We start from the raw sequence: 115,343 nt of genomic DNA on the forward strand, positions 1-115,343 counted from the left end.
TTTTTCAATTGTACAATGAGATAAGGAGAATTCCGGGAGGTGCCTGCATGAAACGATGGATTCCACTTATCTCTTCTTTTGCGCTTACCGTTGTACTGGCAGCGGGATTGACTTTATTGGACACGAGCTGGAATGGGAACGGTAAACAGGATGGCGGTATGAATCAGCGACAAGCTGAGCAAGCGCCGGGCATTTCCCCTCTCTATCTCGATAGTGACAATATTGTGGATGTCATGACGCGAACAGGCTTGAACGGTGAGTTGGCGCGCGTACAAATTAAACCCCAGCTGCTAGCTGTGGATGTGCTCCTGTCGGCGCAGACAAGGCGGGAGGATATGCTTCTGGATTTCGCCGAGTTGGCCAGATTGTCTTTTCATCACACGGAAAATATTCATCAGCTGCTCGTTCGCGTCTTGACCACGGATCAATCTGGAAAGGAGCTGTTGCTGGCTTCTTGGGAAGCGGAACGGAGCGTATGGCTGGAGCTTGGCGAAAAGGAGAATGTGACGGCTTCGCGAATTATTCCTGCGATGAACGGTTTTTACTTGACAAAAGCGGGAGAGGATTTTTTCAAACCTTAAATATTTGTGATATAATGGCGTATGACGCTGATCAAGAAACGGAGACGGATGAAGTATGGACCACAGACCGATATCAGAGATTGCCAAGCGTTATACTCACTATGATATGATCGATCAATATACGGACTTGCCCGCATTCCCGGAACAGCGGGTTAATTTGCTGTGCTATTTTTTAAATCGCAGCCATCCATCTATTAGCCGACATACGGAACTTTACAGCTTGGCCGCGTCGCTGGTTCAGGTCGGGATGGACATGCACGATTTGGTTGACGGCGGCGGCGGCAGCGGGCCGTCCCGGGAAGTGCGTTCCCGGCAGCTGCGCGTGTTGGCAGGCGATTATTTCAGCAGCCGCTTCTACCAGCTGCTGTCGCAAGCAGGCCAAATCGACCTGGTCCGGCGCCTGTCGGAGGCCATTTGCGATGTAAATCGGATGAAGCTGAACTTGTATGAGCGCATGATACAAACGAGGTTGAGCGCTGAGGAATATTTGCAGGCTACTGTGGAGATTCGCTCGCGCTTGTTTCTTGCATTTTCCGCCTTAATGGATGGGCAGTACCGATCAAGCTGGCCGGAGCTGTTGCGCCATATAACGACCTGCGAGGTATTGTCCGAAGAAATGAATCGCGAGGACATTTCTACTCCCCATTCTTTGCTGTATTGGCATCTTCGCGAGAGCGGGGGAACAGCCGTGTCAGCTGCCCGGCAGTTTATGGGGACAATGCTGGATCAGCATTGGAAGCATGCCATGCAGCGAATCAAACAGCTAGAGCCTGACAAATGGCTGCAGGATGCCCTGCATTTCAGAGTGCCTGGCATGAAACTGGCGGAAAGGACTTGAGGTGACTCCCGGCATGCAAACAGAGAAGGAGAAGTACGTCCATAACGTATTTGAAAGCATTGCGCCCAAATACGATATGATGAATGATTTGTTGAGCTTCCGACGCCACAAGGCTTGGCGAAAGTTCACCATGAGGAAAATGAACGTCCAGCCCGGGCAAACTGCGCTTGACCTGTGCTGCGGCACTTGTGATTGGACATTGCAGTTGGCCGAGGCCAGCGGTACCGGGGAAGTGGTCGGCCTCGATTTTAGCCAGCATATGCTGGAATATGGAAGGCGCAAGGTTGAGGCAGCCGGAAGGGACAAGCAGATTCAGCTCGTCCAAGGCAATGCGATGGAGCTGCCATTCGAAGACAATCAATTTGACTATGCGACCATCGGCTTCGGGCTGCGCAACACACCGGATTACGCGCAGGTGCTGGGCGAGATGCGCAGAGTGGTCAAGCCTGGCGGCAAAGTGGTATGTCTGGAGCTATCGAAGCCGGTGCGCGAGCCGTTCAAAAGCGTTTATTATTTTTACTTCAGACGCATCCTCCCGCTTATCGGGAAGCTGGTTGCCAAGAGATATGAGCAGTATAGCTGGCTTCCGGAATCGCTGGCCCAGTTCCCCGATCATGTCGAGCTGGCCCGGATGTTCCGAGATGCGGGATTGGAGAAAGTGGAGGTATACCCGCTGTTTATGGGGGTAGCAGCGCTCCACATCGGCACAAAGGAGAGTCGGCATGTGGAATAAAGTCAAAGTGTTTCTTGAGATGATCAAGTTCGAGCACACGGTATTCGCCTTGCCGTTTGCCTATATGGGCGCTGTGCTTGGCTCGGTGGTGGTGCGCGATACGCTTCCGTCGTGGGCGGAGATCGGCTGGGTCACGCTCGCCATGGTAGGCGCGCGAAGCGCGGCGATGGGACTGAACCGCGTCATCGATCGAATCATCGACAAGAACAATCCGCGTACGGCAGGGCGGGCAATTCCTGCGGGACTTTTGTCTTCCAAGGAAGTTTGGCTGTTTATCGTGGCATCATTCATTCTGTTGTTCGTTGCAGCCTCTCAGTTAAGTACACTGGCCATGCAGCTGTTGCCGGTCGCTGTTTTTTTTTCTGGTATTTTATTCATACACGAAACGCTTCACTTGGCTCTGTCATGTCGTCCTGGGCTTGACGATTGCGCTAGCGCCGCTGGGCGGCTGGGTCGCCGTAACCGGGCAAATCGATGCAGTGGCGCTGCTGTTCTACTTCAGCGTAGCGCTTTGGACAGCCGGATTTGACGTCATATATGCCTGTCAGGACATCGACTATGATCGGCGGTCCGGGCTTTATTCGATACCTGCCCGGTTCGGCCTGGCCAAAGCGTTATGGATCGCCAAGTGCTTCCATGCATGCACAGCTCTAGGCTTGATCAGCCTGATCTGGTTTACGCAACTCGGTTGGTGGTATCTGGCAGGGATGATCATCGCTTCCGCGATCTTGTTCTACGAGCATCGGCTCGTATCGCCCGAGGATATGTCGAAGCTGAATACGGCATTCTTCACAATGAACGGCACGCTGAGCATAGTGGTTTTTGCCTTTACCATCTTGGATTTGGCGGTGTTCTAGCATGGGAGAAGCACGGGAAGGCCTTGCCTCATGGGTAATAGGCATAACAGGGGCGAGCGGCGCGGCATATGGCGTGCGTCTTTGCCAGGAGTTGTTGGAGCGCAGGTATGACCTGCATCTGGTAGTGACCGATTCAGGCTGGAGGGTGCTCCAGGAGGAGCTTGGATGGAAGGTAACGAACCGAAAGGAAGCACTGGAGCTTGCTTTTGGACATTTGCCGGGGACCTATACGTATTATCCTATCCAGGATATCGGAGCGGCTATTGCAAGCGGCTCCTTTCGAACTGCGGGCATGGTCGTTGCGCCATGTTCGATGGGGACGCTGGCTGCGGTAGCGCATGGCCTCTCGGATAATTTGCTCGAGCGTGCGGCGGATGTTATGCTGAAGGAAGGCCGTCCGCTTATTCTCATGCCGAGAGAGACGCCGCTGCATGCCATACACTTGGAAAATATGCTCACCTTGGCCAAGCTGGGTGTCAAGATTGCACCAGCGATGCCGGGATTCTATAATGGCCCGCAAACTCTTGACGAGATCGTGGGCTTTATGGTTGGCAAAGTCATGGACTTGATGAATATTGATCATGAGATATACAGAAGATGGAGCGCTAAACATGAATAAAACAGGACAAACACCCATACGCATCGGTAGAATTGACTTTACAAATGTTTGGCCGGTTTTTCATTATTTCCCCGAAGGCAGATGGGGCGATCAGGTGCAAATCGAACGGCAAGTGCCGTCCGGACTGAATCGGGCAATGGCTGAAGGCCGCATTGACCTGGGAGCGATATCGTCATACAGCTATGCGGAGCATGCAGACGAATACTTGCTGCTGCCCAACCTGAGCGTATGCGCATTGGGACGGGTCAACTCGATTTTTCTCTTCCACCGGGGACCGTTGGAGGAGCTGCGCGAAGGTCTGGTTGCCACGGCGTCTACTTCAGCCAGCTCCGTCAATCTGTTTCGGATTATTATGAGGCGTTTTCTGAATGGCTCCCCTCGGGAGGTTTCGATGCAGCCGGATCTGAACAAGATGATGGAAGAAGCGGATGCTGCGCTGCTAATCGGTGATGACGCCATCAAGGCTTCGTGGATGAACGAACGGGATGGCTTGTACCGCATGACAGATTTGGGCGAGCTTTGGAAGCAATTTACGGGTCAGTGGATGGTGTTTGCTGTGTGGGCGCTGCGCAAGGAGGCGGCTGCCGCGAATCCGGAGCTGGTAGAGGACATTTACGGAGCGCTGATCGAAAGCAAGCGCAAGTCCGTCAACGACATAGGGCCTTTGGTTGACAAGGCTGTGCATAGCATTGGCGGTACAGAGGCATTCTGGCATGCGTATTTTCACGGATTGCAGTACGGCTTCGGAGAGCCGCAGCAGGAAGGGCTGCTCACGTATTATCGCTACGCTTGGGAAGAGGGTCTGCTGGAGCGGCAGACAACATTGAATTTTTGGCGGCCGGGGGAACCGTCGCGGACCGAAGGTGAACGATGAAACTATTAGAGCTATATGCACGAAAAAAGCACGATATAACAAAAATCGAGGACGAGCTGGAGAGAAGCATTCGATCGGATCATGCGCTTCTGAATGAAGCCTCCCTGCACTTGCTGAAAGCCGGGGGGAAGCGGATTCGTCCGGTTTTTACGCTGCTCTCGGGCGAATTTGGCAATTACGATATTGAAACGCTTAAGCTTGTCGCTGTTCCGCTTGAACTCATCCATATGGCTTCCCTTGTACATGACGATGTCATCGATGATGCCACGATGAGGCGGGGACAGCTGACAGTGAAATCGAAATGGGACAACCGCATTGCCATGTATACCGGAGATTATATCTTCGCCAAGGCGCTGCACGTAGCTGCGGAGCTGGGGAATCCCGAACTGCACAAAATTTTGTCCAGAGCGATCGTGCAAATGAGCATTGGCGAAATGGAGCAGATCCGCTTGTTCTTCGATACGGAGCAAAGCGTGCGGGACTACATGCTGCGCATCCGGCGCAAAACGGCTCTGCTGATCGCAATCAGCTGCCAGCTGGGCGCGATTGCGGCGAAAGCCGATCCTTATGTCAGCAATCGCCTGTACAATTACGGATATAATGTAGGCATGGCGTTCCAAATTCGGGATGATGTGCTGGACCTGATCGGCAGCGAGAAGGAAACGGGGAAGCCTGCTGGCAACGATATTCGGCAGGGGAATATCACCCTTCCCGTGCTTTATGCGCTGCAGGATCCCTTCAGACAAGAGGCAGTGAGCAGCGAAATTGCCCGCATCCGGACAGAGGAGGGGGCAGGCGACGTCAGTCGATTTCTTGCGCTGATTCGCGAAAGCGAAGGGATTGACCGGGCGGAAGCATTGGCATCCCGTTACATAGACAAAGCCATCAGAGCGCTGGACAGGCTTCCCGACATCAAAGCCAAAAAAAGCTTGCAGGAAATTGCATACTTCGTAGGGAAGCGATCACACTGATGGAAAAGGAGGAAGAAATATGGCTCAACAACAAACATTCCTTATGGTCAAGCCAGACGCTGTACAGCGCGGATTAATCGGGGAAATTGTGCAGCGCTTCGAGCGCAAAGGCTTTCGCCTTGTTGCCGGCAAGCTGGTCAGGATGACCGAGCAGCAGGCGGAGTTTCATTATGCGGAACATAAGGGCAAGGAATTTTTCGGCGATTTGGTGAGTTTCATCACATCCGGACCGGTGTTTGCAATGGTCTGGGAAGGGGATGAGATCATCGCCCTGTCACGGACGCTGATTGGCAAGACGAACGTGAAGGAAGCAGCCCCGGGAACGATTCGGGGAGATTTCGCCTTACATACGAACCGAAATCTGATTCACGGCTCAGATTCTCCTGAAAGCGCTGCCCGGGAAATCAGCAACTTCTTCGGGACCGAAGAATTGGTCCGTTATGAGCGGCAGATCGAGCAGTGGCTATAAATTTGGACATACTTTTCACCTTTAAGAGCATTTGTTCGCTATCGGCGGGGCGATGCTCTTTTTTGCATCCAATTTGCAGAAGGGCAGAAGGAATTCTGCGGTCTGCAGGGAATGTAATAAGAGGTAGTTGTCGAAAAACGTCGCTTCTTCGCAAGCGAGTCGATAAGGGAGAGAAAAGCGTTCATGGAACCATTGCAAACCAGCAGCTTATCAGACAGCGACTTTGCGCTTTTTGTCAAGAAGGTCAAGGAATTGACCGCAATTGATTTGGCTCAATACAAGGAGGCGCAGATGAAACGGCGGCTCGCTACGCTGCGCGACAAGAAAGGCTATGCCACGTTTGCGGATTTTTTCAAAGCGATCCAGTCTGACAAAGGAATGATGGCTGAATTTTTGGACCGGATGACGATCAACGTATCCGAGTTTTGGCGCAACCCCAACCGGTGGAGTGTCCTGGAGAGCAAGTTCATCCCCGAGCTGGCGTCCCGCACGAACCGGCTGAAGTGCTGGAGCGCAGCATGCTCTACCGGTGAAGAACCCTATACGTTGGCCATGATTCTGGATCTTCAGCGTTTGCTTGGAACGTCGCAAATTATAGCCTCGGATTTGGACAACAATGCACTTGCAAGAGCGAAGGAAGGGTTATATCCAGACCGATCCGTTAAGGATGTGCCGCCTGAATATTTCAACAAATACTTCACTGCCGAAGATACGCTCTTTCGGATTTCGCCGGCCTTGAAGCGGGGTATCACCTTCGAGCGGAAAAATTTGCTGCATGATTCGTACGATTCGGGTTTTGATCTCATCATCTGCCGAAATGTCATGATATATTTTACGGAGGAAGCCAAGCGCGATATGTATCATCGGTTCGCCCAAGCGCTTAAGCCGAACGGGATCTTGTTCGTCGGCAGCACGGAGCAGATCTTCTCCCCGGGCCAATATGGACTCGAATCTGTGGACACGTTTTTCTACCAGCGGAAGGCTTAGGTATATTCTTTTCCATCGCTTCCCATACTATAGGCAGGCATTCTATTATGGAGGGACGACATGGATAAGCGCAAAGTGATTCATGCCTATCGGCGCGGATTTATTTCGATACAGGAATGCGCACAGATCTTGGGCATTGACTCGCAGCAGATCCTGGGCATCATGAGCGAAACCGGATGGGATGATGCGACCAGAGTGGCGCAACAGCATTCGGCCAAAGGCTCGTTCAGCGCAGGATAGCGAAGGAAAACCCGATCCGGTCAATCGCAAAAAAATGATGAAAAGCCTGCCGCAACCTCGGATGTTGCATCTTCTCTCCGAGAGACTGCAGGCTTTTTGCCGTGGAAGGAAGGGCCGGGCAATCCTTGTCAAACCTAACCCGCTGTACTATAATTAGCTGTATCTATCGTACTGAAAAGCGCTAAAGTGCGAAAAAGAGGATACTGGTTGAGGAGGAACATTATGTTGCGTTATCTGACAGCAGGCGAAACCCACGGACCGCAATTAACGGCAATTATTGAAGGGATGCCGAGCAACCTGACATTAAATTTCGAGGAACTGAACTTTCAATTAGTCCGGAGACAGAAGGGATACGGCCGCGGCCGGCGCATGCAAATCGAGACGGATGCTGCTGCGGTGGTCGGCGGCGTGCGGCACGGCAAGACGACTGGCGCGCCCATCGCTCTGGTTGTGGAAAATAAAGACTGGAAGCATTGGACGAAGATCATGAACATTGAGCCGATTGAGGGCACGGACGAGGATCGTCGGCGCGTACATCGGCCGCGGCCGGGCCATGCCGATTTGAATGGCGGCTTGAAGTACAACCACCGGGATCTGCGCAATGTTCTGGAGCGTTCCAGCGCCCGCGAGACCGCGGCAAGAGTAGCTGTCGGAGCAGTAGCCCGGCAATTTCTCGCCCACTTTGGCATCAAGGTGGCGGGGCAAGTGCTGCGCATCGGGGAAGTGGAAGCCAAGCGGCAGGAATTGCCGCTTGATGAGCTGATCCGCATTACCGAGGAATCGCCGGTGCGAGTGGCGGATAAGGAAGCGGAAGCGAAGATGATCGCCCATATCGATCAGATCAAGGAAGAGGGAGACTCCATCGGCGGCATTGTGGAATGCATTGTGGAAGGTGTTCCGGTCGGCCTCGGCAGCCATGTGCAATATGATCGCAAGCTGGACGGACGTATCGCCCAGGCTGTAGTGTCCATCAACGCCTTCAAGGGATGCGAAATCGGCATTGGTTTTGAGGCCGGCTCGTTGCGCGGCTCACAGGTCCACGACGAGATCGTGTACAGCGAGAACGGCGGATTCCGCCGGGCAACAAATCGCTTGGGCGGCTTCGAAGGCGGCATGACCAACGGAGAGCAAATTGTTGTGCGCGGCGTGATGAAGCCGATTCCGACCTTGTACAAGCCGCTGCGAAGTGTGGATATTGATACGAAGGAAGAATTTACGGCGCAGGTAGAGCGTTCGGACAGCTGTGCCGTTCCGGCGGCAAGCGTTGTGATGGAGCATGTTGTCGCTTGGGAAGTTGCCAAGGCGTTCCTGGAGAAATTCGGCGGCGACTCCATCGAGGAGATTGAGGCGAATTACCGCAACTACCTGGCGCAAGTGGAGCGTTATTGAGATGAAGCTTCTGAATGTTGACTTGGGCGAACGCTCGTATGTGATTCATATTGGTGCAGGCTTGCTGCAGGAAGCGGGCCGGCTGTTCGCGGAGAAGGGCATTCCGCACCGTTCACCGCTCATGATCGTGACGGACCGCCATGTAGCGAAGCATCACCTAGCACCTTTGCGCCAGTCGCTGGAAGCCGCAGGCTATCGCGTGTGCGAGGCGGTCGTGGAGCCGGGTGAGAAGACCAAATCGCTGGATATGCTGAACAGTCTCGTAGCGACCGCCTTGGAGAATGGTCTTGACCGGCACTCCACCATCGTCGCGCTTGGCGGCGGTGTGGTCGGCGACTTGGCGGGCTTTCTGGCAGCAAGCTACATGCGCGGCATCCCGTTCGTGCAGGTGCCGACGACGATATTGGCGCACGACAGCAGCGTAGGCGGCAAGGTCGCTGTCAATCACGCACTGGCGAAGAACATTATCGGCGCTTTCCATCAGCCGCTTATGGTGCTTTATGATACGAGCACGTTGTCCACCTTGCCGGAGCGCGAGGTTCGTGCAGGTCTCGCCGAGCTTCTTAAGGAAGGCTTGATTTGGAATCGCGAGTTCGTTCACTGGTTTGACGAGCACGCCGAGGCGTTGCTGGCACTCGATGCGGATGCTCTCCGGGAGGCTCTTTATCAGGGCTGCAAGGTGAAAGCGCATGTTGTGTCGCAGGACGAGCGGGAAGGCGGACTACGCGCGATTCTAAATTTGGGCCATACCATCGGCCATGCGCTGGAAGCAGTAGCTGGCTACAACGAGCTGCTGCACGGTGAAGCGATTGCCATCGGCATGGTTGGCGCTGCCAAACTGTCCATTCGTCTCGGTTATCCGGAAGCAGAGACCGTGTATCGGGAAACGAAGCGCTTGTTGCAGAAGCTGGGCCTTTCGGTCAGCATACCGGCGCATTATGATACGGAAGCAATCATGTCGGCGATGATGCATGACAAGAAGTTCAAGGAAGGCAAGATGGTGTTTGTCGTCTCTCCTGAAATTGGCCGTGTTGAAATCCGCAGCGACATTCAGCCGGATTGGGTGAGGGAAATTATCGAACAACTGAAACGGGAGGATTGATCGATGGTAGTAAGAGGTATCCGCGGAGCAACGACAGTCGAGCGCAACGAAGAACAAGAGATCCTCGAGGAAAGCATACGCCTGCTGAATGCGATCGTGGAAGAGAACGGCATCGCGCCTGAAGATATTGCAAGCGTGTTTGTAACCGTTACGCATGATCTGGATGCAACATTCCCGGCCAGCGCCATTCGCCAGATGGAAGGCTGGGAACTGGTGCCGCTGATGTGCTCGCTGGAAATTCCGGTAAAGAACAGTCTGCCCCGGTGCATTCGGCTGATGGTCATGGTCAACACAGAGAAGAAGCAGAACGAGGTTGTCCATGTGTATTTGAATGAAGCCAAAAAGCTGCGCCCCGACTTAGCTGGCGCCTAGTTCTAGGCAGCTTCGGACACCGCCTTCCGCTCATGGGAGGATCATGCGGAAGGGCGGTATTCGTTGACGCAAGAGGACGCATACTGTATGATGGGAATAGCCGATGGAGTATCGGCGGCGCAGTTTGGATGGAGATCGGACAGCGCTAGCAGAGGTAGCAGAGCAGAGGAAGAAGAGTTGAGCAGAGTGCCAGAGCAGAGCCCGCTTGCATGGTATCCTAATGTCCAGGGAACCAGGCTGGAGGAGCCGTTTTCGTGCAGAGAGGCATGGCTGATCGATCCGGATGGGTATGCTGCAAGCGCGCAGCTTAGACACTCGCATCGGCTATGCAGTTCGCGGCTGCGGTCGCGCGTACATGCATGAATAGGTTCGCGATGCCGGATGCAAGTTTCTGATAGGCTTGAATATCAACTTTTCCCTCTACTGCGTGTAGAGTTTTTTTATTTGTACGGCATTTTTTTGCAGAAAAGAGGAGGAGCGCTACATGTACAGTCCCATATTGTCTGAGGTGCAGGAGCTTGCCGCACAGGGGTACAATTTGATTCCCGTATCCCGCAGAGTGCTCGCGGATACGGAAACCCCGATTCGCGTATTCCACCATTTGTATCAGGAGAAATATGCCTTTCTGTTGGAAAGTGTGGAGGGCGGGGCCAAATGGGGACGGTACTCCTTCATCGGAACCGATCCGTTCCTTTCCTTCCGCGGGAAGGACGGGAGGCTCGTATTGGAGCAGGGCGGCAGGGAGCGGGTGCTGCAGGGCAAGCCCTTGGCAGCCTTGAAGGAAACGCTGGCTGCTTACCGCAGTCCGGACTTGCCCGGATTTCCGCGATTCACAGGAGGAGCGGTTGGATTTTTCGGCTATGATTTGCTCGGTTACTATGAGAAGCTGCCCGCTCATCAAGTGGATGATCTCGGGATGGACGACATCCGCTTTATGTTTTGCGATCAGGTGATTGTCTTCGACCACTTCAAGCAGCAGCTCATGGTGATCGCCAACGCGCATATTCCGAACGGCGCGGATGAAGCGGCGGTAGCGGAAGCTTATGCAGCCGCATGCGAGCGTGTGGAGGAGATGCTAATTCGGCTGCAGAAGCCGGTATCCGTGCCGCAGTCGGAGCAAGGGGCCGTTCCGGTCCAGCCGGACATCGGCGACATTCGCTCGAATGTGAGCAAGCAAACCTACATGGACAACGTTGACAAGGCCAAGGAGTACATTCGCGCCGGGGATATCTTCCAAGTGGTGCTGTCCCAGCGGTTTGAAACCGATACATTCGTGTCGCCACTCCAGGTATACCGCGTGCTGCGCACGATGAATCCATCGCCCTACATGTACGTGCTGAAGATGGGGGAGGAAGTTATCGTCGGCACCTCGCCAGAGCTGCTTGTGCGAGTGGAAGGCGATCAGGTGGAGACCCGTCCGATCGCCGGGACACGGCCACGCGGACGCGACGAGGAGCATGATCTGATGCTGGAGAAGGACCTGCTTGCTGACGAGAAGGAACGGGCGGAGCACTTGATGCTGGTCGACCTTGGGCGCAATGACATCGGCCGGGTGGCGAAGTTCGGCAGTGTGCACTGCGACAGCTTCATGGAGATTGAACGCTACTCCCATGTCATGCATATTGTCTCCAATGTTACTGGCAAGCTCCGCGCAGACAAGGATTTCTTCGATGCCTTCCTCTCCTGCTTGCCGGCGGGAACCGTTTCCGGCGCTCCAAAGCTGCGGGCGATGGAGATCATCGCGGAGCTGGAGCGGGAAGCGCGCGGCATCTATGCCGGCGCCATCGGGTACTTGGGCTTCTCGGGCAACCTTGACACGTGCATTACCATTCGCACGATTTTGTTCAAGAACGGGAGAGCTTATGTCCAAGCCGGTGCAGGCATCGTCTATGATTCGGTGCCGGAGAAGGAGTTCGAAGAGACAGAGAACAAGGCGAAAGCGCTATTGACCGCGATACGCACTGCAGAGCTTATGTTCCCGAGAGATGCGGAACGTGAATCGTCAACGGTCAACCAGGATTATTATGCCGTTCCCCCTGCTGCGAACTAGGTGACGGCACACGGCCAACGCGTTATCCAAGCCTTATCCAAGTAGAGGAGGAGAAACAAGATGGGAGATATGATGAAGGAGGCCCTGGCCAAGCTGATTCAGGGCCACAGTCTGAGCCGGGAGGATTCGCGCAGCGTCATGAGCTGCATTATGGAAGGCGAGGCGACGCCAGCGCAAATTGCTTCGCTGGTCACAATTTTGCGCATGAAGGGCGAAAGCATCGATGAGATTGCAGGCTTTGCCGAAATTATGCGGGGCAAGGCGAGCCGGGTGGAAACCGAGCGCCGCAGTCTGCTTGACACTTGCGGCACTGGCGGCGACGGCATGAACACGTTCAACATATCGACGGCGGCCGCGATAATCGCGGCTGCTGGCGGAGTCCGTGTTGCCAAGCACGGCAACCGCGCTGCTTCCAGCAAGAGCGGCAGCGCCGATGTATTGGAAGCGCTAGGCGTGCAGATTACGCTGAATCATGAACAGGCGGCACGCTGCTTGGATGAAGTGGGCTTATGCTTCATGTTCGCGCAGGTATTCCACCAATCGATGAAGCATGCGGCGGCGCCCCGCAAGGAGATCGGGTTCCGCACAATCTTCAATATGCTCGGGCCGCTGACGAATCCTGCAGGCGCCGACCGCCAGCTGATGGGGGTGTTCGAGCGGCGCAGAACTGAAGTGCTTGCTCTTGTGCTGCGTGAGCTCGGTTTGTACCGCGCGTTGGTGGTATGCAGTCATGACGGGCTTGATGAAATCAGCATTTCGGCGCCAACGCAGATCACAGAGCTTCGCAATGACGCGATCCAAACCTTCGATGTAACGCCCGAGGAGCTTGGGCTGAAGCAGTATGAAATGCGCGACGTTGTCGGCGGGGATGCGCGTGAGAATGCGGAAATCATCCGCCAAGTATTTGCCGGCAAGAAAGGCGCGGCCCGCGATATTGTGCTGGCCAATGCAGGCGCATGCTTCTACTTGGACGAGCAGGCGGACAGCCTGCGCGATGGCGTGGAGCTTGCCGGGCGTATCGTAGACAGCGGCATAGCAATGGAAAAACTGGAGCACCTGGTTAGGGTGACAAAGGAGCTGGCCCATGTTTCTTGATCGGATTGTCGCAACCAAAAAGCAGGAAGTGGAGCAGTTGAAGGCGAGCAAGCCCAGGCTTGCCGATTGGGAACCGCAATTGCGGGATTGGAAGCCTTGCCGGGGCTTCGAACATGCGCTGACTCAGGGACGCCGTCGGGACATTGGCTTGATTGCCGAAGTGAAGAAGGCATCCCCGTCCAAAGGGCTGATCCGCGAAGATTTCGATCCGGTAGCACTGGCCCGCACCTATGAGCAAGCGCAGGCGGATTGCATCTCGGTATTGACGGATCGCCAATATTTCCAAGGCGCCAATGAATATTTGACGCGTGTATCCGAAGCGGTAGCCGTACCTTTGCTGCGCAAGGATTTTATCATTGATCCGCTGCAGATTTATGAAGCGCGTGCTATCGGCGCGGACGCCATATTGCTTATTGCGGCTATTCTGACGAAGCAGCAGATGGCCGACTTCCTGCGCGAAGCCCGGAGCTTGGGCATGGATGTGCTCGTTGAGGTGCATGACAGCGCGGAGCTGGAGCAGGTGCTGGAGCTGGACGCGACCTTGATCGGCATCAATAACCGAGATTTGCGTACGTTTCATACTGATCTGCAGACTACCGAAAAGCTGATCGGGCAAATCCGCAAGGAGGCAACGGTTGTCAGCGAAAGCGGCATCGCTGCTCCCCAGGATCTGCAGTACTTGAAACAGATCGGAGCCCAGGCGGTTTTGATAGGCGAGCATTTCATGCGGCAGCCGGATGTCGGGCAGGCGGTTCGCGACCTGATGGAGGGGCGGGCATGACCCGAGCGATGGTGAAAATCTGTGGACTGCGTTCGGGCGAAATGGTAGAATCAGTAGGACGTTTGCCCGTAGATTATATCGGTCTGGTGTTTGCCGAAAGCAGGCGCAAGGTGACACCGCAGGAGGCAGGGGGATGGATTCGAATGCTGCGCAAGCAAGCTGACAGACCGCTTGCTGCAGGAGTGTTCGTCAACCCGTCGATGGCGGAGCTTCAGTCCGTCATGGCCGAGGCGCCATTAGATATGATTCAGCTGCACGGCAGCGAATCGCCTTCCTTCTGCAAGACGGTGAAGGAGGGCTGGCCGAAAGCGGAAGTGTTCAAGGCCATCTCTATTCCGGCACGCAGCACGACGGTTTCACCTGAGACCGTCGCCGAACAATGCGCCCCTTATCTCGGTTCTATAGATGGACTGCTGCTGGATACGTACGATCCCCATGTTGGCGGAGGAAGCGGCAAGACCTTTCAATGGTCGGTTATTCCTTTCTATCAGGCTTGGGCACGCGCCAAGAAGTTGCCGCTGTTCGTGGCAGGCGGCTTGCATGAGGGCAACGTGCGGGAGCTGCTCGACCAGTACGCGCCGGACGGTGTGGACGTATCAAGCGGGGTAGAAACGGACGGAATAAAGGATCTCAATAAAATTCAAGGCTTCCTGGAAAGGATGGAAAGAAAATGAAGCAATGGCCGGACGAGCACGGACGATTTGGCCAATTCGGCGGCCGCTACGTGCCCGAGACGTTAATGAATGCGCTCATGGAGCTTGAAGACGCATATCGCCGCTATTCGGCGGAGCCGGATTTTCAGGAAGAAATCCGTTATTTGCTGCGGGAATATTCAGGCCGCCAGACGCCGCTGTACTACGCGAAGCGGCTGACAGAGGAACTGGGCGGCGCCAAGATTTACTTGAAACGAGAGGATTTGAACCATACAGGCGCACACAAGATCAACAATGCGATTGGTCAGGCAGTGCTGGCCAAGCGTATGGGAAAAACGAAAATCATTGCCGAGACCGGCGCCGGGCAGCATGGAGTAGCTTCGGCTACGGTAGCTGCCTTGCTTGGACTGGAATGCAAGGTGTTCATGGGCGAGGAAGACATGCGCCGCCAAAAGCTGAACGTCTTCCGCATGCGCTTGCTTGGCGCTGAGGTCGTACCGGTCACTTCCGGCACGCGCACCTTGAAGGATGCCTGCAACGAGACGCTTCGCTACTGGGTCAGCCACGTGCAGGATACGTATTATATTTTGGGCTCGGCAACAGGCCCGCATCCATATCCTATGATCGTGCGCGACTTTCAGCGCATCATCGGCGATGAGACGAAAGCGCAAATTCTTGAGCTGGAAGGCCGCCTGCCTGATGCAATCGTCGCTTGCGTAGGCGGAGGCAGCAATGCCATCGGCATGTTTTACCCGTTCGTTGAGGATCAGGCGGTTCGCTTGATCGGTGTGGAAGCAGCCGGACACGGGGTCGATACGGAACAGCATGCGGCCACGATGTCGAAAGGCTCGCACGGGGTGTTCCAGGGCTCCTTCAGCTACTTGCTTCAAGACGAATACGGCCAAGTGCTGCCGGCTCATTCGATTTCCGCCGGTCTCGATTATCCGGGGATTGGTCCGGAGCATTCCTATCTGAAGGATGCCGAGCGAGCCGAATACGTGCCCGCAACCGACGAGGAAGCGCTCGATGGCGTGCAGCTGCTGAGCCGGACCGAAGGCATTATCCCTGCTTTGGAAAGCGCCCATGCTATCGCTTATGCGGCGAAGCTCGCGCCGCAGATGGGCAAGGACGAGCTGCTGGTCGTCAATTTGTCCGGACGCGGGGACAAGGACGTCGAGGCGATTATGGAGCATTTGGGAGGTAGTGCGGATGGAGTCCACTAAGGTGAACAATGCAATCGACGAGGCATTTGCCGCCAGCAGGAAGCGGGGAGAAGCGCTGTTCATGCCTTTTCTCACCGTGGGCGATCCTGAACCGGCTGCAACCATTGAAATTCTGAAAGTGCTGGAAGAGTGCGGGGCAGGCATGGTAGAGCTAGGTGTGCCTTATTCGGATCCTCTGGCCGATGGCCCGGTCATTCAACGCGCTTCGGAACGGGCGCTCCGCCACCGGATCACGATCCGCCAGTGCATCGCTATCGCCAAGGAAGCAAGGGAAGCAGGCGTCACCATTCCGTTTATTTTGTTCAGTTACTATAATCCGGTGCTGCAGACCGGGATCGAGCTTGTGATGCAGGAAGCGGCAGAGGCCGGCATCAGCGGGCTGATTATTCCGGACCTGCCGCATGAGGAGGACGGCCCTGCCCGCGAGGCTTGCGCCAAGCATGGGCTGCACCTCATTCCGCTCGTAGCCCCTACCTCGGAGCAGCGGATTCAGCGGATCGTCTCCAAGGCGTCCGGATTTATATACTGTGTCTCATCATTGGGCGTAACGGGCATGCGCGCCCAGTTCCATGACGGCATCGACCAGTTTCTGAACACGGTCAAGCAAGCTGCGTCACTGCCGATCGCAATCGGCTTTGGCATCTCCAATGCGGAGCAATTCAAGCGCTTCTCCGGAATCTGTGACGGTATTGTGGTCGGAAGTGCAATCGTGCATCAGATTGAAAAATCGGCGCCGCTGCTGGATTCGGTCGCGGAACGCGAGCGAGGGCTAGAGCAAATTCGAGAGTTTGTTCTGCAGCTAAGAGGACAGTAAGCAGCAGGTTATATCCACCGTATGCGAACGTGGTCTTTTCACATTGCCTCCTGCTTCATTGAATAACAGAAATCGATCAGGAAAAGGGGTTTTGTCAAGATGAAGCCGAAATCACGTATTGTTCATTTGCCCGTATATCAGCCGGGCAAGCCGATTGAGGAAGTCAAGCGGGAACTCGGGCTGGACAAAGTCATCAAGCTGGCGTCGAACGAAAATCCGTTCGGCTGCTCGCCGAAAGCGCGGGAAGCCATACTTGCCGAGCTCGATTCCACACATATTTATCCGGACGGGGGGGCTGTTGCTCTAACGGCAGCTCTAAGCGAGCGGCTGGGCGTTCAGCCGAACCAGATTATCTTCGGAGCAGGCTCGGACGAAGTGATCCTGATGCTGACACGCGCCTACTTGCTGCCCGGAGACGAAACCGTAATGGCCACCCACACGTTCCCCCAGTATAAGCACAATGCGGAAATAGAAGGAGCTACGGTGATTGAGGTTCCTCTTAAGGACGGAAAGCACGATCTGGAGGCGATGCTTGCGGCATGCACAGAGAAGACGAAAATCGTCTGGATTTGCAATCCGAACAACCCGACCGGAACGATTGTGACCCATGCCGAGGTCGAGCAATTTATGCGCGGCTGCTCGCCCGAAACGATGGTGGTGCTCGATGAGGCCTATGTGGAATATATCGCAACACCGGACTTTCCGGATGGCCTGTCGCTCTTGAAGCAGTATCCGAATTTGGTGCTGCTGCGGACATTTTCCAAGATCTATGGTCTGGCTTCCTTGCGCATCGGCTACGGAGTCGGACATCCGGATGTGATTCATGCTGTCAATCAAGTGAGAGAGCCGTTCAATACTACGCGGTATGGCCAGGCAGCGGCGCTGGCTTCATTGGGAGATGACTCATTCGTGAAGGAGTGCCGCGAGCGCAATCTCGAAGGCATCCAACTGATTCAAGGAAGGCTGGATGAACTGGGGCTGGACTATTTCCCTGCATACGGCAATTTCATCATGATTCATACAGGACGTCCGGCATTGGCCGTATTCGAAGCGCTCCTTCGCCATGGCATCATCGTGCGCGGCGGACATAGTCTCGGCTATCCGGAGTCCATTCGCGTCACGGTCGGCAGCCGTGAAGAGAACGAGGCGTTTTTGATTGCGCTGGAGGACGTGTTGAAAACCGTTAGCGCATAGGAGGTTGAGAGAGTGACAAAAGTAGCCATTTTTGGCGTCGGCCTGATCGGCGGCTCGCTTGCCTTGTGCTTGAAGGGCAAGCCGGGCCTCCGGGTGGCAGGCCATTCGAATAATCCGGCATCTGTGGACAAATATTTGAAGCGCGGTGTGGTGGATGAGGCGACGACATCGATGGAGGAAGCTGCGCGAGATGCCGATTTTATCTTTCTCTGTGTGCCGGTCGGCTGTCTGGAAGACTATCTTCAAAAATTGAACGGCATGCGGCTAAAGCCGGGATGCATCATCAGCGATGTAGGCAGTACAAAAAGAACGGTGATGGATGCTGCCAAGTCGCTGCATTGGGAGAATGTGCATTTCATCGGGGGACATCCGATGGCAGGCAAGGAGCAGTCGGGCGTCGAGGCCGCAACATCGCACCTGTTCGAGAATGCGTTCTATGTGCTTACACCGGACGAATCGACGCCTGCCCTAGAAGTGGAGCGCTTGGAGCAGCTGCTTGCCCACACCCGCGCCCATATTGTCAAGATGGCGCCAGCTCAGCATGATGATATCGTGGGCGCAGTCAGTCATCTTCCTCATGTCATTGCCGTGGCGCTTGTCAATCAGGTTGCAGATTACAACGAGGAGAATGACCTCTATGAGCGTCTAGCAGCTGGAGGCTTTCGGGACATCACGCGCATTGCATCGAGCGACCCGATTATTTGGCGCGACATCTTGCTTAACAACCGCTCCGTTGTGCTTCGCCTGCTTGAGGATTGGAAGGAGAGAATGGACGGGTTCATCGACATGCTGAACAAGGAGGACGGCGCTGGAATAGAGTCGGAGTTCATGAAGGCGGGGAGCTTTCGGAACGCTCTGCCGGAGCGGCGCAAGGGAGTCATTCACTCTACCTTTGATGTATATGTGGATGTCCCGGATCATCCCGGCGTAGTTGGTGAAATTGCCGGCCAGCTGGGCAGCCGCCAGATCAACTTGAGCAACATCCAAATTATGGAGAGTCGCCTTGACGTACCGGGAGTGATGCGGTTGTCCTTCCGGGAGGAAGAACAGCTGGATCGGGCTGTTGAAGTGCTGAAAGAACTGGGGTATTCGCTGCATTTCTAAGTTTTTTTCAAAATAAATGAAGAAATTTCTTTTATAGTGTTGACAAAATGAAAACGGATTCATATAATAAAAGTACAGTATGGTTTCTCTCCACTCCTATCCGAAATTTACTAGCACTATGTGCAGCCACCTTATATTTGATAAGGTGGATTTTTTTTGTTTTGAAAGCGTTCACTTTTTTTGATTCCCTCAACTTTTTTCGTATTTGTTGCGTCTATATAAAAAGAAGGGCTAGTCGAAACCGCTCGCTCATGGTAATATTTTGAATTGCGGGTGGTATTTCACTTGTCCTGTGTCCTGTCGGTTGGAGCAGGAATTTGTCGCTGGACAAAGAATATTTACTTGATCCTAGATTTTTTTCGGTTCGCCGCAACTTTCTTATACGGAACGGGTACAATAGGGTAACATTTCCGATAGAGAGGGCGGCTTGCAAGGGAGGATAGCTTGTAATGACCGATTCCCAACTCATACGCGAGATCAAAGATGGAAATGTGCAATCTTATGCGAAACTAATCGATCGTTACGAGCGCAAGATCCTCGCCTTTATCTATCACATGCTGAAAAGCGCGGGCATGGAGATGGTTGCGGAAGATTTGTGCCAGGAAACGTTCTACAAGGCGTATCGCAGCCTGAATTCCTTTCGCGAAGCGGAGGCTTCCTTTTCAACATGGCTGTATACGATTGCAAGAAATACGGTGTTAAGCGAGCTGCGGAAGCAGAAAAGCTATAAAGTATCATTGGAAGACAGCGGATATACGCCGTTAGCTCCGGCTGATACGTTGCCGGAGGCCACAGCGCTCCGTAACGAGAAGGTTGTCATGGTGCGCAAGGCTATCAACAACCTGCCCGAGAAGCAGCGTTCGGCGCTCATTTTGCGGGAATATGAGCAATTGGATTACCAGGAGATTGCGAATATTCTTGGGCAGACGGTCAGTTCGGTGAAATCGCTGCTGTTTCGGGCAAGGGCTAGTGTGAAATCTCAGCTCGAGCCTTATCTGCTTGAACCGATATTCGGCGAAGTTGAAGGGATGAATCAACGATGAAGTGCTTGGAAGCGCAAAAATCACTAGGTATATATTGGGATCTCCTTGCTCAAGATCCGCTCCGTCAGCAGATCGATCAGCATCTGGCGAAGTGCGATTCTTGCCGGGCAGAATTTGAGATTTGGCGGGAAAGCCGCGATTTGATTCAAATCGCGTCCCGCGAGCATGAGGCCATTGCCAGGAAGCAAGAAACAGCCTTGTCCTTATCCGTTATGGATCGCATCTATCAGGACGAGTCGTGGCGCATGCCTGTAAACGAGCGTTCTTATCGCTGGTCTGCGCGTTTGCGACGAAATTTGAACGGAATCATTGCGTTTTGCCTGGCGCTGTTTATCGTAAGTTTCTTCGCATCGGTCTTCGATACGGAAAGTGCCGAGGAGGTTGTGCTGTACGGACTCAAGGCACCAGCTACCGCTATAATCGAGGCAGATGACGGATCGGTTGCGGCAGGCCGGCAATCCGACTCGATCAAGCTGCTCGTAGCCAGCATCAGCGAACCGACGGCCATCCGAATGGAAGCTGTCCCCAAAGACCCGAATTACTACGTTGCCTTTTCTCTGCTTGGCTTGATCAGCGCCTTGCTCATCATGAACTGGCTCTCGAGAGTTCGCGTGTGATTTGCCTATACGCAGACATACAAAACGCCCCGGCGAAGAGAGACATTCGCTGAGGCGTTTTTCGTTGTGCGCCCGGCATGGGCGGTAACTAGGCGGTGAAAGTCCGCTACAGGCTTGGCAGTAGGAACTGTTAGCTGAAGGCAAGGGTGTCGGTCGCGAGGCCGAATCTGAAGGAAGCCAGAGGCAAACCCTCGGTCTGACGAACAGAAATCACATAGAAGGCATGATGAGACGGACGAGCTTGCAACACAAAGCAAAGTCCAATACTGCCCGAATCTCATCATGTAGATACTCAACTAATGAGTAGCCTCCTATCCGATTGCTTTTGAATAGACTGTATTTTTTTCGATGAAATGGGGCAAGCAGGAATAAAAGCATGAGCCAAAGCCGATAATGGTGCTAAGAATAGCGAAACGATTCGGAGGTAACCCTATGAATTTAGCGGATATGCTCAGTTACGCCGACGTGAAGCAGCTTAGCACGATTGCCAAACATTATGAATGCCCCTGCGACACACATTCCAAGCGGGACATGATCCAGTCCATTCTGAATACACTGAATCACCGGGAAATCTTCGAAAAATCGATTGGCAGTCTGGAACTGGAGGATTTGCGCTTTATCCATGCACTCCTGTTCGATCAGCGTGAAGCTTACAGCCTGGAGGAATTGACGGCAAAAGCCAGGCAGGCGAGATTTGATTATGCGGAGGAGGATCAGAACTGGTCGCCACGGCAGACGATCCTTCGCTTCAAACAGCGGGGATGGCTGTTCAACGGACATTCGCACCAAACCAAGTTTCTGTTTCAAATTCCGAATGACTTGAAGCGACGAATGGCAGATCTGCTGACTGTACGACTGAGGCAGGAGGTCAGGTATGCATCGGAACCCGAAATGTACAGAGAAGAGCAGCAGCTGTTGGCGGAAGATGTGCAGCGCTTTCTCCGGTTCGTCCGCCAGCAGGACATTACCTTGACGCAGGATGGAGTTATATACAAACGCCATTTGCAGCCGCTAATGGATGCATTGTCTGTTCAGGAAGAGCCGGTGTCCAAGGGCGGCTGGCGCTTCGGCTACGGAAGGCGCTTCCGCGATTATCCGAATCGTTTCTCGCTTCTCTATGATTACTGCTACTATCACCAATACATAGAAGAACATGAAGGAAGGCTTCGCTTGCGCGAACATGGAGAGAGGAGGATTTCCGAAGGCACGAGGGAGAGTCCGCTTGCTCTGTACAAGTTTTGGTTGAAGCTTTATCAGACACCTGTGCGCAATTTGAATGCGCACGTCCAGTGGATACGCAGACTCGCCGGAGAATGGGTTACGGTCCAATCGCTCAGACAGGTGCTGGGGCCATTCATACAGCCATTCTACTACGACACCCCCGATTCCATTCTGGAGCATCGAATTTTGCAGATGCTGATGCATCTCGGACTTGTGCGCATTGGCGAGCATGCCCAGGCCGGGTTGGTCGTCCAAACAACGGCGTTGGGGGATCGCTTAATCAGCGGCACATTCGTCGCCGATGAGGAGGCTATCCCGATGGAAGGTCCGGTTCCCGTCATGGAGGAAGGAGATGCCGTGATGAGCGAGCGCATGCGCACAGGTCTCGCTGCAGGCATTGACAAGCCGTTGCACGGTTGATACAATCACCCCAAATTCGGGAGGGAGTGTGTCCATGTTGCGGATGGCATACGGGGGAAAATCTCCTCAAGTTGGGAAAGACGTGTATGTTGCTGAAGGTGTTCAGCTGATTGGCGACCTGACAATCGGGGAACAGGCGTCCATTTGGTTCAATACGGTACTGCGAGCGGACTTGGCGCCGATACGAATTGGCGCAAGATCGAACATTCAGGACGGCTGCGTCGGACATGTAAACACCGATCAGCCGCTGCTGGTTGCCGAGGAAGTGTCTGTCGGCCACGGGGCCATCATTCATGGCTGCACGATAGGTAAAGGCACATTAATCGGCATGGGGGCCATCGTCCTGAACGGCGCGGAAATCGGAGAATATGCTTTAATAGGGGCCGGTGCGCTCGTCACTGAGAATACCAAAATTCCGCCCTACACACTCGCTCTTGGCACCCCGGCAAAGGCGGTTAGGGAATTGAACGAAAAAGATCTGCTCCGCATGCGTCGGACAATGGAAAGCTATGTGCAGAAAGGGAGAGAGTATTCGCTTTTCTGATTCGTTCGATGCGGATCACTTCGTTTTTAACTAGGAGGGATACGCTGATGGAAAAGATGAGTATGATCTATGACGCTCTGCTGAGCCTGCACGCAGAAATGGTATTGGATCAGGCGCTTCGCGAGTTTCGGCTGAGACAGCTTTATGAAGCGATCGACGAGGCGCTCCAATACGGGGACGAAGCAACTTTCTTGAAGCTAACAGATGATTTGCGGGCACTGCAGAATCAGTAAGTGACCAGATGAACAATAAGCTGATAAACCGGGATACCGCCCCTGGTGCGAGTCAAGCTGCCGAATTCATTCGGCAGCTTTTCATATGACTTGGAACATGCTACGCTCATAACAGCAGTACCTTAAAGATGATAGCGCGAGGCAGATCGGCGCTCGCGCCGAGTACTTAATGAACAAAGGGGATGCAGCGAGCAATGAAGTTTAGCGATTTGGATGAACAGCAATGGAATGAACTGAAGCCGTATCTCGATACATGTGTCATTCCGGTAACGGGACTGAGCGGGGCAGAAGCGCCGTGGCAGGCTGTTGAGGGCTTGGAGCGACTGAGGGATTGGTTGGACTTGGTGGAACAGCCCTTCAAGGGAAGGATCGTGACGTATCCGGCTATGCATTACAGAATGAGCGATTGGGAGCAAACCGCGGCCGCTGTGGACGAGCTCAGCCGTCAGCTCAAGCAGGAGCAGTTCCGCTATGTCATGGTCATGTCCGCGATGCCGTGGCCAAAGCATATCCGCTGCGGTGCAGTAGATTTGCACATAGACGCGAATGTGGACGAATCGGGAAATGATTTGTCGGGAACCGTGCAGGAGAAAGTCAGGGAAATGTGGAATAAAAAGCTACCAGAGGACGAATGCTAAGGCAACCAAGATATACACTGCGTTACAATTCATGAGTTGTGACAAATTCGCAACATTTTGCGAAGTGGGCGGCCGGGCAGGCTGATTTCACGCAGAGGTATTCTTGACGCTCCCCATGTCCTAAGCTATTATATTTATGTTAATGACCACGGTTCGTAAAGGGGGTACACACGCAATGAGAGAAGAACACAACCAAGAGGCGCACGAGTCGGGACAACATCCGAAGAGAGCCCGTCGCGAAATGTCCCGCCGTCAATTTCTTTCTTATACCCTCGGAGGTACCGGGGCATTCATGGTCGGCGTGCCATTGATTTTTAATCTGCGTTTTGCGGTTGATCCACTGTTGCAGAGAAAAGAAGGATCAGATTTTGTCAAAGTGGCGCAGGTTGAAGAAATTACGGAAGTGCCTCAGTCTTTCAGGTTTACTGTCCATCAGATAGACGGATGGTACGAAAGCGATCCAACTATGGAAGCATGGATCTCCAGGGATGAGAATGGAAATATCTTCGCCTTGTCACCGGTCTGCAAGCACTTGGGCTGTACGGTGAACTGGAACGGAAGCGGAGATTATCCGGATCAATACTTTTGTCCATGCCATGGCGCTCATTATACGAAGGATGGGGAGGCACTCGCCATCGCTCCGGCGCCGCTTGACCAATATGAAGTAAAGGTGGACAACGGCTGGGTTTACCTGGGCGGTATTCACGCGAACGAACGAGTGTAACAGGAGGAGGCGTTAGTTACAGATGCTGAAAAGTGTTTATAACTGGATCGATGAACGTCTGGACATTACGCCGATGTGGAGAGATGTGGCGGATCATGAAGTGCCTGAGCACGTAAATCCGGCCCATCATTTTTCCGCGTTCGTGTACTGCTTCGGCGGCCTGACGTTTTTCATCACAGTCATTCAAATTTTGTCGGGTATGTTCCTGACGATGTACTTCGTGCCCGACATCGTCAATGCGTACAAGAGTGTTGATTATTTGCAGCACAAGGTAGCATTCGGCGTGATTGTACGCGGCATGCACCATTGGGGAGCAAGCTTGGTTATCGTCATGATGTTCCTGCATACGCTGCGCGTATTCTTTACAGGGTCGTACAAGGCGCCGCGCGAGATGAACTGGGTCGTCGGCATGCTGATTTTCTTCGTCATGCTGGGTCTGGGGTTCACCGGGTACCTGCTTCCTTGGGATAACAAGGCTTATTATGCAACGAAGGTCGGCATTCAGATTGCCGCGTCCGTGCCTTACGCAGGGGAGTACATAGCGACATTCCTGCAAGGCGGCGACATTGTCGGCGCGCAGACGCTCACCCGTTTCTTTGCGCTCCATGTCTTTTTCCTGCCCGGAGCATTGCTGGCATTGCTTGGCGCGCATTTCTTCATGATTCGCAAGCAAGGCATATCCGGACCACTCTAAAGACAACATTGCACAATGAAAGGAGGAGCAAAGCTTGGCTCACCAACCGCATGATCCGAATGAAAAAGTCGTCTATGTTGGCGACTCGCGCGTACGCAAGTACGAGAAAAATAATATCCCACGCGATTATTCCGCATATCCGGGGAAATCGGAAGCTTTCGTTCCGAACTTTCTGCTGAAGGAATGGATGGTTGGCGCGGTCGTCATGGTCGGTTACATGATGCTCGTTATTTCGCATCCATCGCCGTTAGGCTATCCGGCAGATCCGACGAATACTTCCTTTATTCCTATGCCGGACTGGTATTTCCTTTTCCTGTATCAGCTCTTGAAATATCCGTATGCGGCAGACAGCTTCATCCTGCTTGGCACCCTGGTCATTCCGGGGCTTGCTTTCGGCGGTCTGTTGCTGGCCCCTTTCCTGGATACTGGGAAAGAACGCCGCTTCTACCGCCGTCCGATCGCATCTTCGCTGATGCTGCTTTCTATTATTGCCGTTGGCTACCTGACAGTTGTTTCTTGGCAGCATTACCAGCATGAGTTGGAAGTGAACGGTATCATTCCCGAGCATATCAAGCGTCATGATGAACTGCTTGCCGCGATTGAAGCCGGCCGCCCGGCACCGACGCCAGGTCAAGAACCGGAGCTCGCTGCGATTGTTGACAAGGACGACGAGGGCTTCCAGATTTATCAGCGGTCGACTTGTATGACTTGTCACGGAGACGAGCTGAAGGGCATGCCGCCTCAATTGCCGACACTGCGAGGGATTGGCGACAAGTATTCGAAGGAAGAATTGCTCGCCATTATTGAAGGGGGCATCGGGACTATGCCCGCCCAATATCAACAAAACCTTGATCAAGGCTTGACTGATGCAGACATTGATCTGTTGGCCGACTGGCTTGCCAGACAGAAGAGCGACGCCGGTGCCGAGGTTGAAGAAGGCTAATAAGGCCGAACAGGCAATAGGGAAAAAAACCTGATCTATAACGATCAGGTTTTTTTCATAACCTAAGCTCCTGTTCCCCGATATCAAAAGGCTCGGGCGTCCGAAGAACATAGACTTTTTCGTATAAAGAAGGATGAGCCCCTCGTGTAACAGGTATCGGCATTGAGGGTTCGTTTCGCTAATATGCGTAAATAAAATGGGGGGCTGGAAATGCTGCCAAATTGGATGCGGTTTTGGAGAAAGGAGTGGCTGCTGAACCCTCGCAGTTTGCTGCTTCTGATTCTCATCAATGGAGGAGGGACTATTTACGGCTACATATGGTACAGCAAACAGCTTGCGGAGGTTGCGGCGAACAAGCCCGTCTGGTACTTGCCTTTTGTGCCTGACAGTCCTACAGCAAGCTTGTTTCTGACGCTGGCCTTGATTGGTTTGCTATGGTGGCCGCCAGCTGTAAGAACATCTGCCAGCGGCGCAGTGTGGGCGTTTATCGAGGCATTTGCCGTCGTGACTTTGTTTAAGTATGGCATTTGGGCCGTCACTATGATCGTGGCGGGCGGCTTGCAGGGCGATATATTGAATTGGCAGCATTATATGCTGATTGTTTCCCATCTCGGCATGGTAGTGGAGGCGCTGCTTTATGCAAGGTATTTTACATATCGATGGCCATCACTGCTCCTCGTTACGATCTGGTCGCTCTGGAACGATGGCATGGACTACATTGCGGGGATTTTCCCGTACTTGCCGAGGGTGCTGCATGATGATTTGACTGCGATCGGCTGGTTCACCGTACTGCTTGGCTTGGCTGGCGTAGCAACCGCAGCCGTACTAAAATGGCGATCACCGACAGTCAAAAGCGGAAAATAGAAAAAACGGTCTAAAGTTGGACATCCCCCCATAGGATGATAACAGGTACATGCCAGGGGAGGTGTCCTTTTTGTTACATGTGCAATCCACAATACGCTTGAAGCCGCAGCTGCAATGGTTATTTCCTTTAACGGCATGTTTATGGATTATTTTGCTGCTGGGGGGATGTTCGGCAGGGGAAGCGTTGCCTTCTATACGGGTACAGGAACTGCCGGAAGACACCAGGCTGGCGCTTCAGCAGCTAAGCCAGTCATCGGAAAAGCTGTATCAGGCAATGAAAGCGGACGATCCTGTACAAGCACGCGTTCAGCTTGAGAGTATTGCCCGTCAATTTCCCGCCCTGTCGCTGGACGGGGTGATACCGGCAGAAGGGATGGAGGCCGTCTATGTCGCGCTGGGGGAAGCAAGGAGAACGTTCAATGCGGCTCAATTCGATCCGCAAAAAGGTTTGCGTGAGGCAGCGAAAATCCGGTTGCTCTTTGATGCGTTGTCCCAGCCCAAACATGCCATGTGGAAAGCTTACTACAAGCCGATGGAAGACAACGCCAGGCTGATGCACCAAGCGGCAGAAGAACATCATGAACAGGCGCTGCGTTCCGCTTATGAGGAGTTTGCGGGCCGCTACGAGATGATCAAGCCGAGTTTGGCCATCACCCATTCCCCCCAGATGATCGCAAAGGCGGACTCGATGCTCGTCTTCTTGCAAGCCCGTGTGGACCGCAATACGCCCGCCTACGACGAGATCGTTGCTGTGGACAAGGATCTGCGGCAGCTGCTGCGCGAGCTGTTCGGCCGCGAAGCTTCCTCGGCTGACATGCCTGTATATTCGCCTTCACTGCCGATTAATCCCGTCTTGTACTGGGGGGCGGCGATTGGTTCGTTTATTATTACGGTTCTGACTTTCGTCGGATACCGGCGCTATCGCTATGAGAAGGAACGGCCGCCGGCCGTGAGACAGAATACAGACCGGGAATGACAGCATTCGCGCAGCTAGGCTCTGCATCACGAGCAAAAAGCCAGGTGTGACTAGATAAACAGCAGGGTTGCCCGGAAGGGTGACTCTGTTTTTTTCTTTGATATATATCCGCTAGATCATTCCGGTTTGAAGCCTTCGCCCATCACATCCTGCACATCATGCACGATCATGAAAGCGCGGGGATCAATGGCCCGTACGAGTATGCGCATGCGGCGCACTTCGTTGCGATATACGACGCAGTAGACCACCTCCTTGGCCTGCTTCGTATAACTGCCTTTCGCATGGAACAGCGTGGCGCCCCGGTCAAGCTCTTGCCCGATCTTCTTGCTGATCTCTTCGGGGTGATCGGTAATGATCGTAAAGGCCTTGGCCGCATAAGCCCCTTCCTGAATAAAGTCAATGATGCGCGAGGAGATGAACACCATGACCAAAGTATAAAGGATCATCTCGCCTGCAATATAAAAGTAGGAAGAGCCGATGACAAGCACGTCGATCATCAGGATGATCTGCCCCATGCTGAGACCGCGCTTCTTGTTGACGATGCGGGCAATAATATCAACGCCGCCGGTTGTGCCGCCGAAACGAAAGACGAGGCCCAGACCTGTCCCAATGGTAACGCCTGCGTACAAGGTAGCCAGAAAGAAGTCATGTTCCGTCTGAAATGGGACAATCCATCCCAGGCGTATACATCTCTCCATCAGCCACAGGAAGACCGACAGCGCAATCGTGCAGACAACTGTATAGAGCATGGTTCTGCCGCCGAAATACCGCCACCCCACATAAAAGAGAGGAATGTTCAGAATGAGCGTCGTATAGGATGGCGGTATGTCCAAGGTGTAGTTCAGCAGCAGGGCAATTCCCGTGAGTCCTCCTTCCATGAACTGATTCGGAATTAAGAAGAAATGAATGCCGAAGGCATAGATGGCTGTACCGGCAAGCATCGGCAGCCATATTCTCAAATTGCGAACAACGGTAGGGTGATTCACAGGCTGACAGCTCCCTTCTGTCTCCTCATTTTTCGAATTCTGCTCCTTTCCTATACGTTTACATCCTATTCGGGCTGCGGAGGCGAAAAAGCGGCATGCGCCGCGCCTGCAAAAAGCATTTGTTTTCCACAACGCTTTCGTTTAACATGGAGAGTAGGTATGCTGGCGACAGACTATGGCCTGTTTTAAAGGCGCTGTCCTCCGCGAGTACAAAGGAGGTCATGCAAATATGGCGGAGAAATCGTTGCAAGACATGCAAAAGGAAGTGGATGCGTACATATCCCAGTTCAAGGAGGGCTATTTCAGTCCGCTTGCGCTTGTGGCGCGCATGGCCGAGGAAGTAGGCGAGCTCGCCAGGGAGATCAACCATCATTATGGCGAAAAACCGAAGAAGGCATCCGAAGGCGAAGGCTCGATTGAGCTGGAGCTCGGCGATATTTTGTTTATTACGATCTGTTTTGCCAATTCGTTAGGGATTGATTTGACGGAAGCGCACAATAAGGTCATGGAGAAATTCCAAACCCGCGATGCGGACAGGTGGACCAAAGTGAACACCGATCAATAAGTCGTCTCATATGCTGTACCAACACCTTTTTATCGTTTGGAGGGAGGTTGGACAGCGTATGGAACGCAATCGCAATATCCAAAAAGCGTATGAATCTATCCTGCATCACGATTTTGAACAGGCGATTCAATTTTTCGAGGAAGCCATTCGCCAGGATCCGATGAATGCGGAATATCACCACAAACTTTCCATTACGTTCGCGCGAAGCGGCAAGCTGGATGCGGCGCTGCAAGCAGCGCGCAGAGCGCACTGGTTGGACCATACGCAAAAAACGTATAAATATCATCTGGAGCATCTTGAATCACTGGATTGCATCAGACAGGCTGAAGCATGCATGGCAAGAGGAAAATCCCAAGCTTTCACTGCAATCGGCTATCTCAAGCAAGCCGTTCAGCTTGATCCGTTGGCGGTGGAGGCGTATTTGCTAATGGGCATGGCTTATGCCGATTTGGGCGAATTCGAGCATGCGGTATCCAGTATTAAGGAAGCCTTGAAACTCAATCCCCATTTAGACAGCGCCAAGGAGCTATTGATCAAGTATTCGCAGAACCTGCATCGTACATTTCATGACAAAGGATAAGCAAAACAGGAGGACTACAAGATATGGAAAACAATCCGATAAAGGTTGCCGTATCCGGAGCAGGCGGCCGCATGGGCAAGGAAGTTGTGAAGATGGTGCTGGCCGACCCGGAGCTTCAGCTCGTAGCGGCCATTGACGCCAGGGAGGCACAGGACGCCGGCATTCTTGCAGGCGCAGAGCCATGCGGCGTAGCCGTGCAGACAGATTTGGAGCTGGCGCTCATGGAGTCGGGCGCACAAGTACTGGTCGATTTCACTACACCCCAAGCGGTCATGAACAATATTACGACAGCCATTCGGGCCGGCGTTAGGCCGGTTGTCGGCACGACCGGGTTTGCGCCGGAGGATATTGAAGCATTGGACAAGCTTTGCCGGGACAAAGGCATCGGCGGAATCATTGCTCCTAACTTCTCGATTGGCGCCATATTAATGATGAAATTTGCCGCAATGGCGTCCAAGTATATGCCGGATGTGGAGATTATCGAATACCACGGCGACCAGAAGCTGGACGCCCCGTCCGGCACGGCGGTCAAAACAGCCGAACTGATTTCGGAGGTGCGCAAGGAGCATAAGCAAGGCAACCCGAATGAGCATGAAACGATCGAAGGCTCGCGCGGCGGCTACTATAACGGCTTTCGTATCCATAGCGTACGGCTTCCGGGTGTGTTCGCCCAGCAGGAGGTTATTTTTGGCGGACATGGCCAAACTCTCAAGATTCGTCACGATTCTTATGAGCGCGCCGGCTACATGCCTGGCGTCAATGTGGCCGTCAAGAAAGTGTTGGATTTGACGGGCATCGTATACGGCTTTGAGCATTTCATCGATTGAGTCTGACGGTCCTAGCGGGAGAGGAGGAAGGAGCAGCATGTTGAACATTGCATTGATCGCGCATGATCGGAAGAAAGAAGAAATGGTGAATTTCGCCATTGCCTATGAACACGTATTTGCACAGCACCGGCTGTATGCGACAGGTACAACCGGTCAGCGCATTATGGAGCAGACTAAGTTGACTATCACGCGATTCATGTCCGGGCCGCTCGGCGGCGATCAGCAAATCGGCGCGCTCGTAGCGACGAATGAGATGGATTTGATCGTCTTTTTGCGCGATCCTCTGATGGCTCAGCCGCACGAGCCCGATATTATAGCTCTTTTGAGGCTTGCGGATGTACAGGGGATACCGGTGGCGACCAATATTGCGACAGGCGAGCTGCTTGTGAAGGCGATCGAGCGGGGCGATTTCGCTTGGCGGGAATTGGTACATAAATACAAACCGGGGGCCGTATAATGTCACAAGCATTGGATGTTCTGATATTTGGCGCTCATCCCGATGATGCAGAGATCGGGATGGGCGGTACGATTCGCAAACTGGTTGAGCAGGGCAAGCGGGTAGGGATTGTAGACCTGACCCGTGCGGAGATGTCCTCGAACGGGACGGTGGAGATTCGTTTGCAGGAAGCGGTTGAGGCATCTGCGATACTTGGCTTGGCTGTGCGGGATAATTTGGAGCTTCCGGACAGGGGATTGACCGGTGCTGCTGATCAGATTGCGAAGCTGGTGCGGACGATTCGCTTCTATAAGCCGCAAACCGTACTCGCGCCGTATTGGGAGGACCGCCATCCCGACCATGTGCAATGCAGCAAGCTGGTGCAGGAGGCGGTGTTCAACGCCAAACTGCGGAGATATATGCCGGAACAGGCTGCGTGGACGGCGAATTCGTTATATTTTTACTTTATTAACGATATAGCCAAACCGGATTTCATCGTGGATGTGAGTGCGGTTTATCCGGCCAAACTGAATGCGCTGAAAGCTTATCGCAGCCAGTTTACCGCACCGTCGGAGGATGCGGATTATGTAGAAACGCCATTGAACCGGGGGTACGTCGAAAGAGTGGAAGCACGCGACAAAGCCCTGGGGCAATCGCATTCCATCGGGTACGCGGAGGGATTCGTTACGCGAATTCCGCTAGTACTAGATACCTTGTAATTTTATTGGGAGGGACCAGCATGGGGGACCGGCTGAAGATTGGCATTACTTGTTATCCGACCTTGGGCGGTTCGGGCGTAGTGGCAACAGAGCTTGGCAAAATTCTTGCTGAACGGGGCCATCAGGTGCACTTCATCACGCACAGCATGCCATTTCGCCTTGGAAAGTATCAGAAAAACATTTTTTATCACGAAGTAGAAGTAAGCGACTACTATGTGTTCAAATATCCGCCCTACGATTTATCTCTCGCCAGCAAGCTGGCCCAGGTTGCCAAGATGCAGGAGCTCGACCTGCTGCATGTGCACTATGCGTTGCCGCATGCCGTGTGCGCGCTGCTTGCCAAGCAAATGGTTGGGGAGCATCTGAAGGTTGTTACAACGCTGCACGGTACAGATATAACAATTCTGGCGCAAGAGGAGTCGCTGAACGATCTGATCCGCATGGCGATCAATCAAAGCGACGCTGTCACAGCGGTATCGGAAGATCTGATCAAGGAGACTCGAACGGCTTTGCATATTGAGAGGCCGATTGATCTGGCGTACAATTTCGTCGACAAGCGGGTGTACTATCCGCGCGACTGCTCGATGTACCGCTCGGAGTTTGCTGCCCCCGGCGAGAAGATCCTGATGCATATCTCCAATTTCCGCCCCGTTAAACGAGTGCTGGATGTCGTGGATGTGTTCCACAAGGTGAACAAAAGTACGCCTTCTAAGCTTATCTTTGTCGGCGAAGGACCTGAACTGCCGAAGGTGCAGTGCAAGGTGAAGGAGCTTGGCATCGCGGATCGCGTCATTTTTCTCGGCAAGCAGAATGACGTGGCGCAGGTGATCTCCATGGCCGATCTGCTGCTGCTGCCGTCGGAAAAGGAAAGCTTCGGGCTCGTAGCATTGGAGGCGATGGCCTGCGGCGTGCCGACAATTGGCAGCAATGCGGGAGGCATTCCCGAGCTGGTTCGCCACGGGGAGACCGGATTTTTGGCCGAGATCGGAAATACAGAGGCGATGGCCGGATTTGCCGTGAAGCTGCTGTCCGACCCTGCGATGTACCGAGATTTTCGTGATGCATGCTTGCACCGGGCAAGGACGGAATTCTGCAATGACCGGATTACGGACGACTACGAGAAAATTTATTATCGGGTGCTCAATCGAAATTGGCATCCCATTGAGGTGACAAAGGCTTGAATGCAATGGAGCGGGAAGCGGCCAAAGTGGTACATGCACTGAGGGAACGCGGGTTCCCCGCTTTTTTTGTGGGCGGATATGTGCGCGACAAATGGCTTGGCAGACCGGTGAAGGATGTGGATATAGCGACAGCTGCAGCGCCGGAAGTCGTGATGGACACCTTCTCCAAGACTGTCCCGACCGGCTTGCAGCATGGCACGGTGACGGTTTTGAGCGGCGGCTTTTCCTACGAAGTGACGACCTTCCGCAAGGAAACCGGGTACAGCGACTATCGACGGCCGGATCAAGTGGAATTTGTAGGCGCGCTGGAGGAAGATTTGCAGCGTCGGGATTTCACGATGAATGCGATGGCTGCAGGGCCTGATGGAGAATGGATCGATCCGTTCGGCGGACGCCGAGATCTGGAGCAAGGGAGGCTGCGCTGTGTAGGGGAACCGGCTATCCGGTTTCAGGAAGACGCGCTGCGCATGATGCGCTGTGTTCGGTTCGCTGCCGAGTATAGTCTTCAGATCGAAAGCGGCACTTGGCAAGCACTGCTGGAGCATCGTCATTTGCTCAAGCATGTTGCGATGGAGCGGGTCGGCGCGGAACTCGCCCGAATTATGGATGGCGCTGATCCATACAGGGGGCTCGGCTTGCTGTATGAAGCCAAGCTTCCACTTCATTGGGCTGAATCAGGGCCTATTCCGCATCAGGCGTGGGGGGAAGCGGTTGCACAGCTGGCTTCCGCCGATTTCCAGTTGCTGAGCGATGCTGAACAGCGCACCTTGCTATGGCTGCTCGCTGCCGGTCTTCGTCCGGACGCGACTGCACAGTGGTCGCGCGCGCTCCGCTACAGCAATACGGTGCAGAAGCGAATGCGCGCTGCGCTGCTGGTACATGCACGATTGGCCGATGGGCTGGCTTCACGGCAGCGATGGGTAGAGGCCGTGTTGGACAATGGCCGGGAAGCCGCTTTGCGTTGGCTGGCATTGGCGCGGACCTTCCAAAACTCATCAAGAGTGCTTCAAGCAATAGGCTTGAGCTCAGAGCAGTGCGAAGCGTATATCCATCATGCAGAGAAATGGCTGGCACAGATGGAGGCGACGCAGGCCTCTGAATTAAAGCTGGACGGAAGCGATCTGGTGGCAATCGGAAGAACGCTTGGCCGCAAGCCGGGTCCTTGGATCAGCCATGTGCAGCAGTGGCTGCTGTTGCAATGCGCAATGGGCGAGGTCCAGAATGATCCGGACGCACTGCGCTATGCAGCGCAAATGTACATGCGGGAGCTGGCGGATAAGGAGGAGATACGATGAACCGCTTGCTGGAATTGTTCGCATCCCGACCCGACCAATATTTGTCGGGAGAGGAGATCAGCCGCACGCTGGGCGTCAGCCGTTCAGCCGTGTGGAAACAAATCAATCGTCTTCGCGAGGAAGGGTATGTGTTCGATGCAGTGCCCCGCGTCGGTTACAAGCTTGCGGGCAAGCCGGACAAGCTGCAGGCCTCGTCCATTCTGGCGAAGCTGAAGACGAACAAGCTGGGCCGCCCGCTATTCCTGTTCGATCAGCTGGACTCTACGCAGAACGAGGCTCAGCGCCGGCTGTCCGAAGGAGCAGAGGAAGGGAGCCTTATTCTCGCAGAGGAACAGACGGCGGGAAAGGGCAGACTGGGCCGCAGTTGGCATTCCCCGCCAGGCAAAGGCCTATGGATGAGTTTGATACTGAAGCCGGATATTCCCTTTGCCTCCGCTCCTCATCTGACATTGTTAACGGCGGTTGCATTATGCAGATGCATACGCCGCTTAACCAAGATTGAAGCGCTCATCAAGTGGCCGAACGATCTGTTGGTAGCAGGCAAGAAAATTAGCGGCATCTTGCTCGAGACGCGGCTGGAGGAAGAGCGGCTGGTATCGGTGGCGGCTGGTATCGGTATCTGTGTGAACCTGGAGCAAGCCGATTTCCCGGCCGAGCTTCAGGACAAGGCAACCTCATTGATGCTGGCAGGCGGCGAGCCGGTTGATCGTGAAGTCCTGCTCGTGGCCTTCCTGGAAGAGATGGAGCACTGGTACGAGCTTTACTTGCGCGAAGGGTTTGCGCCGATTCGGACCGTATGGGAGGCGCTCAGCACATCTTTGCAGCGCCGGGTCGCAGTTGGCGGCGTTGAAGGAATGGCCGTTGGCTTAAATGAGCAAGGGGCGCTGCTCGTACGGCTCGACGACGGCCGAACGGTTCCGATATTCTCAAGCAATATTGCGGAATCGACACCGGCAGGATGACAAATCCGCACAATCTGCTATAATAGCGGTAGAGGCGATATCCTTTGGAAGGAATTGCACTCTGCCGCGAAGTTTGATTTTGCATATACATGCGAACGATAATCATGATGGATTCTGCTCTGAGCCGAAGGGACCGAGACAGAAGGATCAATGAGGAATAAGATGATCTTGCTGTGAAGAGGTGTCTTGCAGTCTCGGACTATTCCGATGGCAAGATGCCTTTTTTTGATTCGTCTATCAGGCATAGCTATGGGCACAATCCGCTTAACAGAAGGAGTGGAGCCTGTTATGGAATACCGCAAGATGCTCAACACCGGAGACATGCGGAAGATGAAAAAGGAAGGGCAGCCGATCGCCATGGTGACCGCGTACGATTATCCTTCTGCCAAGCTGGCAGAAGAAGCCGGAGCGGATATTATCTTTGTCGGCGACTCGCTCGGCATGGTCGTGCTTGGATACGACTCGACGATTCCGGTCACAATGGAAGATATGATTCATCATACGAAAGCGGTAACTCGCGCTGTCAAGAACAGCTTCGTGCTGGCGGATATGCCGTTTCTAAGCTATCACGGCAGCATCGATTTCACCTTGCGCAACGCAGCGCGGCTTATGCAAGAAGGCATGGCCAAGGCTGTGAAGCTCGAGGGCGGCGCGGAAATTTGCGATGCGGTATCGGCCTGCGTGAAGGCAGGCGTGCCGGTAATGGGCCATATCGGTCTGACTCCGCAGGCGATCAACCAGCTTGGCGGCTACAAGGTCCAGGGCAAGCGTGTGGACCAAGCGATCAAGCTGGTCGAGGATGCGAAGGCGCTTGAACAAGCAGGGGCATTCGCCGTTGTGCTGGAGATGGTTCCCGAACCGCTGGCGGCCTGGATTACCGAGCAAATTTCCATTCCTACGATCGGAATCGGAGCAGGCAGAGGCTGCGACGGACAGGTTCTAGTCTATCACGATTTGCTGCAGTATGCTTCACCGGTAAAGGCCCGCTTCGTCAAGCCCTACGCGAATGTGCAGGACATAGTGCGCGATGCTATCGGTCAGTACGTGAAGGAAGTGAAAGCGCGTATGTTTCCGGAGGAGACGCATGTGTTCCCTATGGATGCGGACGTTATGGATGAAGTCAAGAGCATCCCCCGGAAAGGCGGAGAAGCATGATCATTTGCCGTTCTGTCGAAGAAATGCGTCAATGGCTAAGAGCACAAAGCGCCTATCGAACGGGCAAAACCCGTACAGTTGGCCTCGTTCCGACAATGGGGTATTTGCATGACGGCCATCTCAGCCTCGTCAAGCGTGCGAAGCGGGAGAACGATTATACGGTACTGAGCATTTTTGTCAATCCGCTCCAGTTCGGGCCGACAGAGGATTTCGAACGATATCCGCGGGATGAAGAGCGGGATTTGGCGTTGGCGGAGGGGGTTGGCACGGACGCGGTTTTTCTGCCTTCACTGGGAGCAATGTATCCCGATAAGCCGTTGACGACCGTGCAGGTAGCCGGCATTACGGAAGCGCTTTGCGGCGCGTCCCGCCCAGGTCATTTCGACGGTGTAGCTACTGTTGTCAGCAAGCTGTTCCATATAGTGGATCCGGATCGCGCCTATTTTGGCATGAAGGATGCGCAGCAGGTTGCCGTGCTTACACAGATGGTGAATGATTTGAATCTGGATACGACGATTGTGCGCTGTCCTACGCTTCGTGAAGCGGACGGCCTGGCGTTGAGCTCGCGCAACGTATATTTGACGCCGGAAGAGAGAAGCCAAGCGACGGTTTTGTACAAAGCGCTCCAAGCTTTGCGGGAAGCCTTGAAGGATCGGGAGCTGACTGTAGCGCAGGCGGAACGCTTGTTAATGGACACCATCCAGCAATCGCCGCTGGCAGTGATCGAGTATGCGGAAGTGCGAACGTTTCCGCGGCTGGAAGCGCCTGCGCGCGAGAGCCGCATGATGGAATGGATCGAGCATCAAGGAACAGCATTAATCGCCGCGTTGGCTGTCAAATTCGGCAATACCCGGCTAATCGACAATATGGTGTTCGACCATGATCCTGAATAAAGGAGGTGCTGCGGGATGTTTCGGACCATGATGAAATCCAAGCTTCATCGCGCTACCGTTACGGAAGCCAATCTGCAATATGTAGGCAGTGTCACCATTGACGAAGCGCTTATGGAAGCTGTCGACCTGCTGCCGAATGAGAAGGTGCAGATCGTCAATAACAATAACGGCGCCCGGTTGGAAACCTATGTGATTCCCGGTCCCCGCGGGTCGGGCGTCATTTGCTTGAACGGCGCTGCGGCAAGACTCGTTCAGCCAGGCGATATTGTCATTATTATTGCCTATGCGATCATGAGCGACGATGAGTCCAGAACCTACAAGCCGAAAGTTGCCTTAATGGATGAGCACAACCGTATTAAAGAAATGATCGGCGAGGAAATCCACGCCACCATTGTGTAACATGTGACATCCTCCGAATGCATGCATGAAAGTCGCCGAGGTAACAAAGAATGAATGTACCTGCTCACTCGGCGCTCAGCCGGATATGCCAAGGAGGGAAACGTGCATGTTCAAGCATATGTTTGCCGTAATGAACGAGATGCTCGATCACATAATTGCCAACTTGGATCAAGCAAAGGGAAACGAAAGACAGGAGCTGCTGGATCAGCTCGCCGTACTGAAATCAATGAGCGACACCTGCATTGAGGAGTGGCTTCTGTTCGAGGAAAAAATGGGTGTGCTGCATCCAAAACCGGCTACGGCTTTAGTCGATGCTCCTTCACCGGCACTGGGCGATTCTCAAGCATGGCGCGAAGCGTATGAAAGAGGACATGGCTTCCTAAAGCTGCTGATGTTTGAACAATCGATTGAACAATTTGAAGAAGCAGTCCGTCTGCAGCCGGATTTTTTGCCGGCAAGATTTTACTTGGCACTTTGTTACATGCAGCATGGGGATACCGGAGAAGCATACAGGCATTTTCAATTTATCATTCAATTATCCGGCGATTCCAGGCTGAAAGCCGTTGCCTATAATGCAATGGGCTGCATACAAGTGAAAAAACGCAATTTGGAAAAGGCGGTAGAGCTGTTCATGCTGGCGCATGAGCAGGATCCCGATTTGGATGACCCGATTCGCAATATGCAGGTTCTGACTGGAGAAACGGGCAGCCTGCAGATGGGGTCCGGATTTCCCCACTGACTCTGGGAATCTGCCGCCTGGGCCCGGAAAGGGATGGAAGGCGGACTCATGAAATTTGTAGTCATTGATTTTGAAACAACCGGAAATTCAGCCGAAGACCAGATTATCCAGGTTGGCGCTGCCGTTGTAGAGGACGATACAATCTCACGCATGTACAGCTCGTTCGTGAAGCCAGATATTCCGATTCCGGCCTTTATCGAACGATTGACAGGCATTCATGACGATATGGTAAAGGACGCGCCCGAGTTGGAGGAAGTGATGAACGAGCTTCTTCCGCTGCTGGATGGCAGCGTCCTTGTCGCGCATCATGCAGCATTTGATGCCGGGTTTCTGCAGCGCGCCCTTGAGCAATGCGGATATGCGCCATTCGGAGGCCCTGTGCTCGATACGATGGATCTGCTGAGAATGCTGTACCCGGGACTCGGCAGCCTGCAGCTTTCCATGGTTGCCGCCGCTTTCGGGATTGAGCACGAACGGGCTCATCAGGCTGACAGCGATGCAGAAGTGACAGCGCGCATATTCCTTCAGATTCTAGACAAGCTGGAAAGCCTGCCCTTGCTGACGATTCAGCGTCTCTGCCACTTGTTTGACAGGCCGGAAGTGACGCAGGCAGCGGATTTGGCTTGGTTTCTGGGAGAGCTGCGGACACGGAAGGAACAGCAGATTCAAATGGAAGAAAAGGAATCCGACTATTTCCGGCAATTCGTACTTCGGGTATCCGAATGGACAGAGGAGAGACCGGCGCGCGACGAAGAAGACGAAGCCTTCGACCTGGAGCCGGAATTCGCCAAGTTTTATGAACAGTTCAAGGAAGAAGCCGTCAAGCGCTTTCCGCAGTTTGAGCCGCGGGAGGCTCAGGATCAGATGATTCATGAAGTGTACCAATGCCTTTCCGAGGACAAGCATCTGCTTATTGAAGCTGGCACCGGAACCGGCAAATCCCTGGGTTATCTGATTCCCGCGCTGCATTACAGCATCCTGCATGAACAAAAAGTAACCGTCAGCACGCACACCATCAACTTGCAGGAACAGCTTCGCCAGCGGGACATTCCGTTATTAAATGAGCTCTTTCCCGTGCCATTCCGGGCTGCCGTTCTAAAAGGCCGCAGCCATTACTTGTGTCTCCGCAAATTCGAGCATAAAATTAATCATAGGGACTTTGATGCAATCAAGGACGATCTGGTCGCAGCTTCACAGATGGTGATCTGGCTTGGAGAAACCGATCATGGGGATGAGGAGGAACTGCAGTTCGGCAACAAAGGCGCCGAGTTCTGGTCAGACGTTTCCAGCGACGCCGATTCCTGCCTCAACCGGGCATGTCCTTGGTTCCGGCGTTGTTTCTACCATAGGGCGAAGCATCAGGCGAATATTGCGGATGTGGTCATCACGAATCATTCCCTGTTATTCACGGATACACAGGCGGATTCGCGCCTTCTGCCTGCATATTCCCGGCTCATTGTAGACGAGGCCCATCATTTCGAGGAAACGGCGGCCAAGCATTTGGGCAGTCAAGCGAACTATTTCGGTCTGCTGAATACGCTCGGTTGGCTGTACAAGGATGGCCAGAACGGCAGGCTGCCTGCATTGGCGAGAATGCTGCGCAGCGAGGCAGCCAGCGCCCCTACGGAGGCTTATCCTGAACAATGGGCCGAGGAGACAGAAGCACTGTTCCCGATCGTTGCCGAGTCGAAGGAGCACTGGGACCAGCTTTGTGAAAGCATGTACAAGGCCTTTATTGAGAGCAATCGCCAGGCAGCCACGGATACCGGTCAGGTCGTTCGCTTGAGGGCGGATCAGCTTCCCGATGATTGGGAGACGCTGCAGCTCAATGGCGAACTGCTGCAGGAGCGTCTTGCTCTCCTGTTGAAGAAGGCGGAGAAGCTTGCGCAAACCATTCGCGAGGCTTGGGACGATACGGAGATACAAGCGCAGCTAACGGACATATCCGGTACACTTAAGGACTTGCAAAGGTTGAAAGACACGATTAAGAAATTCATGAAGCTCAATGATTCATCGACTGTATACTGGCTGGAAGCACAGGCTGCATATCGTTACAAGTCGCTGCAGCTGGTAGCCGTGCCCATCGATGTGAGCGAACAGCTGCGAAGCTTGTTTTTTCAAGCAAAAGACAGCATCATCCTTACTTCTGCGACATTGTCTGTGAAGCAGTCGTTCGAGTATATTATAGATCAGCTAGGTTTGGCAGACGATTATGCCAGCGGCCGACTGCAAACGACAGTGCTCCCGTCTCCATTTGACTATCGCAGCAAGGTATTGGTCTGTATTCCGAGGGATTTCCCGAAGCTGAAAGGCGGAGGGCAAGGGGAAGAGGCATTTCTGCGTCAGCTTGCGTCTACGATTGTAGAAACAGCGGTTGCCACTCGCGGCCGTATGCTAGTGTTGTTTACATCGTATCGGATGCTGAAGCAGGCGCACGAGCTGCTGAAGGAGCCATTGGAATGGAACGGGATCGAGCTGCTTGGCCAAGGTGTGGAGACGCATAATCGCAGCAAGCTCACGCGCTGGTTTAAGGAGAGCGAAGCCTGTGTGCTGCTCGGCACAAGCAGCTTTTGGGAAGGCGTGGACATTCCCGGCGATGCGCTGACATGTCTGGCCATGGTTCGCCTGCCATTCCAGCCGCCCAATCACCCGCTGGTCGAAGCCAAGTGCGAACGATTGAAGCTGCAGAAAAAAAATCCGTTCATGCATTACTCCGTTCCGCAAGCGGTAATCCGATTCAAGCAGGGCTTCGGACGATTAATTCGTACCGCGCAGGATCAGGGGATTGTCATTCTATTTGATACCAGAGTGCTGGATACGTTTTATGGCAAGCATTTTCTGTACTCGCTGCCAGGACCGAAGATTGAACATATGAAGACGGATATGCTTGTACCGCGTGTTCAACAATGGTTGGATAGGGAGGAGCAGGTCCCGGCCAATCTCGTTGACGAAAAGGGGGAGCAAGGATGAAAGGACCGAAAATATCAGAAGCGGTTGTCAGAAGACTGCCCATCTACTTGCGTTACTTGAATGAGCTTGCGCTGTCGGAAGTACAAACTGTCTCTTCACAAGCGCTGGGCCAGAAGCTTGATCTCAATCCAGCGCAAATCCGCAAGGATCTGGCCTATTTCGGTGAATTTGGCAAGAAGGGGATCGGCTATGATGTGGGGTATTTGATAGAGAAAATACGTCATATACTGAAGCTGGACCAAATGATCCATGTTGCTTTGGTTGGCGCAGGCAATTTGGGTCAGGCCTTAAGCAATTACAACAAGTATTTGCAGGACAACATGAAGATTGTTTGCATCTTTGACGCCTCGCCTGCCAAGATTGGCACGACGATCAACAATATCGAGGTGCAGCCGATCGGGGCGCTGCAGCAAGTTGTGCAAGAGATGGGAGTGCGAGTCGGGATCATAACCGTGCCTGCTTCAGAGGCGCAAAATGTTGCAAACCGTTTTGTGCAAGCTGGAGTCGAGGCAATCCTTAACTTTGCGCCCGCTATTCTGAAGGTGCCTTCCGAAGTACGGGTTCATTATGCGGATTTCACGACAGAGCTTCATAGTCTGGCATATTATCTGGATTAGCTGTCAGACTTAGAACCAGAGTCATGGTAGCAGGCTTGACGGCATACATATAAGGCTGTCCCAGTATCATTCAAAAATGATCCTTGGACAGCCTTATATCGTTCGTATACGTCCGCATCCATTATCCCGCTATACCGATAGCAACCAACAGCTTGTACGACAGAAAAGCGATTAAAGCAGTGCCCGGCAATGTAAAGATCCAAGCCGAGACGATTTTGCCGGCAATGCCCCACCGTACCGAGCTTAACCTTCCGGTCATCCCTACGCCGATAATGGCGCCGGTGATCGTATGTGTGGAGCTGACCGGGATGCCGATTTTGGATACGGTTGTCAGAATCATAGCTGCCGCAGTTTCTGCAGCAAAGCCGTGAATCGGCTCCAGCTTGCTAAGGCGCATTCCCAACGTCTTGATAACTTTCCAACCACCGATCGCCGTTCCGAACGCAATAGCCAGACCGCAAGATGTAATGACCCAGAAAGGAATCGGATCGTCCATGGTAATGCCGCCGACTCCTCCGGCGACCAGCGCCATCATGATGATGCCCATCGCTTTCTGGGCATCGGAGCTGCCGTGGCTGAAGGCCATCCACGAAACGGATACAAGCTGAAGGATGCCGAATGATTTCTTCACCTTGGATGGCTGGACGCCGCCTACAATGATAAGGAGCAGCTTCATAATCAAGTAAGCGAGCACCGCACCGATAATCGGAGAAACCAGCATGGCAATCAATACCTTTTGTACTCCGCTCATGATCAAGATGCCGAACCCGCCGTGTGCGACTGCGGCTCCTATAATACCGCCAATCAAGGAATGGGAGGCGCTGATCGGCATGCCAATCAACGTCATAAGAATATTCCAGGTGATTGAACCTGCCAGGAGAGCGACGACGACGTAAAGGGTAATATGCTGCGGATCCACGATGCCTTGGCTGATCATCTTCGCTACAGCGGTGAAGGCGAAGGCCCCCGCCAAGTTGAGCACTGCCGCCAATAGAACGGCAGGCAATGGCTTCAGTACCCGTGTGCCTACTACTGTTGCAATTGCATTGGCTGAATCGTTCCAGCCGTTCGTAAAGTCAAATACCAGCGCCATGATGATGACAATGATTACCAGTAAACTGAAACCTTCAAGCATAGCGAAGTACCACGCTTTCCAGGATGTCAGCTACGTCTTCGCAAGCATCGGTAGTTTCTTCCAGCCTTTCATAGATTTCTTTCAGCTTGAAGTCGTGGTAAGGGTCTTTTGGATTTTTGAAGATTTCACGGATGCCTTCACGCATCAAGCGATCGCCCTCATTTTCAAGGCTGTTGATATGTAAAGTATGCTCGTGTATTTGCATGTACTTTTTCTTGCTCAGCAGCTTGAACGCTTGCAGCATATGCTCGCACTGCGAGACGAGCACCTCGGAGAACTGCTTCATGTAATCATCGCTGAAGGAAACGCTCAAGTAGTCGAAGCGCGCTAGAGAAGCCTCCATGCCATCCATGACATCGTCCATCCGGACCGCCAGTTCCATAATATCTTCGCGATCCAATGGCGTAATAAACACCTGGTTAAGCCCCTTGAACAATTCATGGGTGTAGGAATCTCCGGCATCCTCCAGTTCCTTCATGGACTGCAGGTAAGCGGACGGCTCCTTTTCGCCCATCAAGGCTTGTCTCAACAAATGCGAGCCCTTAACGCAGTTTTCTGCGGACTTAATCATCAGGTTGAGGAAATTCACATCGTCCTTTTTCCGAAATACGAGCATTCGTATCCCTCCTCAAGTATCTTTACACATTCTTAAAATTTACCACAGCCCTCATTCGACATGCAATGCAAAATTTGTTACATTAAGAAAGGATCGGATTGGAAAGGAGTCATGATGCAAAAATGGCGAAATTGTTGATCAAAAATGGGACCTTTATTACGATGAATAGCGACGATTGTGTTCTCCAGGGATCGATGGCCGTGGAAGAGGATCGTATCACATATTTGGGAAGCGGCGTGCCGGATGGCGAGTTTGACACAGTGATTGACGGTACATATAGAGTCTACATGCCCGGTTTTGTAAATACACATGGCCATGCCGCAATGTCCTTGCTTCGGGGCTACGCAGATGATCTGGCTCTTCAAGTATGGCTGGAGGAAAAAATGTGGCCCAACGAGGCGAAATTTACAGCGGAGGACGTCAAGTGGGGGACGATGCTCTCTGCCGCAGAGATGCTGTTAAGCGGCACAACCGCCTTCGTCGACATGTATGACCATATGGACCAGGTGGCTGCGGTTGTGGAACAGTCCGGCATGCGCGGCTGCCTGACGAGGGGCATGATTGGTCTAGTGCCGCCAGACGTGCAGCGGGCGAAGCTCGATGAGGCAACTGCCTTCGTCAGTGCGTGGCACGGGAAAGCAGACGGGCGCATCACTACGATGATGTCTCCGCATGCTCCATACACTTGTCCTCCGGAATTTATAGCCAACATTGTGCAAGCTGCGCATGAGCTGGATCAGCCGATACACATTCACATGTCGGAAACGGCGAGAGAAGTGGCGCAAAATGTCGAACAGTACGGCGAGCGTCCGGTGCGTCACCTTGAGAAACTGGGTGTGTTCAGTCGGCCGTGTCTGGTTGCCCATGGCGTTCATTTAACCGATGAGGAAATCTCTATATTGGCCAAGTATGACGTGCGTGTCTCTCACAATCCGGGCAGCAACCTGAAGCTGGCCAGCGGAATTGCCCGCGTGCCAGAACTGCTGCAAGCAGGCGTCCTCGTATCGCTCGGCACCGATAGCTCGGCAAGCAACAACAATTTGGACCTGCTGGAAGAGGTGCGGCTTGCCGCCCTGCTTCATAAGGGAACAACGGGCGACCCTACGGCTGTACCTGCTATGGAAGCTTTGAGGATGGGGACCGTATATGGAGCAAGGTCAATCTGGCTGGATGATGTAGGGACCTTGGAGATCGGCCAAAAAGCAGATTTTATCTCGATAAACCCGGAGAGATTGCATTACTACCCGAATACAAATTTCGTTTCGCATCTCGTCTATGCAGCGAATTCCTCAGATGTGATGGACGTTTGGGTCAATGGCAAGCAGTTGGTGAAAGATCGGGAGCTATTGACGTTGGATGAGGAACAGATCAAGCACCAATTTACTGCTTGCTATGAACGTGTGATCGGCAAATGAATGAACGCTGGAAGGTATGGTCGGCCGTTATCGCAGCTGCAGCCGCGATACTCTTCGCAGTCGTCTGGTATTATAACTTGATTCAAAGGCCGCTCTGGGACGAACAGCAGGCGGCGAGAAAGCTGGCGCTAGAGCAGACCCCCATTACGGAAATCACTTCAATAGAAACCTTCTCCGGGGCGGAATCCTATCAGATCGTATTCGGTACAGACGAAGCGGGCACCGAGTGGATCGTATGGGCGGGCAAAGAGGAGCTTCATGCGGAAAAGGCCGATGATGGATGGGCGAGGAACCAGATTCGTCTGATGATGCAGGAGAACGAGCCGGAAGCCGAGCTCATTCGCATCGTTCCCGGCGTATGGAAGGATGAATATGTGTGGGAGGTTTATTACCTGAAGCGGGAAAGCAGAGGGAAGCGCCATTATTACGACTATTACCGCTTTTCGGACGGGGAGAAGCTCACGACACTTCGCCTAAGCCTCATCCCGGACTGAATGCCAAGGAGGACTAACGGTATATCCGTTGGTCTTTTTTCTTTTTGATAATGGAAGGCAGCATTTCACAACCCGGGAGAGACTTCGGATGCACTAGGGAACAATCAACTTCATGCAAGAGTGAAGCTTAGTAAAGAAACCCCGACGATGGGATTGCTTCCACACATTGCTTACTTATTCTGACGCACTCATATGATATACTTGGATATATAAAATTATATATATTTGAGTGATAGAGAGGGGGACGCTGACGAAATGAAATTGCGTCTTTTGCCTATTGTCATAAGTGTCGTACTTGCTAGCGGCGTTCTTTTTGGAGGCTGGTTTGCATACCACAGCGTCGCCTTGAAGAATCCGCTTCATGATCATATTGCAGGCATTGAAGGAATTCAGGCAGTGGAAGCCGTTGCTGTCGAGCGAGATGCCGTGCGTGTTACGCTTTCCTTGTCCAATGATGCAAGCTTGCGGGCGATCAGAGAACAAATAGTGGAAGGAAACCCTTCTATATTTCAGAACCGCGAGCTTATTCTCAATCTGGATATGACTTCTAGCGAAGATTTGGAGCAGTGGTGGTCGCAAGCGCTGTTCGATGTAGCTGAAGCTATGGCTACCCGTCAGTACGGCAGTATCCCGACGGTGCTGGAAGGACGGGCGCATGTTTGGCCGAACCCGACAGTTCATACCGAAATGGACGAACAATACGTTTATGTGCGGTTGCAGGCGGGCGAACATGCCAAGTACATCATGCTGCCCCGGGAGCCTGTCATGTTGGGAGTGTGGCCCAATGAGTAAATGGGGAAAAGAGATTGCGATTGGTGTCGTGCCGGTCGTTTTGGTTTTTTTGCTGTTTATCGGGTTGAATATAGTCCCTATTTTGCTTGCTGGCTTGTTTATTGGGGCCTTGGTGTTTATGGCGCGGGCAAGAGGAATGATAGGAGTCGGGTCGAAAAATCATGACAAGCCGAAGAAGCCTTCTTATATGACCTTTGATGAGATAGGCGGGCAGGATCGGGCGAAGCAGGAGTTGAGAGAAGCTCTTGATTTTCTGATTAAGCGCGAGGAGATGCAAAAACTGGGCATTCGCCCTTTGAAAGGCATTCTGCTTACAGGGCCTCCCGGAACAGGGAAGACTTTGCTGGCCAAGGCCGCAGCGCACTATACCGATTCGGCGTTCGTCTCTGCGTCAGGCAGTGAATTCGTGGAAATGTATGTCGGCGTTGGTGCCAGCCGTGTGCGGGAACTGTTCAAGGAAGCGCGCACGCGCGCTGCGAAGGAGAACAAGGATAGCGCAGTTATTTTTATTGACGAGATTGATGTCATTGGCGGCAAGCGGGACGGCGGCCAGCATCGGGAATACGATCAGACCTTGAATCAATTGCTTACGGAAATGGACGGCATGAACACAACGGATTCACCGCGTATCTTCTTGATGGCAGCCACTAACCGCAAGGAAATGCTGGACAGCGCTTTGCTGCGCCCGGGCAGATTTGACCGTCACATTGCGGTAGACCTCCCGGACAAAAAGGGACGTCTGCATATTCTCAAGCTTCATGCCAAGAACAAGCCGCTGGATGAAGGCATTGATTTGGAGAAAGTGGCAGAGGAGTCGTTCCAGTTTTCCGGCGCTCAGCTGGAAAGCGTCATGAATGAAGCAGCCATTTATGCGTTGCGCGACGAGGCTTCGGCCATCGGGCAGCGGCATCTTGATATGGCGATTGATAAGGTCATGATGGGCGAGAAAACGGATCGCGAAACGACGAAGGAAGAGCGGGAACGTGTCGCGATTCATGAATTGGGACACGCTATCTCTGCTGAGCTTGTACGCCCGGGCGCTGTTTCTCAGGTAGCTCTGAGTCCGCGCGGGCAAGCGCTTGGTTACGTCAGGCATCATCCGCAGAAGGAGCATTACTTGTATACGAAATCATTCCTGGAAGAGCAAATTATGATCGCTTTGGGCGGCGCAGCGGCGGAGGAGATTTTCTATGGCGGGCGAAGCACTGGCTCGCGCAATGACTTTGAGCAGGCGATTCGCATCGTGCAGACGATGATCGAATCCGGGCTTACAGAGCTCGGCATCGTGCATCCGGACATGTTGACGAAGGAGGACTGGATGCGCGAGAATAAACGGATTCTGGACGATTTGTTCAGCCGTACGCGCCGGATGCTGGAGGAGCGCCGCGACGTATTTGAGCATTCTTTGGCGATAGTAATTCGTGAGGAAACTTTATCTGGCGAGCAGTTCCGCAGCTTGATGGCAGATGCTGCGGCAACGAGACAACCCGTTTCAGCATCCTAAGCTGGAATAAGATGATCCCCTGCAGAACTATTCGGCAGGGGATTTTTGCGATTCCCGACAGACTGTACATGTTTCTAATGTCTGTGCACATCCTACCTGTAGAGTTAATATTGAAGCGGAGCTCTCACAACGAGCAAAAGTCTTGTCTAATTTCTGAAACATGGTTCAGTTCTCTCCAACTTGACGATTAGATCGACAATAATACGTGAAATTCGATACAAAATTAGGTATGATCGAAGTAAACCGAGACTTTCAGGATGAGTGGGTGACGAAACATGCAATTATTTAAGCGCATTGGGGTCATTGGAGCCGGCACGATGGGGCAGGGCATTGCCGAAATGCTGTCAGCGAAAGGGCTGGATGTCTTGCTTGTAGAGAGATCGCAGGAAAGGCTGGACTGGGCCTGGGAATCTATTCAGATAAGCTTGGACAAGCAAATTGAGAAATGGGCCATTACCGAGACCGAGAAGAAGCTGGTCCTGTCCAGAATTGATCGAATTGCGGATTGGAGCGAGCTGTCCTCTTGCGACATGGTGATCGAAACCATTACGGAAGATTTGGAAATGAAGAAGCAGGTTTTTGCCCAGCTGGATCAGGTTTGCCGGGAGGATGCCATTATTGCCAGCAACACCTCTACCTTGAGCTTGACTGAGCTGGCGAGTAAAACGGCAAGGCCGGAGCGAATTATCGGCATGCATTTTCTGCATCCGGTTGCCAAGATCAATCTCGTCGAAATCATACGCGGTCTACATACAACGGACAAAACGTTCCAGTTAACGAAGCAGTTCGTGGAGGAAGTCATTCAAAAACAAGGGATTCTTGTGTATGAATCGCCGGGCTTTGTCACCACCCGGTTGATATGCACATTGATCAACGAGGCTCTCCATACGTTGAGCGAAGGGGTGGCATCAGCCGAAGATATTGATGCGGCGATGCGAATCGGGTACGATTTTCACCATGGCCCGCTGGAAATGGCTGACCGCTTCGGTCTGGATGCCGTGCTGGCAGCCATGGAGCGCATGTTCCGTGAATTCGGGGAAATTAAATATCGGCCTTCTTTCTTGCTGAAAAAGATGGTTCGGGGCGGCAAGCTTGGCGTCAAGACGGGAGAAGGATTTTTCAGGTATGACAAGGATGGTGATCGGCTGTGAAGATACTGGTCATTAATGCGGGCAGTTCCTCATTGAAATATCAGTTTTACGATATGAAGGATGAGACAGTATTGGCCAAGGGCAGAGTCGAACGCATCGGATTTGAGACATCGATTCTCGTTCATGAGCCTTCGGGGAAGCCCGATGTTCGGCATGTGAGCGAGATATTGGACCATACAACAGCCGTGCGCCACTTGCTGGATCAACTGGTGCATCCGGATCACGGCGTCATTGCCTCCATCGCTGACATTGATGCCGTGGGGCACCGTGTCGTGCATGGCGGCGAGAGTTTTTCGGAATCGGTCATTGTGGATGATCAGGTGAAGCGAGAAATTCGGAATTTGTTCGATCTTGCGCCGCTTCATAATCCGGCCCATATGATGGGCATCAATGCGGTTGAATTGAATATGCCGGATGTTCCCCAAGTCGTAGTGTTCGACACGGCCTTTCACCAGAGCATGCCGCCGAAAACCTACCTTTACCCAATTCCGATGGTGCTGTACCGCAAGCATAAGATTAGACGATACGGGTTCCACGGCACATCGCATATGTATGTGAGCGATCGGGCAGCCGCCTTTCTGGGCAAGCCGCTGGATCAGCTGAAGATGATCACATGCCATATTGGCAATGGCGCAAGCTGTACGGCCATCCTGGAAGGCAAATCCTACGATACAAGCATGGGGATGACACCTTTGGAAGGCTTAATGATGGGGACGAGAAGCGGTGATCTTGATCCGGCCGTAGTGCCCTTAGCTATGGCAAAGCACGATCTGAACGTCAGCGAGGTCAATTCGATGCTCAACAAGCATAGCGGATTGCAGGCCGTTTCCGGTTTGAGCTCCGATATGCGGGAAATTATTGAGGCGATGCAAGCCGGTGACAAGCAGGCCGCGCTCGCTTTCGAAATGTATGAGTACCGGATTCGCAAATATATCGGCAGCTATGCAGCCGCCATGAACGGGGTAGATGCTGTCGTCTTTACAGCGGGAGTTGGCGAGAATGCGGCCCTGCTTCGCGAGCGCATTTGCGAACAGCTGTCTTATCTGGGCGTGGAACTGGATAGGGAACGGAACAACGAGCAATCATCTTCGGATCGGCGTATAACTACGGAGCAATCGCGGGTGCAGGTATTGGTCATTCCGACGAATGAAGAGCTTGTTATTGCAAGAGATACGTATCGACTGGTCAACAACAGAGGAGACGAAAGAGGAGAATAAATGCGTATGGGAGCAGCATTTCATGAAGGTGTAGCACTTGCATATGGCGACGGAGTTGTGAATGTGCCTTACTCGCTTTTGCGCTATTATCACAAGCTCGGATTGGGAGAGACTGAGATGATGCTGCTTTTGCAGCTCCTTGCCTTCAAGGAGAAGGAGCTGAATGCATTCCCGACTCCGGACGAGCTGAGCGAACGAATGGGCTTGCCGCTCGATGCCATTGCCGGTACGCTGGGCCGACTTGTCAAGCAAGGGTGGCTGTTTATTGAGGAGAAGATTGATCCGGCCAGCGGAGTCCAATCGGAATGCTATTCTCTGACGCCGTTGTATAGGAGATTGGCTGAAACGCTTCTTGCGGAACAGGAACAGCATGCAGCTGTCGACATGGACTTGCCGGCGCCGGAAACATTCGGTCAACGTCAAAGTGCAGCAAGCATATCGATGGAAGCGACGGACGCAGCTTCTGCTTCTGCCGCGGTTGCGGAGAAGGACGTTTATTTTATATTCGAGAAAGAATTTGCACGGCCGCTCACACCGATGGAGGGAGAGACAATTGCTGGTTGGCTTGATGCGGATGGTTACCCCAGAGAGCTGGTGCTGCTTGCCTTGAAGGAGGCTGTTTTCGCCGGCAAGCTCAATTTTCGCTACATTGATCGGATCTTGCTGGAGTGGCAGCGGAACCGAATTCGTACGGCGGAGCAAGCGAAGGAATTTACAAAGCAGTTTCGCTCCGGACGCTAGGGCTGCTTACGCTCGCCCGCCATGCTGCAGCTGGTTCATTGTTAGAAATTGCTGCAGATCAAACAACTGCCAGCATGACGGGAGCGCACCTTCGCTGCAGGCGGAAAGCTTATGGCTGTCATCCAGCTCATAAGCTTGGAATGAGAAGTTTTCCGCTCCTGCACCGCGTCCTGCAAATCCGTCAGCCGTTCTTAGTATCGAGAACTGCTTCAAGGGCATGGACAATCCAGTCCCCAGCGCTTTAATGTAACTTTCTTTCATCGTCCACAATCGGTAAAAATACGCTGGCTGCTGTTCTGCCGCGTGTCCTCTTAAATCCGAAAGTTCCCGGTCGGTCAGGACACTTTCGGCAACTTGCCAGAGCATGTCGCCTATTTGCTCAACATCAATGCCGATTCGGCTTCCGTCCTTGGTGGTGAACAGCACCACCCAATCGCCGGAATGAGATAGATTGAAGCGATAGGAATTGCTGCCGGAAATTTCCGGTTTCCCGTATTCCCCCAATTGAAAACGAATAGATGAAAGGGAGAGATTCAAGTCCGCTGCCGCAACCAGGCGGATCATCGCTTCCCCCATCAAGGAACGGCACGTATCGATCTCCCGCAAGAAACGGCCGGAACGCTCCAGCCGCTCCTTCGTGACAAGGGTGCATAATTGTTCGTATCTTCTCCCCTCCAGCATCTCTGACACGCGCCAGGCATAAATGTTCATGCCAATGCCCCTTTCCTTGTCAGGGTGAAGCTAAGCCTGAAGTGCTAAACGACGATACTCGTATTCGAATAAAAATTCAAATGCTTCCAGATGACGTTTGGCTTCGAAGGGAGTTTCTCCCCAAGCATATATACCGTGGTTGCGAAGCAATATGCCGGGTACTGCCCGATTCAATGCCCCTTCTACGAGTGCTGCGATTTTGGGAATATCCGCATAGTTGGGCAAAATCGGGATATGGATCTCCGCATCTTCCTCCCAAATGTTGAACGCCTTGATCAACTCTACCCCTTTGATGGCCACGCTGCCTTGATCGCCGAACCGTTCGGAAATCAAGTTGTTGTAGACAGTATGGACGTGATACACCGCACCGCAGCCCGTTAAGCGGTAAATCTCACAGTGAATGAGCGTTTCCGCAGACGGTCTTAGCGAGGTGGTTTCCACGGGCTTCCCCTGCTCGTTGACAAGCAAGAAATCTTCAGGCGTGTTGACTGATTTGTCTTTTCCGCTGGCCGTGATGGCGAAGTGAAAGGAGGGCGCCGCAGCGCTCGCCGGTTCATCGCCGAGTCGAATGGACATATTGCCGCTTGTAGCGGGGAACCAGCCTTTGGAGGCCAACACCGCCTTGTCCGCGGCCAACTGGGCAAACACTCGCTGCCGGTCTTCTGCTGTATATGATGTGGTCATTTAACTTTCCTCCGTTTTCCTGATGCTCGCACCCTCCTGGAGCAGGCGCGTATGAAGTTGCTGGAGCGATTGCGCTACGGAATGAAAGTCCTCGAAGGCTTCGTAAGGGATTCCGTTAGTCTTGCATTGCTCCAAGAGATGGGAACGGGCGAAAACATAGTCTGCTGCTTTGGCTGCCTCGAAATCAGTAATGCTGTCCCCGATCACAATCCGATAGTAATGCTGCGGGGCGAATTGCCTCATAATGCGAGGCTTGCACGTGCCGCAATCATTGCTGCAATGTTCGTCGCAAGCATGCGGCCATTCAATGCGAATGTACTCGCTGTCGAAATGGCCTTCATTGCAATATACATGTTCAGGCGCTATCGGAAATTGTGCCAGAAGCGGCCGGATAAAGAAATCAATGCCGCCGCTGACAACATAGAACGGGATGTTCAGCTTTCGACACGCGTCAAGCAGCTCGCGAAAGCCGGGGCGAATCTCGGCATTGTCGACCGAATAGCGAATGATCTCCTCCTTGCGGGAGGCAGGCAGAGAAGCGAACAGGGCGGTAACCCCATCGCGAATGCTCCGCCGCTTGCTAATGATATCATCGACCGTGTCCGCCCAGCCGGGCGGATCGAAATGGCGCATGATCGCAACAATATTGTCCTTTATCGTAATCGTTCCGTCAAAATCGCAAAAGACGATAGGCTGTTTATTCTGGCTGCGCAGGGTCATCTTATTGCTTGGCCCCCCACAATCGAATGGCCTCAGCCAATTCAGGCTGGCTTGCGGCTGCTTGTGTCAAGTCCTCGCCCCGAAGCACGGCATCGATTGCCTGCCGGAACGCTCGTCCGCCAGCAGCAGCGCCGCCGGGATGGCCGTGCACGCCGCCGCCGGCATTTACAATCACTTCAGTTCCGAAATCGCGGAGGATCCAAGGCACAAGTCCCGGATGAATGCCCGCTGACGGAACCGGGAAGCACCGCTTCAAATGCTCGTCCGGCTGAAGCAAAGCCTCCTTAATCGCCATGTTTTCCTCCTTCGGCATGACGACAGAGCCGTATGGCGAAGGAAATAAGACAAGGTCCGCGCCTGCCAGCCGCATCAGCTTGCCCAACAAGAGAGGGGCAGCGATTCCGTAATGCGGGGAAGGGTAAAGCGCGCCGGCCACAGCCGGATGTGCGGCGATAGGGACAGAAATATCCGGATCCTGTGCCAGTTCATGCAGGACATCGAAGCCGTATGCCAGCACATTGAACAAGAGAGCATTTGCTCCTGCTTCGATTGCTTTCGCCGCTTGCTGCTTCAATTGGCTCGTCGGGCCGGTCAAATTCACGGCGTAGAGCAGTTTTTGCCCGGTCTTCTGCTCCGCTTCCGCCGCTGCTTCCATACAGGCGCGCACCCGTTTCTCCAGCGGGGTGAGCGGATTCTCGAACAGAATCTCATCGTCCTTGATCAGATCAACCCCGCCCAGAGCCTGTTGATAAAACTGCTCGCGCAGCTCAGGCAGGTTGTGGCCGATTACGGACTTGAAGATACTCATAAGCAGCGGTCTGTCCGGAATGCCAAGCAGCTTGCGGACGCCGTCCAATCCAAATTTTGGCCCGTTGAAACCTTCCCGGAATCGGTCAGATACTTCGAGATCCAGCAATTTAATGCGGCCGTCCATGGACAATTTGCCAAACGCGGTCACGAGCAGTGCCGGAATATCCCGGCTGAAGTTAAGGTCCGGGTAAGCGATGCGGATATCTGCGTATCGCTCCTTGCCCGGTTGATCGTGCACTTCAACCGAGACGACTTGCCCGAGGTGCTTTTCCATCTCCGCTTTTTGCGCCTGCGGCAAATCTGTCCAGCTGCCAACAGTAAGGCCGACGGCGATACCCTGCGCCTTTTTTTCGAAATCGGCTTTTTCGTCATGCAGCCGATAAGTCGCCACACAGTAGTTTTCCTTCCAATTGCGGTTCATGCTGATCCTCCTTTTGCGGATTCCATGGCTGCGCCCATTTCCCTGGATCGCGCGGCAGCGCTGTCCATTGCTTGTTTCACCATTTCCTTGAATCCCAGTTTGCGAAATTGCTCCAGGGCGGCAAAGGTGGTACCGCCCGGCGATGTGACCTTTTCTCGCAGGACGGCGGGTTCTTCGCCAGTTCGTTCGACCATCTGGGCCGCCCCCAAAAACGTCTGGACAGTGAGTTCCTTTGCGGTCGCTTCCTCCATGCCCGAGGAAACGGCTGCCTCCATCATGGCCTCCATCATCAAGTAAATATAGGCGGGGCCGCTTCCCGACAAGGCGGTAACCAGATGCAGCTGGTCTTCCTCTACAATCTTGACGATGCCGATCGCGTTAAATACCGCCAAAGACTGGGCTTTCTGACTAGCTGTGACGGAAGGTGAAAGGCTGATGCCCGTGGCACCGAGTCCAATGGTGCTTGAAGTATTCGGCATCGTCCGGATGACGGGAAGCTCCATGCCGGCAAACCGCTGAAGCGAGGCAATCGATACGCCTGCAAGCACGCTGACAAGCAGCTGTTCCTGATGCATGCAGTGGCGTATGCTGGCAAGCGCAGCTTCCGCATCTTTCGGCTTAACGGCCAACAGCAGCAGAGAAGCTTCCTTTACCGCTTGTTCCCGATGCTCGGCGTCGAAAGCAGCATTGACACCGTATTGGCTCTGGAGCTGCTCCAGGCGCACGCGATTTTGCCTGTTGGTCACCGTAATTTGCCCCGGCTCCACGATTTGGCGTTCCAGCATGCCGCGAAGTATGGCCTCTGCCATGGAGCCTGAGCCGATAAAGCAGATGTTTCCTTGAACTGAATCACCCAATATAGTTTCTCTCCTTTAAGGAACCTGTTATTGCCTGATTTGACCCGAACCTTCAATCAGATATTTGCTGGATGTCAGCGCTGGCAGCCCCATTGGTCCGCGAGCATGCAGCTTTTGCGTGCTAATGCCGATTTCCGCGCCATAGCCGAACTCAAAACCGTCGGTAAACCGGGTAGAGGCGTTATGATATACTGCGGCGGCGTCAACTTCAGCAAGGAAGCGACGGGCGTGCAGCTCATTTTCTGTCACAATGCACTCGGAGTGCATCGTGCCGTATCGGCGGATATGCATGAGCGCCTCATCCAAACTGCTCACAATCTTCACGTTCAGGACATAATCGTTGTATTCCGTAGACCAGTCTTGTTCTGCCGCTTCCTTCATACCGGGCACTAGCGTACACGCGCGCTTGTCGCCGCGCAGTTCTACATTCGCTTCCTTCATCCGCTGAGCAATGTCGGGCAAATGCGCTGCAGCAAAGCTTTCATGAACGAGGAGCGTTTCCATTGCGTTGCAGACAGAGGGGCGCTGCACCTTGGCATTGAACGCAATGTCCGATGCCATGGCAGGTTCTGCTTCTGCATCCAGATAAGTGTGGCAAATGCCGGCTCCGGTTTCGATGACCGGCACTGTTGCGTTTTGTACGACATTCTGAATCAAGGAGGCGCCGCCCCGCGGAATGATCGTATCGATGATGCCGTTCAGCTTGAGCATTTCATCTACGGAAGAACGGCTGGCATCTTCCACGATCTGCAGTGCGTCCTTCGGAATTGCCGAGGCATCGAGCGCGTCATGCAAAATGTCAATAATTTTGCGATTGCTGGACAGAGCCGCCGAGCCTCCGCGAAGCACAACCGCATTGCCCGTCTTCAAGCAAAGACCGGCGGCGTCGACGGTCACATTCGGCCGAGCTTCGTAGATGATGCCGATTAGTCCGATAGGCACACGCAGATGGCGAATGCGCAAGCCGTTCGGGCGCGTCATAGTTTGAAGTGTTTCGCCTACGGGGTCCGGAAGCTCCACGATTTGTCTCAGGCCCTCCGCCATCGCTTCGATTCGGCTTTCATTCAGCGCCAGACGATCCAATAATGAAACGCTTAGTCCGGTTTGACGTCCGCGCTCCAAATCCTCCGCATTGGCTTCTATGATCTCTGCCTGACGGGTTATCAGGTGGTCGGCCATTTGAAGCAGCGCTTGGTTTTTCTGCTCTGTGCTTAGTACGCCGAGCGCAAACGATGCTTCTTTGGCCATTTTTGCTTTTGCTATGACTTCACTCATGGTCATTACTCCTTTCTATTGTGGGAACATGGCATGGAGGCTACGGCTGAAGTCCGATCCATTCATCGCGGTGAATGACTTCAATACGGTGAACATCGACCCGCCGCTTGACCTCATCGGAATTGAAACCGGCTGCGGCCCGCAGCTGCCAGGCTTCATAATTGACAACCCCCCGGCCAATAATTGCGCCAGTGGGGTCGGCGACCTCCACCACGTCGCCCGGGTGGAAATCCCCGTTCACCTCGGTCACTCCGGCAGGGAGCAGGCTTCGTCCCTGGTGGAGCATGGCTGTCGCGGCACCCTGATCGATATGGATGCAGCCTTCCGGGATGGAATGGAAGCCGACCCATTGCTTCTTGATCGGCAGCGAGTGCAGCGCCGTGTCAAAGTAAGTTCCTTTGCCATGGCCGGCACATGCGGCTGCCAGATCGCCGGGATGAGCAGCCTTGCCGACAAATACGGGAATGCCGCCTCGCGTTGCAATGCGCGCCGCCTCGATCTTGGAACGCATGCCGCCAGTGCCGACAGAGGTGCCTGCGCCGCCTGCAATATCGAAGATCGAGTCATTGATCTGATCGACGCGTTCGATGCGTCGTGCTGCCGTGTCCAAGCGCGGATCGGCCGTGTACAAGCCATCTGTATCTGTGAGAATCAACAGCTTGCAGGCTTTGACCAAGTTCGCGGCCAGCGCGCTCAATTTGTCATTGTCGCCGAACTTCAGCTTGATTTCATCTACCGATACGGTGTCATTCTCATTCACGACCGGTATAACACCGCGCTTCAACAGCTCCTCAATGGTCATCAGCGCGTTGTTGACACGCTGGCGTTCAGAGAAGTCAGCCCGGGTTAGCAATATTTGCGCCGCAACGATGCCGTGCCGTGCAAAGCTCTCCTGATAAGCACGCATCAGCAACGCCTGGCCCACTGCCGCAGAGGCTTGCTTTTCATACAGGGCGCGGGGCCGCTCATCGAATCCGATGGCCTTGAATCCGGCAGCGACTGCTCCAGAGGTAACGAGCAGCATCTGATAGCCGCTCTTCTGCAGCGAGGCTATTTCTGTCGCATAATATTCGAGGCGCTCCAGGTTTAATCCGCCTTCTGAATTGGTCAAGGAGCTGCTGCCAATCTTGACGACAATGCGTTGTTGTTCTGCTTCCACCTTGCTCACTTCCACTTCTCGTATTAATGGCGCTTTCGTATGATAAATAAAAAAAGCCTTCTCCTGTCATAAGGACGAAAGCTTGCTCCGCGGTACCACCTTATTTGCCGACATGTTCGCTGCCTCCTTGGCAGGAAGCGGCACTTCTGTCGGCCAACTTGGTTCCCGGGATAACAGCCGGGGCTGTCCAGCTCTTCGCTGACTGTTCAGGGGTGGGTTCGAATTGCGCTGGTCCGGCAAGCTCTTGCAGCCAAGGAGCTCGCTCTCTGTTCGGGTTTCGCCATTCTACTGGTCCCGTCACTACATTTTTCTCATTCATTTTGTTTCAGAATAGCATGCCGAGGCGCGGATGTAAAGTCAGTTGAATGGTACCTCCATTCATGGAAAAGAGATCAAAAGTCCTTGTTTTGTGGCCAAGGTTACAGAAATTTATACGAACAAAAGGCATAATAAACACAAAGGCCTAATTCTTAAGACTCATAACGGTTGGATAACTACAGCGAGGTGCATGGAAAAATGGAAGATCATCCAGGTCGCCTAAAGATCGTCAATCAGTTTCGCCTTTTGCTGGAAACGGTACGTGACGACAAGGACGGCATGGTCGAAACGATGGACTTTCTATATGAGGTGATGAGAGAAAAACAAGGTGTGCTGCCCATTACAGAAATGATTACGGTGTTGAAGCATGTGAAACCGGTCCTGTTTCAACATTTGCGCAGGGCGGTCGCATTAACAAGCCGCTTAAACCTTGTTCTTCAACTCGATATGAATGTGGAGGAAGCGTACAGGCGACTGGACTGGAACAACGAAGAAATTCCGAGCGGGAGTGGGACATGTCCATTAGAGTCGAAGGAGTGAGCAAATAATCGCCGCCCTCCGTCTCTAACGGACACAGGAAATACGCAGCACCACTTAGAACAGGTTCAGTCTTCCGATGCGTTGCGCCGCTTCGCGCAGTCGTTCCTCAGAGGCAAGCAAGCCCATCCTGACATACCCTTCTCCGTGCGGGCCGAAGCCGATGCCCGGTGCGACTACAACATGGGCCTGCTCCAACAGGAGATCGGCGAAGCCTGCCGAATCCATTCCCTGCGGCACTGGAAGCCAGCAAAAGAACGATCCCGAGGGCTTTTTCGCCTGCCAGCCAATCCGCTCCAGCTCGCTATAGAGCGCGTTGCGTCGCTGCTTGTAAATATGGACGAGATCCCCCACACAATCCTGCGGCCCTGTCAGGGCAAGCGCTGCCGCTTCTTGGATGCCGCCGAACAAACTGCAGTAATAATGATCCTGGATCAAATTGATCAGGCGAATGAGCTCTGCATTGCCGACGGCAAAACCTACCCGCCAGCCTGCCATGTTATAAGTTTTGGACAGCGTGTAGATCTCGATGCCTACATTCTTGGCGCCGGGAGTTTGCAGAAAGCTCCGCGGCTTCTCTTCGTCAAAGCCGATAGCGCCGTACGCGAAGTCACTGACGACGGCGATACGATGCCGTTCTGCGAATCGAACCGTTTCTTCGTAAAACTTAGCGTCCGCAGTAGATCCAGTCGGATTGTTCGGATAATTGATATACATAAGCTTCGCGCGAGCCGTCTCATCGGCAGGCAGCGATTCGTAATCCGGCAGGAAGTCATGGTCGCCAGCGAGCGGCATCATGACCATGCGGGCGCCTGCAAGCGCTATGCCGGACCAATAGTCGGGATAACCCGGGTCAGGAACAAGGCACACATCGCCGGGATTGAGCAGGCATTGGCTAATTTCTACCAAGCCCACCTTGCCGCCGAACAGGATGGCGACCTCGGTCTCGGGATCGAGCTCTACACCGTAATCGGCTTTGTAACGAGCCGCGGCAGCCTCTTTCAAGAAGGGATAGCCGCTGAAGGGCGGATACTTGTGATATTGCGGCTTGGCTGCTGCCTCCTGCAAGGCTGCCACGATATGGGGCGGCGTGGGCTGATCCGGATTCCCTTGACCGAGGTTGATGAGATCGTGGCCTTGTGCCTGCATGCGACCGACCTTCCCGACGAGCGAGGCGAAAAATTGGGTCGGCAGCGCCTTCATGCGGTCAGCCGGCGCGAACCGTGTATGGGAAGCAGATGAAAGCATGTGAAGAATCCTCCATTTCCAGCAATCTTTTTTGATCATCCTGAAGCCAGATACTTCAAACCAAATTAAAAATAATGTAACATGATTCTTAATGGATGTAAAAATCAAATCAAGATGCAACACTGGGTCGACTGAGGAGGAGAGTCTACGATATGAGCGAGCAGCTTCGCATTGCATTAGTGCAGATGGATATAGCCATCGGCGAGCCGGATGTGAATGCCGACAAGGCTATTCAATTGATGGAGGAGGCGGTCCGATCGGCTGACAAGCCGGACGTTATCGTGCTGCCGGAAATGTGGAATACCGGCTACGCGCTGGAACGGATTCACGAGCTGGGCGATGAAGGAGGGACGCGGACGCGGAACATCATTTCCGCTTTTTGCCGCAAGCATGCGGTGAATGTGGTGGCAGGGTCCGTAGCCGAATTAAAGGATGGGCAAGCCTTTAATACCAGTTATGTGTTTAACCGGGAAGGGCAGGTTCTCGTGGACTATTCCAAGATCCACTTGTTCCGGTTGATGGATGAGGAGAAGCATCTGGCAGAAGGGACCAAGCCGGGGAGGTTTGCTATCGAGGGGCAAGATGCCGGCGTTATGATATGCTATGATATTCGATTCCCCGAATTGGCGCGAAAGCTCGCGCTGGACGGCGTCAAGCTGTTGTTCGTCCCCGCAGAATGGCCGAATCCTCGCCTGCATCATTGGCGCACGCTGCTGCAAGCAAGAGCTATTGAAAACCAGATGTACATCGTTGCCTGCAACCGTGTCGGCACAAGCGGGGATACCGACTTCTTCGGCCATTCCATGATCGTGGATCCGTGGGGAGAAATCGTGGTGGAAGGCGGCGAGGAGGAAGCGATTCTGCAAGCGGATATTGACCTCAATCTGGTGAATGAGGTTCGCGGCCGAATTCCGGTGTTTGAGGACCGCCGCCCATCGTTATACGGCTGATGGGCGCGAACCTGTGATGCGCATGCGAACAAGTAGGCGTCTGAGGCGAGTAGGGTGGATGATGGTTTGGATGGGGATCGCGGCTGCGATAGGTTTTTCCTGGATGCAATGGGGCAATGATCGCTTTGATGTGGGCGGCAAAGCACACGCCGCGGAGTTGGTGTTCGAAGAAGCGGATGCCGGCTTTCGCTACGGCCTGCCCATGGATCCGGCACGCATTGCCAGATACTATAAGAAGCTGTCCAATGACCTGGGCGAGTTCTTCATTTATATGTACAAATACAAGGAAGGCTTCTATGCAGGAGCGGACATTGGGGGACAGCTGTTTGAACTGGCCGAGGTCGGTTACGGCACCAATCCCGAGCTGATCGAGCTGGATGAATCGATGCTGTTCGGCGTCCCTTCCATCCGTGTCAGAGGATATTGCGGCATGGCTTGCCCGACCGTAGATTATATTACAGTGAAGGACGGCTACCCTTACGTATGGCTGCATGTGGATGCTGCTGTCCAGGAATACGATCTCGATCAAGACGGGGTGAAAGATTTAATTACAACGGTTGGCACGCCGTTGGAGACGCATATTTATATGATGAAGGACGGCGTATTATTGAGGGCCTCAGTCAATGAAGCCCTTCATTCCAAATCTGTGTCGTTCTTTCAGGATGGCCGGTTTATCGCCTATGAGCCGAATTCTGCACTCACCCGCTCATACAGATTTCAGGACGGTGTGCTCGTATCCAAATAGCCGACTCCAATCTTTTCATTCTGCAGCACCTCCCGCATGGAGGCAATAAACGCCTCAGAAGCCTTGGACAAGTACCGTCCTTTGCGATAGGCAATGCCTAATGTTCGAGTGGGCCGATCTTCCAGCGTCAAGTAGACGGGAACGAACGGATTCCACTTCGTTCTTGCGACCATCTGCGGGACGAAGGCTATGCCCATGCCGGCTGCTACGAGCGATTGTACGGTTTCTATATTGCTGCTTTCAAAGACGACCTTCGGCACGAAGCCGGCAGTTGCGCACAGGTCTAACGCAATTTGTCTGAAACCTTGGCCTTTCTTCAAGACAATAAAGGGCTCGTCCTTCAACGATGCAATGGAAGCTTTCGATTCCCGGGGCATTGCGGCAAGCGGATGCTCCGGGCTGACAGCCAGACAAATCTCCTCCTCTATCAGCGGCACAAATTGCAAAGCAGAGTCCTGAATTGGCAGCGAAAGCAGGCTGATATCTGTTTTGCCCTGATGCGTGAGCACTTCCAGATTGGCGGACGAGTCCTCAGTCAATACGATGTCGATCTCGGGAAAGCGCTGACGGAAAACCGGCAGAACGAGGGGGAGCACATGAGAGCCGGTTATCGGCAAGCTGCCGACTACGAGCTTTCCTTTTTTCATCTGAGAGATGTCTTCCATCTCTTGCTTGAGTTGATCTGCCATGTCCAGTATTTTTTGCGCCCGGTCAATAAAAATTTCTCCCGCATGCGTGAGCTCGACCGAGTTCGTGCTTCGGCGAAACAGCAAGGTGCCGATTTCCGCTTCCAGCTTGGACAACTGCTGGCTTAGCGAAGGCTGGGCGATGTGCAGCGATTCGGCGGCGCGGGAGAAGTTTTTTTCCGCGGCGATTTGTACAGCATAGCGCAATTGACGAAACTCCATTGAACTTACTCGCTCCTTATATCTTATTCCTATTAAGCTTATAGATATTATATCTTGGATCAATGAAGAAGGAAATGCTACGATAGATACAGATAAGTTGAAACGATCATAATGAAAACGAAAAACGAAGAGGTGACCTGCCATGGCTGGCAAAAAAACGTTGTACGAGAAAATTTGGGAGCAGCACGTCATTCATGAAGAATCCGGCAAGCCGAGTGTAATCTACATCGATTTGCATTTGGTTCACGAAGTGACAAGCCCGCAAGCGTTCGAAGGGCTTCGTTTGGCGGGACGCAAGGTGCGTCGTCCGGATCTTACCTTTGCTACAATGGATCACAATGTTCCGACGCAAGACCGCTTCAACATTACAGACCCGATCTCCAAGCAGCAAATTGAGACATTGGAACAGAACTGCCGCGACTTCGGTGTAAAATGCTTCGATTTGAACAGTGTGGATCAGGGGGTCGTACACGTAATGGGTCCTGAGCTGGGGTTGACGCATCCTGGCAAAACGATCGTATGCGGGGACAGCCACACTTCCACTCATGGCGCTTTCGGTGCGCTGGCGTTCGGGATCGGAACAAGCGAAGTGGAGCATGTACTGGCAACGCAGTGCTTGCAGCAAGGCAAGTCCAAGACGATGGAAGTTAGAATCAATGGAAAGCTGAAGCCTGGACTGACCGCGAAGGATATTATTCTCGGCGTTATTGCGAAGTATGGCACCGATTTTGCAACGGGATATGTGATCGAGTATACGGGTGAAGCGATCCGCAACCTGTCCATGGAAGAGCGCATGACCGTCTGCAACATGTCGATTGAAGCAGGCGCTCGCGCCGGCTTGATCGCCCCGGACGAAACAACGTTCGCTTATCTGAAAGGCCGTGAATACTGCCCGCAAGGAGAAGCATGGGACAAAGCGGTTGCCCGCTGGAAGGAGCTTCGCACAGATGAAGGCGCTGAATACGACACGGTTGTGGAGTTCGACGCAGACAGCCTTGTGCCGCAGGTAACTTGGGGAACAAGTCCGGGCATGGGTACGGATATTACATCCGTTGTGCCGACCCCGTCTGATTTTCCGACCGAGAACCAGCGCAAAGCTGCTGAAAAAGCGCTGGAATACATGGGCCTTGCGCCGGGAACGAAAATGTCCGAGATTAAGATCGACCGCGTATTCATCGGCTCCTGCACGAACGGTCGAATTGAAGACCTTCGCGCCGCAGCGGCGGTAGCCAGAGGCTACAAAGTCGCGGAAGGCGTCCAGGCGATGGTCGTACCTGGTTCGGGACGCGTCAAGATCCAGGCAGAGAAGGAAGGGCTTGACAAGATCTTTATCGAAGCCGGGTTTGAATGGCGCGACGCAGGATGCTCCATGTGCTTGGCCATGAATCCGGACTTCCTGTTGCCGGGAGAGCGCTGCGCCTCTACGTCCAACCGCAACTTTGAAGGACGCCAGGGACGTGATGGACGGACTCATCTCGTATCTCCTGCAATGGCGGCCGCAGCTGCCATTAAAGGTCATTTCACTGATGTGCGCGATTGGGAATTCAAGCAAGATGCTATGACTGTTTAATTAGCCGCCGTCCTGACGGTTGGATAGCATGCATGATCGCACTTTATTGATAGGATTATGAATTAGGATGGAAGGGTGAACGTACAATGGAAGCATTTGTTCAGCATACCGGCAAGGTAGCTCCTGTTGACCGGGTCAACGTGGACACTGACGCCATTATCCCCAAGCAGTTTTTGAAGCGGATTGAACGGACAGGATTTGGTCAATATTTATTCTATGAATGGAGATTTTTTCAGAACGGTGATGTCAATCCGGATTTCTCCTTGAATCAAGAGCGCTACCAAGGCGCATCTGTTCTGATCTCCCGCGCGAACTTTGGCTGCGGGTCCTCACGCGAGCATGCGCCGTGGGCGATACTCGACTACGGCTTCAAAGTGGTCATCGCACCGTCCTTCGCAGATATTTTCTATAATAACTGCTTCAAGAACGGCATTCTGCCAATTAAGCTGAGCGAGGAGCAGGTTGAGGAGCTCTTCCAGCGGACTGAGAAGCATGAAGGCTACCAGCTCAGCGTAGATTTGGAAGCGAAGAAAATTACGGATGCGCACGGACTCGACCTTGCGTTCGAGCTGGATGAGCATCGCCGCCAGTTCTTGCTGCAGGGGCTCGATGATATCGGTTTAACGCTGCAGCTGGGAGATAAGATTACCGCCTATGAACAGCAACACCAAGCACGCCTGGCACATCAGGCTTAAACAATCGCTCTAGTGAAAAGCACGCTTGTTCCGGCTGCCGGGGCAGGGGTGCTTTTTGTCATGGGAGACGTGCGATGCGAAGGGCGAAAATATTTCCTCTATTAGGAGGTTGCACGCAACTTTCTGCTCGAAACAGCGTCTAATAGATAGATTTTGCTGTCTCTTTTTGCGAAATTTTGCTAGAATATTAGAATAGGGTGTCGAATGCTGATTATTCCGCCTGAAAGGACAAGAGAGGTGTCAGGTTTGCGCAAATTTCCGCTCATATGGTTCATCTTGGCAGCGCTGGTCTGTGTATTCCCAACAACTGCATCTGCATCAAACTCGGATTTGACGCTCTATGTGGACGGCGAAAAGCAGGAGCTGCTGCATCCGCTTTTATTTGAAGGTCAGCATGTGTACATAGCTGTTGATGCAGCGGCAAAACAGTTTTCGCTGAAAGGGGAATCCCAGACAGCAGCGGAGCTTACAATCTCGGGCACTACATATCGCTTTCAAGAAGATGAACGAACAGCGGCGCATGGCCAGTCCCAGTCCGAGATGAAAGCGCCGGCGCTGGTAAGAGAGAACACTTTCTATGTTCCTCTCAGCTTCGTTGCGGATAAGCTGAGCATGCGGCTAAGCTGGGACGCCTGGACAAGATCGGCCAGCCTGTACAAAAAATCGAATCCGGTCTCAACGCCAGCGGAGAAACCCAGCGCGCCTGCCATCGTGCAGGATTCGAAGGTGATAGGTGCTGGAAATAAGCCTTCTGTTCCAGGTGAGCTTTCTCGACTGAAGGCCGTCAAGCTGGAGGGAGGACGGCTGTCTGTCCAAACCAGCAGTCCGGTTGATGTGCAGCCGCTCTATCTGTCTGATCCTGCCGGGTCCATTCCGGATCGGCTGGTGCTGGACGTGCCTTATGCTGTCCTGGAAGAACAGATCGGCAGCGAGGGAACCGGCAGCATCGATCACCCGCTGGTGAGTCAAGTACGGTATGCGCAATTTAGTCACGATCCTTCCATTGTAAGGATCGTGCTCGATCTGAAACAGCCGGTTGCCTTTCAGGTGGAAACGGGAGCGGAGAACGGCTTCGCCGTCTCGCTTCAGAACAATGAAGGCGCCGGTAATGCCGTGTATCGAGTAGTCATTGATGCGGGCCACGGCGGCAAGGATCCGGGCGCAACCGGACTTAGCAAGAGAGAGGAAAAGGAATTCAACCTGAATGTCGCGAAGAAAGTACAGGCAGTTCTGGCCAACTATCCGCAAGTGAGCGTGAGGATGACCAGGGATGACGACACCTTCATCAGTCTCGATGACCGGGTGAAGCTTGCCAATGAATGGCCTGCCGATGTGTTTGTATCGATTCATGCCAATACATTCGAGCGGCCGATATCCGGAACCGAAACGTATTTTTGGAATGACAACAGCAAAACATTCGCTGATCTGATCCATAAGCGTCTGATCGAAACATCGGGATTCGAGGACAGAGGCGTCCGCAAAACCGCATTCAAGGTTATACGAGAAACCGAGATGCCTGCGGTATTGCTGGAAATTGGCTATCTGACGAATGCGGAGCAGGAGAAGATACTGCTGGATAACTCATTCCAGGACAAGATCGCCCTTACGATTGCCAACAGCATCCTGGAATATTTCAATCAACGATAAGCGAAAACACATTTTTCTAGGGAGGAAACATGATGAAAGTTTGGCGGAAAGCATCTCTGTTATGCATCATTACGGCAATGATCTTTACCATTTTACCATTCAGCGCTTTTGCCGCAGATTCAGAAACTACGGTGAATATGAAGTTTTCGGACGTGCGCAGTGGACATTGGGCGGAGCAGCATGTAGCCAAGCTTGCGCTGCAGGATGTCATAACCGGCAGACCGGGCGGTAAATTTGCACCGGATGATTCTGTCACGAAAGAAGAAGTCGTCATTATGCTGATTGGCTTCCTAGGATTGAAGGAAGAAGCGGAGCGTTCGCAGCGGGACAGTGTGCTGCCCCTGAGCTACAGTCCTTGGGCGAAGCCGTACATCAATAAAGCAGTCGAGGAAGGCCTTTTGCGTTATCAGGAAGAATTGAATCTGCAAGACAGCGATGACCTTACTTCTTCTGTATGGGGGCAAGAACAAGCGTCGCGCGAATGGGTGGCGAAGATGCTGATTCGCGCAATCGGAAAAGAAGAAGATGCGGAGCAGATGGATACACAAGTGGACTCGTTCCCCGACGCGTCTGATGTGTCGGCTTGGGCATACCCGTATATGAATGCCGCTGTCGGACTCGGCATTTTAACCGGAAGCGGCGGCAAGCTGCTTCCACAGGATACCGTTACGCGCGCGCAAATTGCTGTCATGCTGAGCAAAGCGGACGAGGTGAGTGACTACCTGTCCGAGAATTTCAAGCAAGTGCATATCGGATCTGTCGTTTCGGTAAGCAGCGATCTGCTTCAAATTCAGGATTCAAACGGGGAAGCCGTAAGGGTTGCGCTTTCGTCCGACGCCATGCTTTACAAGAAGGGGGAAACATCCCCGATTGGACTAAACGGCATCCAGCCTTTCTATCAGGTTTATCTCATTGAGAAAAATGGCATCGGCTATTATGTAGAAGTTCTGGAAGAAATGACGTTCCAAAAAGTGACAGGCCGTTTTGTACTGACCAGCACCAACCCGCTGCAAGTCATTGTCGAGGTGAATGGTTCCGGCGAAACGTATGAGCTGGATCCGGACGTTGCGGTAGTGAAGGCGAACGGAAGCGGATCGAGCATCAGACAAATTGTCGCCAACAGCACTGTGGAACTGTATTACAATGCGGACATAAATGATGGGAAAATTCAGCGGATTGTGATCGTTCAAGAGCCAGTCAACAAAACTGCCACAGGTATCGTCCAAAGAAATGAGAATGGGCAGTTGACCATAGTGGAAGCCGAGAGTACTGATGAAGAGTCGTTTGAGGTTTCTGATTCGGTTCTTGTTACGTACGATAAACGCTTGATGAGCCTGGACGACCTGAAACAGGGGGATGAAATCAGCTATGATGTGAAGGATAGCATCATTACAGCTATTCGGCTGATCAAGCCATCTGTGCCGTTGCTTTCCTATGATTCGGGAACAATCCGGGCAATTGAAAAAGATTTTATCGTATATGAGAAAAACGAGGACGATCCGATTGTTAGATACGTATCTCCTAATTTGACTGTTCTGTTGGAAGGGGCGGACAACCCGAGCCTGAATGACTTGCATCCAGGTGATCGTGTAGATCTGGAGATCAATGGGGAAAACCGCATTACGAAGATCTCTGTCAAAAATCGGGAAGTGACCTCGCTTGTCCGCAAGCGCATTGTGTCTGTCCAGAAAACAGGGGACTATTATTACTTGACTGTTGAGATGGGCCGCAACGATCTGGAATTGTACAGAATCGACGAGCATACAGTTGTTCGTTACAATCAAACGAATGTAAATATGAATAATTTTGAGGAGTACTTCACTAAAGATCGATATGTAAATTTGACCTTCTCGAACAACCAATTATTGCGCTTGGAAGGCGTTTCGGTCTATAGCGGCGAGGTACACCATGTGGATGTTGACGAGAAAAAGTTCGAGATTAAGACAGAGCGCTATGGTGTAGTCGAATTTACTTTGACCAACCTTTCCAGGGTTGAGCGCAACGGTTCCTTTAGTGTCGGATTTTTGGGACTGAATCCGGGTATGCCGGTTAAGGTGTATGTTGACATGACACAGCAAAATGTGGATCGTGTTCTCGTTCTCGATGTGCTACGAGTCGATGTGCTGGAGACCAATGCCAATAACAACCGGCTTTCTGTACGTATGGTGGATGGCACAACAAGGAATGTGTATCTCAGCCAATCTACACCAATCAAATTGTTGAACCAGTCAAATGGCTTCTTCTCTTCCATTCAAGCTGGTCAACCGGTCTTTTTGGTATATGAAGGCACAACGGTTACGGAAGTAAGACTCGCGGAAACTATTCTGGGTGAAGTGAAGGCTGTCCGAGCTGACGGCATGATCGAGGTAAGACAATTTAACGGTGAGAATCGCACGCTTCGCAAAACAGACGATAGATCGGTTAAAGCAGGTGATCGCGTTGCTATTACCGTTGACGGCTACGAGAATCAAAGCATTGTGCTATTGAATTCGATTACCCGCCAGTATTGGAAGAACAGCAGCGTGAGCCAAACGGTATCCGTCCGGATCACGCAGTTGAATGAGCAAAGCGATTATCCGTTGGCGAATAATGTCTATGTTCATGATGAGGACGGCAAGGAAATTACATTGAATTCGCTCAAGTCGAATGAAATGATTACGCTGTACTTGTATGACGGCAAGGTAGTAGAAGTAGTCAAGAGAAAATAGATAGTTCTAAAGAGCCCTAACAGTTTCGCTAGGCATGCGCGTTTGCCTTGGCGAAACTGTTTTTTTGTTTGCATTTTGACTAATTTTTTATTGTTTCGGTTGCTTGCCGGCTTTATTCGTGAGAAAATAAAAAAATGACTGCGAGGTGAATTGTGACATGAATCGCCAACAGGTGCGCACGATATTAGATACGATCGGCGAAATGTTTCCCGACGCGCATTGTGAGCTCAATCATTCGAATCCGTTTGAACTGACGATTGCCGTTCTCCTTTCCGCCCAGTGTACGGACGAAACCGTAAATAAGGTGACGGTCACCTTGTTCGAAAAATATAAATCGCCTGAGGATTATCTCGCAGTGCCACTGGAGGAACTGGAGCAGGATATTCGCCGTATCGGACTGTATCGCAACAAGGCGAAAAATATCCAGGCGCTGTGCCGCATACTGCTGGAGCAGTATGATGGACAAGTTCCTTCTTCGCACAGCAGTCTCGTTGAACTGCCAGGGGTAGGCCGGAAGACGGCGAACGTAGTAGTGTCCAACGCATTTGGCGAGCCTGCCATTGCTGTTGATACGCATGTGGAGCGTGTGTCGAAGCGTCTTGGGCTTGCTGCCTGGAAAGATTCTGTCCTTGAGGTTGAGAAAAAACTGATGAAGGCTGTTCCTCGCGAGGAATGGACGCTAACCCATCACCGATTGATTTTTTTCGGCCGCTATCACTGCAAAGCGCAAAACCCGGCATGTGAAAGCTGTCCGCTGCTTGATTTGTGCCGGGAGGGAAAAAAACGTATGAAATCTAAGCCTGCGAGAAACAATAAGGCAAAATCCGGCAGCAGGTAGCCAATTGGAAGGGAGACCATACAGCATGATGAAGTGCATTTCGGTTTATACAGATAATTTTGAGCAATTCTCCGACATTTATGAAGCTGTGCTAGCGGCCAATCTGGGAGAGAACGAAGAACGAGATTTCGAGGGGATTACAGCGAGCGAGTCTGGCGAAGTGCCGGAGCATTACCTCGAACGCATGCGCAGCAGGCCTGATGTCGTAGTGATGAAGCTGAAGGACAAGGATATTACGATTTTGCAGCACGGAGAAGTGTTTGAAATTTTGATCCCGAGCGCTTCGGAAGTACTAAGCTAGAAACCGGACAACGCTTCGGTTTCTTTTTTACGGGTTCCCGCAGAGAGGCTGGAGCAGCATAGGTGCGTGGCTTCACTTTCACGGGTTACAAAATGGGGGATAATCGGTATGCAATTTATAGATATGGCCAATCAACTTAAGCAAGCGGGTAATCATTCCGCCGCTGCACAGCTGATAGAACTGTATGAGAAAGTGCAATCAGGCCGATTGGATATTGCGTTCTGCGGGCATTTCTCCGCGGGGAAGTCCAGTCTCATTAACGCGCTAAGCGGCACCAGGCTGTTGCCGTCAAGTCCGATACCGACCAGCGCCAATGTCGTTTCCATTTCGAAAGGTCAGCCGTCCGCCATTGTGTGGTTAAAAGGACTTGATGGACACGTTGATACGCGAGAGGTGGCCTTGGCGGAATTGGATGCTTTCTGCCGCAACAGTGACGATGTTGTCAAGGTTTCCATTCATTATCCGATCGAGCGCTTGCAGGAGCAGACGGTCTGGCTGGATACGCCTGGTGTGGACTCGACGGATGCTGCCCATGCAAGAGCTACGGAATCTGCTTTGCATCTGGCTGACGCTGTGCTGTATGTCATGGATTACAACCATGTACAATCCGAAACGAATTTTGCTTTTGCGCGAGAACTGGAGGAACGAGGGAAACCGTTGTTTCTCATCGTCAATCAGATCGACAAGCATCGGGAATCGGAAATCCCGTTTGAGACCTTTGCCGAAGGGGTGAGGAAAGCATTCGCGGATTGGCATATTCAGCCGCTGGATTTCTTCTTCCTGTCCCTGAAGCAGCCGGATCATCCGCACAATGAATGGCATCGATTGACTGCCATGCTGGAACAGCTGCAGCAGCATCGGGATGTATTAATCAAGCGCAATGTCATTGCATCTGCCAAACATCTGATTGGCATGCATAAGCAGCAGCGGCTCTTGGAACAGGAGGAAATGCGGGAGAAGCTCCGGGATGCGGCGGATGCTGGGCACGAGCTTTCCCCGGATATGCGACATGAGCTGGAGGAAGCGGGTCGGCTCCGCACCGATTTGGACACAAAGCCTGCCAGTTGGAAGCAGGAGCTTGGGAAGCTGCTGGATTTCGCCAATATCACCCCTGCCGAAACGAGAGAACTGGCCCGTCTTATGATTGAAAGCCGACAATCCGGCTTTCGCATGGGCTGGTTGTTTGCCGGAGGAAAGACCGAGCAGGAGAGAAAGGCGCGATTGCAGACATTTGCAGATAAGTTCGCCGAGGATATTGAATCGCAGATCGTCTGGCATTTGCGCTCGTGGCTGAACGAGCTCGCAGAGCGGGAGCTTGCTGACGGGGCTGGAACGGATTGGGGCGGGGACATCTCCTTGCGTTTGGAGCCGGATTGGCTCGCCGATGCAGTGCGGGATCAGGCGACGGTAACCGGCGAATACGTGCTGAACTATATGCGGGACATTGCCGCCGAAGTGAAGTCCCGTTTTCGCAGGCAGGCGCTTGACGTCATGGAAAAGATCGAAGAAAAGTGGCGTTCGGCGCTGCAAGTCCGCCTGACCCAGTTGGACGATGAACTGGAGCAGGTAAGACAAGCGGAAGCGGCGCAGGCCGAACTGGCCGAGTTGGATGCGGGACTTGACCGCGAGGAACAAGCTTTGTTGGAGCAGCTGCCGCCGATGCCGCCTCTTCCCGAGATTGCTCAAGATGCGGTAGAAGGTTCAGAAGAGGAAGCTGTGCCCGCTTTGTTCCAACAACATGCAGACGCACACGCCAGACAATCGGCAAGCGCGATGGCGCAGGCTGCGGCCGCATCTGCAGCTGCAGGCGGCATCGCGCCTTCTGAACAAATCGGAGGAACCGCTTCGTCTGCACGTACATCCAATGCGCCGGAAAGCTTGGCGGAAAGCGGCGGGAAGCTGCAGGATCGGGCGAAGGCGGCCGCCAAGCTGCTGGAGGCGGCTGCTGCGGAGGCGGAATTGTACCCTGCCTTCCGTCATACGGTGAAGGAGTTGAGAGAACGGGCCAAGCGCTTGCGGGAACGGCGATTTTCCCTTGCGCTGTTCGGCGCATTCAGCGCAGGAAAATCTTCCTTCGCCAACGCGCTGATGGGCGGACCGCTGCTTCCCGTATCGCCGAATCCGACAACTGCGGCCATTAACCGCATATTGCCCGCTGAAGAGGAGCGCCCGCACGGCAGCGCCCGAATCCTGATGAAGCCTCAAGCAACACTGTGGGAAGACATGCAGCACTCCATGCAGGCATTGGGCTTGACGGCTGCCGCGCCGGAGGAGGCGATTCATCGCATTCGCCAAGTTCGTCCGGACAACGTCAGGCCGAAGGGCAAGCCGCATCTCGCCTTTTTGACAGCGGTAGCATCGGGATGGGAGCGCAATGCCGATCTGCTCGGCCGTACGCTTGATGCGGATATGGAGACCTTCCGCCGATATGCGGCAGTAGAAAGCGACTCCTGCTTCGTGGAGCGAATCGATTTGTACGTAGATGCTCCGCTAACGCGTTCGGGCATGATGCTTGTCGACACTCCAGGCGCAGATTCGATTAATGCCCGTCATACTGGTGTTGCTTTTCACTACATGAAAAATGCCGATGCCATTATATTTATTACCTATTACAACCACGCATTCTCCCTGGCAGACCGGGAATTCCTTCGCCAGCTGGGTCAGGTTAAGGATTCCTTCGACATGGATAAAATGTTCTTCGTTATCAACGCGGCCGATTTGGCGGAAAATGCGCAGGAGTTGGAAGACGTTGCTGCGCATCTCGCCGATAACCTGAACCGATTTGAAATTCGCGAGCCCCGCCTGTATCCGGTGTCCAGCCTAAATGCGCTGGAAGCAAAGCTTAGCCAGGATGCAGACAAGCTGGAGCAATCCGGTTGGGCCCGATTGGAGCGGGAGCTCAGCCGTTTCGGCTTGGAGGAATTGAGCGAATTGGCGGTGCAAAACGCCGTTCAGGAAGTCCAACAGGTCATCAGAACCCTGAATGAGTGGGAACGGATCGCCACAGCAGATCAAGCTGAGCGGGAGCAAGAGGAGCAGCGCCGACAGCAGGCATGGCGCGATTGGCTTGCCGAGCTGGAGCAGCTCTCCGGCCAAAGCAAGGAGAAGCAGGCACTCCAGCAAGAGATTCGCGAACTGGTCTATTATGTGAAGCAGCGTCATGCGTTCCGATTCGGGGAGTGGATGCAGGAAGCGTTCAATCCTGCGTCGCTGAGGGGCGATGTTCGCTCTGTCAAGGAAGCGTTGGCGGAGTGCTGGTTCGAATTCGTACAGCTGATTGACAATCATTTGTCCAGAGAAATGCAGGCTACGACATTGCGTATTGAGAGGATACTGAGGCAGCTGCTGGCCGGGTTGTGGGAGGAATGGCGCAGGCAATTCACCATCCGCTTCCCTTCGGCCGCCATCCCGGATTATGAAACGGATATGCCGCCGACCCCGGTCATAGAGGAGACTGCCGGATGGAATAAGCCGGATTTGGCCAGACTGCAAAGCTTGTTCAAGAACGCCAAGCATTATTTCGAAGGAAATGGACGGACGAACATGCGGGAATGGCTGGAATCTGTTGTTACCCCTCAGGCTGAAGCGTATCTGCAAGCCCATGAGGAACGTCTGCTCGCTTACTATGAACGGCATTGGGAACAACTTTGTGATCAAGCAAGCCGGCGCTGTCTGGAGCTTGCAGAAGCGTATCAAGCCGGTACAGAATCGCTGCCGCATGACGATCAGTCCTTGTCCAAGCTTCGCGCGACGAGAGATCGTTTGCAGCAGGAGCTTGTCCGGTTTGCGGGCTAACGCAATTCTTTCATCACGTCCCCGGCTTCTGGCTAGCGGGACGTTTTTGTTCACACGGATCGCTAAGCCAGAATTCCTTCATTTGCAAATTGATTGCAATACGATTAACCTTATGGTAATTGAAGGGGGAAGGACCGATTGAGAACATCACGTTGGTTGTGGCCGCTGCTTGCATTCAGTTCACTGGCTGCTGTAGTGCTGTTGACGAGCGGCTTGATCTATGGCGTCAGGACCATTTTGTTCCCGGGTGAATCCAATTTGCAGAGAGCCGTAATCGAGCGCGATGACCGATTGAACGATGACGGGATTTGGACGATTCTGGGCTTGGGCGATTCCTTGACCAAAGGGACAGGAGACGCATCCAGCATGGGGTATGCGGGACAAGTTCGGAAGGCAATTGACGCCAGGGATGACCGTGAGGTCAGTTTGATCAATATGGCAGTTAACGGCTACACGACAGGTCAGCTGCTCGAGCAGATTCGGCAGCAGAATGGCGTCATTCTTTCGATACAGCAAGCGGATGCGATAGTGATGACTATCGGCGGGAACGATCTGTACACGCCTGGCGAGGAAGTCCTTCCCGGGCAGGTGCTTGCCGCCATCCCGGACGCGCTGGCCAGAATGGATGAAATTTTTCAAATCCTCACGGAATTGAATCCGGACGCCCGTGTCCTGTATGTGGGTTTGTATCATCCGCTGCGCGAGATCGACCCGGAAGGCGAGCTTTCGAGCTTATTGCACGACTGGAATTATCGCGTATTGCAACTGACCGAAACTTATCCGCAGGTGGTGTTCGTCCCGACGTATGATCTGTTCGGCGCGAATGGAAGACGCTACTTGTCTGGCGACCACTATCATCCGAATGAGGAAGGCTACAAGCGGATAGCGGCACGAATCGTGCAAGTGCTGGAGGAGGATTGGCATGAGTCGCCATAACGCTGAGACGGTGCTGAAAGTTCGTGATGTGAAGAAAAAGATAAAAAACAAGTGGATTATCCAAGGGGTCAGCTTCGATATTTACGCAGGCGAGGTATTTGGTTTTCTCGGACCGAATGGCTCGGGGAAGACAACTACGATCCGGATGCTGGTCGATCTGATTCGACCGACCGAAGGAACGATTGAGGTATGCGGCAAAAATGTGCAAAAAGAGCATGATGCGGCGCTTCGGCAAATCGGCAGCATAGTCGAAAATCCCGAGCTGTACCCGTATATGACAGGGTGGGAAAACCTGGAGCACTTTGCCGGCATGCTGCCGGGCGTATCCTATGAGCGGATCAGGGAAGTTGTCGACATAGTCGGCATGGGCGCCCGCATGCATGACAAGGTGAGGACTTATTCGCTCGGCATGAGACAGAGGCTTGGCATCGCGCAGGCATTGCTGGGGAATCCAAGGCTGCTTATCCTGGACGAGCCTACGAACGGCCTGGATCCGCAAGGCATAAAAGAACTTCGCGCCTTTATTCGCCAGCTCGCAGAGAGCGGCCTCAGCATCTTTATTTCCAGCCATCTCCTCAGCGAGGTGCAGATGATGTGCGACCGTGTCGCCATTATTCGGCGCGGTGCGGTCATCGCAGAGGGCAGTGTTTCGGAGCTGCTTCAGGAAGCGATGAATCGGGTGCAGTGGCGGCTTCATCCGCGCGCAAAGGCTGTTGAACTGTTAGCGGGCATGGAGGGAATTACGCTGCTGGAAGATTCACCCGGGATGGAGAGCCTTGCGTCAGACGGCGCTTGGTCCTATGTATGGACACAAATGGAGCCTGAGCTGGTGCCGCATGCGGTGGCCGAACTGATTCATGGCGGGATTTCCATCTATGGCGTGGAGGCTAAGCCGCCGTCGCTGGAGGCGCTATTCTTGACCTTGACGGAGGGGGAGAGCATTGAATAGCATGTTGCCGCTTGTTCGCAATGAGATGCTGAAAATTTGGAAGAAAAAAAGATTCTTCGTCATCATCGGGATTGTTGCGGTCCTGATCCCAATATTCACCTATGCACAGCTGAGGGTTTCCCTGGACCGCCAAAGCCAGATGGGAACGGATGATTGGCGGGTCAGCCTGCAGCAGCGCATCAACGACTACACGAATCGAATGAGCAGTCCGCGCGTGATTGAGGAATGGCGGAAGTGGATGTCTGTTGAAGTCCAGCGGCTTCAATATTACTTGGATCATGATGTGAATCCTGAAGAGCCGAGCGGCGTCACTTTTACAAGAGAATTCGTCAAAAATGCAGTCGGCTTGTTCGTCCCGCTGCTCGTTATGGTCATTGCCTCAGACTTGGTGTCTTCCGAGCATGCTCAGGGCACAATCAAGCTGCTGTTGACGCGGCCAGTCAGCCGCTGGAAGGTGCTGTTGTCCAAATACTTGGCCTTGCTTCTCTACGTCTCGCTGATTGTCATCATCCTGGCGGCTCTCTGCTACCTGATCTCGGGCGCAATATTCGGCTATGGGGGGTGGCAGGCGCCCACATTGATCGGATTCCAAATTACGGGTTCCGATATCGATACGGCAAATGTGAATATGATCGAACAATGGCGGTTTGTTTGGATGGAGCTGGGTCTAGTCTTCTTCACAGGACTGGCAGTGGGCTGTATTGCCCTTATGGTTTCTGTCCTGGTCAAGAGCACCGCGGCCGGAATGGGCATTATGCTGGCGACCTTGATTGCTGGAACGATCTTGTCCAACATGGTTTCTTCCTGGGAAAGCGCCAAATATTTCTTTATGGTGAACCTGGATTTGGTCAGCTACTTGAGCGGTGATTTGCCGCCAGTGGAGGGGATGAATTTGACCTTTTCCATGTCGGTGCTGACGGTTTGGGCGGTAGCGTCCATCGTCGTATCGTTCGTTTCTTTTACGCGCCGGGATGTGTATTAAGGGTTGCCGAGTCAATCGGACATGATATAATGCTAATGAAGTGAAGAACGAAAAGGGGGCGCACCAATGGCGGAACAGCTCGATTTATTCGGGATCCCCATGCAAGAAAGAGAGAGGTCCGGAACCAGTGAGGCAACTGCTGCCAAAGAAGCGGACCAGGCTGCAGCCGGCAAGGAAAAAAGCAGCAGGGACGTACTGCCTGCTGCAACCAATGCGACGAATGCCGCCGACTACGGCGATGATGATATTCAAGTGCTGGAAGGGCTTGTTGCTGTAAGGAAGCGGCCAGGCATGTATATTGGAAGCACAAGCGTGTCGGGACTTCATCATCTCGTTTGGGAAATTGTAGACAATGCGGTGGATGAGCACCTGGCCAAGCATTGTACACAGATTGATGTGACCATACATAAGGACGGGTCAGTCACGGTTCAGGACAATGGACGCGGCATTCCGACAGGCATGCACAAAACGGGCGTTCCAACGCCGCAGGTCGTTTTTACGGTGCTTCACGCAGGCGGCAAATTCGGCGGCGGCGGGTATAAGAAATCCGGAGGCTTGCACGGGGTAGGCGCTTCGGTGACCAATGCCCTTTCGGAATGGCTGGTTGTAGACATTTATCGGGATGGGAAGATACACCGTCAGCGATTTGAATACTGGGTCGATGACGCGGGAACGGAGCATGTGGGTGAACCGGTGACTGGTCTGGAGATCGTCGGCAATACGAACCGAACTGGAACGAAGGTTACCTTCAAGCCGGACAAGCGGGTGTTTTCTACCGTGCAGTTGAACGGCGACACCTTGTCTGAACGGCTGCAGGAGATCGCCTTCCTCAATTCCGGGCTGAAGGTAACGCTAAAGGATGAGCGAGAAGACCGATTTGATGAATTTATGTACGAGGGCGGAGCTAGCGAATTCGTGCGTTTTCTGAATGAGGGGAAGACGGCGCTTCACGAGGTCATTCACTTTACAGGAGAGAAGGACGACATTGAGGTTGAGGTGGCGCTGCAATATAATGACGGGTATACCGAAACGATCGCCTCATTCGTCAATGCGATTCCTACTCGAGGCGGCGGCACTCACGAAACCGGCTTCAAAACAGCCTTCACCCGGGTCATGAACGAGTATGCGCGCAAAGCAGGGCTATTGAAGGAAAAAGACAAAAATCTGGAAGGCGCGGATCTGCGCGAGGGCATGATGGCTGTCGTGAACATCAAGATGGCAGAGGTAGAATTTGTTGGCCAGACGAAGGATCAACTGGGCAGCTCCTCCGCCCGAAGCGCCGTTGACACGGTGGCTTCCGAGCAGCTGGCCGTCTTCCTGGAAGAGAATCCGCAAACCGCGCAGAACTTGATCAAAAAGGCTGTACAAGCTGCCAAAGCAAGGGAGGCTGCCCGCAAGGCGCGCGAGGAAGTGCGAAGCGGCAAGAAAGGCAAAAGCCAGAGCTCGAATTTGGGCGGCAAGCTGACCCCTGCGCAGTCCAAGGATTATGAGCGCAACGAACTGTTTATCGTCGAAGGCGACTCTGCTGGCGGATCGGCCAAGCAGGGCAGAGATTCCCGCCATCAGGCGATCCTGCCGCTCAAGGGCAAGCCGATGAATCCGGAAAAAGCGAAGCTGCCGGACATCCTGAAGAATGATGAATACAAAGCGATCATCGCTGCGATTGGCGCAGGCGTAGGATCGGAATTCGAGGCAGAAGAGTCCAATTACGGCAAGATAATTATCATGACGGATGCGGACACCGACGGCGCGCATATTCAAGTGCTGCTGCTTACTTTCTTCTACCGCTACATGAAACCGCTGATTGATGCAGGCAAAGTGTATATTGCTCAGCCTCCCTTGTACAAAATTACCAAAAAGGGCAAGTCGGGCGAGATACGCTACGCTTGGACAGACGAACAGCTCCAGCAGGCGATGAAGGAATTAGGAAGGAACGTTGAGCTGCAGCGGTATAAGGGGCTTGGGGAAATGAATCCCGAGCAGCTGTGGGAAACGACGATGGACCCGGAACAACGCATTCTCCTGCAAGTGCAAATCGAGGATGCCGCGAAAGCGGAGCGCCGGGTGACCACCTTAATGGGAGACAAGGTCGACCCGCGCAAACGGTGGATCATCGATAACGTGGATTTCACAGAATTTGAAGCGTAATTGGCTCGAATTCGCAAACTTGCGATCAGGTAGGTGAGGGTATGAGCGTACTCGAACAGTTTTTACCGGCATTTTTGGAAGAAGTCGTCGGCGACAGATTTGGCCGCTATTCTAAATACATCATTCAAGATCGGGCGATCCCGGACATCCGGGACGGGCTCAAGCCTGTGCAGCGGCGCATATTGTATGCCATGTACGAAGCGGGGAATACGCCGGACAAGCCGTACCGGAAGTCGGCGAAAACAGTCGGCGATGTGATGGGCAATTATCATCCGCACGGGGATTCCTCCATTTATGAGGGCATGGTGAGAATGGCGCAGCCATGGAAAATGGCGCATGTGCTCATTGACGGCCACGGCAACTGGGGATCAATCGATGATGATCCGCCGGCAGCCATGCGTTATACGGAAGCGCGTTTGTCTGCCATAGCGATGGAGATGATGCGCGATATTGAGAAGCGCACGGTCCCGTTCAAGGATAACTTCGACAATACGGCGAAGGAGCCGGTCGTGCTTCCTTCGCGATTTCCGAATCTGCTCGTGAACGGGGTAAGCGGCATCTCTTCCGGTTTTGCCACGGAAATTCCGCCGCACAATCTGCGTGAAGTAATCGATGCCTGCGTGGCGTTCATTGACAATGATCTAATCACTCTGGAAGAACTGATGAAGATTGTCCGGGGACCTGACTTTCCAACAGGCGGCACGATTATGGGAGAGGCGGGCATCCGCGACGCCTATCGTACGGGAAAAGGGCGAATTGTGCTGCGCGCCAAGACCGAGGTGGAGGATCTGCGCGGCGGCAAGCAGCAAATCGTGATCACCGAAATCCCTTATCAGGTCGTCAAGTCGCGGCTCGTAACGGCCATGGAGACGATCCGCCTGGAGAAAAAGGTGGAGGGCATTGCGGAAGTGCGGGACGAGAGCGGGCGAAACGGCCTGCGCATCGTGATTGAACTGAAGAAGGATGCTGACGCGCAGGGAATACTGGCCTACTTGCTGAAGAAGACGGACTTGCAAGTGAGTTATAACTTTAATATGGTGGCGATCGTCAACAAGACGCCAAAGCAGCTTGGATTGAAGGACATGATTGCGGCCTATGTGATGCACCAGAAGGAAATCGTCACATACAGGTCGCAATTCGATCTGGAGAAGGCGGAAGACAAAGCGCATGTGCTGGAAGGATTAGTGAAAGCGCTCGATCTTCTGGATGAAGTGATTGCCACGATCAAGGCTTCGAAGAATCGTCAGGATGCGCAGCAAAATTTAGTACAAGCATTTGGCTTTACAGAACGCCAGGCCGACGCCATTCTCACTCTGCAGTTGTACCGGTTGACCAACCTGGAGATTACAACGCTTGAGAAGGAATTGAAGGAAGTCCGCAAGCTGATTGCTTACCTGCGCGGCATTTTGGATAGTGAACCGAAGCTGATGGCGGTAGTCAAAAAAGAATTGACGGAGATCAGGGACAAGTATGGCATCGACAGGCGCTCCGATATTCAGGAGGAAGTGGAAGAAGTCAAGGTCAGCCTGGAGGTCATGGTCAATCCGGAAGAGGTCAAGGTAACGCTTTCCGGTGATGGCTACATTAAGCGAACCTCCCTGCTATCGTTTAATCGCTCCGGCGGCGAGGCGGAATCAACCGGGCTGAAGGAAGGCGACTACCTGCGCTATATGCTTGAAGTTAATACGCTGGACAGCTTGCTGATCTTTACCGACAAAGGGCAGTATTATTTGCTGCCGGTACATCAAATTCCGGAGTACAAGTGGAAGGATAACGGCACAGCTATTGTGAATGTGCTGCCGATTCCGAAGGAGGACCGGATTGTCCAGGTATTGCCTGTTCGTGAATTCGACCAGCCGGGTATCTCGCTTGTCTTTGTGACGCGCAAAGGCCAGGTGAAACGCACGGAGCTTAAGGAATATTATACGAATCGCTCTATGGCCATTACGGCGTGCAAGCTGGCAGCGGATGATTCCGTCGTTGCGGTTCATTGCAGTGACGGCGCCAAGGATTTGCTGCTGGTCAGCAAGTTGGGCATGAGCATTCGCTTCAAGGAAGACGAAGTGAAGCCTATGGGTCGGGCTGCCGGCGGAGTCCGCGGCATGCAGCTGAAGGATGGCGATGAGGTGATCGCCGGATTGTGGGTGGAGCAGGATGAAGGAGAAATATTGGTTGTCTCCGATATCGGCTTTGCCAAGCGTACGTTAGTGGCCGATTATACGGTACAAGCTCGCGGCGGCAAAGGCATGCAAACCTTTGCCTTCAAAGAAGGCAAGCGCGTTCGTCCGAATGGCAGCAGCTTGGCAGCTGCGTTCTATGTAAGGGAAGCTACGGAGCTGGATGCTGTCTTGACGAATAGCGAGATGGTGCGATTCTCTTCTGAAGATACACCTATTGAGGAGCGCAAATCAACGGGCAAGGCGATTAGCGGTATCGATAAGTCAGCAGGGATCGTGGAAGTGCTGCAGCGAACCTGACATGGATAGGCGCTGAGGCTGTGCAAAACTGACGAAGCAGTAAATCTGGAATGGCCGTGCAAGCGGATAACGCGCTTGCCGGGTCATTCCTTTTTGTTTTGCTTATTTACGGGGGAATGCAAAAAGTCATGACGACGCTGAACGCCTCATATGTATGTGAAGGTTGCGCAAATGCGAAACTCCCGAAACTTTTTGCTGTCCGCTGACGTTTAAATGAGAAAGGAGTGGCTAAACTGAAAATCAATGCGCGAAACGATGCTGTCATTTTTCACCAGGAGGTGAACTGATGAAAAGTTCATTTACGAAGCCAACCATGCGCGGCACTCTCGTCATGATGGCAATTGTGTTAGGCCTGATGCTTACTGTGTCCGCTTGCCAGCCGAAGGCGAATTCGACAGATTCCAATCATGCTGTCAATGCCGGGAACGAACCTCAAGATGTCGGAGAGCCATACTGGTTTTGGACAGAGAAGGGCTATGTAGTAGCGAAAGAAGGGAATCGATGGCTAATCACTGCATATGAAACCTCAGCCGGGGGGGAACCGCACAAGCAAGCCGGCTGGTTTACTGTGAACGAGAAGACGCGGCTCCAATCCGAAACAGGCCGGCACCTTGACCCCGAAGCCATTCCGATTGGCAGCCGCGTTCAAATCGCCGCTGCAGGAGAGATTGCCGAATCGTATCCTGTACAGGGCGCAGCTGATGAGATCGTACGATTAGGGGTTCAGAATGATCCGGCAGACGAGCAGGCGCCAGATCGGACGCACATTGCGGAAGCGGATGCGGTGCGCATTGCGCTGCAGCACAGTCAGGAACAAGGCTTAATTGGGCCTTGGTATATTGTCAAGACTGTATTTGACGAAGCGGACTATCAGTGGCTTGTGCAGCTAGCTGGCGGAGAGGACGCTGCCCAAGTTGAAACGGTCGTGACGGATGCAGCCAGCGGCAAAGTCATCGAAAAGCCTGTTGCGGAAAATGCCGCATTCCGCGTGTATGAGCCGCAGGCCAATGCGGTCATTGGCGGCAAGCTTACTGTACGGGGCGATGCCAGAGTATTCGAAGGAGCGTTTGGCTGGAGATTGGAGGATGGACATTTCGTCCTGGAGGAAGGCCATGTCATGGCAGAAGCGGGCGCGCCAGAGTGGGGCAGCTTTCGCTTCGAGGTTGAGTTGGACCGCGCTACGAATCCAGTAGTCATGCTCGTCTTGTATGAAGCGAGCGCGAAGGACGGTTCGCCCCGGCATGAATTAATGATTCCACTGCAAGCAGACCCCAGCATTATGGAAAGCGTAGACGGCATCCCATACGAGTAGGGAGCAACTAAGCTGCCCCGCGTGTTCGCATAGAACCGGGGGCGGCTTTTTTGATTCGGACAGGCCGACTTTGCGACTATTGCTCCATCGTACAGATGATGGTTGTAAAAGCATGCCAATTGCCTCGACGGCATGTTATAATAAAGGGCAGGGATACATAACTGTTGTTTCTATATTGATGTTGTGGAGGTGCCGTCCTTGGGTAAAATCATAGGCTTTTCGCTCCTCTGGTACCTGTTTGGCAATCCGTTCGTGGCGATTTTGATCCTGCTCTTGATTTTGTATGTGCTGGATCGCCGATTTATCGGTTTTTTTCCAAGCATTACTCGGCCCTTTCGGGATTTGCAGCAAATCCGCAAGCTGCGGCAGGAACTGCGCTTAAGTCCACACAATACGTCGATCAAAGTGGATTTGGCTCGCCGGCTGATGGATCGAAAGCAGTACAGTCAGGCGCTGAGTTATCTGCAGGAGGCGGAGGCAGTGATGCCCGATTCTTCCGAGATCAAAGCCGAGATTGCGATATGTCTGTTCGGAACCGGAGGCTTAGCGGAAGCGGATGCGTATTTGCAAAAGGCGCTGGAGCTGAATCCGAGGGTCCGTTACGGGGAACCGCTTTTGCTAGCGGGGGAAAAATGGGCGGACAGCGATCAGGAGAAGGCGCTTCGGTATATGGAGCAGTTCAAGGAACTGCACTCTTCGTCTTGCAAGGCCTATTATCGGCTTGGCCAGCTCTATCGTACTGTGAATCGTCTGCATGATGCAAAGGCGGCTTTCAGAGAAGCGATCGACATATACAGAGGGTTGCCGAAGTACAAGCGCAAGCAGGAGCGGCGCTGGGCGCTGATGTCGTGGTTTCAGGCGATATAGACAGAACTGGGGGAGGAGGATGAACAGTGCAAGCGCAAGAGGAATTGGCGAAGCTGTGGTACAAATACGCGCAGGACTATCGGCTGCATATGGAACAGCATTTGGCGCCGACTTTGACCGAAGGGCAGTTTACCGTGTTGGATTATTTGCTGGATCGTCCCCTGGAATTTGTGAAGCCGTCTGACTTGCTGCCGCATCTGTCTACGACTCCGGCTGCTGTGACTACGCTGTTGGACCGGATGGAAAAAAACGGCCTGATCATGCGCAAGCGCGACGATCAGGACCGCAGAATCGTTTGGATCATGCCTACCGACAAAGGGAAGAGCGAGGGCGACAGGGGGCGTCAGGTAAGAAGACAGTTTTTCGAGCAGACGCTGGACCGCCTTTCGCGGCACAACCAGCAATTGTTCATTTATCTGTTCGGCAAGGTGGCAGCCGCCTCTGACAACGATTGAAGATGAGCGCTCATTTCGGTGGCATATTCTTCGAGCATCGCGTATTGAAATGACTGCAAAAGCGCATCGTCCTTGCTTTCCAATACCGCCTCCATTGGGAGAATGCGGTATTTTCTTTTTCCATTATCGTAATATTTATGCACCCAGGTAGAAATAGTCTCAGGTTCGCCGAGTGTAATGCGGCCTTCCGGGAACTGCTTCGTTACCGGCACGGAGAAGATGACGCCCACGTCCGTATATTTCGCTGTTCCCTGGTCCGGTCCTTGGTTGGAAATAAAGTTACCCAGCGAATAAATGACGATTCCTTTGCGCTTGTGGCCATCGGCGTCTTCCGCTTCGATCCATTCATAGGGTTGAACCACATGCGGATGACTCCCCAGAATAATATCCGCGCCCGCTTGGATGAAAGATTGGGATAATTGCTTTTGCTCATCGCTAGGCTGTCTGTGGTATTCGTGCCCGAAATGCAAGGATATCGAAACGAGATCGGCTCCGTTCTCGCGTGCTTGCCGGATGTCTTGCTTGATTCGCTCTTCATCAATGAGATTGACAAGATAGTCTTTGCCTGCGGGAATTGGAATGCCGTTCGTGCCATACGTATAGGAAAGGAAAGCGGCATGAATGTCGTTTTTCGTTACCATGAGCGTGCGGGCCGATTCGGATTCGCTTCTTGCCGTCCCGGTATGATGCAGCCCCGTTTCCTCCAGAAAGGCGATCGTCTGGCGAACACCTGCTTCGCGTCGATCAAGCGAATGGTTGTTTGCCGTTGATACGATATGGAATCCTGCGTTCTTCAGCGCCTTGGCAAGCTGTTCGGGAGCATTGAATTGCGGATAGCCGCTATACCCCGATTCCTGTCCAGCCATGGGCGTTTCCAGATTGCCAATGACCCAATCCCCATCCAAGTAACCATCCAAATGTTCGAAGTAAGAATCGAAGGAATAAGTCGCGGTCGTCACATTGTAGGCCGCGGTGATCTGCGGACTATGCATCATAATGTCGCCAACGGCTACCAGAGTTGCTTCCCGCGTAGAGGATGCCGGGATCAGGGCTCCGTCCGGTTCGCTCGGTTCTGGCATTTCCAGTTCGGCTCGATCGTCCTCAGGCTGCTTTACTCCGATTGGTCCGGATTGCCCCGGAGACAGACATCCGCTCAACAGCAAGAGCAGGATGAGGATAAGGACGGCCCCCAAGCCGGCGTACCGTCGTAGATCAGGCAGCTCGTGCCAGTTCATGGCAGCAGTCCTTTCCAAGGTATTTGATTGGGCGGGCTAGACGTGAAAGACATCGGCTCTTTCAAGATTGGATGCGGGAAGGTCAGGTGTGTCGCCCACAGTGCCATCTGCTGTCCGGGTTCATTGACAAGGCTTCCATATCGTTGGTCGCCATACAGGGGACAGCCGATCTCAGCAAATTGGACACGAATTTGGTGCGGCCTGCCCGTATGCAGCTGGATCTCTACTAGAGACAGACCATCAGCCGATGCGATTACTCTATAGTCGAGCACAGCTTCCTTCCCTTGCGGATCATTCCGACTTACGACGGATACCCGATTGGCGGCCGCATCTTTGCGCAGCCGGTGAACCAGCCTGTCTTCCTGCCTGCCCGGTTGTCCGCGCAGTATCGCCATGTACACTTTTTGAAAGCTGTGCGTGCGGATAGCGTCCGACAGCCGCGAGGCAGCCTTTGAAGTTTTGGCGAACACCATAACGCCGCCGACAGGGCGGTCCAGCCGATGGACAAGCCCCAGGTAGACGTTGCCGGGCTTATTGTATCGGCGCTTCAAGTCTTGCTTCAGCAAGGTGAGCATGTCGGGATCGCCGGTCTGGTCTGCTTGTGACAGGAGATTGACCGGTTTTTCCACGACTAGCACATGATTGTCCTCGAACAAGATGGGGATCTCATATGGGGAATCGCGTCGATCCCGCATCATTGTCCCTCCCACCGACCCAGTATGCCAGCTGGCAGGACCAGATCGCTCAGCGTTACCGGAAGCCCAAGCTCGCCAGTTGTAATGCGGCCTCCGTACCGCTGCCCAAGCGTCAGCTTCATTAGATTGCTGAGCACTACAGGAGACAGCCCGGTCGTATAGGCATTCACTAAGACGAACAACGGCTTGTCTGAAAGGATGGAGAGGCATGTTTGGAGGAATGGATACAAATCCTTTTCCAGCTTCCATGTTTCCCCGCCCGGACCTCTTCCGTAAGAGGGCGGATCCATAACGATCGCATCGTACCGATTGCCTCTCCGCTGCTCGCGCATGACAAACTTGAATACATCGTCGGTAATAAAGCGTACGGTGCGATGCTGCAGCCCCGAAAGCTGCACATTTTCCTTCGCCCACTGCACCATGCCTTTGGCTGCATCCACATGGACGACCTCCGCGCCAGCACTTGCAGCTGCAACAGTGGCGCCGCCCGTATAAGCGAAAAGATTCAACAGCTTAATGGGTCTGCCGGCCCGTTGAATACTCTCCATGATCCAAGACCAATTGGCGGCCTGTTCCGGAAATAGGCCGGTATGCTTGAAATTCGTAGGCTTTATGTAAAAGTGCAGCGGTCCGTATTGAATCTTCCAGCGTTCAGGGAGCTGCTTGCGAAATTCCCAGTGGCCGCCTCCGGCATTGCTGCGATGATAATGGGCGTCAGCTGCATCCCAGCGCTTGCGGTTGCGCGGTTGAATCGGCCAGATGATTTGCGGATCGGGACGGCGCAGCACCACATCCCCCCAGCGTTCCAGCTTTTCGCCGCCGCCCAAGTCAATCAACTCGTATTGCTCCCAGTCCTTTGCGATAAACATAGATTCAAGCTTCCTCTCTCTTCATGTCGACTTTTCCCTATTCTACAACAACTAATTGTCGGATATCCACTTTTCGGCACGTAAGGGACGTCGGCGGACGAAACAGGCGATAGAGGCTGCCTGCCTCGCCTGCGGCTAGTCTGAATAGCGGACATAAATCTCATGAGCCGTGTCATCGACCTTCATTTTGCGCACCCGTATGAACAAGACATGTTTTTTGTATACGGCCTTTGCCGTCCGCTTGTCTGCATATGCGGGCAAGCGAATGGTCTGCGGTTGCTCCTGCTGCTTTCCTGTGCACGTGAGCGACCTTGTCGCTACAAAAAAACGATATTGTCGAGGGTGGGCGTTTGCGGGAAACCGCAGTTTGATCAGGATGAACGATTCCGATTCCTGTATTTCCGCGTGCAGAGGGGCGAGCGCAGAGGCCGCATCCTCAGATCGGGCAGACTGTCGGGCTGATGCAGGGAACCATTCATTCGGGAATGCAGCAAGGCCTGCCTGCTTTACCGCTTTCATTGCCGTGTTCATCGCGTGCTGCACCATTTCCTCCACGTTCAGTCCACCGCGCGGCCACGGACCTTCATTGGTTCTTGAGCGGCCATCGTCGTCATTCCTGTACATGAAGCACCTCCTGAGGCTGATTCCCTATTGTATGTAAGGGGCAATGCCGGGGTTCATAGCCCCGGGCATTGCGGTCGAATGCCACTGTTGGAACTCAGATGAATATGCCCGGATATCCGGCGCCGAACCCATACGGGCCATAGCCGAAGCCGCCGAGCCCGAAGCCGGGATACCCGCCGAAGCCGCCATACGCGTATGGGGCTGTGCCGATGGCCAGCAAGTCGAACAGGGCCAGAGGCAGAATGGCTTTAGTGCTCGCTTTGCCTTTCGGCGTTTGCAAGTAGAGCTTGCTTCCCTTGACTGAAGCAAGTCTGCCGGAAACGATGGTCCCGTCCTTCTTCAGAGCATAAACTTTCTTGCCGACGAGTTGTCTGGCTTGCGATGCTGTGATGCGCTTGGATTTCGCCACCAACAACCACTCCTTTCTGCATTTGGATACACCTTTATCTTATGGTTCTAGCGTCCGGCCCGAATGGACAAGAACACACAAGTTGCCAGAATGTGTCCCTGCCGTGCGCTCGGAATGCCGGATTCCCATAGTATGAAAGTAATTCGAGTGAAAGGAGTGTGGCTTGCTGATGATCCGTTCTCGAAAGCCCGGGCTCGATGACCCGATGATTTATCGACTGACGCGGCTCAGTCTGCTTCCGTACACACGCAGGCATTTTCCTGACATGAAGCTGAGCCGCAACTCGGTGCGCGAGCGTCTGCAGAACGGGGTTACGCTTGTGAAGCGCAGCGGCGGCAGGTTCAAAGGGTTTGTTCATTTTCTCGTCCGGGGCGAATCGTTGTGGATTGACCTGCTTGCCGTCCGGAAGCTGTATCGCCGAAGCGGAATCGGGGAGCAGCTCATGCAGAAAGCAGAAGATTGGGGCAGACGCAAAGGAGCCAGACAGGCGATGCTGTATGTCAATGTTGAAAACGAAGGGGCCAAGCGTTTTTATCAAAGACGAGGATATCGGTATGCTCATACGGATCGCAAGCTGCACTGCGATTTATTCGTCAAGCCGCTGGTTGCGGACGACCCGGCATGATTCTTATTCCGTATTGGCCTTCAAACCGTGTGTGCTGACAGGAATGCCGGCTTCATACAGGTGGGACACGTCAGCCATCCCGATGCAGCGCGGTACAGCCCAGCTGTCGGATCGCTCGTCGAACAGCACGGTTGTCACAGAACTGGGAGGCAGCCAAAAGCCGGACCACATCAGGTGGAGCGGGATATCCAGCAAATGAGCGAGCCAGGTCAAAGCGAACCCATTGTGACAAAAGACGGCGATACGATCGCGGTTGGCGCGGGCGATTCGATAACGGCCGCCGTCGCGTACATAGCCGAGCTTGGCAAGCCATTGGTCGGATTCGGACTGAATGTGACGATAAATCCCCGCTGCGTCGAAGGATGCAAGCTCCGGGAATTGTCCCCATGTTTCGAGAGTGGGGGGATTTCCCGGTCCTCTAAGTTTTTCGCCGGGGATATCCCAAGGGGATAGCGCTCCCCAAGGTTGGACAAGCAGCTTTTCGTGCGGAATTTCTTGTATCCATTCCAAGGTTTCGGCCTGTTTGCCGAGTTTGTCCGCCGTGTAACGCAACGTATGAATGGCACGGGCAAGAGGAGAAACATACAGCTTGTCCGGCTCCAGCCGCTCCATGCGACGGGAAAGCGCTTCAGCTTCCCGGTGTCCTTGCTCGGTAATGGTCTGGCGCGGATTATCCGGCTCCGCATGCCTGATAATATACAATCGCATTGGCAAGTTCCTTTCTTTTTTCCGTGCACTCATTTTAATCTGCACTCCACTGATGGTACAATGAAAGGTAAAGCAGCGCAAGGGAAAGGAGGGGGCCGCAATGGCAATGGAGTGGATGCGTTCGCTGGAACAAGATTATTCGCTGTCCGCGATCCAGTCGGGTTTTGATCAATTTATTCGAGGCGAAGTGAAGCTGGCAAACGTCCAGATGGAGGAAGGCAACGCTTCTGCGGAAATCCGTTCGCCAGACGGCGCCCTTGTTTTGGTGCGCATCCGGAGAGGTGCCTTCGTTCCCGGTCACTGCACGTGCGGCGCCAAGCACCCTTGCGAGCACGCGGCAGCTGTCTTGTTCGCCTTGACAGCGAGCAGCGGCCGTCGGCCGGAAATGCTGCTGCAGGAAGTCTATGCGAAAGCACGCCAACGTCGGGACCGAGACGAGCAGCAAGCGAAGAAAAAACGTCTGGCCAAGGAACGGAAGCGCAAACGGGAGCTGGAGCAAAAGTGGCAGGAAGAGATCAATCGCTCCCTCGTCTTGAACACAGCCAACAGCGCTCGGGACTGGCAGTTTTTTACCAAGCAATGGTTTAAGAAATATCGTCTGGCTACAGAGCAGGCCGTGCAGGCAATGGCTGAGGACTATAAAGGCCGGATTCGGGCAATGGCCTCTCCATGGCCGGCAACCCAGCGGCTGTTGTTCTGCTTATATATGGAACTGGAAATGTTGCTGGCGCTGGAGCATTATTGGAGCAAGTCAACAGCGGACGGGAAAGCGGGCGGAACGCATTCCAACCAGTTGTTTCACGAGTGTGCAGGTCGGGTAGCCGACTACCTGCATCAGTTGGATGCGGAGCAAGCGCAGGCACAATACAAATCCTATTTGAGCCTATTCCGCAACAAGCTGGATATCGGGGCACAACGGAAGGTAAAACGCACATTTTGGAACGATTTGTATCGCTATTTATGGAGTTATTTGCTCATTGACGCCGATTGGAGAAACGAGGAGCGCAGCCGCCTCCGTGAATCGGCAGAACAAGGCGACAGCGCTGCGCTCATCGGGCTTTTTCATTTCGATATTCTGGCAGGGAATGATGAAGCGGCTTTCGCGAGGCTGGCCCAATTAGGCGATTCGCCACAAGCGCCGGTCGTGCGACCAAGCTTTTTCCAGCATTATCTGGATACGTTCAAGGCGCACAAGGAGTGGGAGCGAACCGCTCGCTGGCTTCGCAAGCTGGCACCGCGCTATAAGGGCGCCCGCAAAGAAGAGCTCGATATGTTCGTGCGCGTTTGGCAGGAATTGCTCCAGCATTTGCCATTGAGGGAGGAATGGGAGCAGACGATGTTCTTGCTGCTTCCATGGTCGTATGCCCACTTGGCCAAGGAGTTGCTCGAGCAAAAGCGAATTGACCGCTGGACGGACTTGACGCTTCGAATGGGGGCTGCCTCCAAATGGGTAAAGCCTGGGACGCTGTACCGCCTGGAGCAGGAGCATGGCTGGGAGCTGCTCCCGTTGTATCATCACTTGGCCGAGGAAGAGATTTCACGAAAGAACCGGCAAGGCTATCAAGAAGCGGTCAAGTGGCTGAAACGGATTCGTTCGATTTATACGGCGGCAGGCAACGAGCAGGAATGGGTCCGTTTCGCGGCGCTGCTGAGAAAACGATATATGCGCTTAAAAGCGTTCATAGATGAACTCGAGAAAGGAAAGCTGCTTCCATGATGGAATATGACCTGAAGACAATTGCGGTGCAGATTGCTTGGAAGCGTACGGAAGGCTTCTGGCTGTGGGCTTCCGACGATGCAGGCTTTCCATTAGCTGCCGAAGAGTTAAGGCGAATCCTGTTCGGCCGACATCGCCGCTCTTTCTTCGGAACGATATTGGAGATCAAATCGACCTCCTCTTTCGAGGCTATTTTATTGGATTCTTGGTCCGCTGTCGACTATTGGCAGCAGCCAGCTACGCTGCAGTATGCATCTGTAGACTTTGGCAAGCAAGGCGAAACGTTAAGACTTGCTGCAAATTGGCTGCAGCGGATATTGGCGGAGGGCTGGTTCAAGCCTGAGCTGTCTGTTTGGAGCGAAGGAACCTGGCATTGGGCCCCGGTTTTGCCGGCCGATCAACAACGTGCTTTTCAAACGATGCTGACGCAAGTGAAAGAAGCGGGTATTCCTTATGTGGAGGAATGGTTGCATGGCGCAGTGGCTGCCTGTATCGACCAGGTTCCCGAAGTAGAGGAGACCTGGGCGAGGATATTGGATGCGTATCCGGCGCTTCGGACTGTCTCTTCTGTCTCCCAGCTTGATTCGGATGGCGAAGAACAGTGGCTTGAGGAAATCGGTCTAACTACGGAGCCGCGTCCTTTCGCCGTATCGCTGCAACTGGCCGAGCCGGAAGATGAGCGTGGCAAAGACTATTGGAAGCTCCAGTTTCGCCTGAAGGATCGCGAAAATGGGGAGTGGACGGCTATTGTAGGAACAGATGGCATTTTGCTCGATGGCACACCCCCGGAAACATGGCTCGGGCAAATTCCTGCCGCCTTGGGAAGCTGGACAGAAAAAGCGTTAAAGCTGGTACCGGAGTTGGCTGAACCGGAATCCCGCATGCAATTGAAATCCGGACTTACCGAAGAGGAAGCCGTGCGCTTCTTGACCGAATTCAGCCTTAGCTTGGCACAGGCTGGTCTTTCCATCTGGCTGCCGGGCTGGTGGGGGCAGGCTGTACGCTCCACTCCCCGCTTGAAGGCGAAGCTCCAACCGGGCATGACAGCTTCCGCCGCTGAATCCTTATTTGGTCTGAAGCATGTATCCGCCTTTCAGGTACGACTGGCGCTCGGAGGCAAGGAATATTCGGAAGAAGAAATGGCAGCGCTTCTGCAAACGAAAAGACAGCTGGTCAAGCTTCATGGCCAATGGATATTTTTGGACCCTGTTATTATGGCGAAGCTGCGCAAGCGCATGAAGCGTTTGCAGCGCCAGGGATTAAGCTCGCATGAGTTGCTGCAGGCTGCTTTCATGCGACGAGCTAATGACTTGCAGGAAGCAGAGGGAGAAAAAAGTTGGGAAGCAGTAGAGGCCGATGCCGAGCTTCTCGACATTGACCTAGACGATGCCCTGCAAGCAGCCTCCGAGATGCTCATGCAAAAACAGGGCTTTCCGCTAATACCGATGCCCGCAGCTTTTCAAGGCGAGCTGCGGTCCTATCAGCGGCAAGGCGCCTCCTGGCTTGCTTATTTATTCGAATATGGCTTGGGTGGCTGTCTGGCAGATGATATGGGACTGGGCAAAACCATTCAGTGGATCGCCTACTTCCTGCACTTGAAAGAGACGGGAAGACTGACGGGTCCTTCTCTGCTGATTTGTCCTACATCTGTACTTGGCAACTGGCAGAAGGAATTGGAGAGATTCGCGCCAAGCCTTCGCGTCCGTCTTCATCACGGGCCTGAACGGCAGCGGGGAGATGACTTTGCCGAACTGCTAAGGGATACCGATCTGTTCCTTACGAGCTACGCGCTCGCGCATATGGATCGGGAGGAATTCAGCTCTGCCGAATGGTGCTGCTTGTGCCTGGATGAGGCACAGAATGTCAAAAATTCGTACACGAAGCAGGCGCAAGCGATCCGAACCTTTCGCGCCAAGCATCGCGTTGCCTTGACCGGCACGCCAATCGAAAACAGACTGACAGAGCTTTGGTCCATTATGGATTTTCTGAATCCGCATTATTTGGGCAGCAACCGGCAATTTACCAAGAAAGTCGTTCAGCCGCTGGAAAAGACGAACGATCCCGTCTTAATCGGGCAGGTGCAGCGTTGGGTGCAGCCATTCCTGCTGCGCAGGGTGAAGAAGGAGCCTGCGATTCAGCTGGATTTGCCGGATAAGCAGGAATTCAAAACATACGTCACGTTAACGGCTGAGCAGGCGGCTTTGTACGAATCTGTCCTGAACAAATTATTCGATTCGATCGAGAAGCTGCCGCCGATGGAAAGAAGAGGCACAGTTCTGGCTGCATTAACAAGGCTTAAGCAGGTTTGCGGCCATCCGGCGCTGCTCTTGAAGGAGTCTCCGCAGCATGTCCGGGCAGATCGCTCGCAAAAGCTTGTTCGTCTGCTGGAGATGGTGCAGGAAGTGCGGGCGAAAGGGGAGCGCTGTCTGATCTTTACGCAATTCGTAGAAATGGGCGAGATTCTAAAAGCTGTGCTGCAACAGCGATTCAAGGAAGAAGTTCTCTTTTTGTACGGCGGCGTGCCCAAGCAGGAACGCGACCGGATGATTGAACGATTTCAGGATGGAGGGCATGGGAACAAACCCGGCCTGTTCGTGCTTTCGCTGAAAGCGGGCGGGACTGGACTCAATCTGACAGGCGCAAATCACGTGTTCCATTACGATCGGTGGTGGAATCCAGCCGTGGAGAATCAAGCAACGGACCGTGCCTACCGAATCGGGCAGACGCGCGAGGTGCAGGTGCATAAGATGATTGCTCTTGGAACGCTGGAGGAACGGATTGATGAGATGATCGATCGCAAGCAGGAATGGAGCCGACGCATTGTCGGAAGCGGAGAAAGCTGGGTAAGCGAGCTGTCGGATAACGAATTGAAGAGTCTGTTCGAGCTGCGGCAGCCGCTGCTCAGCTAAGGAAGGAGTGCAACGCATGGGAGAGCAAATATCCAAGTCGCCGCTCTGGGACAAATTTTATGAGGCAATTCGGCAGGCGGCGACACAAGCTGTGGAGACACCCGAGCGAAATATGGACAGGGATGCGGCAAAGCCGGACGCTCAGCATGACGCCAAGCAGGGGGAGCAGCAAACAAATTATCAAGCAGAGAGAGGGGGAGAACGATGAGAACGGTAAACGTGGGGCTGGTCGGGTACGGCATGGCCGGTCAAGTCTTCCATGCGTCAGTGATAAGCAGTGTTGCGGGTCTCCAGCTGCATAGCGTTGTGGAAAGAAGGAGCAATCAATCGCAGGAGCGCTACAAGCACGTAAAGGTTGTGAGAAGTGCGGAGGAATTGGTCAAGGATTCGAACATCGAACTGGTTGTCATTGCTACACCCAATGACTCGCATTCGGCTCTTGCGGAGCTCGCGCTGGCGCACGGCAAGCATGTAGTCGTAGATAAGCCGTTTACCGTAAGTGTTGCAGAAGCCCAAAGGCTCATCCGTCTAGCGAAGCAGAACGGGCTGCTGTTGAGCGTCTTTCACAACCGCCGCTGGGACGGTGATTTTATGACCGTTCGTCAGTTGATCACTGAAGGCGCGTTAGGACGGGTTGTGGAATATGAAGCGCACTTTGACCGCTATCGTCCGCAATTGAAGCCGGGGGCTTGGCGGGAAGCAGAGTTGCCCGGATCCGGATTGCTTTATGATTTGGGATCGCATTTGATTGACCAAGCGTTCCAGCTGTTTGGCCATCCGCAAACGGTTTACGCAGCATGCAAAAAGCAGCGGGACGGAGCGCAGGCGGATGATGCGTTCGAGATCAAGCTGGGGTACGATGATCTGACGGTTACGTTGAAGGCAGGCATGCTGGTAAGGGAGCTTGGTCCGCATTTTGTTATTCACGGAACGAAGGGATCGTTCGTCAAATACGGAATGGACCCGCAGGAGGCGGCTCTAAAGCGCGGTGAAGTGCCAGGGAGCAAGAGTGATTGGGGCATGGAGCCAGAAGCGCAGTGGGGAACGTTGAACGCGGAGATAGCCGGCTTGCACGTCATTGGCAAGATCGAAACGCTTCCCGGCGCATACGAGCGTTATTATGCGGACATCTATGAATCCATCGTGGAAGGGCGTGTCCCCGCAGTAAAGGCCGAGGAAGCGTTAGCTGTCATTCGCTGTATTGAACTCGCGAACGAAAGCCAGGAGAAGCGAAGGGTTGTCCCGTTCGACTTGCAATTGGAAGCGGATTGATTGACAATAGAGTAAAGAAGCTCAATGATGGAGGAGGAGCAACCATGAAGAAAATAGAATCCATAGAGCAGTATCAGGAACTTATCCATCGCGACACGCCGACTGCAATCAAGTATTACACAACCTGGTGTCCGGATTGCAAAAATTTCGACCGGTTTATTACAGACATTATAGCGGAGCGCAGCGATTTGGAGTGGGTGGAGATGGATGCAGAGCAGTTTCAGGAAATCGCAGAATCGAATGAAGTACGCGGCATTCCAAGTTTGCTCGTATTCCAAAAAGGCGAGAAAGTCGGGCATCTGCACAGCAAATTTGCCAAGACGCCGGATCAGGTGCGCGATTATTTGAATGAGCTGCCGTTGCAAACGACATAAACGGATGATTATCTGCTTATACTTTTGGCTGTCCAGTTATGGACAGCTTTTTTTTTTTCATAGGTTCGTGTTTCATAAAACATGCCATTCATTGCGATACTAAGCAAACAGTGAATCTATGACAAAAGGTGTGAAAGGCATGATCCTTGCGCTGCGTGAAATGAGTGGAACGATGAAGGTGCTGCTGTTCGGAGTATTAGCCGCCCACCTTGCCACTTATATGGTCGTTCCGCTGCTCCCCATTTATTTGAAGCTGGCCAAGCACATGAGTGTAACGCAGATCGGGCTGACTCTCGGGCTAACACCGTTCGCCTTTCAGGCGGGCAGTTTGCTCGGAGGCTGGCTTTCTGACCGCGTCGGGCGCAGGATGATTATTGCCGGTGGAGCTTGGATTAATGCGGCGGCGCTAGTTGGCTATGCGCTGGCTGAACCGGCATGGCTGCTGATGGGCATGGCGCTGTTGAATGGCCTTGGCATAGGGCTGAACGCACCGGCGACCAAAGCGGCCATTGCCGCCATTGCTTCGGACGCAACGCTCAAAACCACTGCCTTCTCATTGCGCGGCATTGCGGCCAACATTGGTATAGCCACAGCCGGACTCCTCACGTTTTTCGTTTTGGGCGGCGCATCCGCGTACCTATTTTACACGGCTGCCGGTTGCTATGCGCTCCTGGGAGCCGTGAATGGGCTGCTGCTCCCGAAAGGCTGCGGAGATGCGCCTTGCCAGTCACCAGAACTGAAAGCGTACAAGGCTGTATTTACAAATAAAGCGTTCATTGGGTTTTCACTAGTGACCGTGTTGGTGTGGGCCTTGTATACGCAGCTTTCCCTAAGCTTGCCGCTTCGGGCGGAGAGCATCCTGTCCGATCCGGGAATTGTCAGCTTAATTTGGACCATGAACAGCCTGATCGTCATTTCGCTGCAGACGACCATGACGCGGCTGTTTATTCAAGGTCGGCATCCGGCAACGGTGTTGGCTGCCGGCGTCCTGTTTCTCGGCGGCGGACTTGCATCCTTGTATGGGTCAACCTCCTTCTATGGTTTGGCACTCAGCGGTGCGGTCTTCATTGTCGGCGAGATGCTCGTTCTCCCCACGATTGACGCTACAGTTTCGAGGATTGCTGCCGCGCCGATGGTCGGTGTATTTTTCGGCGTCTCGAATTTTATTGCCGGTGTGGGTGAAAGCGGTGGCAAATTCGCGGGCGGGCAGATGCTTGCCTTCGGTACAATGACGGCGTTGCCATGGTTGACCTATGCTGTTTTGGCAGTAGTGGTCAGCGGCTTGCTCTATGCGCTTCGGTTCTGGAAGCCGCTTCAGCTGGCATTGATGCCTGCTGCCGAACCGGTGACGGCAGAGAGGCTGTCAATTCCCGCGAGGAACGGACATGAGCGGATGTTCAAGCTGCCACGGTGGAAGAAAAAGACGAAATCAAAATGATGAACGAATCGCTTGACATACCCCCGATGGGTATATTACAATCGACGTATCCGATACCCCATGGAGGTATGTAGATGGTAGATCAGTGTCATACTGCGATGACAGAACGCAAGAGCCATCATTCCGAAGAGATGAAGGCGAATTTGCAGTCTCGTCTGAACCGGATCGAAGGCCAAATCCGCGGTGTGAAATCGATGATTGAACGAGATGTATACTGCGATGATGTGCTGAACCAAATTGCTGCGGTACAGTCTGCCTTGAATAGTGTCGGCAAACTGCTGCTGGAAGGGCACATGAGGAGCTGTGTGATTGAGCGCATTCAATCAGGCGAGGAAGAAGTCATTGACGAGCTGCTCGTTACAGTCAAGAAATTAATGAAATAATGAAGAAGAGGAGAGAGAAAGATGGCAAATTTAAGCTTGAAAGTAGAAGGAATGTCCTGCGGACACTGTGTAAGCGCGGTAGAGAAGGCATTGCGCGAGATTGGAGCACAAGGCAAGGTTGATTTGGAAGCCAAGAAGGTAGACATTGAGTATGACGACTCGAAGCTGCAGCCTCAAGCGATTAAGGAAGCGATTGAAGGACAAGGTTACGATGTAGTTTGATCGACGGGAGGGGGGCGGTTGTAACCGCCATCCCTTCCTTTTCCATGTCAGCCAGGCGCAAGAGGCAGCTTAACTAGGATGAGCGTGCCTTGCTCCGGCTGGCTTTGCACCTCGATGGAGCCTTTCAGGTGATCGACAAGCTTCTTCACCATATATAAGCCAATTCCCTGACCGCTTCGCTCGAAGTTCATTTTTCCGTACTTTCGGAAGAGACGGGACACTTGCCCGGCATCCATCCCTACCCCCTCGTCCTTTACCTCAATGAGAAGTTGACGGGCACCAGTATAGATGCGCAAGTACACCTTCGCTTGCTCGTGACTGTATTTAATCGCGTTGCTGAGCAAATTGGACAGGATTAGCTTCAAACCGATTACACTTGTACGTATCGGAACTGGAGACTCGGTCAGAACCTCGGTTTGCAAGGTGATCCCTTCGGATCTCGCCTTGATGCACATGAACTCAACCGTTTCCTGGATCAGTGGAAGGGCATCTTCGATTTGCTCAAGTCCCCACAATTCTTCTCCAGACAGCATTTGCTCCGTATAAATAATGTGATTGATTTCATTGTCGATCACATCCACATATTCGGAGATTGCCTTAATCTTCTCTTTCCCATAATCGCTCAACTGCTTTTCCTTAGCCAACACCATAGTTGCAAAGGCTTTCATAATCGTCAATGGGTTGCGAACTTCATGGGAAATGACATGAACAAAATCGAGCTTTTGCTTGAAGAGGTTCATTTCGGATTCCAACTCGGATTGCTGTGACAAAGATGGGAAGATGGTGGCTTTGTTCGCAAAAAGAGGAGACTGCACAAATTCCCTGTCTGTCATCAAATATTCGTGATGCTTCATCAACTGAAGCTGCACGGTACCTGAAAGTTTCCAGGCAGGGTACGCGCATACAGTGATAGATTGCATCCCGGACGGCATAGCGTCGGTGATCCGTTCAAAGTGGATGATCCGCTGCTCCATGGCAAGGGGGTCCCATACTTCGGCATGCGCCCATGTTCGGAAGGCGCTTCGCTTCATCGAGATCGGCTGCGTGATGTTGTAAATGTGCTCCAGCAATTGATCGCTGCTCATGCGGTTCAACAGCTGATCGAATGTCAGACTGTCCATGAATTGAATGACAGCCTGCTGGGAAGAAGGCAGGATCGAGGTTAACCGATTACGAAGCATGTCGCAATGGTCCGGCATGTCAATGACGAGCACATGGTGGGCTTGCTCTACGCTTTTTATAATAAAGGCAAGTGCATTGTCTATGTAACTGTTCAAGCTGTCATAGCAGTAGAGGATGTGGCCGCCGTTCGTTAACGGCATTTGCTCCGTTAAGTGCGTTATGTTGTTCGTATGTTCCACTTCCGTAAATCACCTCATAAGCCCATTATACCAAGGATTGCGCAAAGAATGTTGAAAATTATGTCAAAGAAACGAGATTTCTGTAGATTTTTTTCTTGCTGCTGCATGCAGGCCAAGGCGCAAGCCATGCAACTTTGTTTCGCTTCCTCACGTCTATGGCGTAAACAGGGATATGTGTAGAAGGAGGATCTGGGAATGAGAGTAATCATGACAAGCAGCATTTTACTGGGGGTGACTATTGCTGCAATCTTCTATGTGAGCCAGACATTCACCGATCAGCCCCATTCGAATGAACCACTTCGCGCATCTGCGGGCTTGGAAGCAAAGGGGCCATCTCACTTGCTCGATGAACCTTCGGCAAAGGTTCGGGAAGACGAGTCTGAACAGCCTCTTTCGCATGCACCTGTTCCCGCGTCTGATTCCGGCAAGTCGGTGGAAGCCGTTGAACTGCCGGCGACCGATTTGAAATGGCCGTTACCGCAACAGAAGGAGGGAAAAGAACCTTTGCAAGGCTTGTTCGAAACAGATCTGAACGCAGAGCTTCAGAACGGCAAAGTCGAGATGGTTTTTTCCCTCAAGAACATTTCGGGGGAAGCTCTGAGAATTTCGCACGGTTCGGGACAGCAGTTTGACATTAGCGTCCGTAACGAGCATGATGAAGAGGTTTACAGATGGTCGTACGGAAAAGCATTTACTCAGGCATTAATTGAAAGAGGGCTTCGGCCAGGCGAGCAGCTTACCTATCATGAAGCTTGGCCCTTGGTGGACAACGACGGAAATCGTGTCCCAGCAGGCCAATATACCGTAAAGGTAGAAGTATTGATCGGAATGGAAGGCGGGACGATCGATCCGGATGAATGGACAGCAGAAGCGGTAATCGCTCTTGATTAAACGTATGCGATGCTTCAGACCGATATCACAGGGGAAGTGATCTCCTCGATCTTTCCTTGTTTCCCTGCGCCGGTGGAACACATACATGCCGGAAATACAGAAGGAAGGGATACGCTTATGTATGAATTGAAGACGAAGGAAACCGACAATAGTGTCATGGATTTCATTGAACAGGTGGATTCTCCGAAGAAACGCGAGGACGCCTGCCGGCTGCTTGATATTTTTACGGAGGCATCAGGCTTTACCGCGAAAATGTGGGGATCAAGCATCATCGGGTTTGGCTCGTATCATTATAAATATGCGTCCGGTCACGAAGGGGATGCGCCACTTGTCGGATTTTCGCCGAGGAAGGCCAAGATCAGCTTGTACTTTGCGACAGGGGACGAGGAACGAGAGGAGCTGTTGGGCCGGCTCGGCAAGCATACGTCAGGCAAGGCATGTGTATACATCAACAAAGTCGCGGATATCGATGTGGAAGTTTTAAAGGCGCTTATCCAGCGCTCGATCGTCTTTCTTCGAGATATGTATCCGGAGAAGAATTAGGGGATTACACTTATTTTAGCTCGAACAAATCATTACTCAAAAAAAGATGACGTGCGTCTTTTAATCCTGACATCCAAAGATGTCAGGATTCTTGCATTATCATACAAATCAGATGGATCGAACTAGACCCATCTATAGAGGAGTGCTTGTCATGAGGCTGGATCGGTTGTTGGGCATCACTTTCGCATTATTGACAGGCTCGCATTCCGAGCGAAAGGCGGAGCCGTATAACCTTCTGTGGGAGAAGGGGATATGGTACCTGGATGCGTACTGTTTGCTGCGCAGGGCAAAGCGCTATTTAGCGCACTGGATATTGCAGCAGGATTTGGCATTTGTGTGCTGATGCTCGTTATTTTTGTCCCGTTGACACTGCACGCCTATTTGCGGAAGCAGCGATAGGATCACATGTATAGCTACAAGTTGCAGGCCAGCCCGCAGGAGCACCGATTTTTCCCGAACATGAGCGGATAGCTGGCGGCGAATTCGCGATTTACCCGCAGCACTTCCTGTGCGAATTCCTCTTTGTTTTTCGGCACCGGCTTTAAACGGTCAGCCTTGTCCTGAGAGTCAATAACAGCGCCTGGCGGGACGAAGCGATGATTGGCAATGCGCACGTTGCCGGTCACTATAGCGTGGTTCGAAATGTATACGTTATGCCCCGTGATCGCTTGAAAGACTAGCGCTTGAAATCCAACGAACGTATGATGGCCGATATAGACAGGACCATGAACAAGCGCACCATGTGCAACAGTGACAGCGTGACCGAGATAGATCGAGTAGGCGCGATCTGGCAATTCGACTCGTGCATCCTTTAAGCCGTGTAGGATTACGCCGTCCTGCAGATTGGAGCCTTCTCCGATATGAAATGGAGTTCCTTCGTCAGCGCGTATGCTGACGTTCGGCGCAATAAACGTGTTTTTCTTGATGACGACATCACCGATGACAGAGCTGAATGGTCCTACGTACACGCCTTGTTCGATGCTGGGCGCAATCGGAATCTGATTGAAAGTGGTAACAGGGTTCGGACCAATGAAATGCACAGATGCATTCCAGGGGCCTGCAGGATAACTGCCCATAGTTTGTCACTCCCATGCCGTAAGAATGGGATATTGTATGTAAAAACTGCAAGTACGGTCAGTGATTTTATTGTAAGTGGACCATTAAATAAACAGTCTTACTAAAAATGGATAATATCGCCTATGTTGACGCCCTGTTCCAATTTTGATATAGTAAAGCAGAGAGACATCTCGTTCGCGTTTCGAACGAGATGTCTCTCCGTATTTATATGCTGTTTTTACATTAAATGGCTTGGGGGGGTGATGCCATGTTTCCTGTTTGTCTCCCTGACGGGAGTATTCATTCATCCTATTGAAGAGGAGACAGGATATCAAATGGCAACGATTACGAGAGGGAAAGTACTAAGAACCTTGCCCGCACGCGGCAGGGGAGAGTGTCCGTTGTGCAAGCGGACCGGAATCAAATTGCTTTACGAATTCCCGCAATCGGATGGCTCAACGCTGAAGGTATGCAAAAATTGCAGGCCTCCCAAGAAGCTGAGAAAACACAGAGAATAGTTGGGGATACAAAAAGGAGAACGTACAGTGAAGCGATTTCCAGTGAAGAAGGATCAAGAAGAAATCTTGGTCGAGACCAAGGTGTGGACATGTTCCGGGCAGCAGTGCAAGGGGTGGATGCGAGCGGAATTTACCTTTCAAGCAACAAGTCCGCAATGTCCGCTATGCAGTCAATCGATGGTGCCGACAACGAAGCTGCTTCCTAAAATCCCCAAAATGTATATTTAGCGAATCTCAAAATTATACGGCGGAGGGAAAACTATGAAGATAATGCATGATCAACTAACTGTCAGAGTTTGTCGCCAAGGGAGCGATATTTTCTATGAACCTTAGTTCCAGTCTGGAAGCCTCGCGGAGGCAAATAAGGAATCAACTGGATTATTTTGATCAGGAGCTGATTTCGTTCCTGGACCACTATATTCCTCAAGATGCCCACAGACGCAGCAAGGTAGAACAAACGCTGCGGGTTTATACTTCGGTTCTGGAAGATTTGCTGGAGAATCTGACCTTAAGCAGCTTGCATTCCGTTGTGCTGATTGGCAGCAAGATCGCACTTTATGATATGAACGACAAGACCAGTGAATTTTTCATGATCGTACTTCCCCACGATGCCGATCCGGATATGAACAAAATTTCCTTCCTATCTCCGCTGGGCTTTCAATTGCTGATGGCGAGGAAGGGAGAAGCCTATAATCTCGAAACTCCCTCTGGGATTATGCGTGTACGAGTGGATGACATCCAGCTGCTGCATGATGAAGAAATGGAACTATAAAGGATGAGGTGAATGCTTATGATTCAAGTGAAGGAATTTATCGATACCGATCGATCACTTGCTGTGGAACGCGCCAATGCTTTTCTGGCCGGGTTAAAGGAAGAGGATGTGGTGGGCGTTCATTACGGTTCGATTGTGAAGCGGGTTGCAGAAGGGATTGAGAACCAGCGAAGCGCTATCCTTGTCGTCTATAGAAAAGACGATTCACAAAAGTAATGCAACCAGAAACTCGAGGAGACGATAACCTATATGATATATACCTATTTTCTTACGGAAGATCCGACCACCATTCAAGAAGCCAAGCAATTGCTCTACGATGTGCTGTTCAAACCGCTGCAGATGTCGGATACGATGCAGGACCAACTGAAAATTCAAGGGGAGGAGCTATATTTCGTCGCCATGAACGAACGCACCGAAGTGGTAGGTGTAATGGTTCTTGTTATAGACGGCGAGCATGTAGAGCTGCATCACGCCGCAACGCGCACTGCTTTGCAGGGTCAAGGGATCGGCAAGCAGCTGTGGATACTTGTTCATGAATATTGCACGGACCGAGGCTTTAAGAGCATCGAATTGGTATCCAGAAATACGGCTATGTCGTTCTGGGCATCTGTCGGCTTCCAGGCAACAACGGAAGACTGGATCGAGCGTGAAGACTTCGTGAAGCATGGCATTCGTCATAAGGCCATGAAGCAGACATTATAGAGCTGCAAGGCGCTGGTTCAAAGAGCCAGCGTCTTTTATTTTTGCAGGAGCGCATCTGGAAGCGCACTAGTTGGCGAATGTTACAGAATTTTTTTTATGCGGGCAGGGCATAGTAGAAGTAGTGAATAATTTCCATTTACTTCAGGCGGAAATAGAGGGATGACGCGTATGGATCCTGCTTTCTGGAACAACACAATTTGGTTTATTCTCCTTGGGATCATAACGATTATGGTTTTGGCGATTACTTTACTTCAGGCGAATAACCGCAGACAACTGCTTGCCTTTTATTTGACCATAAGCGGCATGGCCTTTTGCTTCGAAATGATTGTCTATTCGTTTTTTAAGGCTTATCAATATTTTCCGATGCTTGTTCCTCACTCCCCGGCGGACGATTCAATAGCAGGGAATCTTTTTTCGCAATTTTCTGTCTCTTCATCAGCAGTTTTCCTTGCAGTCTTCGGACTAGGTTACATTTGGCATGTGGTAATCGCTGCAGCTTACGCATTCGTAGAGGAACTATTTCTGGCTCTGGGCATTTATAAACATAACTGGTATCGAACATGGATGACAGTAGCCGGGCTTCTCCTTTTATTCTGGCTGACAAAAAAAGCATATTTGATCGTAAACACAAGCTTTGGACGTATTTGGCGGTTCCTGTTCCTCTTCTTTGGCCTGGTGACGCTGCATCAGCATACGATTGTTTGGGTATTCAGATTAACGGGCGTCCGGATTTTCAGCGAAACTTTTCTCCCGGATAAAGAACGCAGTCTTGTAGTGCTTTCGGGAACCTATATGCTGCTTCTTGGGGGAATTATTATGATTATGTATTTTTCGAAATTCAAATGGGGATGGAAGTTTCTAATAATCGTTCTCCTTTATGGCGGCCACTATGTTGCATACAGATATCATTTGATCATCTGCAAAGAAGGTTGGTTCTTTATCACGACGACGATATCCATTGCGGCGATGTACGGATATACTTTTTTGCTCGATAAATTATATGACCCGCCACTAAAAAAGCACGCTGACTATGGTTGAGTTGTGTTTTTTCTTCTGCTTGAGTGGGAGATCATCATTGCCGGAGAAAGAGGGGACACGACTGTCACCAACATCGCGGAACGAAAAGCAAGAAGACTCCGCTCTCGACCCAATGCCATTCTGCTGCTCGTGCCGCCGGATGATTCTGGGGAGCAGATGCGGATAAAGTGTCTCTGCGGCTGCTGACAAGAGCCGGTTGGAAGCCAACCAGCTGTGTGCATATGCGAGAATTTCGCTTGGTGTGCGATGGGGCATGCCGGATTTTTTTTCGTTCACCTACAACCCTGATCGAAATATTGTAAACTTGACGCCCGACAGCGCTATCCGTTATTGTAATAAACAAGCACAACCGATAGACTGCCTCGCAATACGCAATCACATTTCCTCATGAACGACACAATCACTCCTCAGGGATCTCGACCAGCTACCTACATTAAGGCATGAACCAGGCTCTGCGGGCTTGGATGAAAAGGTTTTCCCTTTAGCCGAAGGCTCCAACAACTGCGAATTCTTCTTTCAATATGTATATGAGACAGCCTCTTCCATTCATGATTTTGATATTGTTGCAAGCGCTTTCGGCAACTGCGTTTCAACCAGTCATGCCCTTTCCATGGTTCGGCATCCGGACTGTTAGTTCCGTGACTGGCATGAGGCGGATCGGCATAGAAGCTATGCCTTTAATCATCTTTGAAAGGGGGTGAGGCCGGACGCTGCACATATGAAGTGCATTCAACGCAAGCATACCATGCAAAGAGAGGTGAAGCACCCGCAACCAGATCGACATGAGACGACGAAGACTATTCAAGAGAGGAGTACTTGATATGATAGGAATGAACAGCAAGGGGAATCTTGTCCCTTTGCTCAAACACATGCTCATTATCCTGCTTGCGCTGCTGCTTTGCATGCCCGTCATAGCCCCAACGGCACAAGGTGCGGAACCGGATGCCCCGGTGCAGGCAGCTGCTGCCGCGAACTCTGTCATGGTGGACAGGTTCCTGACCCTGTACAATCAGATCAAAAATCCTGCCAACGGCTACTTTTCTCCTGAAGGCATTCCTTATCATGCCGTGGAAACACTGATGAGCGAAGCGCCGGATTACGGACACATGACTACATCTGAAGCTTACAGCTACTGGTTATGGCTGGAGACCTTGTACGGTTACTATACTGGCGATTGGTCCAAGCTTGAGGATGCGTGGGACAATATGGAAACTTTCATTATTCCGTCCGCCAGCGAGCAGCCGACGATGAGCCACTATAGACCTGGCTCGCCAGCCGATTATTTCCCGGAACGTCCTTATCCGGATATGTATCCGACGCAACCCGGGCAAATACCGGTCGGTCAAGATCCGCTTGATGCGGAATTGAAGGCCACCTACGGCAACAACGATACTTATCTGATGCATTGGTTGCTTGATGTTGATGATTGGTACGGCTTTGGCAATACGTTGAATCCCAATCATACCGCAACGTATGTGAATACGTTCCAGCGCGGCGAACAGGAGTCGGTTTGGGAAGCGATTACCCATCCGTCTCAGGACGATTTTACTTACGGCAAGCCCGGTGAAGGGTATGTTTCGCTGTTCGTAGGCGGCAATCCCGCACCGCAGTGGCGCTATACAGCGGCTACAGATGCGGATGCGCGCGCTGTGCAGGTTATGTACTGGGCGAAGGAGCTCGGTTACAACAACCAAACGTATTTGAACAAGGCGAAAAAAATGGGCGATTACTTGCGCTACGGGATGTATGACAAGTACTTCGTCGAAATTGGAAGCACGGCTAACGGAAATGCAAGAGCCGGTTCCGGCAAAAGTTCCAGTCACTATTTAATGGCCTGGTATACTGCATGGGGCGGGGGACTGGGCACGCCGCAAAATCCACACGGCGGCAACTGGGCATGGAGAATTGGCTCGAGCCATGTGCACCAGGCCTACAACAATCCGGTGGCAGCCTACGCGCTTTCTCGCGGCGGCCTGGAACCTTCATCGGCTACAGGCGCATCGGATTGGGATATATCCATGACTCGACAGCTGGAGTTTTACACATGGCTGCTTTCGGACGAAGGGGCAGTCGGCGGCGGAGCAACGAACAGCATCGGCGGCTCCTACGACCGGTATCCGGCTGGCGTAAGCACATTCTATGGATTGGCGTACGATGAGGATCCGGTTTATCACGATCCGCCGTCCAACAACTGGTTTGGATTCCAGGCTTGGCCGCTCGAGCGTGTCGCAGAGTTTTATTATATTCTTGCCGCAAATGGCGACACATCCTCCAAGGAATTCCAGATGGCCAAGCTTGTGATGGATAAGTGGATTGACTGGTCAATGGACTACACATTCGTTCATGAGCGTCCTGTCACAGATGATGACGGCTATTATCTCGATCCGAACGGTCAGCGCATTCTAGGCGGTCATAATCCGACAGTGGCGACTGTTTCCGAGCCCGGCGCCTTCTATATCATTGGCAATCAGGAATGGAGCGGTCAGCCGGATTCATGGAACGGCTTTGACAACTTTACCGGCAACCCGAACTTCCATGCAGCTGCGTTGAACCCGAGCCAGGACGTCGGTGTGCTTGGCAGCTATATCAAGGCGCTAACATTCTATGCAGCCGCCACTAAGGCAGAGAACGGCGATTATTCCGCCCAAGGCGCTCAGGCGCGCGATTTGGCCAACAGCCTGTTGGATGTCGCTTGGAACTACAATGACGGTATCGGCATTGCTGTTCCGGAGCCAAGAGGCGACTATTTCCGATTCTTCGAGAAAGAGATTTACTTCCCTGCCGGCTGGACAGGAACGACAGGGCAAGGCAATACGATTTCCTCTTCGCTGGGAGTCCCTTCTGATCCGGCGAGAGGCGGCAACGGCTATTATATCAGCTATGCCGACCTGCGTCCGGACATCAAACAGGACCCGCAGTGGGAGTACCTGGAGAACCTCTATCAAACTTCTTACAATCCGAGCACAGGCGAGTGGGAGAATGGCGTTCCGACGTTTACTTACCACCGCTTCTGGTCGCAAGTGGATATGGCGACGGCCTATGCCGAGTTCGATCGGCTGATCGGCGATGATGCAGGTCCATCTGTACCTGTGCCGCCTGGCGGCGTGCAAGCTGTCCGTGATGATGGCCAGGCAACGATCTCCTGGAACAGTGTATCGAATGCGGACAGCTATAATGTCAAGCGGGCGACAACCTCCGGCGGACCATATACGAATGTGGCAACCGGATTGAACGGTACGAGCTTCACAAATACCGGCTTAACGAATGGTGTCACCTACTATTACGTAGTAACGGCGGTCAATAGCGAAGGCGAGTCCGCTCATTCCACTGAAGTGAGTGTAACACCGGCGCCGCCTCAGCTGCCTGGCGAATTTACGCTGACAGCCGTGGCAGGCAATGGCCAGGTTTCCCTGGAATGGACAGCCTCGACAGACGCTACAGGCTATGCGGTGCAGCGGGCTACGAGCGCCTCCGGTCCATTCTCTTCACTGGCTGCTGTGGCCGGACGGAGTTATGTGGATACGAGCGCCATTAACGGCACTACCTATTACTACAGAATCGCTGCCTCGAACAGCGTGGGGACAACTTTGTCCAATACGGCTTCGGCTACCCCGCAAGTGCCGTTGCCGGGCACCTTTACTTTGTCCGCAACTGCAGGCAACGGACAGGTTGCACTGAATTGGTCAGCCTCCAGCAACGCGCAATCCTATAGTGTGGAGCGGGCGACAGCGGCGGCAGGACCGTTCAGTGAGCTTGAGTTGACTACGGGTCGCTCCTATACCGATACGAGCGTGGTGAACGGCACGACCTATTATTATCGAGTGCGGGCACAAAATACAAGCGGCGACACACTCTCTAATACAGTTTCCGCTACACCGATCGCCGTGGACCCAGGCGGTTTGCGCGTCGAGTATAAGACAGGGGATACCAATGCCAGCGACAATCAGATGAAGCCGCACTTCCGCATCGTCAACGGGGGAACAGCACCTGTCTCTTTAAGCGAACTGGAAATCCGCTACTGGTTCACGAATGATCAAAACCAGACGATGCAGGTGAACTGCGATTGGTCGCAAATCGGCTGCTCGAACATACAGGCAAGCGTAGCCAGCATGGCAGCGCCGGCCGAAAATGCCGACTCGTACTTGTCCCTCTCGTTCGCATCCGGTGCCGGCCAGTTGGCGGCAGGAGCGAATACAGGAGATATCCAGCTGCGGCTGAACAGCAGCAATTGGGCGAATTTGAACGAAACGAACGACTATTCGTATGATGGCACCATGACGGCTTACGGCAACAATACGAAGGTAGGCTTGTATCGGAACGGTACGTTGATAGCGGGAAGCGCTCCGGGCGATTCAGGCCAGCAGCCGCAGCCGCCGGCAGCGCCGAACGGCTTGACAGCGGCGGCAGGGGACGGAGCGGTAACGCTGTCGTGGCATGCGTCGAGCGGTGCAACGCATTATACCGTGAAGCGCGCCACGACAAGCGGAGGACCGTACGCGGCCGTCGCCAGCGAAGTAAGCGGAACGAGCTACACGGACAGCGGCCTGACGAATGGCACAACGTATTATTATGTCGTCAGCGCCTCGAACAGCGCGGGAGAGAGCTTGAACTCCACCGCAGCAAGCGCTACGCCGCAGGGCATCGTCGAACCGCAGCCGCCGGCAGCGCCGAACGGCTTGACAGCGGCGGCAGGGGACGGAGCGGTAACGCTGTCGTGGAATGCGTCGAGCGGTGCAACGCATTATACCGTGAAGCGCGCCACGACAAGCGGAGGACCGTACGCGGCCGTCGCCAGCGAAGTAAGCGGAACGAGCTACACGGACAGCGGCCTGACGAATGGCACAACGTATTATTATGTCGTCAGCGCCTCGAACAATGCGGGCGAAAGCCCGAATTCTGCTCCCGCCAGCGCGACACCGCAAGGCGTGACAGCACCGTCCGGGCTTGCTGTGCTCTACAAGGCAGGCGATACAAGTGCGACGGACAACCAAATCAAGCCGCACTTCAATATTGTCAATCGAGGAACGAGCGCTGTACCGCTAAGCGAGCTGAAGCTTCGTTATTATTTCACGAAGGATGGCAGCGAATCGGTTAGCGCCTGGATCGATTGGGCGCAGATAGGTCAGAGCAACATTGCCACTTCCTTCACAGACTCATACGTAGAGCTAAGCTTTACGGCGGCTGCAGGTTCGATCGCGCCCGGCAGTCAGACAGGCGAGATTCAACTGCGCTTGGCCAAGTCCAATTGGTCGAACTTCAACGAAACGAATGACTATTCGTATGATGGAACGAAGACATCTTTCGCAGAGTGGGATCGGGTCACGCTGTACCGTAACGGCACGCTCGTATGGGGAATTGAGCCGTAACGGCAACTGGATGTGAAAAAGAGGCTGTCCAAAGTCGGCGACGACTTGGACAGCCTCTTTCCTTTTCCATCTTTTATTTCTCCTTTACAACTGTTTCCCAAATATCAGCAGGCTCATGGCCAAGCCTCCAGAAGGCAACGCCCGCAAGCTTGTATTTCTTCGCAATGTCCATACGCGCTTTCAATGTTTCTTCATCTTCCATCCAAAATTGATACGTAAATCCATCTTCCTGATATTCATAGCGATATTGTCCAAAGCGGCTATCGAATGTTTTTGTCGTCTTCTTGGATGCCAGCAGCGGGGCAATATCCTTGTTGAGCAGGGAGCGATTGCCGACCAGCTTCCCGTTCGCATCAAGCTTCCACAAGCGGCTGTAAAAAGGAATGCCCATTACCAGCTGGTCGCGGCGAATGCCGTAGGACAAAAATTCCTTCACTCCATTTTCCGTCCATTCCAGTCCTGCAACCGAGCCTGGCACATCGCTGCCGGAGTAATGGTGATCATACGTCATAATGATGATCGTATCGACTACCTTGGCCAATGCCGCATGATCAAACGCTGTTCGATCATTCCAGGCGATGCTTCCTCTAGGCAGATCGATGGACAGCTTTAGCCCCTTGGCATGTGCAGCCTCAGCCAGTGCGGTGACAAACGCAGTGAATCGAGCTCGATCCGAACCGTTAAGCGATTCAAAGTCGAGATTGATGCCGTCGACCCCGAGGGCTGCGCAACGATTGACCAGTTCCGAGATAAAAGCTTCTTGCGCCTTCGCATTGCCCAAGAAAGCGCTGGTTAGCTTGGAATCGAATTGGTTATGGACGAGCGGATGGACTTCAAGCCCCTGGTCGCGCAGCCACTTTACCAACTCCGGACTTGATGTATCCTTCAGCGTTCCGTTAGCGTCGGCAAGCTCAAACCATGTCGGCGAGTCCACATCCAATCCGATTGTCTGCGACACTTGCTGGCGGATGAGAGAGGCGGATGAGCTTCCGTTCCAGCCCCAAACCTGGAGGCGGTTGGAGTTGTCCCAGATCGTCTTGCCCGTCCGGTTCAGGAGCATCGCTTGCGGCAAGCTCTGCGCGACCGACAATGCTTCATTCAAAGTGCGGTAGTGCCCGACTCTGGTTTCCTCGTCATGCCAAACTTGATAATAGGGAACATTCGTCCAGATTTCCCGACCATCTTCCATGACGCGCGCGTTGGCCCATTGCTTCGCATAGTGACTGGCTTCTTCAATATGATAGAAGCTTTCAAGCAAATTGGCATTTTGGTAGACCGCGTAGCGCTTCGCGTTCTCGTATATAACTTGTTCGTTCTGGGCAGTATGGAGGACTTTGGCGCCATCCAGCTGCCGGGCTTTGTTCACCGCATCGCGCAGATTCGCATAAGTGAAATCCGTGTCCGTATCGCCAGGACCGACAACGCGGTATATCGGTTCGCCCTTGCGCATCTCGGCTTCTTGCTGATCGCTGATATTATCCCAAACCCATTGGCTAGTCATTAAATCGATGACATGCGCCCGGCTCCATCTGTTGGCTTCCTTCTTTGCCTCAGACAGCGTTGCAAATCCCCAGGCTTCGAATGTTTTCTCTCCTTGATACACTTGGTAACGAGGATAATTGTGCCAGATCCACCCGGCTTGCTCCAGATGGATCACACTGGCCTTCTGATGCTGCCGGGCTGCTTGGACAGCGGTTTCTCTCGTATGATACGCTTTGGGGAGCATGGTGCCATCCACCTGCACCCGGTATGCCGGGAATTGCGACCAAATCCACGTGCGGGTTTCAATGTCTTCGACATAGCTGTCGGTAAACTGCTTGGCATACGCAATGGCCTGATTGCGTCCGGCAAATTCTTTCAACAAGACGTCGTTTTGATAGACTCTGTACTGGGTCGTCTGGTCTTTTTGGCTGGCTGCTTGTCCGGGCAAAGTCATCCATGATGAGGCGAAAAGTCCAAAGATAAGCACCAGGCAGCATAGCGTCTTCCATCGCTCGACAACAGTTTGCATTCCACATCTCCTTTATGTACCTAAAGTCTTTACTCTATTAAACGAAGCTGAATAAGGAAAAGTTTTGATGGAATTTACTAGAATTTCAGGAGATTCAAAGAGAAGAAAGCAGAGTTTGTTTGGACGCGCAATGTTTGGTGGGGATCGCGGGAAAAAAGGTTGAATATTTTTTTGAAAAACTACTAGATTCTTTCGAATTTTCCATAGTACTTGACGCCATATAGATGGAGCCGTTATGCTGATGTCAAAACGGATGAAGAAATTAATTCCATCCGTACAAAGAAGACGGAAATCGTTTTCCCTTCGCCGTTTAGTACGCCTTCATTTTACTGAATCGATTTACGAAAGGGCTTTCATTCTTGTGAAGGAGGTGGTGCCTGGATCAAGAGATTGCCAAACGCGGAGCAAAAAAAGAATGGAGACAAAGCAGTCTAGCATAATGGGCAGTGTGAGGAGGAATGCGACGAAGAACAGTTCTTATGAAAATCGCAGCGGTGTCACGCCTTGAATTGCAAGTTTCGCCTGGCAGTTGGCAGGGTGCATGAATTGAAGTTTGGATAAAATGGGAGGATCGTGATATGGAAAAAGAAATGAAGCAGTTACGAAAAAAGATCGTACTGCTGCTCTTGGCGCTTGCATTGATTGCCTCGATGTTCGCTGGTTTATTCGCCAACGCATCAACCGCGCAGGCGGCGGGCGGTTACAATTATGCCGAAGTTTTGCAGAAATCACTGTTCTTTTATGAAGCTCAGCAATCGGGCAAGCTGTCTGAGCAAAATCGTGTTTCCTGGCGCGGGGATTCCGGCTTGAACGATGGTGCGGATGTCGGGCACGACTTGACCGGAGGATGGTACGACGCGGGCGACCATGTGAAATTCGGTCTGCCGATGGCGGCCACGGCCACAATCTTGGCATGGGGGCTGTATGAGTACGAGGATGCCTATATCCAGACGGGTCAGCTGGATGAAATGCTCTTTAATCTTCGGTGGGTTAACGATTACTTCATCAAGGCGCATACAGGACCGAAAGAATTTTACGGGCAAGTCGGCGAAGGCGATGAAGACCATAAGTGGTGGGGGCCTGCGGAAGTCATGCAAATGGAAAGACCTTCCTTCAAAATCGATGCCAGTTGTCCCGGCTCCGATTTGGCGGGAGAAACAGCAGCTGCGATGGCAGCGTCCTCGCTGGTGTTCCGGGCTTATGACCCTGCTTATGCGGATGAGCTGCTGACGCATGCCAGACAGCTTTACAGCTTTGCGGACACCTATCGCGGTGCGTATTCGGACTGCATCACGGATGCCAGAAATTTCTACCGTTCCTGGAGCGGCTACCATGACGAATTAACATGGGGCGCTGTCTGGCTCTATCTGGCGACCGGCGAGCAAGCCTATCTGGATAAGGCTATCGCGTCAACAGATGATTGGGGAACCGAGGGGCAAACGCCTTACTGGGGATACAAGTGGACGCATGCCTGGGACGACAAGCGTTACGGTGCCCAGCTCCTGCTGGCGAAATTGACGGAGGATCCCCGTTTTATCGTATCCACCGAGCGGAACCTGGACTACTGGACCAGCGGAACGGCGGAAACCGGGGAACGGATTACGTACACACCGGGCGGGCTAGCTTGGCTGGATTCTTGGGGAGCGCTGCGCTATGCGGCGAATGCCTCGTTCCTGGCCTTCGTCTACTCCGATTGGCTGGAAAGCCGGGATCCGGTGAAAGCGAAGAAATACCGCGATTTTGCGATTAGCCAAATCAATTACATGCTAGGCGACAACCCGCGTAACAGCAGTTACGTGGTCGGGTTCGGAACCAACCCGCCGCAAAGACCGCATCATCGCACAGCACATGGCTCTTGGGCAGACAGTCAGAACGTGCCGGCAGATCATCGTCATGTGTTATATGGTGCGCTTGTAGGCGGTCCGAATGCAAGTGATGCGTACGTAGATGAGATCGGCAACTACGTGACCAACGAGGTGGCCACGGACTACAATGCCGGCTTTACGAGCGCGATTGCCAAGATGTACCTGCTTTTCGGCGGACAGCCGCTCAGCAATTTCCCTGTGCCGGAAACGCCGACTGAGGACGAGTTTTTTGTAGAGGCGTCTGTGAACAGCAGCGGCGCAACTTATACGGAAATCAAGGCGCTGCTCAACAATCGTTCCGGATGGCCGGCAAGAATGGGCGACAAGCTTTCGTTCAACTATTATGTGGATTTGTCCGAAGTATACGCTGCGGGCTATACCGTCAATGACATTAGAGTAGCTGCTGGCGGCTACAACCAAGGAGGGGTCGTATCTCCGTTGATTGCCCATGATGAAGCCAATCATATTTACTATACGAACATTGATTTTACAGGTGTGAAAATTTATCCGGGCGGTCAATCCCAGCATCGAAAAGAAATCCAATTCCGTATCAGTGCTCCTGTGAATACGACGTTCTGGGATCCAACCAACGACTATTCGTATCAAGGGCTGAGAGCGGGCAGCACTGCTGCCAAGACACCGTATATTCCTGTGTACGATGACGGTCAATTAGTATTCGGCACGGAGCCGGCAGCAGGCGAGCCGGTTGTTCCGGCAGTGCCCGCCGGACTGACAGCAACGGCCGGAGACGGACAAGTGACGCTGAGCTGGAACGCCTCAAGCGGAGCGGCCAGCTATATCGTGAAGCGGGCGACGACAAGCGGCGGCCCGTATGCGACCTTGGCGACGTTGAGCGGAACAGCTTATACGGATGCAAGCGTGGCGAACGGCACGACGTACTATTATGTAGTGGCTGCGTCCAACAGTGTTGGCACGAGTGCGAACTCTGCCGAGGCGAGTGCTACTCCGCAGGAGAGTACAGAAGAGGTGCCGGCAGCGCCGACCGGTTTGACGGCAACGGCTGGGGACGGACAAGTGACACTGAGCTGGAATTCCTCAAGCGGAGCATCCGGCTATGCTGTGAAGCGGGCGACAACAAGCGGCGGCCCGTATGCGACAGTGGCGACATTGAGCGGCACGGCCTATACGGACACGAGTGTGACGAACGGCACAACTTATTATTATGTTGTGACCGCGTCGAACAGCGCCGGTGAAAGCAGCCCGTCTGCAGCAGCAAGTGCGACGCCGCAAGGCGGCACGACGCCATCAGCGCTGGTAGTGCAATATAGAGCGGCGGATACGAATGCTGCCGACAATCAGATCAAGCCGCATTTTAATATTAAGAATAATGGAACGACAGCAGTTGCGCTGAGCAACCTGAAACTGCGCTACTACTTCTCCAAGGACGGCAGCGAGGCAATGAATGCCTGGATCGATTGGGCGCAAATCGGCAGCAGCAACATCC

113 protein-coding genes and 2 pseudogenes (1 of these 115 running past the window's edge) are annotated in these 115,343 nt (G+C 53.0%); 93 read left to right on the forward strand and 22 right to left on the reverse strand.

Annotated features, from left to right (window positions below; genetic code table 11):
* Nucleotides 1-47: 47 nt before the first annotated feature.
* The 33 genes and pseudogenes from XYCOK13_RS01815 to XYCOK13_RS01975 all read left to right on the forward strand — a co-directional run bounded on the left by XYCOK13_RS01815 (nt 48) and on the right by XYCOK13_RS01975 (nt 27,863).
* Entirely contained in the window at nt 48-581 is a 534-nt protein-coding gene (locus tag XYCOK13_RS01815; RefSeq protein ID WP_213410145.1) for a hypothetical protein, read from the forward strand.
* Between the two features lie 55 nt (nt 582-636).
* A complete protein-coding gene (locus tag XYCOK13_RS01820) occupies nt 637-1,419 on the forward strand; it encodes a heptaprenyl diphosphate synthase component 1 (RefSeq protein ID WP_213410146.1) in 783 nt (260 codons plus the stop codon).
* Between the two features lie 13 nt (nt 1,420-1,432).
* On the forward strand, nt 1,433-2,152 hold the full coding sequence (locus tag XYCOK13_RS01825) for a demethylmenaquinone methyltransferase (protein ID WP_213410147.1): 720 nt from the start codon (nt 1,433-1,435) through the stop codon (nt 2,150-2,152).
* Nucleotides 2,142-3,009, forward strand: a pseudogene (locus tag XYCOK13_RS01830) (UbiA-like polyprenyltransferase). Before XYCOK13_RS01825 ends, XYCOK13_RS01830 begins: the two are co-directional and overlap by 11 nt.
* Nucleotide 3,010: 1 nt before the next feature.
* The gene (locus XYCOK13_RS01835) at nt 3,011-3,628 is read left to right on the forward strand and encodes a UbiX family flavin prenyltransferase (RefSeq protein WP_213410148.1); all 618 of its coding nucleotides are present in this window, start codon (nt 3,011-3,013) and stop codon (nt 3,626-3,628) included.
* Nucleotides 3,621-4,502 carry a menaquinone biosynthetic enzyme MqnA/MqnD family protein gene (locus XYCOK13_RS01840; protein WP_213410149.1) on the forward strand — a complete coding sequence of 294 codons (882 nt, stop codon included), beginning with the start codon at nt 3,621-3,623 and terminating at the stop codon, nt 4,500-4,502. The genes XYCOK13_RS01835 and XYCOK13_RS01840 overlap by 8 nt, the downstream gene beginning before the upstream one ends.
* Nucleotides 4,499-5,473, forward strand: a complete 975-nt coding sequence (gene hepT, locus XYCOK13_RS01845) for a heptaprenyl diphosphate synthase component II (protein ID WP_213410150.1) — start codon at nt 4,499-4,501, stop codon at nt 5,471-5,473. The genes XYCOK13_RS01840 and hepT overlap by 4 nt, the downstream gene beginning before the upstream one ends.
* A 19-nt stretch (nt 5,474-5,492) precedes the next feature.
* A complete protein-coding gene (ndk, locus tag XYCOK13_RS01850) occupies nt 5,493-5,942 on the forward strand; it encodes a nucleoside-diphosphate kinase (protein ID WP_213410151.1) in 450 nt (149 codons plus the stop codon).
* Nucleotides 5,943-6,125: 183 nt separating this feature from the next.
* Complete coding sequence (locus tag XYCOK13_RS01855) at nt 6,126-6,929, forward strand: CheR family methyltransferase (RefSeq protein ID WP_213410152.1); 804 nt, start codon at nt 6,126-6,128, stop codon at nt 6,927-6,929.
* Between the two features lie 60 nt (nt 6,930-6,989).
* The gene (locus XYCOK13_RS01860) at nt 6,990-7,169 is read left to right on the forward strand and encodes a hypothetical protein (RefSeq protein WP_213410153.1); all 180 of its coding nucleotides are present in this window, start codon (nt 6,990-6,992) and stop codon (nt 7,167-7,169) included.
* A 219-nt stretch (nt 7,170-7,388) separates the two neighbouring features.
* A complete protein-coding gene (gene aroC / locus XYCOK13_RS01865) occupies nt 7,389-8,558 on the forward strand; it encodes a chorismate synthase (protein ID WP_280520867.1) in 1,170 nt (389 codons plus the stop codon).
* Nucleotide 8,559: 1 nt separating this feature from the next.
* Nucleotides 8,560-9,660, forward strand: a complete 1,101-nt coding sequence (aroB, locus tag XYCOK13_RS01870; RefSeq protein WP_213410154.1) for a 3-dehydroquinate synthase — start codon at nt 8,560-8,562, stop codon at nt 9,658-9,660.
* A 3-nt stretch (nt 9,661-9,663) separates the two neighbouring features.
* Nucleotides 9,664-10,032: a chorismate mutase gene (gene aroH / locus XYCOK13_RS01875; protein WP_213410155.1), complete on the forward strand. Its 369-nt coding sequence runs from the start codon at nt 9,664-9,666 to the stop codon at nt 10,030-10,032.
* 177 nt (nt 10,033-10,209) lie between these two features.
* Nucleotides 10,210-10,395 (forward strand): hypothetical protein, encoded by a 186-nt coding sequence (locus XYCOK13_RS01880; protein ID WP_213410156.1) that lies wholly within the window; start codon nt 10,210-10,212, stop codon nt 10,393-10,395.
* Between the two features lie 121 nt (nt 10,396-10,516).
* Nucleotides 10,517-12,082 (forward strand): anthranilate synthase component I, encoded by a 1,566-nt coding sequence (gene trpE / locus XYCOK13_RS01885; protein ID WP_213410157.1) that lies wholly within the window; start codon nt 10,517-10,519, stop codon nt 12,080-12,082.
* Between the two features lie 60 nt (nt 12,083-12,142).
* Entirely contained in the window at nt 12,143-13,177 is a 1,035-nt protein-coding gene (trpD, locus tag XYCOK13_RS01890) for an anthranilate phosphoribosyltransferase (protein ID WP_213410158.1), read from the forward strand.
* Complete coding sequence (gene trpC, locus XYCOK13_RS01895; RefSeq protein ID WP_213410159.1) at nt 13,167-13,958, forward strand: indole-3-glycerol phosphate synthase TrpC; 792 nt, start codon at nt 13,167-13,169, stop codon at nt 13,956-13,958. Before trpD ends, trpC begins: the two co-directional genes overlap by 11 nt.
* Nucleotides 13,955-14,632, forward strand: coding sequence for a phosphoribosylanthranilate isomerase (locus XYCOK13_RS01900; RefSeq protein WP_213410160.1), 678 nt, complete (start codon nt 13,955-13,957; stop codon nt 14,630-14,632). Before trpC ends, XYCOK13_RS01900 begins: the two co-directional genes overlap by 4 nt.
* A complete protein-coding gene (gene trpB, locus XYCOK13_RS01905; protein WP_213410161.1) occupies nt 14,629-15,834 on the forward strand; it encodes a tryptophan synthase subunit beta in 1,206 nt (401 codons plus the stop codon). The genes XYCOK13_RS01900 and trpB overlap by 4 nt, the downstream gene beginning before the upstream one ends.
* A complete protein-coding gene (gene trpA / locus XYCOK13_RS01910) occupies nt 15,821-16,648 on the forward strand; it encodes a tryptophan synthase subunit alpha (protein ID WP_213410162.1) in 828 nt (275 codons plus the stop codon). Before trpB ends, trpA begins: the two co-directional genes overlap by 14 nt.
* A 99-nt stretch (nt 16,649-16,747) precedes the next feature.
* A complete protein-coding gene (gene hisC / locus XYCOK13_RS01915) occupies nt 16,748-17,842 on the forward strand; it encodes a histidinol-phosphate transaminase (RefSeq protein WP_213410163.1) in 1,095 nt (364 codons plus the stop codon).
* Nucleotides 17,843-17,854: 12 nt separating this feature from the next.
* Nucleotides 17,855-18,946: a prephenate dehydrogenase gene (locus tag XYCOK13_RS01920; protein ID WP_213410164.1), complete on the forward strand. Its 1,092-nt coding sequence runs from the start codon at nt 17,855-17,857 to the stop codon at nt 18,944-18,946.
* A 449-nt stretch (nt 18,947-19,395) separates the two neighbouring features.
* Nucleotides 19,396-19,989 carry an RNA polymerase sigma factor gene (locus XYCOK13_RS01925; RefSeq protein ID WP_213410165.1) on the forward strand — a complete coding sequence of 198 codons (594 nt, stop codon included), beginning with the start codon at nt 19,396-19,398 and terminating at the stop codon, nt 19,987-19,989.
* Nucleotides 19,986-20,606, forward strand: coding sequence for an anti-sigma factor family protein (locus tag XYCOK13_RS01930; RefSeq protein ID WP_213410166.1), 621 nt, complete (start codon nt 19,986-19,988; stop codon nt 20,604-20,606). Before XYCOK13_RS01925 ends, XYCOK13_RS01930 begins: the two co-directional genes overlap by 4 nt.
* Before the next feature lie 432 nt (nt 20,607-21,038).
* The gene (locus XYCOK13_RS01935; protein WP_244864935.1) at nt 21,039-22,247 is read left to right on the forward strand and encodes a hypothetical protein; all 1,209 of its coding nucleotides are present in this window, start codon (nt 21,039-21,041) and stop codon (nt 22,245-22,247) included.
* Between the two features lie 43 nt (nt 22,248-22,290).
* Nucleotides 22,291-22,791, forward strand: coding sequence for a gamma carbonic anhydrase family protein (locus XYCOK13_RS01940; protein ID WP_244864956.1), 501 nt, complete (start codon nt 22,291-22,293; stop codon nt 22,789-22,791).
* 47 nt (nt 22,792-22,838) lie between these two features.
* On the forward strand, nt 22,839-23,024 hold the full coding sequence (locus tag XYCOK13_RS01945; RefSeq protein ID WP_213410168.1) for an IDEAL domain-containing protein: 186 nt from the start codon (nt 22,839-22,841) through the stop codon (nt 23,022-23,024).
* Between the two features lie 194 nt (nt 23,025-23,218).
* Nucleotides 23,219-23,662: a DUF2487 family protein gene (locus XYCOK13_RS01950; RefSeq protein WP_244864936.1), complete on the forward strand. Its 444-nt coding sequence runs from the start codon at nt 23,219-23,221 to the stop codon at nt 23,660-23,662.
* Nucleotides 23,663-23,837: 175 nt separating this feature from the next.
* Nucleotides 23,838-24,386 (forward strand): Rieske (2Fe-2S) protein, encoded by a 549-nt coding sequence (locus XYCOK13_RS01955; protein WP_213410170.1) that lies wholly within the window; start codon nt 23,838-23,840, stop codon nt 24,384-24,386.
* Nucleotides 24,387-24,408: 22 nt separating this feature from the next.
* On the forward strand, nt 24,409-25,080 hold the full coding sequence (gene qcrB / locus XYCOK13_RS01960) for a menaquinol-cytochrome c reductase cytochrome b subunit (protein ID WP_213410171.1): 672 nt from the start codon (nt 24,409-24,411) through the stop codon (nt 25,078-25,080).
* 34 nt (nt 25,081-25,114) lie between these two features.
* Entirely contained in the window at nt 25,115-26,023 is a 909-nt protein-coding gene (locus XYCOK13_RS01965; RefSeq protein WP_213410172.1) for a c-type cytochrome, read from the forward strand.
* Between the two features lie 210 nt (nt 26,024-26,233).
* Nucleotides 26,234-26,887, forward strand: a complete 654-nt coding sequence (locus XYCOK13_RS01970) for a DUF1405 domain-containing protein (protein WP_244864937.1) — start codon at nt 26,234-26,236, stop codon at nt 26,885-26,887.
* A 79-nt stretch (nt 26,888-26,966) separates the two neighbouring features.
* Nucleotides 26,967-27,863 carry a sporulation protein YpjB gene (locus XYCOK13_RS01975; protein ID WP_244864958.1) on the forward strand — a complete coding sequence of 299 codons (897 nt, stop codon included), beginning with the start codon at nt 26,967-26,969 and terminating at the stop codon, nt 27,861-27,863.
* Between the two features lie 116 nt (nt 27,864-27,979).
* Here XYCOK13_RS01975 and XYCOK13_RS01980 read toward each other — a convergent pair whose 3' ends face one another.
* A complete protein-coding gene (locus tag XYCOK13_RS01980; RefSeq protein ID WP_213410409.1) occupies nt 27,980-28,804 on the reverse strand; it encodes a YitT family protein in 825 nt (274 codons plus the stop codon).
* Between the two features lie 274 nt (nt 28,805-29,078).
* Between XYCOK13_RS01980 and XYCOK13_RS01985 the strand changes: the two genes are divergently transcribed.
* The 14 genes from XYCOK13_RS01985 (at nt 29,079) to XYCOK13_RS02050 (ending at nt 42,187) form a co-directional block, all read left to right on the forward strand.
* Nucleotides 29,079-29,414, forward strand: a complete 336-nt coding sequence (locus tag XYCOK13_RS01985) for a nucleotide pyrophosphohydrolase (protein WP_213410174.1) — start codon at nt 29,079-29,081, stop codon at nt 29,412-29,414.
* 58 nt (nt 29,415-29,472) lie between these two features.
* The gene (locus tag XYCOK13_RS01990; protein WP_213410175.1) at nt 29,473-29,994 is read left to right on the forward strand and encodes a tetratricopeptide repeat protein; all 522 of its coding nucleotides are present in this window, start codon (nt 29,473-29,475) and stop codon (nt 29,992-29,994) included.
* A gap of 23 nt (nt 29,995-30,017) precedes the next feature.
* Nucleotides 30,018-30,821 carry a 4-hydroxy-tetrahydrodipicolinate reductase gene (gene dapB / locus XYCOK13_RS01995; protein WP_213410176.1) on the forward strand — a complete coding sequence of 268 codons (804 nt, stop codon included), beginning with the start codon at nt 30,018-30,020 and terminating at the stop codon, nt 30,819-30,821.
* Nucleotides 30,822-30,858: 37 nt separating this feature from the next.
* On the forward strand, nt 30,859-31,278 hold the full coding sequence (locus tag XYCOK13_RS02000) for a methylglyoxal synthase (RefSeq protein WP_213410177.1): 420 nt from the start codon (nt 30,859-30,861) through the stop codon (nt 31,276-31,278).
* A complete protein-coding gene (gene bshB1, locus XYCOK13_RS02005; protein WP_213410178.1) occupies nt 31,278-31,976 on the forward strand; it encodes a bacillithiol biosynthesis deacetylase BshB1 in 699 nt (232 codons plus the stop codon). The genes XYCOK13_RS02000 and bshB1 overlap by 1 nt, the downstream gene beginning before the upstream one ends.
* A 20-nt stretch (nt 31,977-31,996) precedes the next feature.
* On the forward strand, nt 31,997-33,157 hold the full coding sequence (gene bshA, locus XYCOK13_RS02010) for an N-acetyl-alpha-D-glucosaminyl L-malate synthase BshA (protein ID WP_213410179.1): 1,161 nt from the start codon (nt 31,997-31,999) through the stop codon (nt 33,155-33,157).
* A gap of 5 nt (nt 33,158-33,162) precedes the next feature.
* Nucleotides 33,163-34,452: a CCA tRNA nucleotidyltransferase gene (locus XYCOK13_RS02015; RefSeq protein WP_244864959.1), complete on the forward strand. Its 1,290-nt coding sequence runs from the start codon at nt 33,163-33,165 to the stop codon at nt 34,450-34,452.
* On the forward strand, nt 34,449-35,414 hold the full coding sequence (locus XYCOK13_RS02020) for a biotin--[acetyl-CoA-carboxylase] ligase (protein ID WP_213410181.1): 966 nt from the start codon (nt 34,449-34,451) through the stop codon (nt 35,412-35,414). Before XYCOK13_RS02015 ends, XYCOK13_RS02020 begins: the two co-directional genes overlap by 4 nt.
* A 288-nt stretch (nt 35,415-35,702) precedes the next feature.
* Complete coding sequence (gene panB, locus XYCOK13_RS02025) at nt 35,703-36,569, forward strand: 3-methyl-2-oxobutanoate hydroxymethyltransferase (protein WP_213410182.1); 867 nt, start codon at nt 35,703-35,705, stop codon at nt 36,567-36,569.
* On the forward strand, nt 36,566-37,462 hold the full coding sequence (gene panC, locus XYCOK13_RS02030; protein WP_213410184.1) for a pantoate--beta-alanine ligase: 897 nt from the start codon (nt 36,566-36,568) through the stop codon (nt 37,460-37,462). The genes panB and panC overlap by 4 nt, the downstream gene beginning before the upstream one ends.
* Before the next feature lie 15 nt (nt 37,463-37,477).
* Nucleotides 37,478-37,861, forward strand: coding sequence for an aspartate 1-decarboxylase (gene panD / locus XYCOK13_RS02035; protein WP_213410186.1), 384 nt, complete (start codon nt 37,478-37,480; stop codon nt 37,859-37,861).
* Nucleotides 37,862-37,967: 106 nt separating this feature from the next.
* Nucleotides 37,968-38,600 (forward strand): tetratricopeptide repeat protein, encoded by a 633-nt coding sequence (locus XYCOK13_RS02040; RefSeq protein WP_213410188.1) that lies wholly within the window; start codon nt 37,968-37,970, stop codon nt 38,598-38,600.
* 48 nt (nt 38,601-38,648) lie between these two features.
* Nucleotides 38,649-41,570 (forward strand): ATP-dependent DNA helicase DinG, encoded by a 2,922-nt coding sequence (dinG, locus tag XYCOK13_RS02045; protein ID WP_213410190.1) that lies wholly within the window; start codon nt 38,649-38,651, stop codon nt 41,568-41,570.
* A complete protein-coding gene (locus tag XYCOK13_RS02050; protein WP_213410192.1) occupies nt 41,567-42,187 on the forward strand; it encodes a redox-sensing transcriptional repressor Rex in 621 nt (206 codons plus the stop codon). Before dinG ends, XYCOK13_RS02050 begins: the two co-directional genes overlap by 4 nt.
* A 121-nt stretch (nt 42,188-42,308) precedes the next feature.
* Here XYCOK13_RS02050 and XYCOK13_RS02055 read toward each other — a convergent pair whose 3' ends face one another.
* Together XYCOK13_RS02055 and XYCOK13_RS02060 are read right to left on the reverse strand one after the other, a co-directional pair.
* On the reverse strand, nt 42,309-43,322 hold the full coding sequence (locus XYCOK13_RS02055) for an inorganic phosphate transporter (protein WP_213410194.1): 1,014 nt from the start codon (nt 43,320-43,322) through the stop codon (nt 42,309-42,311).
* Nucleotides 43,315-43,938, reverse strand: a complete 624-nt coding sequence (locus XYCOK13_RS02060) for a DUF47 domain-containing protein (protein ID WP_213410196.1) — start codon at nt 43,936-43,938, stop codon at nt 43,315-43,317. Before XYCOK13_RS02060 ends, XYCOK13_RS02055 begins: the two co-directional genes overlap by 8 nt.
* A 122-nt stretch (nt 43,939-44,060) precedes the next feature.
* On the opposite strand from XYCOK13_RS02060, the gene XYCOK13_RS02065 reads away from it, so the two are divergent.
* The 7 genes from XYCOK13_RS02065 (at nt 44,061) to XYCOK13_RS02095 (ending at nt 51,252) form a co-directional block, all read left to right on the forward strand.
* Nucleotides 44,061-45,353: an amidohydrolase gene (locus tag XYCOK13_RS02065; RefSeq protein ID WP_213410198.1), complete on the forward strand. Its 1,293-nt coding sequence runs from the start codon at nt 44,061-44,063 to the stop codon at nt 45,351-45,353.
* Nucleotides 45,350-45,847, forward strand: a complete 498-nt coding sequence (locus XYCOK13_RS02070; RefSeq protein ID WP_213410200.1) for a cell wall elongation regulator TseB-like domain-containing protein — start codon at nt 45,350-45,352, stop codon at nt 45,845-45,847. Before XYCOK13_RS02065 ends, XYCOK13_RS02070 begins: the two co-directional genes overlap by 4 nt.
* Nucleotides 45,848-46,102: 255 nt before the next feature.
* Entirely contained in the window at nt 46,103-46,639 is a 537-nt protein-coding gene (locus tag XYCOK13_RS02075) for a hypothetical protein (protein WP_213410203.1), read from the forward strand.
* Nucleotides 46,632-48,143 (forward strand): AAA family ATPase, encoded by a 1,512-nt coding sequence (locus XYCOK13_RS02080; protein WP_213410205.1) that lies wholly within the window; start codon nt 46,632-46,634, stop codon nt 48,141-48,143. Before XYCOK13_RS02075 ends, XYCOK13_RS02080 begins: the two co-directional genes overlap by 8 nt.
* Before the next feature lie 275 nt (nt 48,144-48,418).
* On the forward strand, nt 48,419-49,294 hold the full coding sequence (locus XYCOK13_RS02085; RefSeq protein ID WP_213410207.1) for a 3-hydroxyacyl-CoA dehydrogenase family protein: 876 nt from the start codon (nt 48,419-48,421) through the stop codon (nt 49,292-49,294).
* Nucleotides 49,291-50,511, forward strand: coding sequence for an acetate kinase (locus XYCOK13_RS02090; RefSeq protein WP_213410209.1), 1,221 nt, complete (start codon nt 49,291-49,293; stop codon nt 50,509-50,511). The genes XYCOK13_RS02085 and XYCOK13_RS02090 overlap by 4 nt, the downstream gene beginning before the upstream one ends.
* A 6-nt stretch (nt 50,512-50,517) precedes the next feature.
* Nucleotides 50,518-51,252, forward strand: coding sequence for a DnaD domain protein (locus XYCOK13_RS02095; protein ID WP_244864938.1), 735 nt, complete (start codon nt 50,518-50,520; stop codon nt 51,250-51,252).
* A gap of 6 nt (nt 51,253-51,258) precedes the next feature.
* On the opposite strand, the gene XYCOK13_RS02100 is transcribed toward XYCOK13_RS02095, so the two are convergent.
* From XYCOK13_RS02100 to XYCOK13_RS02135, 8 genes are all read right to left on the reverse strand, one after another.
* Complete coding sequence (locus tag XYCOK13_RS02100; RefSeq protein WP_213410214.1) at nt 51,259-51,963, reverse strand: 4'-phosphopantetheinyl transferase family protein; 705 nt, start codon at nt 51,961-51,963, stop codon at nt 51,259-51,261.
* Between the two features lie 30 nt (nt 51,964-51,993).
* On the reverse strand, nt 51,994-52,647 hold the full coding sequence (mtnB, locus tag XYCOK13_RS02105) for a methylthioribulose 1-phosphate dehydratase (RefSeq protein WP_213410216.1): 654 nt from the start codon (nt 52,645-52,647) through the stop codon (nt 51,994-51,996).
* Entirely contained in the window at nt 52,648-53,367 is a 720-nt protein-coding gene (locus tag XYCOK13_RS02110; protein WP_213410219.1) for a 2-hydroxy-3-keto-5-methylthiopentenyl-1-phosphate phosphatase, read from the reverse strand. It lies immediately after the preceding gene.
* A 1-nt stretch (nt 53,368) separates the two neighbouring features.
* A complete protein-coding gene (locus XYCOK13_RS02115) occupies nt 53,369-54,598 on the reverse strand; it encodes a 2,3-diketo-5-methylthiopentyl-1-phosphate enolase (protein ID WP_213410221.1) in 1,230 nt (409 codons plus the stop codon).
* Nucleotides 54,595-55,455 carry a pyrroline-5-carboxylate reductase gene (gene proC, locus XYCOK13_RS02120; RefSeq protein WP_213410223.1) on the reverse strand — a complete coding sequence of 287 codons (861 nt, stop codon included), beginning with the start codon at nt 55,453-55,455 and terminating at the stop codon, nt 54,595-54,597. Before proC ends, XYCOK13_RS02115 begins: the two co-directional genes overlap by 4 nt.
* Nucleotides 55,456-55,482: 27 nt before the next feature.
* Nucleotides 55,483-56,730 carry a glutamate-5-semialdehyde dehydrogenase gene (locus XYCOK13_RS02125; protein ID WP_213410225.1) on the reverse strand — a complete coding sequence of 416 codons (1,248 nt, stop codon included), beginning with the start codon at nt 56,728-56,730 and terminating at the stop codon, nt 55,483-55,485.
* A 40-nt stretch (nt 56,731-56,770) separates the two neighbouring features.
* Nucleotides 56,771-57,898 carry a glutamate 5-kinase gene (proB, locus tag XYCOK13_RS02130; protein WP_244864939.1) on the reverse strand — a complete coding sequence of 376 codons (1,128 nt, stop codon included), beginning with the start codon at nt 57,896-57,898 and terminating at the stop codon, nt 56,771-56,773.
* A gap of 91 nt (nt 57,899-57,989) precedes the next feature.
* On the reverse strand, nt 57,990-58,190 hold the full coding sequence (locus XYCOK13_RS02135; protein ID WP_213410227.1) for a hypothetical protein: 201 nt from the start codon (nt 58,188-58,190) through the stop codon (nt 57,990-57,992).
* Nucleotides 58,191-58,405: 215 nt separating this feature from the next.
* Here XYCOK13_RS02135 and XYCOK13_RS02140 point away from each other — a divergent pair, with 215 nt between their 5' ends.
* Nucleotides 58,406-58,747: a hypothetical protein gene (locus XYCOK13_RS02140; RefSeq protein WP_213410229.1), complete on the forward strand. Its 342-nt coding sequence runs from the start codon at nt 58,406-58,408 to the stop codon at nt 58,745-58,747.
* Nucleotides 58,748-58,801: 54 nt separating this feature from the next.
* On the opposite strand, the gene XYCOK13_RS02145 is transcribed toward XYCOK13_RS02140, so the two are convergent.
* Nucleotides 58,802-59,992, reverse strand: coding sequence for a pyridoxal phosphate-dependent aminotransferase (locus XYCOK13_RS02145; protein ID WP_213410231.1), 1,191 nt, complete (start codon nt 59,990-59,992; stop codon nt 58,802-58,804).
* Nucleotides 59,993-60,144: 152 nt separating this feature from the next.
* Here XYCOK13_RS02145 and XYCOK13_RS02150 point away from each other — a divergent pair, with 152 nt between their 5' ends.
* Together XYCOK13_RS02150 and XYCOK13_RS02155 are read left to right on the forward strand one after the other, a co-directional pair.
* Nucleotides 60,145-60,942, forward strand: coding sequence for a carbon-nitrogen family hydrolase (locus XYCOK13_RS02150; RefSeq protein ID WP_213410234.1), 798 nt, complete (start codon nt 60,145-60,147; stop codon nt 60,940-60,942).
* A gap of 58 nt (nt 60,943-61,000) precedes the next feature.
* A complete protein-coding gene (locus XYCOK13_RS02155; protein ID WP_213410236.1) occupies nt 61,001-61,687 on the forward strand; it encodes a hypothetical protein in 687 nt (228 codons plus the stop codon).
* Here XYCOK13_RS02155 and XYCOK13_RS02160 read toward each other — a convergent pair.
* Entirely contained in the window at nt 61,660-62,595 is a 936-nt protein-coding gene (locus tag XYCOK13_RS02160; RefSeq protein ID WP_213410238.1) for a LysR family transcriptional regulator, read from the reverse strand. The genes XYCOK13_RS02155 and XYCOK13_RS02160 overlap by 28 nt on opposite strands.
* 142 nt (nt 62,596-62,737) lie before the next feature.
* Between XYCOK13_RS02160 and leuC the strand changes: the two genes are divergently transcribed.
* The 15 genes from leuC (at nt 62,738) to XYCOK13_RS02235 (ending at nt 84,275) form a co-directional block, all read left to right on the forward strand.
* On the forward strand, nt 62,738-64,165 hold the full coding sequence (leuC, locus tag XYCOK13_RS02165) for a 3-isopropylmalate dehydratase large subunit (protein WP_213410239.1): 1,428 nt from the start codon (nt 62,738-62,740) through the stop codon (nt 64,163-64,165).
* Nucleotides 64,166-64,251: 86 nt separating this feature from the next.
* Complete coding sequence (gene leuD / locus XYCOK13_RS02170; protein WP_213410241.1) at nt 64,252-64,860, forward strand: 3-isopropylmalate dehydratase small subunit; 609 nt, start codon at nt 64,252-64,254, stop codon at nt 64,858-64,860.
* 246 nt (nt 64,861-65,106) lie between these two features.
* Complete coding sequence (locus XYCOK13_RS02175; RefSeq protein ID WP_213410242.1) at nt 65,107-66,507, forward strand: N-acetylmuramoyl-L-alanine amidase; 1,401 nt, start codon at nt 65,107-65,109, stop codon at nt 66,505-66,507.
* A 32-nt stretch (nt 66,508-66,539) separates the two neighbouring features.
* Nucleotides 66,540-69,215, forward strand: a complete 2,676-nt coding sequence (locus XYCOK13_RS02180; protein ID WP_213410243.1) for an S-layer homology domain-containing protein — start codon at nt 66,540-66,542, stop codon at nt 69,213-69,215.
* A gap of 157 nt (nt 69,216-69,372) precedes the next feature.
* Entirely contained in the window at nt 69,373-70,053 is a 681-nt protein-coding gene (gene nth, locus XYCOK13_RS02185) for an endonuclease III (RefSeq protein ID WP_213410244.1), read from the forward strand.
* 28 nt (nt 70,054-70,081) lie between these two features.
* Complete coding sequence (locus XYCOK13_RS02190; protein ID WP_213410411.1) at nt 70,082-70,354, forward strand: NAD/NADP transhydrogenase alpha subunit; 273 nt, start codon at nt 70,082-70,084, stop codon at nt 70,352-70,354.
* 108 nt (nt 70,355-70,462) lie between these two features.
* On the forward strand, nt 70,463-74,149 hold the full coding sequence (locus XYCOK13_RS02195; RefSeq protein WP_213410245.1) for a dynamin family protein: 3,687 nt from the start codon (nt 70,463-70,465) through the stop codon (nt 74,147-74,149).
* A gap of 138 nt (nt 74,150-74,287) precedes the next feature.
* Complete coding sequence (locus XYCOK13_RS02200; RefSeq protein ID WP_213410246.1) at nt 74,288-75,085, forward strand: GDSL-type esterase/lipase family protein; 798 nt, start codon at nt 74,288-74,290, stop codon at nt 75,083-75,085.
* Nucleotides 75,072-76,034, forward strand: coding sequence for an ABC transporter ATP-binding protein (locus XYCOK13_RS02205; protein ID WP_213410248.1), 963 nt, complete (start codon nt 75,072-75,074; stop codon nt 76,032-76,034). Before XYCOK13_RS02200 ends, XYCOK13_RS02205 begins: the two co-directional genes overlap by 14 nt.
* Nucleotides 76,027-77,016 carry an ABC transporter permease gene (locus XYCOK13_RS02210; RefSeq protein ID WP_213410249.1) on the forward strand — a complete coding sequence of 330 codons (990 nt, stop codon included), beginning with the start codon at nt 76,027-76,029 and terminating at the stop codon, nt 77,014-77,016. Before XYCOK13_RS02205 ends, XYCOK13_RS02210 begins: the two co-directional genes overlap by 8 nt.
* A gap of 66 nt (nt 77,017-77,082) precedes the next feature.
* Nucleotides 77,083-79,164 (forward strand): DNA topoisomerase IV subunit B, encoded by a 2,082-nt coding sequence (parE, locus tag XYCOK13_RS02215; protein WP_244864940.1) that lies wholly within the window; start codon nt 77,083-77,085, stop codon nt 79,162-79,164.
* A gap of 41 nt (nt 79,165-79,205) precedes the next feature.
* A complete protein-coding gene (gyrA, locus tag XYCOK13_RS02220) occupies nt 79,206-81,641 on the forward strand; it encodes a DNA gyrase subunit A (RefSeq protein ID WP_213410250.1) in 2,436 nt (811 codons plus the stop codon).
* 286 nt (nt 81,642-81,927) lie between these two features.
* On the forward strand, nt 81,928-82,953 hold the full coding sequence (locus XYCOK13_RS02225; protein ID WP_213410251.1) for a Gmad2 immunoglobulin-like domain-containing protein: 1,026 nt from the start codon (nt 81,928-81,930) through the stop codon (nt 82,951-82,953).
* A gap of 198 nt (nt 82,954-83,151) precedes the next feature.
* The gene (locus XYCOK13_RS02230; protein WP_213410252.1) at nt 83,152-83,820 is read left to right on the forward strand and encodes a tetratricopeptide repeat protein; all 669 of its coding nucleotides are present in this window, start codon (nt 83,152-83,154) and stop codon (nt 83,818-83,820) included.
* Between the two features lie 89 nt (nt 83,821-83,909).
* Complete coding sequence (locus tag XYCOK13_RS02235) at nt 83,910-84,275, forward strand: MarR family winged helix-turn-helix transcriptional regulator (RefSeq protein WP_213410413.1); 366 nt, start codon at nt 83,910-83,912, stop codon at nt 84,273-84,275.
* On the opposite strand, the gene XYCOK13_RS02240 is transcribed toward XYCOK13_RS02235, so the two are convergent.
* From XYCOK13_RS02240 to XYCOK13_RS02260, 5 genes are all read right to left on the reverse strand, one after another.
* Nucleotides 84,233-85,510: a CapA family protein gene (locus XYCOK13_RS02240; RefSeq protein ID WP_213410253.1), complete on the reverse strand. Its 1,278-nt coding sequence runs from the start codon at nt 85,508-85,510 to the stop codon at nt 84,233-84,235. The two genes, XYCOK13_RS02235 and XYCOK13_RS02240, sit on opposite strands and share 43 nt — an antisense overlap.
* Entirely contained in the window at nt 85,507-86,205 is a 699-nt protein-coding gene (locus tag XYCOK13_RS02245) for an RluA family pseudouridine synthase (protein ID WP_213410254.1), read from the reverse strand. The genes XYCOK13_RS02240 and XYCOK13_RS02245 overlap by 4 nt, the downstream gene beginning before the upstream one ends.
* Entirely contained in the window at nt 86,205-87,074 is an 870-nt protein-coding gene (locus XYCOK13_RS02250; RefSeq protein ID WP_213410255.1) for a class I SAM-dependent methyltransferase, read from the reverse strand. Before XYCOK13_RS02250 ends, XYCOK13_RS02245 begins: the two co-directional genes overlap by 1 nt.
* 135 nt (nt 87,075-87,209) lie before the next feature.
* A complete protein-coding gene (locus XYCOK13_RS02255; RefSeq protein WP_213410256.1) occupies nt 87,210-87,698 on the reverse strand; it encodes a hypothetical protein in 489 nt (162 codons plus the stop codon).
* A gap of 94 nt (nt 87,699-87,792) precedes the next feature.
* On the reverse strand, nt 87,793-88,107 hold the full coding sequence (locus XYCOK13_RS02260; RefSeq protein WP_213410257.1) for a hypothetical protein: 315 nt from the start codon (nt 88,105-88,107) through the stop codon (nt 87,793-87,795).
* Between the two features lie 169 nt (nt 88,108-88,276).
* Between XYCOK13_RS02260 and XYCOK13_RS02265 the strand changes: the two genes are divergently transcribed.
* Nucleotides 88,277-88,732 carry a GNAT family N-acetyltransferase gene (locus XYCOK13_RS02265; RefSeq protein ID WP_213410258.1) on the forward strand — a complete coding sequence of 152 codons (456 nt, stop codon included), beginning with the start codon at nt 88,277-88,279 and terminating at the stop codon, nt 88,730-88,732.
* A 3-nt stretch (nt 88,733-88,735) separates the two neighbouring features.
* Here XYCOK13_RS02265 and XYCOK13_RS02270 read toward each other — a convergent pair whose 3' ends face one another.
* Complete coding sequence (locus XYCOK13_RS02270; protein ID WP_213410259.1) at nt 88,736-89,440, reverse strand: histidine phosphatase family protein; 705 nt, start codon at nt 89,438-89,440, stop codon at nt 88,736-88,738.
* A 100-nt stretch (nt 89,441-89,540) separates the two neighbouring features.
* On the opposite strand from XYCOK13_RS02270, the gene XYCOK13_RS02275 reads away from it, so the two are divergent.
* From XYCOK13_RS02275 to XYCOK13_RS02310, 8 genes are all read left to right on the forward strand, one after another.
* On the forward strand, nt 89,541-91,157 hold the full coding sequence (locus tag XYCOK13_RS02275; RefSeq protein ID WP_213410260.1) for an SWIM zinc finger family protein: 1,617 nt from the start codon (nt 89,541-89,543) through the stop codon (nt 91,155-91,157).
* Nucleotides 91,154-94,066 carry a DEAD/DEAH box helicase gene (locus tag XYCOK13_RS02280; protein ID WP_213410261.1) on the forward strand — a complete coding sequence of 971 codons (2,913 nt, stop codon included), beginning with the start codon at nt 91,154-91,156 and terminating at the stop codon, nt 94,064-94,066. Before XYCOK13_RS02275 ends, XYCOK13_RS02280 begins: the two co-directional genes overlap by 4 nt.
* A 16-nt stretch (nt 94,067-94,082) precedes the next feature.
* Nucleotides 94,083-94,274 carry a hypothetical protein gene (locus XYCOK13_RS02285; RefSeq protein WP_213410262.1) on the forward strand — a complete coding sequence of 64 codons (192 nt, stop codon included), beginning with the start codon at nt 94,083-94,085 and terminating at the stop codon, nt 94,272-94,274.
* Entirely contained in the window at nt 94,271-95,338 is a 1,068-nt protein-coding gene (locus XYCOK13_RS02290) for an oxidoreductase (RefSeq protein ID WP_213410263.1), read from the forward strand. The genes XYCOK13_RS02285 and XYCOK13_RS02290 overlap by 4 nt, the downstream gene beginning before the upstream one ends.
* 44 nt (nt 95,339-95,382) lie before the next feature.
* Nucleotides 95,383-95,712 carry a thioredoxin family protein gene (locus XYCOK13_RS02295; protein WP_213410264.1) on the forward strand — a complete coding sequence of 110 codons (330 nt, stop codon included), beginning with the start codon at nt 95,383-95,385 and terminating at the stop codon, nt 95,710-95,712.
* Nucleotides 95,713-95,830: 118 nt separating this feature from the next.
* On the forward strand, nt 95,831-97,150 hold the full coding sequence (locus tag XYCOK13_RS02300; protein ID WP_213410265.1) for an MFS transporter: 1,320 nt from the start codon (nt 95,831-95,833) through the stop codon (nt 97,148-97,150).
* Nucleotides 97,151-97,224: 74 nt separating this feature from the next.
* Nucleotides 97,225-97,533 (forward strand): metal-sensitive transcriptional regulator, encoded by a 309-nt coding sequence (locus XYCOK13_RS02305; RefSeq protein ID WP_280520865.1) that lies wholly within the window; start codon nt 97,225-97,227, stop codon nt 97,531-97,533.
* A gap of 21 nt (nt 97,534-97,554) precedes the next feature.
* Nucleotides 97,555-97,755 (forward strand): copper ion binding protein, encoded by a 201-nt coding sequence (locus XYCOK13_RS02310; protein ID WP_213410266.1) that lies wholly within the window; start codon nt 97,555-97,557, stop codon nt 97,753-97,755.
* A 47-nt stretch (nt 97,756-97,802) separates the two neighbouring features.
* Here XYCOK13_RS02310 and XYCOK13_RS02315 read toward each other — a convergent pair whose 3' ends face one another.
* A complete protein-coding gene (locus XYCOK13_RS02315) occupies nt 97,803-99,116 on the reverse strand; it encodes an ATP-binding protein (RefSeq protein ID WP_213410267.1) in 1,314 nt (437 codons plus the stop codon).
* A gap of 195 nt (nt 99,117-99,311) precedes the next feature.
* Here XYCOK13_RS02315 and XYCOK13_RS02320 point away from each other — a divergent pair, with 195 nt between their 5' ends.
* From XYCOK13_RS02320 to XYCOK13_RS02330, 4 genes and pseudogenes are all read left to right on the forward strand, one after another.
* Nucleotides 99,312-100,007: a BsuPI-related putative proteinase inhibitor gene (locus XYCOK13_RS02320; protein WP_213410268.1), complete on the forward strand. Its 696-nt coding sequence runs from the start codon at nt 99,312-99,314 to the stop codon at nt 100,005-100,007.
* Between the two features lie 117 nt (nt 100,008-100,124).
* The gene (locus XYCOK13_RS02325; protein ID WP_213410269.1) at nt 100,125-100,550 is read left to right on the forward strand and encodes a DUF1801 domain-containing protein; all 426 of its coding nucleotides are present in this window, start codon (nt 100,125-100,127) and stop codon (nt 100,548-100,550) included.
* A 151-nt stretch (nt 100,551-100,701) separates the two neighbouring features.
* Nucleotides 100,702-100,785 (forward strand): annotated as a pseudogene (locus XYCOK13_RS22280) (hypothetical protein); the annotation flags it as partial.
* A 17-nt stretch (nt 100,786-100,802) separates the two neighbouring features.
* Complete coding sequence (locus XYCOK13_RS02330) at nt 100,803-100,949, forward strand: hypothetical protein (protein WP_213410270.1); 147 nt, start codon at nt 100,803-100,805, stop codon at nt 100,947-100,949.
* Between the two features lie 14 nt (nt 100,950-100,963).
* Here XYCOK13_RS02330 and XYCOK13_RS02335 read toward each other — a convergent pair whose 3' ends face one another.
* Nucleotides 100,964-101,626 (reverse strand): LbetaH domain-containing protein, encoded by a 663-nt coding sequence (locus XYCOK13_RS02335; protein WP_213410272.1) that lies wholly within the window; start codon nt 101,624-101,626, stop codon nt 100,964-100,966.
* A gap of 243 nt (nt 101,627-101,869) precedes the next feature.
* On the opposite strand from XYCOK13_RS02335, the gene XYCOK13_RS22460 reads away from it, so the two are divergent.
* The 7 genes from XYCOK13_RS22460 to XYCOK13_RS02365 all read left to right on the forward strand — a co-directional run bounded on the left by XYCOK13_RS22460 (nt 101,870) and on the right by XYCOK13_RS02365 (nt 110,002).
* Nucleotides 101,870-102,124 (forward strand): hypothetical protein, encoded by a 255-nt coding sequence (locus XYCOK13_RS22460; RefSeq protein ID WP_506016914.1) that lies wholly within the window; start codon nt 101,870-101,872, stop codon nt 102,122-102,124.
* A gap of 81 nt (nt 102,125-102,205) precedes the next feature.
* Nucleotides 102,206-102,352, forward strand: coding sequence for a cold-inducible protein YdjO-related protein (locus tag XYCOK13_RS02340; protein WP_244864961.1), 147 nt, complete (start codon nt 102,206-102,208; stop codon nt 102,350-102,352).
* Nucleotides 102,353-102,446: 94 nt separating this feature from the next.
* Complete coding sequence (locus XYCOK13_RS02345) at nt 102,447-102,896, forward strand: GreA/GreB family elongation factor (protein WP_213410273.1); 450 nt, start codon at nt 102,447-102,449, stop codon at nt 102,894-102,896.
* 12 nt (nt 102,897-102,908) lie between these two features.
* Complete coding sequence (locus XYCOK13_RS02350) at nt 102,909-103,112, forward strand: hypothetical protein (protein WP_244864942.1); 204 nt, start codon at nt 102,909-102,911, stop codon at nt 103,110-103,112.
* 33 nt (nt 103,113-103,145) lie between these two features.
* The gene (locus XYCOK13_RS02355) at nt 103,146-103,598 is read left to right on the forward strand and encodes a GNAT family N-acetyltransferase (RefSeq protein WP_213410274.1); all 453 of its coding nucleotides are present in this window, start codon (nt 103,146-103,148) and stop codon (nt 103,596-103,598) included.
* 159 nt (nt 103,599-103,757) lie between these two features.
* Nucleotides 103,758-104,636 (forward strand): hypothetical protein, encoded by an 879-nt coding sequence (locus XYCOK13_RS02360; protein ID WP_244864943.1) that lies wholly within the window; start codon nt 103,758-103,760, stop codon nt 104,634-104,636.
* An 830-nt stretch (nt 104,637-105,466) separates the two neighbouring features.
* Nucleotides 105,467-110,002 carry a glycoside hydrolase family 48 protein gene (locus tag XYCOK13_RS02365; RefSeq protein WP_244864962.1) on the forward strand — a complete coding sequence of 1,512 codons (4,536 nt, stop codon included), beginning with the start codon at nt 105,467-105,469 and terminating at the stop codon, nt 110,000-110,002.
* Nucleotides 110,003-110,075: 73 nt separating this feature from the next.
* On the opposite strand, the gene XYCOK13_RS02370 is transcribed toward XYCOK13_RS02365, so the two are convergent.
* Nucleotides 110,076-112,013: a glycosyl hydrolase family 18 protein gene (locus XYCOK13_RS02370; RefSeq protein ID WP_213410276.1), complete on the reverse strand. Its 1,938-nt coding sequence runs from the start codon at nt 112,011-112,013 to the stop codon at nt 110,076-110,078.
* 650 nt (nt 112,014-112,663) lie between these two features.
* Here XYCOK13_RS02370 and XYCOK13_RS02375 point away from each other — a divergent pair.
* Nucleotides 112,664-115,343: the 5' portion of a glycoside hydrolase family 9 protein gene (locus XYCOK13_RS02375; protein WP_373314311.1), read on the forward strand. The gene runs 230 nt beyond the window's last position; only the first 2,680 of its 2,910 coding nucleotides appear in the window; its start codon is at nt 112,664-112,666; its stop codon lies off the right edge, out of view.

Source organism: Xylanibacillus composti, assembly GCF_018403685.1.
GTDB lineage: Bacteria > Bacillota > Bacilli > Paenibacillales > K13 > Xylanibacillus > Xylanibacillus composti.

Bases quoted from the DNA above. Each gene is read 5' to 3' on its own strand.
- XYCOK13_RS01815 (WP_213410145.1), top strand. From the start codon at position 48: ATGAAACGATGGATTCCACTTATCTCTTCTTTTGCGCTTACCGTTGTA.
- XYCOK13_RS01820 (WP_213410146.1), top strand. From the start codon at position 637: ATGGACCACAGACCGATATCAGAGATTGCCAAGCGTTATACTCACTAT.
- XYCOK13_RS01825 (WP_213410147.1), top strand. From the start codon at position 1,433: ATGCAAACAGAGAAGGAGAAGTACGTCCATAACGTATTTGAAAGCATT.
- XYCOK13_RS01835 (WP_213410148.1), top strand. From the start codon at position 3,011: ATGGGAGAAGCACGGGAAGGCCTTGCCTCATGGGTAATAGGCATAACA.
- XYCOK13_RS01840 (WP_213410149.1), top strand. From the start codon at position 3,621: ATGAATAAAACAGGACAAACACCCATACGCATCGGTAGAATTGACTTT.
- hepT (WP_213410150.1), top strand. From the start codon at position 4,499: ATGAAACTATTAGAGCTATATGCACGAAAAAAGCACGATATAACAAAA.
- ndk (WP_213410151.1), top strand. From the start codon at position 5,493: ATGGCTCAACAACAAACATTCCTTATGGTCAAGCCAGACGCTGTACAG.
- XYCOK13_RS01855 (WP_213410152.1), top strand. From the start codon at position 6,126: ATGGAACCATTGCAAACCAGCAGCTTATCAGACAGCGACTTTGCGCTT.
- XYCOK13_RS01860 (WP_213410153.1), top strand. From the start codon at position 6,990: ATGGATAAGCGCAAAGTGATTCATGCCTATCGGCGCGGATTTATTTCG.
- aroB (WP_213410154.1), top strand. From the start codon at position 8,560: ATGAAGCTTCTGAATGTTGACTTGGGCGAACGCTCGTATGTGATTCAT.
- aroH (WP_213410155.1), top strand. From the start codon at position 9,664: ATGGTAGTAAGAGGTATCCGCGGAGCAACGACAGTCGAGCGCAACGAA.
- trpE (WP_213410157.1), top strand. From the start codon at position 10,517: ATGTACAGTCCCATATTGTCTGAGGTGCAGGAGCTTGCCGCACAGGGG.
- trpD (WP_213410158.1), top strand. From the start codon at position 12,143: ATGGGAGATATGATGAAGGAGGCCCTGGCCAAGCTGATTCAGGGCCAC.
- trpC (WP_213410159.1), top strand. From the start codon at position 13,167: ATGTTTCTTGATCGGATTGTCGCAACCAAAAAGCAGGAAGTGGAGCAG.
- XYCOK13_RS01900 (WP_213410160.1), top strand. From the start codon at position 13,955: ATGACCCGAGCGATGGTGAAAATCTGTGGACTGCGTTCGGGCGAAATG.
- trpB (WP_213410161.1), top strand. From the start codon at position 14,629: ATGAAGCAATGGCCGGACGAGCACGGACGATTTGGCCAATTCGGCGGC.
- trpA (WP_213410162.1), top strand. From the start codon at position 15,821: ATGGAGTCCACTAAGGTGAACAATGCAATCGACGAGGCATTTGCCGCC.
- hisC (WP_213410163.1), top strand. From the start codon at position 16,748: ATGAAGCCGAAATCACGTATTGTTCATTTGCCCGTATATCAGCCGGGC.
- XYCOK13_RS01925 (WP_213410165.1), top strand. From the start codon at position 19,396: ATGACCGATTCCCAACTCATACGCGAGATCAAAGATGGAAATGTGCAA.
- XYCOK13_RS01930 (WP_213410166.1), top strand. From the start codon at position 19,986: ATGAAGTGCTTGGAAGCGCAAAAATCACTAGGTATATATTGGGATCTC.
- XYCOK13_RS01935 (WP_244864935.1), top strand. From the start codon at position 21,039: ATGAATTTAGCGGATATGCTCAGTTACGCCGACGTGAAGCAGCTTAGC.
- XYCOK13_RS01940 (WP_244864956.1), top strand. From the start codon at position 22,291: ATGGCATACGGGGGAAAATCTCCTCAAGTTGGGAAAGACGTGTATGTT.
- XYCOK13_RS01945 (WP_213410168.1), top strand. From the start codon at position 22,839: ATGGAAAAGATGAGTATGATCTATGACGCTCTGCTGAGCCTGCACGCA.
- XYCOK13_RS01950 (WP_244864936.1), top strand. From the start codon at position 23,219: ATGAAGTTTAGCGATTTGGATGAACAGCAATGGAATGAACTGAAGCCG.
- XYCOK13_RS01955 (WP_213410170.1), top strand. From the start codon at position 23,838: ATGAGAGAAGAACACAACCAAGAGGCGCACGAGTCGGGACAACATCCG.
- qcrB (WP_213410171.1), top strand. From the start codon at position 24,409: ATGCTGAAAAGTGTTTATAACTGGATCGATGAACGTCTGGACATTACG.
- XYCOK13_RS01970 (WP_244864937.1), top strand. From the start codon at position 26,234: ATGCTGCCAAATTGGATGCGGTTTTGGAGAAAGGAGTGGCTGCTGAAC.
- XYCOK13_RS01980 (WP_213410409.1), bottom strand. From the start codon at position 28,804: ATGCTTGCCGGTACAGCCATCTATGCCTTCGGCATTCATTTCTTCTTA.
- XYCOK13_RS01985 (WP_213410174.1), top strand. From the start codon at position 29,079: ATGGCGGAGAAATCGTTGCAAGACATGCAAAAGGAAGTGGATGCGTAC.
- XYCOK13_RS01990 (WP_213410175.1), top strand. From the start codon at position 29,473: ATGGAACGCAATCGCAATATCCAAAAAGCGTATGAATCTATCCTGCAT.
- dapB (WP_213410176.1), top strand. From the start codon at position 30,018: ATGGAAAACAATCCGATAAAGGTTGCCGTATCCGGAGCAGGCGGCCGC.
- XYCOK13_RS02000 (WP_213410177.1), top strand. From the start codon at position 30,859: ATGTTGAACATTGCATTGATCGCGCATGATCGGAAGAAAGAAGAAATG.
- bshB1 (WP_213410178.1), top strand. From the start codon at position 31,278: ATGTCACAAGCATTGGATGTTCTGATATTTGGCGCTCATCCCGATGAT.
- bshA (WP_213410179.1), top strand. From the start codon at position 31,997: ATGGGGGACCGGCTGAAGATTGGCATTACTTGTTATCCGACCTTGGGC.
- XYCOK13_RS02015 (WP_244864959.1), top strand. From the start codon at position 33,163: ATGGAGCGGGAAGCGGCCAAAGTGGTACATGCACTGAGGGAACGCGGG.
- XYCOK13_RS02020 (WP_213410181.1), top strand. From the start codon at position 34,449: ATGAACCGCTTGCTGGAATTGTTCGCATCCCGACCCGACCAATATTTG.
- panB (WP_213410182.1), top strand. From the start codon at position 35,703: ATGGAATACCGCAAGATGCTCAACACCGGAGACATGCGGAAGATGAAA.
- panC (WP_213410184.1), top strand. From the start codon at position 36,566: ATGATCATTTGCCGTTCTGTCGAAGAAATGCGTCAATGGCTAAGAGCA.
- panD (WP_213410186.1), top strand. From the start codon at position 37,478: ATGTTTCGGACCATGATGAAATCCAAGCTTCATCGCGCTACCGTTACG.
- XYCOK13_RS02040 (WP_213410188.1), top strand. From the start codon at position 37,968: ATGTTCAAGCATATGTTTGCCGTAATGAACGAGATGCTCGATCACATA.
- dinG (WP_213410190.1), top strand. From the start codon at position 38,649: ATGAAATTTGTAGTCATTGATTTTGAAACAACCGGAAATTCAGCCGAA.
- XYCOK13_RS02050 (WP_213410192.1), top strand. From the start codon at position 41,567: ATGAAAGGACCGAAAATATCAGAAGCGGTTGTCAGAAGACTGCCCATC.
- XYCOK13_RS02055 (WP_213410194.1), bottom strand. From the start codon at position 43,322: ATGCTTGAAGGTTTCAGTTTACTGGTAATCATTGTCATCATCATGGCG.
- XYCOK13_RS02060 (WP_213410196.1), bottom strand. From the start codon at position 43,938: ATGCTCGTATTTCGGAAAAAGGACGATGTGAATTTCCTCAACCTGATG.
- XYCOK13_RS02065 (WP_213410198.1), top strand. From the start codon at position 44,061: ATGGCGAAATTGTTGATCAAAAATGGGACCTTTATTACGATGAATAGC.
- XYCOK13_RS02070 (WP_213410200.1), top strand. From the start codon at position 45,350: ATGAATGAACGCTGGAAGGTATGGTCGGCCGTTATCGCAGCTGCAGCC.
- XYCOK13_RS02075 (WP_213410203.1), top strand. From the start codon at position 46,103: ATGAAATTGCGTCTTTTGCCTATTGTCATAAGTGTCGTACTTGCTAGC.
- XYCOK13_RS02080 (WP_213410205.1), top strand. From the start codon at position 46,632: ATGAGTAAATGGGGAAAAGAGATTGCGATTGGTGTCGTGCCGGTCGTT.
- XYCOK13_RS02085 (WP_213410207.1), top strand. From the start codon at position 48,419: ATGCAATTATTTAAGCGCATTGGGGTCATTGGAGCCGGCACGATGGGG.
- XYCOK13_RS02095 (WP_244864938.1), top strand. From the start codon at position 50,518: ATGGGAGCAGCATTTCATGAAGGTGTAGCACTTGCATATGGCGACGGA.
- XYCOK13_RS02100 (WP_213410214.1), bottom strand. From the start codon at position 51,963: ATGAACATTTATGCCTGGCGCGTGTCAGAGATGCTGGAGGGGAGAAGA.
- mtnB (WP_213410216.1), bottom strand. From the start codon at position 52,647: ATGACCACATCATATACAGCAGAAGACCGGCAGCGAGTGTTTGCCCAG.
- XYCOK13_RS02110 (WP_213410219.1), bottom strand. From the start codon at position 53,367: ATGACCCTGCGCAGCCAGAATAAACAGCCTATCGTCTTTTGCGATTTT.
- XYCOK13_RS02115 (WP_213410221.1), bottom strand. From the start codon at position 54,598: ATGAACCGCAATTGGAAGGAAAACTACTGTGTGGCGACTTATCGGCTG.
- XYCOK13_RS02125 (WP_213410225.1), bottom strand. From the start codon at position 56,730: ATGAGTGAAGTCATAGCAAAAGCAAAAATGGCCAAAGAAGCATCGTTT.
- XYCOK13_RS02140 (WP_213410229.1), top strand. From the start codon at position 58,406: ATGGAAGATCATCCAGGTCGCCTAAAGATCGTCAATCAGTTTCGCCTT.
- XYCOK13_RS02145 (WP_213410231.1), bottom strand. From the start codon at position 59,992: ATGCTTTCATCTGCTTCCCATACACGGTTCGCGCCGGCTGACCGCATG.
- XYCOK13_RS02150 (WP_213410234.1), top strand. From the start codon at position 60,145: ATGAGCGAGCAGCTTCGCATTGCATTAGTGCAGATGGATATAGCCATC.
- XYCOK13_RS02155 (WP_213410236.1), top strand. From the start codon at position 61,001: ATGATGGTTTGGATGGGGATCGCGGCTGCGATAGGTTTTTCCTGGATG.
- XYCOK13_RS02160 (WP_213410238.1), bottom strand. From the start codon at position 62,595: ATGGAGTTTCGTCAATTGCGCTATGCTGTACAAATCGCCGCGGAAAAA.
- leuC (WP_213410239.1), top strand. From the start codon at position 62,738: ATGGCTGGCAAAAAAACGTTGTACGAGAAAATTTGGGAGCAGCACGTC.
- leuD (WP_213410241.1), top strand. From the start codon at position 64,252: ATGGAAGCATTTGTTCAGCATACCGGCAAGGTAGCTCCTGTTGACCGG.
- XYCOK13_RS02180 (WP_213410243.1), top strand. From the start codon at position 66,540: ATGAAAGTTTGGCGGAAAGCATCTCTGTTATGCATCATTACGGCAATG.
- nth (WP_213410244.1), top strand. From the start codon at position 69,373: ATGAATCGCCAACAGGTGCGCACGATATTAGATACGATCGGCGAAATG.
- XYCOK13_RS02190 (WP_213410411.1), top strand. From the start codon at position 70,082: ATGAAGTGCATTTCGGTTTATACAGATAATTTTGAGCAATTCTCCGAC.
- XYCOK13_RS02195 (WP_213410245.1), top strand. From the start codon at position 70,463: ATGCAATTTATAGATATGGCCAATCAACTTAAGCAAGCGGGTAATCAT.
- XYCOK13_RS02205 (WP_213410248.1), top strand. From the start codon at position 75,072: ATGAGTCGCCATAACGCTGAGACGGTGCTGAAAGTTCGTGATGTGAAG.
- parE (WP_244864940.1), top strand. From the start codon at position 77,083: ATGGCGGAACAGCTCGATTTATTCGGGATCCCCATGCAAGAAAGAGAG.
- gyrA (WP_213410250.1), top strand. From the start codon at position 79,206: ATGAGCGTACTCGAACAGTTTTTACCGGCATTTTTGGAAGAAGTCGTC.
- XYCOK13_RS02225 (WP_213410251.1), top strand. From the start codon at position 81,928: ATGAAAAGTTCATTTACGAAGCCAACCATGCGCGGCACTCTCGTCATG.
- XYCOK13_RS02235 (WP_213410413.1), top strand. From the start codon at position 83,910: ATGGAACAGCATTTGGCGCCGACTTTGACCGAAGGGCAGTTTACCGTG.
- XYCOK13_RS02240 (WP_213410253.1), bottom strand. From the start codon at position 85,510: ATGAACTGGCACGAGCTGCCTGATCTACGACGGTACGCCGGCTTGGGG.
- XYCOK13_RS02245 (WP_213410254.1), bottom strand. From the start codon at position 86,205: ATGCGGGATCGACGCGATTCCCCATATGAGATCCCCATCTTGTTCGAG.
- XYCOK13_RS02250 (WP_213410255.1), bottom strand. From the start codon at position 87,074: ATGTTTATCGCAAAGGACTGGGAGCAATACGAGTTGATTGACTTGGGC.
- XYCOK13_RS02255 (WP_213410256.1), bottom strand. From the start codon at position 87,698: ATGTACAGGAATGACGACGATGGCCGCTCAAGAACCAATGAAGGTCCG.
- XYCOK13_RS02265 (WP_213410258.1), top strand. From the start codon at position 88,277: ATGATCCGTTCTCGAAAGCCCGGGCTCGATGACCCGATGATTTATCGA.
- XYCOK13_RS02270 (WP_213410259.1), bottom strand. From the start codon at position 89,440: ATGCGATTGTATATTATCAGGCATGCGGAGCCGGATAATCCGCGCCAG.
- XYCOK13_RS02275 (WP_213410260.1), top strand. From the start codon at position 89,541: ATGGCAATGGAGTGGATGCGTTCGCTGGAACAAGATTATTCGCTGTCC.
- XYCOK13_RS02280 (WP_213410261.1), top strand. From the start codon at position 91,154: ATGATGGAATATGACCTGAAGACAATTGCGGTGCAGATTGCTTGGAAG.
- XYCOK13_RS02285 (WP_213410262.1), top strand. From the start codon at position 94,083: ATGGGAGAGCAAATATCCAAGTCGCCGCTCTGGGACAAATTTTATGAG.
- XYCOK13_RS02290 (WP_213410263.1), top strand. From the start codon at position 94,271: ATGAGAACGGTAAACGTGGGGCTGGTCGGGTACGGCATGGCCGGTCAA.
- XYCOK13_RS02295 (WP_213410264.1), top strand. From the start codon at position 95,383: ATGAAGAAAATAGAATCCATAGAGCAGTATCAGGAACTTATCCATCGC.
- XYCOK13_RS02300 (WP_213410265.1), top strand. From the start codon at position 95,831: ATGACAAAAGGTGTGAAAGGCATGATCCTTGCGCTGCGTGAAATGAGT.
- XYCOK13_RS02305 (WP_280520865.1), top strand. From the start codon at position 97,225: ATGGTAGATCAGTGTCATACTGCGATGACAGAACGCAAGAGCCATCAT.
- XYCOK13_RS02310 (WP_213410266.1), top strand. From the start codon at position 97,555: ATGGCAAATTTAAGCTTGAAAGTAGAAGGAATGTCCTGCGGACACTGT.
- XYCOK13_RS02320 (WP_213410268.1), top strand. From the start codon at position 99,312: ATGAGAGTAATCATGACAAGCAGCATTTTACTGGGGGTGACTATTGCT.
- XYCOK13_RS02325 (WP_213410269.1), top strand. From the start codon at position 100,125: ATGTATGAATTGAAGACGAAGGAAACCGACAATAGTGTCATGGATTTC.
- XYCOK13_RS02330 (WP_213410270.1), top strand. From the start codon at position 100,803: ATGGTACCTGGATGCGTACTGTTTGCTGCGCAGGGCAAAGCGCTATTT.
- XYCOK13_RS02335 (WP_213410272.1), bottom strand. From the start codon at position 101,626: ATGGGCAGTTATCCTGCAGGCCCCTGGAATGCATCTGTGCATTTCATT.
- XYCOK13_RS22460 (WP_506016914.1), top strand. From the start codon at position 101,870: ATGCCATGTTTCCTGTTTGTCTCCCTGACGGGAGTATTCATTCATCCT.
- XYCOK13_RS02345 (WP_213410273.1), top strand. From the start codon at position 102,447: ATGAACCTTAGTTCCAGTCTGGAAGCCTCGCGGAGGCAAATAAGGAAT.
- XYCOK13_RS02350 (WP_244864942.1), top strand. From the start codon at position 102,909: ATGCTTATGATTCAAGTGAAGGAATTTATCGATACCGATCGATCACTT.
- XYCOK13_RS02355 (WP_213410274.1), top strand. From the start codon at position 103,146: ATGATATATACCTATTTTCTTACGGAAGATCCGACCACCATTCAAGAA.
- XYCOK13_RS02360 (WP_244864943.1), top strand. From the start codon at position 103,758: ATGACGCGTATGGATCCTGCTTTCTGGAACAACACAATTTGGTTTATT.
- XYCOK13_RS02365 (WP_244864962.1), top strand. From the start codon at position 105,467: ATGAACAGCAAGGGGAATCTTGTCCCTTTGCTCAAACACATGCTCATT.
- XYCOK13_RS02370 (WP_213410276.1), bottom strand. From the start codon at position 112,013: ATGCAAACTGTTGTCGAGCGATGGAAGACGCTATGCTGCCTGGTGCTT.